This window comes from Microbulbifer jejuensis (assembly GCF_047289955.1).
In the GTDB taxonomy this organism is placed as follows: domain Bacteria; phylum Pseudomonadota; class Gammaproteobacteria; order Pseudomonadales; family Cellvibrionaceae; genus Microbulbifer.
On the sequence record NZ_JBLBUB010000017.1, the window covers coordinates 1 to 111,178 of the forward strand.

Genomic DNA, 111,178 nt, shown 5'->3' on the forward strand with positions numbered 1-111,178 from the left:
AGGGGGAGGTTGATGCAGTGGTATGCGATTTAAATAACCGCCCAAGGAAAACATTAGGCTTTGAAACACCAGAAGATTTAATGGATAATTACTTGGCGGCACAAGCCGCATAAATGGTATGCACTTCAAGGTTGAATCCGCGTTATTTTATAAACCACTATAATCATGCAATTTTTGAAGCTGGGATTCAGCACAAAGACAGGTTGCGACTATATCGAGAAACTGAGAAGAACACAGATTAGTAAGAAGGGAAGAATCCCTCTCTCCCAGGATCAAATGAGGTATGGATGCCGATTACGAATCGTACAGGGATGTATTCACCGCGCGCCCTGGAACAGGGGGTTTCTTTTCTTACGCCCCGGGAGTAAGTTTCTTCACTGAACGGATCTCTGATCCGTGTCAAGGATATAGGAAACGCCCAGTTGACTGCCGGACAAAGAATCACCAGCACAGCGCTGGTTTAGCCAGAATTTTCCCCCTCCCGTGACAACACAACCCGATAATTTGCCTTGCCCGATTTCAGGTGCTGAAATGCCGATTCAATCCGGTGCATGGGGTAAATCTCCACCCGGGGTCTGATGCGGTGGCGGGCAGCAAAGTCCAGCATGGTTTCCATGGTCGCCGGGCTGCCAACCGGGGAAGCGGACACGGTGCGCTGGCCCAGAATCATGGGCAACAGCGTGAATTGAATGGGGTCCACAACAACACCCACAAAGTGCAGGCGACCCTTTGGCTTGAGCGCCTGGATATATAAATCCCAATCCAAATTGACATTGACCGTCGAGATAATGAAATCAAACCGCATGGCGGCTGCTTCAATCTCCGCCGGGTCACAGGAGTTGAGGGTACTGTGCGCACCCAGGGCCAGTGCATCCCGATGTTTGTACGCGCTGGAAGTAAAAGCGGTCACTTCACAGCCCCAGGCATTCAAAAACATCACCGCCAGATGCCCGAGCCCGCCAATGCCAACCACCGCTACCCTATCGGTTGGTTTTACATCAAACTGCACCAGCGGATTGAAGACGGTAATGCCCCCGCACAACAGTGGGCCGGCTGAGACGGGATCAATCCCCTCCGGAATCGCCACCAGGCTGTTCACATCCGCACGTACTTTATCTGCAAAGCCCCCGTTGGTGAGCACGGTGAATCTGGCCTCCCTGCAGAGGTTGCGATCCCCCATCCGGCAGTTGTGGCATATTTCACAATACCCCGAATTCCATCCCAGCCCCACAATCGCCCCCGGCGCAAAGCGCTTCACCTGCTTGCCTGTGGCTGCAACCCGCCCGATCACTTCGTGCCCAGCAATCATCGGGTATTGGGACAGCCCCCATTCGTTCTCAATCATGCTGAGGTCGCTGTGGCAAATGCCGCAGTAGAGTACATCCAGTTCCACTTCTGTCGCCCCCAGCGCACCCACTGGAATCCGATAGGGCTGAAAGGGCCCGCCGGCTTGCAGAACCGCATAGGCATTGATGCCGGTCGTAGTAGACATACAAGGCTCCCATGGTTTTTGCCAGTGCACTGCCCGGTTTCTGCCGCAGTTCAAATGTGCCATCGGGGAGAAACCCCATCGGGCAATCAGCCGCGAACAGCCCCTAAAAAAAAGGGCCGGTGGTTACCCCGGCCCAAACCAAGTCCTGTGAGGTTGCCGAATACCAGAGGACCTGCGGGAGAAGCTGGTCACTCCCCGGCGGGAGACATTAATTCAGCACGCGATAGCCACGGCCGCGCAGACAGTTTTTGATAATCTGGTTGGCTTCGGCGCCGGCACTGCCCGCGCCGGAGAGGCCGCCCACCAGGGCACCGGCACCGGCACCCGCAGCGGCGGAACGGCTGCTGTCACCAACAATGGCTCCCAGCGCACCCCCAACCACAGCGCCCCCGGCAGCACCGGCCAGGCCGCGGCGGCCCTGATCGCTGTAAGTGGAATAGGCAATTCCCTTGCACTCGGCAAGGTCTGCCTGGTACTGGTTGATGTTGACACCCCAGGTGTCGATCACGATACCCCCAGCACCGGGCACCTGTTCCGGCTGGGCGGCACAAGCCGCGATCAGTACCATGCAAAATCCGGTGGTGGCAACAAAACCCGTTTTCATCGGATACCCCTTAGCGCGAGAGTCAATAGCGGAGATGTCATGCTTTTCTTCTTTAGGTTTAGCTGCTGGTTGAAGTTGGCGCCAGTCGCCCAGGGAAGAAAAAGCACAAAAAAACTGACCCACTGGCCGCGCTCTGGAGGAGATACTGCGATAAGGGGTTATTTGCGCGCTTCGGCCAAAGCCAACGGCCAGACCCGGTCAAGAACCGTACTGGTAGTAAATCCTTAAGCGCTGGGTCCGCGCCTCGGAGTCGAGAATATTCACCACGCCTTCAAACCACAGGAGATTGCGGCTGGCCCCATCGTAGACAAGGTCGAGATTCCCCGCGAACAGGCGCAACAACGGTTGCGCAACATCCACGCGGATACACACCGCTTCCGGCCGGGCATTTTTACAGGTCAGCTTGCGCGCACGCAGCCTGATCGCACGGCCGTGTAGGGGCGAGGCAAAATTGAATGCCAGGGTGTCGCCGCGCACCAGCTCAGACCAGTGCTCGCGCACATAGACATCAAAGCCGGCATCCACCACATCGATACCGGCAAGACCGTAACGCGCTGTTTTCCAATCCGTATGTGTGGATTTTCGGTAGCGCATCAGCCACTGCCCCCGCTCCCGACGCACCTCGCGGATTTCCCCATGGCGAAAGTCCCTCTGCACTACTTCCGGCACTGCCGTACCGCCGCGGGATTTGCCCGAGTGGTCCAGCAGGGTTTTCTCGGCAAAGCGCTGCCCATCGGCAGTAAAATACAAGACCCTGATCCGGTTCTGTGCCGAAGGCAGGTAATACTCGCAGTATTCCAGCGACTGGCTGTGGGGATCGAAAGCCAGACCCCAGGCGGTGGACGGCCCCTGGTATCCGCAGCCCGCGGCTGCCACTGCCAGGGCGGCGAGCAGTTCAAGCATGTTTCCTCTCTTTCAGGCATTGGTTCCGGGCTGTGCGGGCAAACCCCGGCAGCATCAGGGCCCAGAGCAACGAAAGTACCAGCAGGGACTGCCAGAGGGGCTGGTGCAATGCCACGGTACCGTTGAGAAAGGCACCGGTATAGTAACTGAAAGGCCCGAAAATCCCCCCCAGTACAGCCGCCAGCCACAGATTGCGTTGCAGAAAAACCAGGCTGTAGCGCAAGGTCATGGCAAAATTCAGCCACAGGCATATCAGCCATAGCGGCGGCCAGGGCTGTCCACTTTGATTCTGTAACAGCCCCAGGTGAAAAAGGACCGAATCCACCCCCACACCAAACAGAAAGACGCCGGCCAGCCACAGGGGTTCCCTGCGCAAATTGGCCACAAACGCCAGGTGCAAAAACAAATTGATAAGGGTAAAGGGCACAATGATCCAGGGCCTGGCCACAATCACGCAGAGGGGCCAGGCGATATCGAACAATAGGGCATTGGCGACAAATCGCCACATATCAAAAGCTGCCGAGAAACCGCGGCTTGGCGAAGACAAATTGTGCGGTACTGATGACTCTCTGCATAAAACCACCCCGGCAATAGCACAAATAGAATTCCCACATACGGATAAAGCGTTCATCGAATCCCAATGCCCGCACTTTGTCTGCCCCGGCCAAAAAGGCCCGGTGCCAAGCACCCAGGGTGCGCGCATAGTGTGCGGTTATATCCTCCAGACCGACTATTTGCAGGTCCGTGGCAGTGGCAATATGGTGGGCGATCACCTGATTCGATGGCAGGCAGCCACCGGGAAAAATATAGCGCTGGATAAAGTCTATTTCTTTGCGGTAATAGTGATAGCGTTGATCCTGAATAGTGATGGACTGCATGACCATCAGCCCATCCTCCTTCAGGAGCCGGCTGCAGGTGGTGAAGAACTGCCGGTGGAATTCATGCCCCACGGCCTCCACCATCTCAATGCAAACCAGTTTGTCATAGCACCCGTGCAAATCGCGATAGTCCCGCAACAGCAGGGTAACGCGATCCTGCAGTCCCTCTCTTCGCACCCACTGTTGCGCATATTCAAACTGCTCGCGGGAGATGGTGGTGGTGGTCACGCGGCAGCCGTAATGCTTTGCGGCGTAGATGGCCATGGCACCCCAGCCAGTGCCAATTTCCAGCAGGTGATCGCTTGCCTTTAACTGTAACTTGCGGCAAACAAGTGCCATTTTATGGACGGAAGCATCATGGAGTGTGGCGGATTGTGAGGGAAATACCGCCGAGGAATACAGCATGGTGCTATCGAGAAACAACCGGAAAAAGTCATTGCCCAGATCATAGTGGGCGGCGATATTCCTGCGCGAGCCGCTGTGGTCATTGGCATTGAGGCGGTGCAGCGCGCGCAGCACCTTGCGCGGCAAGTAGCTCCAGCGGCTGTCCATATTCTCGATCAGCGCCATGTTATCAACCATCAGGCGAATCACATCCACCAGCCTCGGCGAACACCAGGCGCCCTGCATATAGGCCTCGCCGGAACCGATGGATCCGTTTGCCAACACCTGCAGATAGACGCTGCTGTCCTCTATGCGGATATGCGCGCATAGGTGTGCCTGTTCCCGCGGCTCGCCAAAGCCATAGCAGCTTCCGGCCTCCTCCACCACCAGGTGCCCCCGCTGGATCAGACGCAGCTTGTTCAGCACCAGCTTGCGGGCAAATTGTATCAGCCGGGACCCGCTGGCCCGCGCCGTTGGGGCCTGTGAATTCCGCCCCGTGTCCTGCACGGCTCTCATCAGCACTTGTCTCCTGTACGACGGGCTCCGCGGCCACCACGGGGATGTGCAAACATCGGGGTGCGCTTGAGCCACAACTTGAATGCCTGCCAGTAGATGGCAGTGATTACTTTTACGGTCATGAGCGGGTACTGGATCAGAACCCCGTTGAGGACACTGGGACTCGGCTCCTGCCGACGCAGACTTAATGTGGCATCGAACAGCGGACGCTCGCCCTGCCCCGCTGTACTGGAGTCAATATTCTGCAGATAAGCGCTAAGCCGTTTACCCGGGGTGGTACCTCGCCAGCGATAGCTCTGTGCCATGGGCATAAACGGGGAGACGTGGAATGTCTTGGCAAACGCAGCCCTCTGCACCCGCGTATCCGAGCGGCAGTCCAGTACATAGCTGTGGCGCTCCTGCCAGGGGGTGTTGTGGACTTCCAGCAATATCCAGTGCACCGCCCGGCCCCGGTCGTCAAAACAGTAATAGATACTGATGGGATTCATGTTGTAGCCAAAGTAGCGCCAGTTGGCCAGCAGGCGTATGGGCCCCGGTGGACGCTCCCCGCAGGCTTCCCAAACCCGGCGCCGCACCGCTTCGTCCAGGCTGAGGGACGGATCACCGAAAAAGTCCTCCCGGCAAAAGCGCGCCGGTGCCCAGGGTTTCCTGGACCACCAGGGGGACAGCGCGCACAGACTGTCCAGCTCTGCCAGGTCCGCATACACCATAAACACCTTGTAGCGGAATCGGTGTGCCCGCGGGGCGAACCGGCGGTGCTGTACCCACCCGGTGTAGATGGCACTCTCCATCAATCAAGCTCCCTCACCAGCGCACACCCAACTGTTCGGCAACGCGCAGGGCGCTGTTCACCCCGTCTTCATGGAACCCGTTGGCCCAGTAAGCCCCGCAAAACCAGGTGCGATTCACCCCGTTAATACGTGCCCACTGTGCCTGGGCGCGGCTGCCGGCCACGGAAAACTGCGGGTGGGCATATTCGAAGCGGGCGAGCACCCTGTCCGGGTCAATACGCGCTCCCGCATTCAGGCTGACGCAGTAGGTTTTGCGGGTTTTCAGCCCCTGCAGAATATTCATGTTATAGGTGAGCACCGGCAATCGGTCCCGCTCTGTGCGCAAACGGTAATTCCAACTGGACCAGCTGCGCCGGTGTTGTGGCAGTAAACTGGTATCCGTATGCAGTACCACCTGATTGCAGGCATAGGGAATGGCGCTGAGGATCTGCCGCTCGGGATCACTGGCATCCCCCAGGCACCTCAGGGCCTGATTCGAATGACAGGCAAATACCACCGCATCAAAAGATTCCCTCTGCCCGGAGTCGGTGACCAAATCCACCCCTCCGGGCCTGCGCAGTACGGATTCTACCGGTGTGGAAAGGCGTATACGGTCGGCAAAAGGCGCACTCAAGGGGCCAATATATTCCCGCGAACCGCCTTTGACCACGCGCCACTGGGGGCGTCGGAACACATTCAGCAGGCCGTGATTAAAAAAGAAACGCACAAAGAAACTGACCGAGAACTCCAGCATCTGTGCCACGGAGGCAGACCAGATGGCCGACCCCATCGGCACCAGGTAGCGATTGGCAAATTCCGCCGAATAGCCGTTGGCTGGCAGATATTCCCCCAGGGTCAGCCCCTCGTGCAGGCGTCCCTGGCGCCAGTCCCGCAGGGCCGCGCGGTTGAAGCGCACAATGTCCCACAGCATGCGCCAGTGGCCGGCACTGAGCAGGTTGGCACGCTGGGAAAACAGCGCGTTCAGATTGTTGCCGGCATACTCGAACCCCTCCCGTTCACAGCGCACACTGAACCCCATGGACGTGGGCTGGGATTGAATACCCAATTCATCCAGCAGGCGGATAAAGTTCGGGTAGGTCCAGTCGTTGTACACAATAAAACCGGTATCGATCGCGAGCTGGCGATCCCCCTCCTGCACCGCCACGGTGGCGGTGTGCCCACCCAGACGGTCAAGGGCCTCGAACACCGTGATCTCATGTTTGCGGCTCAACAGATAGGCCGCCGTGAGCCCGGCAATACCGCTGCCGACAATGGCGATACGCATCAGCGCTTCCTTAACCTGCGAATCCTTGTCATTTTGGGCGCAAAGAGATAAAACCAAAGCGCACTGCAGCTCCCCAACAACCGCAAAGGCCAGCTCAGGCGCCGGGGAAAATCGATGCTGCTGCGCCCTTTGCACAGGCCCACCTCGATACGCTCCGCGGCCTGCTCGGCACTCATTAAAAAAGGCATCCCGAAATCATTGCGCGCGGTGAGCGGGGTGCGCACAAATCCGGGGCGAATCCGCACCACTTTCAAGGGGGTGCGGCAGAGGTCTGCACGCACTGCACCGAGGAAATAATCCAACGCAGCCTTGGAGCTGCCATAGGCCTCTGCACGGGGAAACGGCACCACCGAAGACAGGCTACCCAACGCGGCAAAGACCGGTGCGGGGCTGGCGGCCAGCAGCGGCAAGGCGCTGCGCAGGGTATTCACCACACCGAAGAAGTTGGCATCGAACACCTGCCGGTAGGTGCTCCCGTCAAGCTGGAGATCGTCATCGTACTCGCAGGTACCGGCACAGGCGATCACCATATCCAGGTGGCCACTCAATGCGCCCAAACGCTCGGGGACGGCCGTCATGGCGGCGTCGTCGGCCACGTCGCAATCGAGGACGCGGATACGCTCGGGGCAGTGCGTTTGCAACTCGGCCAAGGCCTCGAAACGGCGCCCGGAAGCAATGACGATATTGTTATGGCGCGCAAGGCGCAGCGACAGCGCGCGACCGATACCGGAACTGGCACCGGTCACCCACAGAGTCTTGTTGCGAATCTCTTTCACCGCTCAACTCCGCTCCATTCGCGCCTTGAAAAAGCGCACCAGTGTGCCCAGTAGCGGCACCTGTTCATAGACCATCGCGCCCAGATCAAAAAAATCCTCGTGGTAAAACACCTTATCGGAGCAGCGCAGCAGGCTGCAGCCACGCAAGCGCAGCGGGCGGCCCCCTCGCAGGGACTGGTGGGCGTAATGCATATGCCAGGGCAGACAGGCGCTGTCGTGGTCAATCGAGGCTTTCTCAAACTGGAAGCGGCACTGGGTCAAACCCCGGCTCATGTGTGCAAAGTGCGCCTGCAGGGCCGGGAGGCCTTCAACACGGCGCAATGGATCGCAAAAAACCACCTCCTCGCTATAGATCCCGGCCAGGTCCGCCGGGTCCCTGACCAGAAAATCCGTGTAGTACTCCTGCACTTGTTGTATCAGCGCTTGCCTGCTCATGGCTGCTTCCGTTTTAGTCCGCCTTGTACACCTTTATAAAATACGACAGCACAGGGAGTATGGATCACTGTTCGAAATCAACCTGGCAGTTTGCCTGGCTGCCTGACCAAAAAACTGCCCCGCCAGCATCCATTCGCCCCGGCGGTGCGTAGAAAGGGTCGACAACACCGCAAAGACCACTAAGATGGCGCAGACGCACAAACACAATCGCATTGAAATTGCCGTGAGAAACCCCCGGGACCGCGAAGATGACTGGTGTAACCTCCTTACGCTTGTGGGCACAAAGCGCGACCGGCAGGCATTTGAGCGTGTATTCCGGCATTTTGCACCCTTGATCAAAGGGTTCCACCACAGTCGCGCCGCTGCGCTAGTGCATACCGAAGCCGCCGATGAACTGGTGCAGGAGGTGATGCTCAAAGTCTGGCACAAGGCCCCCCGCTTCGATGCCAGCAGAGCCTCCGCCGGCACCTGGATCTACACCATCATGCGCAACTGCCGCATCGACATGCTGCGGCGCAGCCAGCGCCACCGAAACCGCGACGACGCTATCGATGTGGCCGATATCTGGGATGAAACCCTGGAGAGCCAGCCGCTGCTCTCTTTGCAGCACAAACGCAACGAGCGGGACATTGCCGAAGGCCTGAAAGCCCTGCCGGCGGAACAGGGCCATATTCTGGAAAAAGCCTATATGGAGGGCAAATCCCACAGTGAGATTTCCGCAGAGTTGAAACTGCCCCTGGGCACGGTCAAATCCCGCGTGCGCCTGGCAATGAAAAAACTCCAGGGCAGATTGAGCAGGTAGGTACGCTATGATTCGCCATCACCCGGATCAAAATCTGCTACTGGAATATGCCTCGGGGAGTCTGGCGCGAGGCCCGAGCCTGGTTATCGCTGCCCATGTGCAACTGTGCGCAGCGTGTCGCCGGCAATACCATGCGCTGAACAGCCTCGGCGGTTCGATACTCAAGCAAAGCCCCTCACAGCCGTTGCAGGCTGGCGCCTTTGAACGGGTGATGGAACGCATTGAGCGAGCCCCCGGCAGGATCCCCGGCCGGCGCGAAACGCCCCCGCCTCCCGCGCCCGATGCGACCCTCGCCGATATCCCTCCGGTTCTGGGCAGACTGCTGGCCCAAAACATTCCCCTGCGCTGGAAAAAAATCACCCGCTCCCTGCAGATATGCCGGCTCAGGACCGGGCAGAAACACTATGAGGTGGCCTTCCACCGCTTGTGCAGCGGCGGCGAAATGGTCGAACACGATCACCGCGGGAGCGAGCTCGCGGTTGTGCTGCACGGCAGTTTCTCCGACCATTTTGGCGTCTACAACCGGGGCGATTTTATTTTGCGCCAACCGGGCCAGGTGCACAGGCCCATAGCCACCCAGGATCAGGCCTGTGTGTGCTTCTCTGCGGTGAGCGCGCCGGTGGCCGTCACCGGGATCAGCGGCTGGCTGCTCAACCCACTGATCCCCTTCCGGCCCGGATAACAGGCCAAAACGTGCCGGGTCAGGACGCCAGCGCCGAACCCTGACCGCTGCCGCCATCGGCGAAGTGGTCGAACAGGTGCTCCCAGCGTGCCTTCACCCGGGCAAAGTGCTGTTCGCGCACATGGCCATAACCGCGCACCTGCTGCGGAATTTCCAGCAGTTCCCGCGCTGCGGCGACATTGTCGGGGTGCAACCGGGCCGCCACCGCCACCACCGCCTGCGACACCTGGCGCGACCAGGCGCGCTCGGCGCGGCGCTCGCCGCTGTAGCCAAACACGTCCAGGAAAGTACCGCGCAATACCTTGCCCCGCGCCAGCAGCGGCATCAGCCTGCCCATCCAGGGGCCAAACTGCATTTTGCGCACGCGGCCGCTGGCATCGGGCCGCGCCAGCAGCGGCGGCGCCATATGAAATTTCAGAGTGAAGTCGCCGCTGAAGGTCTCGCGCAACTGGCGCTTGAAATCTTCGCCACTGTACAGGCGCGCCACTTCGTACTCGTCCTTGTAAGCCATGGCTTTGAACAGACTGTTGGCGGCCGTGCGCGTGAGCGTGGCGCCGGCACCCGGCAGGGCCTGCTCCGCCCTGCGCAGGCGCTCGATAGGTTGGGTAAACTGGCGGGCGTAGGCAGCGTTTTGGTATTCGCCCAGCTCTCTCGCCAGGCGTGCAATCAGTTGCTCAACAGGCTCCTGGGGGTCCGCCATTTTCACCGCTTGCGCCGGCACCGCCAGCTGCTCGACCAGCTTCGGGTCCACCGCCAGCAGGCGCCCCGCGCGAAAGGCGCGCAGGTTGTTTTCCACCGCAACGCCGTTCAGTTGGATGGCGCGCTCCAGCGCCGCCTCGCCGATAGGCAGCAGACCCTGCTGGCAGGCAAAACCCATGATCATCAGGTTGCTGGCGAGGGTATCGCCGAACAGGGCCTGCGCGGTTTGGTTGGCATCGAAGGCATAGTACTGGGCACACAGAGCCTCGATACTCTGCCGGGTTTCCTGCGCCGGGAAGGCCAGGTCGTTATCGCGCACAAAGGCCGCCACCGGCACCTCGGCGGTATTTACCAGTGCGCGCATTTTGCCTGCGGCAAACTTGGGGCGCTGTCCGGCAGCGGTCACCATATCGCAGCCCAGCAACAGCTCTGCAGCACCGTCGCGAATACGCGCGGTGGTAATATCCTGTGGTCGCGCGCCCACTTTTACATGGGCCACCACAGCGCCGTTTTTCTGCGACAAGCCGGTGAAATAGAGCGTGGTACTGCCCTTGTCTTCCAGGTGTGCCGCCATGCCCAGGAGCGCTGCCACGGTGAGCACGCCGCTGCCACCGATACCGGCAACCAGGATACCCAGGGGCTGCTCCAGCGCGGCGGTGGGCGCCGCGGGCAATGTGGCAATGGCCGCATCCAGGGATTCCGCCAGGGGCTCCAGCGGTGGTTTTTTCAGCGCCCCGCCCTCGACAGTGACAAAGCTCGGGCAGAAACCCTCGGCACAGCGCAGGTCCTTGTTACAACTGGACTGGTTGATCTGGCGCTTGCGCCCGTAGGGGGTTTCCAGGGGCTCCACCGCAATACAACTGGACTGCACACTGCAGTCCCCGCAGCCCTCGCACACCCGCTGGTTGATCAATAGCCTTTGGGCCGGATCGGCCAACTGCTGCTTCTTGCGGCGGCGGCGCTTTTCCGCCGCACACACCTGTTCGTAGATAATCGCGGTCACACCGGGGGTCTCGCGCAGGCGGCGCTGCACGCTATCCAGTGCCGAGCGGGGCAGAATCTGCACCTGCGCCGGCAGCTCGCTGCGGTGTTTGTGCCAGTGCTGCGGGTGCTCACTGAGCAGTACCACTGTGCCCACCCCCTCGGCCAGCAACTGTGCCGACAGGCTGGGCGCGCTCACCTCGCCATCGGCGGGCTGGCCGCCGGTCATGGCCACGGCATCGTTGAGCAGGATCTTGTAGGTGATATTCACCCCGCTGGCCACTGCCTGGCGAATGGCCAGCAGGCCCGAGTGGTTGTAGGTGCCGTCGCCCATATTCTGGAAAATATGTCCGGTGCGGGTGAAGCGGTGCAGCCCCACCCACTGCGCACCCTCCCCACCCATATGGGAGTAGGTGTCGGTGCGCAGGCCCTTGCCCAGCGCCATAATATGGCAGCCGATACCGGCGCTGCCGAGGCTGCCTTCGGGCAGCCGGGTGGAGGTATTGTGGGGGCAGCCGGCGCAAAAGATCGGCTCCCGCACCAATAGGCCCGGGGCCCGTTGCGGCACATTGCCGCCGAGCTTTTGCGCCAGAGGAATCAGTTTTGCCGCCAGTTCGGTATCTGCGAGCCAGCGCGCGATCGCCTTGGCTACCTGATCCGGCCCTAAGCCCCAGACTGCCGGCAGCAGATCCTCCCCGTTCAGGTCTTTCTTGCCCACCACTTTGGGGCGGCGGGTATCGTCCCAGCCATACAACTGCGTCTTCAACTGGTCCTCCACCAGCGGGCGCTTCTCCTCCACAACCAGCAGCCGCTCCATACCCTCGGCAAACGCGCCGATTCCCCTGGGTTCCAGCGGCCAGGACATGGCCACCTTGTAGATGGAGATGCCGGCCTCGCACAGGTCGCCCTCATTCAGATTGAGCAACTGCAGGGCCTCGAGCAAGTCACCGTGGGCCTTGCCTACTGTCACAATGCCAAAGCGCTTGCGCTGGGCTTCGCAGGTGGTCTTGTCCAGGCGGTTGGCATAGGCGAACGCCTGCGCCGCCGGCAGGCGCTCTTCCAGCAGCCGCCGCTCGTATTCCAGGCGCTGCGCCGGCCAGTTGAGGGTGGGATCGTAATTGAGGCCGTGGGCCGGAAGCGGGAAATCCGCGGGCAGCACAAACTGCGGCAACCCGGGCACAACCAGGGAGGCCCCCGCCTCAACAGTCTCGGTAATCGTCTTAAAGCCCACCCACAGACCGGAAAACCGCGACAGGGCAATACCGGCGAGACCGAGACTCAGGTACTCTTCAATAGTGGCGGGAAACAGCAGCGGCATCATCACCGACTCGAAAATCTGGTCGGTATTGTGGGAAAACATGGAGGATTCCGCGGTGTGGTCATCACCGCACAGGGCCAGTACCCCACCGCGCTTCGAGGTGCCCTGGATATTGGCCTGGCGGAACACATCTGCGCTGCGGTCCACCCCGTGGCCCTTGCCATACCAGATCGCAAAGACCCCATCGCGGGTGGCCTGCTGACGATAGTGATCGAGCAGCTGGGTCCCCCAGATATTGGTGGCCCCCAAATCTTCGTTGATACCGGGCTCAAAGTGGATATCCTGCCCGGCGAGCAGTTTTTTGTGGCGCCACAAAGCCTGGTCATAGCCGCCCAGAGGCGACCCGCGATAACCGGAGATAAAACCGGCGGTATGGAGGCCGGCTTGTTCATCCAAGCGTTTTTGCATCAGGGGCAGACGTACCAGCGCGTCGATACCCGTCAAAAAGATCCGGCCGGATTCGCGGGTGAATGCGGCTTTGAGGGAATACGCCGTATCAAAACCCAGTTCCTGATCGCCTTCAACCATTGCCATGGATACCACCTACTGATTCGTTTTTGCTTTTCTCGCTCGCCGGCAACGGCCGGTGGGCGCCGCCAAAATTCCCCAGGCGCCTGCCAAACCGTCTCGAGCCCGTGCGAATAACCGCTAAAATTAACATCGCCCGACCGGGCAGGTCATACCAAAATAAACCCAGCTAAGGCATAATGCGGTCACAAATCACTAAAGGGCACCCGCTGGTGGCAACAAATCACCCAGTTCGCGGGGTTTTGAGGGATATAACATTTAAGAGCCCCGACAGCAGCGCGCTGCCGGGACGCAATACCGGACCCGGGCTTTCTGCTGGTGGCAGAGGCACTGAACCCTTGAAACCCGGCAATAGCGCGGGGAAGATACAGGTGGAGCCTGGGTAAAGCCCAAACAGGCCACAACCAGAGACCCCTTTAACAGCAATACCCCCGCAGGGGGGATAATCCGGCGCTGCAGCCGAAGCCCACGCAGCGGCAGATTGCCTGCTGGCACCGGCCAGGTTGATCAAACTGAAGCCGCGGAATGCGCCGGAGTTGATTCAGAGCCTCGACATAGGAAAAAAAGCCATGGCCTATTTACCCGATGCCATTGATAAAAAAATCCTGGAAATTCTGCAACGGGACGCCACCATTGCGAATATTGAACTGGCGGAGAAGGTGTGCCTCTCGCCCTCCCCTTGCTCACGTCGGGTAAAGAACCTGCACGAACAGGGTTTTATCAAACGCGCAGTCACCCTGCTGGAACCGGAGAAAGTGGGCCTGCCGGTGAGCGTGTTTATCCAGGTCACCCTGAACCACCAGGTGAAAAAGGAACTACAGGATTTCGAGTCCGTGATCGGCCAATGGCCGGAAGTCATGGAGTGTTACCTGATGACCGGTGATTTCGACTACCTGCTGCGTGTTGTGGTACCCAACCTGCAGGCCTACCAGGCGTTCCTCGATAAAAAACTCACCGAGTTACCGGGCATCGACCATATCAAGAGCAGCTTCTCCCTGAAACAGGTGCGCTACCACACCGAACTGCCACTGGATCAGTTGCTGGAGAAACCGGAGGAGTGACAAAGAGGCAAGTGGGCTTTGTATTTTGATCCGACAACCGGACAAGGCCACACAGTTGTGCAACGATTCCAAGGGCGAACATCCAGCGGGGTATACAACAACCGGGCAGCGGGCCCTGGGAAACCCTTTTGCCAACAAAAATAATCGGGAGTGATCTGCAATGGAAACATACAAACCCTGGGGCTTAAAAAGAAACACCTTTTTAATGCTGCTGCATCTGAGCCAATTGGCCTGGATTATCATTCCCGGCGCAGGATTTGTACTGCCCATCATCCTGTGGGCGACCACCAAGGATCACTGTGCAGAAGTCGACAGGCACGGAAAAATGATTTTCAACTGGATGCTGAGCCTGCTTCTCTACTCTATTGCCTGCACCCTTTTAATACTGATCGGCATAGGTCTGTTGGGACTGCTGCTACTCGCTCTGCTCAATATTGTGTTTATCCTTATCGGCGCGATCAGGGCCAACGACGGAATATTTTGGCGCTATCCCCTCAGCATTGGCTTTTTTCAATCGGGAAACCGGGTGCCTTGAACAATCCGAGCCGGTTTTCAAGGGTACTCCCCGGCCGGTGGCGCCACCTCCCTGTGCCGCATTGATCCCACAACCTATTGGGTAACCGGATCAATAGTGGTGCTCGCCAATAGGGCCTGCAGCCCTATTTTTCCGCTAACTTCCCAGCGGGCCCAGCCCGCCACCTTTAATAGTAGGATGCGATGTCATCCACGATCGGCCCAAGGGCCCGATAGGCGTTGGAAATGTCCACACCATTTCTGCGCTCACCACATGGTAGGCCGCCGCACTCGTTCCAGTCCGGATCGGAGAACCAGTCATACTGGGTGACATTCGCACCGTACCGCCAGGGATACGCCATGATGGTGGAAAACCGGTTGTCAACGCCGTGCCCCAGACCAAAGGAGTAAACCCCGCCGGTGCGATCCCCCTGTTTGGTGGAATGTGTCAGCCCCATATTGTGACCAAGCTCGTGCACGAAGGTGTTGTAACCGCAGTCGACACCGGTAACGCTGTAGGCGCGATCGCGGGCACTGGCATACATTCTGCCGTTCGCGCCCTGACCAACCCAGGCGATACCACAGGTAATATAGGTACTGCCATCAATGACCTGCTCCTCCGCCTTGCCCAGCATAACCACCATATCGGCGTTTTCCGATGCGCGCCAGTTAGTGACGGTTCTGTGGAAGGTAATCAAGTCCAGGGTATCTTCATTCACCCGCAAGTCCGAACTGGTGGCACGCCAGCTATCAACCAGACGAAGCTGAATATCCACACCGTTTCTGCGATATGAATTATTGGCGTAGCTGATATAGTTATCGATTTTGGCAGAGATGTCACCGGTATGCTGTGCCGCTGGTGCGGTGTACATAATGGCAATATCAACCGTTTCCGCCGTTGCGGCGCCGGATACGGTCAATGCCGCAATGACCGCTGCCAGGCTTTTTTTCAAATGCATTATAAACTCCTATTATTATTACTTGTGCATACCCTAATCCCGGCAACGAACAGGGCACTGTTGGTTGTCGGGCAGTATGTGTGCGATACATTTTTTCATACCCTGACTCGATTAAAAAAGCGTCCATGCCAATTAATCGCCTGTGAAGAGAAACTTCCGGTATCCGCAGGATTTACATCGGCCTCTCCCTTGCCCATGATCAATCCGGAGCCAATTACCCCGAACCAATTCTTGTCCTAGTCAAAATCATTCAGGGGTAAATCCTGCTCATCAAATGACTTTTCACGGGGCGCTTCGGATGACAGATCCTGATCATGTTTCTCCACATGATTTTGAATCAGCGCGCCGTTGGGGGCGATCCACGCATAGCCGTCCTGGGCTTCCAGCGTGTACGAACCCGAAGGTAAATTCAGTTGTGCGTACACCGTATCCTCCCCGAGGGTAAAGGTAGCCCCGTGCAGGCGGGTCAAGCCGGGAAAATTCATTTGCAGGCTTTTATTGCCGCTGGCATGCTCCTCAATACCACCCACCTGGGCATCATAACTGCCTTCCACACCCGGCAAAGTGATATCCAGGTAATCCCCGATCGCCAGGTTCCTTAAAATTGCCACATCAATTTCCAGATAGGTTTCCCCATTCAGGTCAACCGGCAAGCGGCCGGTTTCCTGCAGCACCTGTTCTGCCAGTTCCGACTCTGTCCATAAACGCTTTTCGACATCTTCGACACTTTCTACAGGTTCGTCAGCAACGGTCATTACTGTTGTTTTTTCCGCAGATTCCTTTTCAGGCGGCATCTTGCTCACAGGGGGCTTGGACGCGCGATGCTCCGCCGTGGACTTGTGGGTGTCGGATTGACCTTTCGCCCAGAAGAAGTAACCCCCGGCCAGAAGGAGGGCTACGAGAGGAATTATTTTTCTCACAATCTTTTTCTCATAAAAATAACGCAAAATACGGCTAAGAGGACCAACCACCGGCCCTTAACCAAAAACAGCGCTGTGTCAAGACTGAATCCGTCACAACAGCAAGCACTTACCACCAGGTCGAAAGGAAAGAATGCCCCTCCCACCTTATTAGTAATTGAGACGCTTAAGGGTAAATTTCACGCAAAAAAAATTTAGGGAATGATTCACAAAAGCTTCATAAAACGGCAATCCCGGAGTATTTCTCTCCGGTTTTGTGTGCTGTGGCACAAAGGAGGGAGGAGTACAATAGCCTTCAGGAAAACCGCCCGCGCGCTGCCGGCGGCTCCTTTCTGTACGGTTTACCCCTCCAGTGGGTTGGATGGGAAATCGGGCAGGACATTCACAACACCGGGGCTGTGCGGGGATAGCGGGAGCGCAGAAAGGATTCAAAAAAACCGCTGGCAAAACCGGTGAGAATTATGCCCAAAAGCAGTAGCCACAACAGCCTATGGGTGCTGTTGTGCGAGCTGGACTTTTCAATCTGCTCCAGTTTCTGGCCGCTGACCTCTGAAGTTGCAGCTGTACTGGCGGAAACAGGATCGAATATTTGCTCGTTCAACAGTGGGGCCAGGCCAAAGCCAAGTGCCTGCGTATTGACATAATCCGTGAATTTTTCATTGCCCGTCGCAACATCATGCCGGTTCGCAAGCTCCGTATAGGTTTCCACCATCTTTGATACGGTTTGCGCATCTGCGGGCCAATAGCCCTTGCGCACCGCTTCCAGCATCCGCTCCAGCATCTGCGCCAGGGCCTCGGCATTGTGTGTCTCAAAAAACGCGCGCATCTCCATCTGGTATTTGTCATCCACATAGACTTCAAATATCTCCTGCCACTGGTCATCGCGGATAGTTTCCGGGGTCATCACCTCCCAGCCCCACATATTATTCACGCGATCGAGAATGGCCGTGGCACCGGCATAGCCGGACGCCTGCATGGCCTCAATCCAGCGGGGATGGAAGTAACGGCTGCGCATTTCCTGGTTAACGAATTCCCCCAACGTCTGGGTTTTAACATTGTCCTTGCGGCGCAGGTTGGAGACATACATCTCCGGGGTTTTGCCATCCAGGTTACGTACCGCAAGCCCCATGCCACCAAAGTACTGGAAGGGATCGTCGTTGGTCATCATGGCGTAAAGGTTGGTGGAGCGCGAGAAAATCACCCCATCGGTACCGGACAATACCTTGCCATACAGCGCAACATTGCGCGGGTCCTCACTCCAACGGGACTCATCCTTGCCGTAGGCAAAACCCATGCGGCGCAGATACAGGTCTGCCAGCTTGTCGTCCGTCTCCCAGCTATCGGAAGCCAGGCTGGCGCCATTCAGGCCGGTACCGTAATTGCCGCTCTCGTTGGAGAAGAGTCGCACCGAGGAAAGATAGCGGGCGTCGTCCTCGGAACTACCTTCTTCCAGTAACTGTTGCTGCAGGGCCTGGCTGTGGCGATAGACAAAGTTATTTTCTTCCTTCATCTGCGCCACCTTGTCGATGGCTTCTGCCAGCCACAACATCACGTTGGGGAAAGCATCACGGTAGAGACCGGTCGCGGAGATCACGACATCGATCCGGGGACGCTTAAGCTCCGAGTAGGGAATCACTTCGGTGCCGGTTACATTGCCCTGCTGGTTCCACTTGGGTTTGAGGCCCAACGCATGCAGTATCTGCGCTTCCAGTGCCCCCTGGTGACGCATGGTTTCCAATGACCAGAGGGAAAAGGCCAACTTGTCGGGGAATCGGCCGTGCTTCTCACGATATAGGGCGATGGTTTGTTCCATGAGTTGCACTCCGGCTTCGTAAGCTTCCCTGGAAGGTACCTTGGCCGGGTTGAATCCGATCAGGTTGCGCCCTGTGGGCACAGCCTGTGGATTGCGAATGGGGTCACCCCCATGGCTCACCGGAATATAATTGCCGTCGAGCGCAGACATCAGGTTTTGCAGCTCGGCGATCTTGGCAAAGTTATCCGCATACGCCCGGCCTTGCTGCAGATGGTTTTGCAGCTCTTCGGACAAGCCAGGTAGCTTGCGCCCGGCCAGGTAGGCCTCCAGTAGCTGGTAACCCGGCTGGGCTTCCAGGGCAACAACATTGCGCTTATCGCGTACCTGCTCCTGCGGTAGGCTCAACTTCTGCTCCGCTTCGTATTGCCCGGCAACCGAAATGAAATGCTCGCCCAGCATTTGTAACATGGTGCTGGTGAGATGCTCGGACTTGGGCAGCTGGCCGAAGCGGTGGATACCCAGTGGCTGGCTCATTTCTGCCAACTGGCCCAGGTGGTCCTGCAGACGGCTGAGCTGGCCATCGAAATCCGCCTGCAAAGTTTCAGTACTGATTTCGAGATCCTTGAGCATATTCAGCTTGTCTGCCTGGGCGACAATGCGCTCCCGGGTATTCAGCCGGGTCTGCCCCTCCTCCAAAATCAGGTAGTTGCCAATCAACTCGGAAAGCTCTGCCACTTCTGCATAGAGGCCCGCTTTGGCAAAGCCCGGTGTCAGGTGGCTGATCATGGTGGCGCGGCCGCGGCGCTTGGCCTGCATGGCTTCGCCTACATTGTCGATAATATAGGGATAGAACACCGGAATATTGCCCAGGGCCAGGTTGGGCGCATCGTACACCGACAGGCCGCGCTCCTTGCCGGTGAGCCACTCCTGGGAACCGTGGGTGCCCAGGTGAATATAGGCATCGGCTCCGAAAGTCTTGCGGGCATAGAGATAAACCGCCAGGTAAGCGTGGTTCACCGGGGTTTTCATATCGTGATAGAGCGATGAATGCTCCTTGGCATTATCCGCACGCACACCCTGGGGCAGTACTATCAGGTTGCCCAGCGTCATACGTGGGATTACAAACGCCCGCTCACCCATATGATCTGCCAGCATGGCATTGTCTTCCGGTTTGCCCCAGCGCGCCACAATGGGATCGCGCACTGTAGCCGGCAGAGTATCGAACCAGTCGACATAGGTAGAAAGCGGCATCCAGTCCGCCAGACCTTGATCAACCAGTGCGGCGCTATCTTCGCGTCGATAATAGGGGCGCAACAATTGGCCGGCCCAGTCGATCAGGGCATTGGCATCCCGCTGCTCCACCTGATAGCCACGTTCCGCCATGGCCCTGGCAATTGATTCAATGGAGGAAGGTACATCGAGAAAGGCCGCACCAATATTCTTTTCCCCCGGGGGATAGTTCCAAATAAAGGTAGCGACTTTTTTCTGGGTATTCGGCTTGTAACCCAACGAGGCATGACGCCAGGCGCGCTCCACCAGCGCATCCAGCTGATCTGCCATCACCACTTTGTTGCCACCTTCACTGGCGGCGATGATTACCGGGTCGATACTGCCGGTATCTTCAGGCATCACCAGGAAAAAAGGCGTTAATGATGGGGACACCCCACTGTTATCGGCAAAGTAATCCGCTTCACTACCCTCTGTGTAGTTCAGCGCATGTATAACCGGCACCCCCAGTTTCTCGAACTCGGTGCGGCGCTTACTCACATAGTGCAGGGCGCGGTAATTGATCATCAGATCGATACGAGTTTGCCCTGCCCCATCCTGCAATAGATCGGGGTAGGAAAGTGGCAAATCCTCACCCTCGAAGAAAAACGCAAAGGCTTTCGCCCCTTTTTCTTCCAGACCATCCAGGATGGCATCGACTACCTGCTGCTGCTCGTAATCCACCACCGAACGGTGAATAGCCAAGGCAATGACCGGTTGATGATCGGATGCCTGTAGCCACTTAAAGAAATCCTCTTCATTATCGGTGACCAGTTGCGGCAGGCTTGGATGATAGAAACCCACCTTGGGCACAATAATAGGCTCAACTACGGAAAGCGCAGAGAGGTCAAAGACTTCGGTGGAGAGAAACTGCATCAGTTGCCGGTAGTTTTGGCGCCCGGCATTGTTGAAGTAGGCAGCGATGGCCTTGTGCTGCCTGGAAGACAGCCCCTGATTCATGGATTCGTTATCGGCATCCCCCAGGGAAATCACCGGCACTTTGGGATATTGCGCCAGCAATGGCTGGAATTCTCCAAACATAAACCGGGACAGCGCCGGATTGATACCATCGAGCATCACCAGGCTTGAGGAGGCCCAGGCCTGCGCCATTTGTTCTTCACTCTTCCCCTTGCTGTTAAAAATTTCCAGGGTAAACGGCTGCCCTGCAGCCAAATCAGAAAGCAAGTCTCCCTTGGCCTTGGCGGTGTGGCTGGACATCATCAGTAATACTTTGGGCCTATCACCGGCCTGTACCACCATTGTACAAAGGGCCAGCAGAACAATGCCCGCCAAGCGCAAGCAAGTTTTCTTCAGCACGGCTATTTACCCCCGCCAGCGTTGTTTTTTGAGGACGCTTCTTTTCTTTCCGGTACATACACCAGGCTGCCATCGGCCATCTGGTAGGCAATCCCCGCACGGGTGCCCTCGCCCGAGCCGATCTCTCCACTGGACTTGTACTGCCTGATTTCCTCACCGTCTTTTACGATGACTTCCATATTGGGCTCGCCGGCATTCTTGATTACCGTGACTTTTTCATTGGAAAAGACATTTAAAGGGTTTTGCGCGATGGCGATCAGGAGTGCAGCGATGATCACCAGGAAGACATCAATCAGGTTGACCGCGCTCAGAATCGGATTGAGTTCCTCATCTTCATCCAGAAAGCGCATCAGGCGGGCTCCTTCAACTTGCGGATATTGATCAGCTCGGCGGCAAACCAGCGCTTCTTCACCGAGGCGGGCCAGAAGGTGAGTGTGGCAATCACCAGGCCCCAGATCACCGCGGCAAAGGCAATGATCAGGTTTTCGCTGATGCCCTGAATATTGCCATCGGCCAGGGCGCGCAGCGCCGGTCCCATGGGGATCATGGTGGCAATCAACCCCAGCATGGGGGCGAGGCGGGTGGCCATGCGCAGCGTTTCCAGTTTTTTCAGCGCGAATACTTCCAGTTCGTCCTCACAGGCCGCGGGGTGACGCACAAAGTAGTTGTGCACCTGGTACCCCGGCAGCCACTCCGCCCGCCCCTGCTTCAGCGCCAGCCGATAGGTCGCGGCGTTGCGGCGGCGCAGTGCCCACAGGGCAACAAAGCGCCCCACGGCGTAGAGCGCATAGGCAAACAAGACCAGGATTATGAGCAGCACCGGGGTCATCAGCACATCGGCCACATTCGCCATCAGGTTTTCAATCGTTGCAATCATCACGGCAAGCCTCCCCGGCCCGGCTGTTTTCGTTCTGTACCAGTTTCGTTCTGTACCAAAGGCCGCGAAAAGTACCTGAACAATCCGATAGCGTCAAATTTAATCTAATTAAAATTGATTATCATTTAGCTTTACATTATTCATCCAATCCCTATAATCCGCTTCCGGTCAAGCCGGCAACCAATCCGGTTGTCGGTTTGCTGCGGCACAGGGAGCTGCCGCTGCCGGTCACAGGCTGGCACGGGCCCCGAAACGCCCGCAATTCCTCGCAGTTGCGCCAGTTTTCGGGGGCGACCACCCAACAGGTCACGGAAGGGCTGTTGGGTGGTCAGGCAGACACCGGGCCAATACGGTGGACACAGTACCGGCGCACCACCCAGGCCTGCTGGCATGCGCAAAAATAACGCAAGGACAACACCATGAAACTTCGCCCACTCGCAGCGGCCTTACTGGGCTTGGCTTCCTCCTCCCATCTCTACGCAGAGACTGCACCCGCCTCCTCCGCCGATGACCTGGAGCTGGTTGTTGTCAGCGGCCGCGCGGAAAAGCCGCTGAAAGACGTTACCGGCAGCATCTCTGTGGTCACCAGTGATGAAATCGAGCAGCTGCAGCTCAACGATATGAACCAGCTGTTTCAATACGAGCCGGGCGTCGATGTCACCGGCATGGTGGGCGGTGCGCAGAATATCCTGGTGCGCGGTATGGGCGGAGACCGCGTGCTGATCATCAAAGACGGCATGCGGGTCAATGAGGGCTACGGCGCAAATGGCCTGAACGATATTGTGGGGCGCGGCTTTATCGAGGTGGACACCCTGAAACAGGTGGAAGTGGCCAAGGGCGCCGCGTCCTCCCTGTACGGCTCCGATGCCCTGGCGGGCATTGTGGTCTTTGTGACCAAGGACGCCAGCGACTACCTGGAGGATGGGGCGCAGTTCGGCGGGGCCCTTAAAACGGGCTACACCGGCATTACCCGCCAGGCACATCTCTCCCCCACCCTGGCCCACCGCGCGGGCAATTTTGAGCAACTGCTGCAGATGGCCTACCGCGATGGCGAGGAACAGCAAAATTACAACGAGACCCGGACGCCCTTCCAGATTGAATCCGACAGTCTGCTGTACAAGGCCAGGTACAATCTGGGTGGCGAGGATTTTATCGGCTTCAGCATCGAGCACTGGAAACAGGAAACCGAGGGTGGGCGCGCCAATGGCCTGCTGAGCAACTTCCGTCACTTAGCCAGTTTCGGCTACAACATCGTGGAAGAACAGACGGTTTCCAGCAAGGAAAACCGCGCGTATCAGCTGCGCTACCACAGCGAAACCCCCAGTGCCATCTACGACCAGTTGAACATCAGCCTGTACCGCAACGCGTCTGAACAGGAAGACGAACAGTACGCACGCCTGGATATCAATGCGCCCCGATTCAGCGTATTCGAAATCCGCGACATGTGGGAAACCGGTCTCTACCGCCAGGACACTCTCGGCCTGCTGTCCAATGCCAGCAAAGCCCTCAACGACACCCATACCCTGGGCTACGGCCTGGACCTGGAGCGCACCGAGAGCCGCCGCACGGTTCACGAGTACCGGGAAGTGGAAGCGACTACCACGCGGGATTTGAGCACGGATAAATTCCCGCAAAACACGGTAAGCCGTGCCGGCCTGTTCCTGAACGACGAGATAACCCTGGCCGCCGGCCGGCTCACGGTGACACCGGGACTCCGGTACGACTGGTACGAAATGGATCCCGAGGGTGCCCTGAAATCGGACGGCACCCCCTACACCACCATTGAGGAGAGCAATCTCTCCCTCAACCTGGGTGCCCTGTACAGAATCAATACGCACCTGTCCGCCTTTGCCCAGTACGGCCAGGGCTTCAGGGTACCGGCCTACGATCTGGCCTATATCGAGCACGAGCAGCAGTTCTCGGACTACATTTACCAGATACTGCCCGCCGATGACCTGGCACCGGAAACCAGCGACACCTTCGAACTGGGCCTGCGCGGGCACTTGGGTCCCCTGGCCTTCAGCAGCGCTGTTTACTATACAAAATACGACGATTTCCTGCAGGCCGCCCTGGTCAACAGTGCGCGGATATTCGACGACGCAGGCAATTTCTCCCACGACCTGGAGCAGTACCAGTACCAGAATATCGAGTCCGTCACTATCAAGGGAGTGGAACTCGCTGCAAGCTGGCCTCTGTCCCCGGCCTTTGAATTGTTTGCCAATGCCAGCTACCAGCACGGTAAGGATGACGCCACCGGCGACTACCTCACCAGCATCAGCCCGCTCTCCGGGGTAGTCGGGGCCAGCTACAGCGGCGCGAGTCTCACCAGCCAGTTGCTGCTGCGCTGGGCAAACCGCATGCACCTGGTGAATGACAACGAGACGGAAACCGCCGGCTTCGGCACAGTGGACTGGGTACTGGGATACCAGCTGTTGGATCAGCTGTCCGTGAATCTGGCGGTCAACAACCTGTTCGACAAATACTATGTGCCCTACCTGAATGTGGCGGGTCGCGACACGGTCCGCGATCTCTCGGTCAATGCCGCGCCCGGGCGCACCTTTTCCGCATCGCTCAGATACGCGTTTTAATTTCCCCTCCCACGCTTCACCCAGTCTCTTTTGGCCGCCCCCGTGCGGTCTTTTTTATGCTGGGAAAAAGCCCCCAAAGCCCTACTGTGAGAGCCGGCGAACCCGGGGAAAACCCGCGCGCCCTGTGCCGGGGGCAGAGGCGGCACACAGCCCCATAAACAGATACAATACGCACAAAAAAGTCCAACAGAGAGGCAAATCACCATGCAGATTCTCCGCACACTGGCAGCCGCACTGGTTGCCACCGCCGCCATGGGAGCCCAGGCCACCACGCTGATACACAATGTTTCCGGGTACCAGACAACGGACCAGGCCCTGGTCCGCTTCGACGCCCTGGCCTTTGACCGCGGCAGGGTGCTGGCCACCGGCGATTTCCAACAGCTCAAGCGGCAGTATCCCCAGGCGCAGAAAATCGATGCAGAGGGTAAAACCCTGTTGCCCGGGCTGATCGACGCCCACGGACATATGCTGGGGCTCGGCCAGTTGAACCGGATGCTGGATTTGCGCGACCAATCCCTCGACAGCGCACGGGTATCCATCAAGCAGTATGCCAAACAGCTGGCGCCCGGCGAGTGGCTGCTCGGGCGCGGCTGGAACCAGGTCACCTGGCCCGGCAAACAATTTCCCACCCGCGCACAACTGGATACCCTGGACATCGACCAGCCCATCTGGCTGCGGCGCGTGGACGGCCACGCGGGCTGGGCCAACTCCAAAGCGCTGCGCCTCGCCGGTATCGACCGGCACACCGCAGCCCCCGAGGGCGGGGAAATCCTGCGCGACGCCAAGGGCGAGCCCACCGGCATACTGATCGACAATGCCATGGGTCTGTTGCAGCGGGCGATCCCCAAGCCCACCCTGGCCCAGGATAAAAAATCCCTGCAGGATGCCTTTGCGCAGGCGCTGGCTTTGGGGCTGACCAGTGTGCACGATGCCGGAATCAGCGAACAGACCCTGCGGGCCTACCGCGAACTCGCACAGGAAAACGCGATCCCCCTGCGGATGTACCCCATGCTTTCGGTAAACAGCCACAATTACGCCAAGCATCTGCGCGCGGGGCATATCGGCAGTCCCTCCGAGCGGCTCTATATGCGCAGTATCAAACTGTCCGCCGATGGCGCTCTCGGCAGCCGCGGCGCCGCGCTGCTCGAACCCTACCACGACCGCCCGCAGGAGAAAGGGCTGCTGCTCTACCCGGAAACGAAGATGCTGTCGCTGCTAAAACTCGCCAGCGATAACCAATTTCAGGTCAATGTGCATGCCATTGGCGACCGCGCCAATCATATCGTGCTGAATCACCTGGAAACCCTGCACAAGGCCAGCAGCCAGAAAGACCACCGCCACCGCGTAGAGCATGCCCAGGTTCTCCAAGTGAAGGATATCCCCCGCTTCCAGCGGCTCAACCTGATTGCCTCCATGCAGCCCACACACGCCACCAGCGATAAAAATATGGCCGGAGCGCGCCTCGGCGAGGCGCGCCTGACCGGCGCCTATGCCTGGCAGACCCTGCTGAAACAGGGTACCCCCATTGCCGCCGGCTCAGATTTCCCGGTGGAGCCGGCCAACCCGCTCTTCGGCCTGCACGCCGCAGTCACCCGCCGCGACCGTCAGGGCACACCCGCGCGGGGCTGGCGCGCAGCGGAAGCCATGACTCTTGAACAGGCCCTGCGCGCTTTCACCCTGGACGCCGCCTATGCAAGCCACCAGGAAACGGTGATCGGCAACCTCACGCCGGGTAAATTTGCTGACTTTATCCTGTTGGACCGGGATATTTTTGCCATAGACCCACAGGCAATCTGGCGCGCGCAGGTGCTGGAAACCTGGGTGGAAGGGGAACAGGTCTACACCAGGGCCCACTGAGATCGCACGGTTTGTGATACGGCGACCGCACAGACCCACAACCGGGCAGCAATGCAGAAAAGGGGGGAAAGGAAATCCGGGGTGGGAGTAAAAAACATCCGGTCAAAAATAATTTGCGGCCGAATTCATTTCGACCGCTCCCTCTTTAAGCTGACTGGCTCTACTCCCGCTGTCACCTCGCTGAAATCATCCAGACCAGTGGTCACCCGCTGTGGGCGTATTTCCGGGTTAGTCCAGTCTCCGTTACGGCCCGCTTTTTATTGGGCTTTGCTCCGCAAAGCACGCCTCGGCACTTAAATAGTAGTCTCGCGACATCCCCAATCCAAATTCCTTCAATCCGCCGGTACAGGCGGCAGCGAACAATCCCCTGCCCGGCTCGTATTTTTATACTCCAACAGGCCCCGGATTGAGCACAATTTGTTGCTGCCATGGCCCCACCCTACACTGGCTGCGACATTGTTCGGCCCTTTCCGCCGACACCATCACCCTCCACCAACCTATGACAGAGGTGTCTATGCGACGCAAAGCCATCAAACATCTCAGCCTGGCCGCGGTATTGGCTGCGGGCCTCGGGGGCCAGGGCTGTGCCAATATGAGCGATACGGACCGCCGTATCGGTACCGGGGTCGGCATCGGTGCCGTATCAGGAGCACTGATCAGTGGCGGACGCCCCGGTGGTACCGCCGCAGGTGCTGTGATTGGCGCCGGTGCCGGCTACCTCTACGACCGGGAGAGAAAGCGCAGGGATCACTACCGCTATCGCGGCCGTTACTATCGCTATTAGGTTGAGGCAGCCGGAGTCCGGGGCGGCACCCTGTGCGCGTCGGACTCCACTGGGCGGGCGGCAGCGTCGCAGATGCTGAACCCCGCAAGCCAGGGTATCAGGTGCGCGGCAGGGTAACGCCGCGCTGGCCCTGGTACTTGCCGCCGCGGTCCGCGTAGGAAACGTCACACACCTCGTCGGACTCGAAAAACAGCATCTGCGCCACACCCTCGTTGGCGTAGATCTTGGCCGGCAGGTTGGTGGTGTTGGAAAATTCCAGCGTGACATGGCCTTCCCACTCCGGCTCCAGCGGGGTCACATTGACGATGATACCGCAGCGGGCATAGGTGGACTTGCCCAGGCAGATGGTGAGCACCGAGCGCGGGATACGAAAATATTCCACCGTGCGTGCCAGCGCGAAAGAATTCGGCGGGATCACGCAGTAGTCCCCTTCCACATCCACAAAACTGTTTTCGTCAAAGGTCTTCGGGTCCACCGTGGCGGAGTGCACATTGGTAAAGATTTTGAACTCGCCGGCACAGCGCACATCGTAACCGTAACTGGAAGTGCCATAGGAGATCAGCCGCTCGCCCGCTTTGCCATGGCGCACCTGGCCCCGTTCAAAAGGCTCGATCATGCCGTACTGCGCGGCCATCCGGCGAATCCACTTGTCGGACTTGATACTCACTGCACCCCCTTGAATAGATTGATCCGAAATTGGTAAAGAAGGCGGAATCATAGCGGGTTTGCACTGGGCACAAAAGTGGCGATCCTCCCTGTCGACACTTGCGGCCAGTAGCTAGGTACTGTATAAATTAACAGTACTACTGTATAAAAATACAAACCACCTCCTGATCGAGCCGGGGGTCGGGATTGGGGGAGGGAGACTTGGGCAGCGCGATAAATCTACAGCAGGGCCGCGACCCGGACAACCGGCCGGAATACCGGCGCATGGACGCAGACAGGCCGCCGACTGCCGGCGGGCGCGAATGCACTGGCATCCCGACCGGCTACGTCAGCCTGGATGCCCTGCTCCCACAGCGCGGCTGGCCCCGCGGCGCCAGCACCGAACTGCTGCCCAAGGGAGCCGGGATTGGTGAATTCTCCCTGCTGCTGCCCACCCTCGCCAGGCTCACCCGGCGCGGCGGGCAGGTACTGTTGGTCAACCCGCCCTGCACCCCTTTTGCCCCCGCCCTCGCCCGCAGCGGCATTGCGCTGGACAAACTGTGGCTCGTGCATCCCCGCGGGCCGCAAGACACCCGCTGGGCGATCGAGCAATCCCTCTGCTCCGGCAGTTGCGCAGCCCTGGTCAGCTGGCAGGGCCACCACACCTTCACGAACAAACACCTGCGGCGCCTGCAACTGGCCGCCCAGAGGGGAAACTGCCTGCACTTTCATTTTCGCCCCCACACCGAATCCCTCAGCCCCTCCCCCGCCAGCCTGCGCCTGCAATTGCACAGCAACGGCGCGCAGCTGGTGCTGGAACGGCTGCAACAGCCCGGTGGTGCCAGTGGCCGGCGCCTGTCTTTGGCCCGCATAGCCCACCCGGCGCACTGTGCCCAGCCCCTGCACTGAGCCGGGCAAAAACGCGGACGCTGCCATGCTCTGGCTCTGTATTCAATTGCCCACACTGCCCCTGGAAGCCCTCACCCGAACCCTCAAAGCGGGTAAGCAGACCGGGGCCCTGGGGGTGGTTGAACAGCAGTGGATTGTTGCCCGCAACCGCCCCGCCGCAGAGCGCGGTGTGGCGGTCGGGCTCAGTAGCGCCACGGCGCGCGCGCGCAATAGGGGTCTTTATCTGCTGCAACGGGACCGGGCACAGGAGCAACAGCAGTTGGCGCAACTGGCCCGCTGGAGCTACCGCTTTACCCCGCTGGTCTCCGCCCAGGCCGCAGGCCCGATGCAGGACGGGGACAGCCGCCCGGCCTGCCTGCTGGTGGAATTGAGCGGCAGCCTGAAGGCCAACGGCGGGCTCAGGGCCCTGCTGGATCAGGTGCAACAGGCACTGGAACAGATGAACCTCGACGGGTTGATGGGCCTCGGCCAGAGCCCCAGTGCCGCGCGCCTGCTCAGCCAGTTGCCGGCGCACCGGCGGTGGCTGGCGCAAGCCCATAGCGCCCCCAGCCCGCAGCAGTGGCAACAGTGGATCGGCGCCGCTCCGAGCAAACTGCTCGACTGCGACCATCGCACCATGACCCAACTCTACGCTTGCGGTATCCGGCGGGTGAGCCAGTTACGCACCATGCCCCTGTCCGAGGTGGCTTCCCGCTTTGGCCGCCCTTTTGTGGAGTATTTCACCCGCTTGAATGGCAGCCGGCAGGACCCGGTCTCCAACCACCACCTCCCCGCCCAATACCCTACCGCGCTGTATTTTCGCAGGCCCCTGGAACACAGTGAGCCGTTGCGGTTTCCCGCCAACCACCTGCTCAGGACACTCTACCAGCAGCTGCAGCGGCGCCAGTGCGATCCCCGCCAGCTGCACTGGCAACGGGATTTTGGCCGGGGCAGAAGCCACAGCTACACCGGGGCAGACCCCCGCGCTCCGCTGGCGTCCCAACGCCTGCTGGCATTGACCAGACGGCAACGGGAACAAGCAGCGCCTGACCCCGTGCGGACACTGCGTTTGACGTGCAGCCAGCCAGAGCCCCTGGCTCAGGAAAAACCCGCAGAGGCACTGTTTAACAAGGGCAGCCAGGCGCTGCTGGACAAGCTCAAAGCCCGCCTGGGCCACCAGGCCCTGTCCACGGTTGCCCTGAAGGGAAACGGCCTGCCCGAGCAGGCCTGGCACCCACCCCTGCCGAGCAATCGGGGGCAAAAGTGCCCTCCGCCCCCGCCCTGTCATCCTCCCCGCCCCAACTGGCTGCTGCCCCGCCCCAGCCCGTTATCACACCGCGGCCACACGCTGTTTTACCGCGGAGAATTGCAACTGCTGCAGGGCCCAGAAAAAATCGGCGGTTATTGGTGGCAACACGGCCATCACAGGCGGGATTACTATATGGCGAGAGGCGATGACGGCGGGCTCTACTGGGTCTTTCAGGACCTGACCTCCAGGGCGTGGTTTTTACACGGTATCTTTTCTTAGGAATAGATTGGCAGGACCAGAAAGCTCGTGGAATAGAAAGTGGAGATCAGGTGGAAAAATACAGCGGTTCATTGTTATATATGGGCAAAGTTATACATGGGCCAATTTCGATCATTGCACCATGCCCGCACGCCGGGGTTCATAACAAGATTCGCGAAGCGCGGTTTCTGATAATAAGTGCAATCGGTGGATCGGAGGCCGGTTGGTAGAACCTGACCATGCATTCTTCACTATTGGGCAAAAGGACGAAATATCAGGATTACTTTAAGGGCCGCCTGAAAAATAGCTAATATCCTGATAGTACAAGGGGCGCCCCATTAGCCCAAAATCGAGGACCGCGATGGCCCTCCTGTTGCCCAGCCTGCTGAATAAGGTATTTTCCTGCAAGCTCAACAAAAACAACGAGGAAAACAGCACAGATAAATCGCAAGGCCACACTGCCAGAGGGGCTCACCCACAGCACTGTATTTTTTTTCCTGTTGCCTCCCCCCACAAGCAACCCCACAAACAAAAAAAACAGTACTTGAGGTGCCGGCATAACCAGGATACCGCCAAAGAGCGAGTAGACAGATGCCGCACATAGAGCAACGAGCAATGCGACCTGAATATCTTTATTTTTCCCGATACAATTGCTTTTAATCTGTTGGTAGGATGCCCAGTTCAGACATAGTATGGCAGCAATAGCGGAGGCGGTGGCAATACCTCCCCACTCATACAAAAACTGCAAAATGCTATTGTGTGGATGCCCCACAAAATCCGTAAAATTATGAAATGTATAAGACCCCATGCCGTTGCCGATAAAGACATTCCAGGCTGAAAGCTGACCCAATAACTCTTTCCAAATATCAATTCGCCTTGAGGTACCTGAACGCAATAAATAGGCACCATCACCCAAATAGTTTACAATCAGAAAATAAACCAGAAAAGCAGCAACACAGACTACCAGGCCAATTAAAATCTCACGACGCCAGGGCTTCAAAAATATGAAGGACAACAATCCAGCAACAACAGTGGAAAGCAGCAAGCCCCTAGCTCCACTAGCAAAGGCGAGCAAGAAATTAAAAAATAAAAATAAATATGCGAGACGATAAAACTTTGCTTTTGCAGAAAATAGCATCAATAGCGGTATAATAAAAACCTGGATTTGGTTAAAAAACCGGAAATTATCCACAAAGGGAAAAATCATCTCGGCACGCAAGGCCCCACTTACAAAAACCTCAAATCCAAAAAAAAGCAAGCTTTTAATAACGACCAGCCCGTGACAGAACAGGAATACACCCAGCAGCCACTGAGACAAACCCACTCTGGCAATATAAACACCGACAGTGAACACCGACAGCAACAGCAGCCAGTGGATACTCTCCAAAGCAGACTGGCAGGGATGATCAGACAAGGCGGCAGAAATAAAAATAAAAAGGCAGGAAACCAGCCAGGGGAGAACCATGCCTCTCTGATGAATTACATCGGCAATCCCGGCTCTATACACCTTAAAAAAGACAAGCAGGGCGGCGCTGCAAATCAACCCAACCTGCAACACCCTCTTGTAATCGTAATAGCCAAACCCAAGTTCCAAGACTAGAATATGGAAAGGGTTAAGGGTCAGAAAAAACCAAAGGGAACACACTGCAACACACAGCCACCCATACCCACTGCCCTGTCTCGCTCCAATGCTGCCCTGTGCAGAATACGAAGTAAAATAATGAGTGGGCAATGCTTTATAAAACCATGCCATTATTATTCTTAAGGTGACCAGCTATTGAATAGATAGCCATCAGTTAATCATTCTGTATTTTCCGCAAGCTTAAAAAAATGGACCACTCAACTTAAGTGGCCCATTTTACCAGCTCTATACCAGAGCAACCCTTCAATGTATATAAAAACAATCTTCTAGAAAAACAACCCTATTTACAGCCTCAACTAACTCTTTGACTGAAGATCCCAGACTTCAGTTGTTTGAGCCCCGGAGTCAAAGAGAAAATATGGACAATAGCTTACAAATCAGGGCGTTCCCTCAAAAAAATGGCATACTGATACAATTGGCAGGCTATATCAATCAAGATAAAATTTAGGACCCACGACAATTTGCTGGCAAAAATTGCTTTTCAACTGTAGTTGCAGTTGTATTACATAGCCATTGGATTGTACCGGTAGAATTTCCATCAGAAATCGCTGTACCATTAATTTGGGGTACAAAAACTATATCCTGCTTACCTGTCCCAAGCTGCGGAATTCCACTCATCGTCAGTGTAATAGCGCCAGTAGTGCCATCTATTGCAACATTTCCCACCAATTTGGTTTTTACATTATCAATATCATTTGAAATCTCAGTGGCATACCTTGCAATTCCAGCTACACCTGAGTCAGCGAACAGCTCAGTCACACCCACCTTTAGGCTGCTGGCCATAACCATACCTTCAGATACCTTGGCGCGTACCGTGTAGTCCTGGTAAGCAGGCAGTGCCACCGCCGCCAAAATACCGATAATCGCCACCACAATCATCAATTCAATAAGAGTAAAACCCTGTTGCTTTTTCATTGTAACCGTCTCCATACAAACTTTTCGTTAAGGTGAATCCCGTGAGGAAATCACAGAATAAGATACAAGGATTGTGCCAATTCCAGCAAGTAAAACCCGTGTGCCTTTGGTGTAAATGCGATCTGTATCACTTCTCTAGTATCTGCGGTCTTTTGCCGATCAGCAAAAGCTGACCAAGCCAATCAAACAGTGACAAAATTTGTCAGTAGTGAACAAATCCCTGTTTCATTTTTTTACCGGGAGAAGACTATACGGTTTGGTTTGGCTGATAGGAATTCTTTCGTTATATTTGGCTCCGGCCCCTGGCGTTCCCACCGGGAAGTGGTGGGGGGAGACAACATTCTTTTGTGCCAAGGGTTCAGTTACTGTATGCGACGGTGTATTCCATGACAGCTCCCCCCCTTAGCGGCCTGGCCAAACGCCTGGTGGCAGAGCAGGTGCTCGACGCAACCACGGCCGCTGCCGCCACCCAGGCAGCGCGGCGGGAAAACCAGACCTTTGCCCAGCACGCGGTGGAGGCCAAACTGATCAAGGCCCGCGAACTCGCCGGAATTGCCGCCCTGGCTTTTGGCACACCCCTGTTTGAGCTTGGCAGCTACAACTTCGAGCTGATCCCCAAGGATATCGTTGATGAAAAACTGATCGCCAAGCACTTTGCCCTGCCCCTGTACCAACGGGGCAACCGCCTGTTTGTAGCCGTGGCGGACCCCACCAACCTGGCGGGGCTGGATGAGATCAATTTCAATACCGGCCTCAGTACTGACGCGGTGCTGGTGGAGGCGGACAAGCTGGCAAAAGCCATCGAGAGTTACCTGTCCCATAACAGCGATATGGGTGCGGGCCTGGAGGGCATGGACGACGAGGAGCTGGAAGCCCTGGAGGTGGGTAACGACGAACCGGCACGGGACGACGAGGCCCCCGGTGGTGATGAAGCCCCCGTTGTGCGCTTTGTGAACAAGGTGCTCCTTGATGCGATCCGCAGCGGGGCCTCAGATATTCACTTCGAGCCCTACGAAAAAACCTACCGGGTCCGCTTCCGCACCGATGGCGTACTGCACGAAGTGGCCAAACCCCCCATCCAGTTGGCGCCCCGCCTCTCGGCGCGCCTGAAAGTGATGTCGAAAATGGATATCTCCGAGCGGCGCGTACCCCAGGATGGGCGCATCAAGATGAAGCTGTCGAAAACCAAGGCCATCGATTTCCGTGTCAACAGCCTCCCCACCCTGTGGGGGGAAAAAATCGTGCTGCGGATTCTGGACCCCACTTCCGCCCAACTGGGCATCGATGCGCTGGGCTATGAGGAGGAGCAAAAACAACTGTATATGGATGCCCTGGCCCAGCCCCAGGGCATGATCCTGGTGACCGGCCCCACCGGTTCCGGTAAGACCGTGTCCCTCTATACCGGACTCAATATTCTCAACACCCCGGAGCGCAATATCTCCACGGCGGAAGACCCGGTGGAAATCAACCTGGAGGGGGTCAACCAGGTGAATGTCGCCGCCAAGGTGGGGCTGGATTTTGCCGAGGCCCTGCGCTCCTTTTTGCGCCAGGATCCGGATATCGTGATGGTGGGGGAGATCCGCGATCTGGAAACCGCCGAGATCGCCATCAAGGCCGCGCAGACCGGGCACCTGGTACTGTCCACCCTGCACACCAATTCGGCCCCGGAAACCCTCACGCGCCTGATGAATATGGGCGTACCCACCTTTAATATCGCCACCTCGGTGAGTGTGATTATCGCGCAGCGATTGGCGCGGCGGTTATGTAAAGAGTGCAAGAAACCGGTCACACTGCCCAATGAGGTGCTGGCTGAGGAGGGCTTTTCCGGGGTGACCATTCCCAAGAACACCTGGACCCTCTTCCAGCCTGTGGGTTGCGAACACTGCTCCAAAGGCTACAAGGGTCGCGTGGGCGTGTATGAAGTGGTTCGCATTACCGATGGCATCTCCAGAATTATAATGGAGGGCGGCAACTCGATTCAGATTGCCGATCAGGCCCGCGAGGAGGGTTTCAATAACCTCAGGACTTCGGCTTTGCGCAAGGTGGCGATGGGGATTACCAGCCTGGAGGAGGCCAATAGGGTGACCAAGGATTAAGTGTACCCTGCCGATTGTGCCTTCTGCCGTACAGGGGGCTGGATACCTTACAGTAAAAAGTTGGATGCCCTGGTCACCGGCGCCAGGCGAGCAATCCTACACCGCACAATTGTGCCGGAATTTTGATTGCCGCAGTGAAATAACAAGCAGGAAACGTATTTATGGCCAACGCCACAGCGGTCGCCTACCTCTACAAAGGCGTGGACAGCAAAGGGGCCAGAGTCCAGGGGGAGATCAGCGGTACCAGCCCGGCGCTGGTCAAGGCGCAATTGCGCAAGCGGGGCATTATTGCCAACCGCGTGCACAAGAAACCCAAACCGCTGTTTGGCGGTGGCAAGAAAAAAGTCAAGCCCGCGGATATCGCCCTGTTTACCCGCCAGATGGCCACCATGATGAAAGCGGGGGTACCGCTGGTACAGAGCTTTGAGATCGTGGCCGATGGCCTGGACAACCAGGGCGTGAAAGCATTGATTTTCACTATTCGCGACGATGTGGCCTCCGGTACCGCATTTGCCGAGGCCCTGCGCAAGCACCCGCTCTATTTTGACAACCTCTTCTGCAACCTGGTGGCATCCGGGGAGCAGTCCGGTGCGCTGGAAACCATGTTGGACCGGATTGCCACCTACAAGGAAAAAACCGAGTCGCTCAAGGCAAAAATCAAAAAGGCCATGACCTACCCGATTGCGGTGGTTGTGGTTGCCATTGTCGTAACCTCAATCCTGCTGATCAAAGTGGTGCCGCAGTTTGCCGAAACTTTCTCCAGTTTCGGGGCAGACCTGCCAGCATTTACGCAACTGGTGGTGGGGATGTCCGAGTGGATGCAGGCCAACTGGTTTATCGCCCTGATTTGCGTTGTAATCGGCATTGGCGGTACGCTGGAAGCCAAGAAGCGCAATAAACGCGTTGCTGAATTCTTTGACCGCTTGATTTTAAAGCTCCCCATCCTTGGCAATATTACCTACAATTCCATTTCTGCCCGCTTTGCCCGTACCTTATCAACCACCTTTGCTGCAGGCGTTCCCCTGATTGATGCCCTGAAATCCGTTGCCGGTGCGACAGGCAACAGCCTGTACGAAGAGGCGACTCTGAAAGTGCGCGACGCCGTGGCAACCGGCATCCCCTTGAATGTGGCCTTAAGAGCCTCCGGTCTGTATCCCACCATGCTGGTGCAAATGACCGCGATCGGCGAAGAGTCCGGTGCGCTGGATGAAATGCTGGGCAAAGCGGCCGATTACTATGAAGAGGCCGTGGATAATATGGTGGATAACCTGACCACTTTACTCGAACCGATGATTATGGCGGTACTGGGCATCCTGGTCGGTGGTTTGATGATTGCCATGTATCTCCCAATATTCCAGCTCGGCCAGGTGGTATAAGACACAATCCCAATGCTCGACACCCTAATCGCACACCCCGCGCTGCTTCCAAGCGGCGCTTTCCTTTTGGGCCTGCTGATCGGCAGCTTTCTCAATGTGGTGATCCTCCGTTTACCCGTGATGATGGAGCGGGACTACAAACGGGAATGTTACCGCTACTTTGATATCCCGTTGAATACCGCGGAGCAGAAAACCCTCGCTACCCCGTTCAACCTGATGCGCCCCCACTCCCGCTGCCCCCACTGCCGCGCGACAATAAAACCCTGGCAGAACATTCCGGTGATCAGCTATCTGTTTCTGCGCGGCCGTTGCGGCGCCTGCGGTGCCGCCATCGCCGGGCGCTATCCCCTGGTGGAACTGATCACCGGGGTTCTGACCGCTGTTGTGGTTTGGCAGCTGGGCTTTACCTGGCAGGCGCTGGCAGGCTGTGGGTTGACCTGGGCCCTGGTGGCCCTGACCGGGATCGACTTCGACAAGCAGTTGTTGCCGGACAGCATCACCCTGCCGCTGCTGTGGGCCGGGCTGCTGGTCAATCTCCAGGGCCTGTTTGTGCCTTTGGAGGATGCGGTCATCGGGGCGGCGGCGGGCTACGGGTCCCTGTGGCTGGTTTTCCACGGCTTCAAGCTGGCCACCGGCAAGGAGGGCATGGGCGCCGGGGATTTCAAGATCCTGGCCGCCATCGGGGCCTGGTTTGGCTGGCAGATGCTGCCCATGGTGATCCTGCTCTCGGCGGCGGTGGGTGCTGTGGCCGGGATCACCTGGAGCCTGGTGGCCGGGCGCGACCGCAGCCTGCCCATTGCCTTTGGCCCCTACCTGGCGGGCGCCGGCTGGATTGCCATGCTGTGGGGGGACCAGATCCTGCGCTGGTACCTGAACTTTGCCGGCCTCGGTCGCTGATGCCGTTGGGCAGGCCCGGCAACTTGCCGTACACTGGACCCCGGATTTCGCCTGGGGAGGCAGCGCCTTGTTTAGGGTTGGTCTGACCGGTGGTATCGGCAGTGGCAAGTCGGCCGCTGCCGGGTGCTTTCGCGCATTGGGTATCCCGGTTGTGGATGCGGACTGGGCCGCGCGGGTGGTGGTGCAGCCCGGCCAACCCGCCCTGGCGGAGATCGCCCGGCACTTTGGAAGCGCCATACTGCTTGAAAACGGCGCCCTGGACCGGGCCGCACTGCGTACCCGGGTATTTGACGATCCCGCCGAACGGGCCTGGCTGGAGCAATTGCTGCACCCGTTGATCCGGGAGGAAATCATCACCGCGCTCAAGCGGAGTCCCGGGCCCTACGCAATACTGGAGTCCCCCCTGCTGATGGAGTCGGGCCAGGACCAACTGGTACACCGGGTCTGCGTGATCGACCTGCCCGAATCCCTGCAGATTGCCCGCGCCAGCGCCAGGGACAACTGTTATGGGGCGCATATCCGCAAGGTGATGGCGGCGCAGCTGAGCCGGGAACAACGCCTGGAAAAAGCCGACGATGTGCTGGATAATTCAGCCGGGTTGGCGGCACTGCAAGCCCAGGTGGAAACCCTGCACAGCCAGTATGTGAAAATGGCCGCAGCCACACCCTAGCCACCGATTCAAGTGACCAGCCCATTCATTACCGGTATCCAGCTCCCCATGTCCAAACGCAACGCCACCCCGTCCCTGAACTGCCCCTCGTGCAAAAAACCCATCGCGTGGAGCGACCGGTTTCCCTTCAGGCCGTTTTGCAGCGAGCGCTGCAAGCTGATCGACCTGGGCGAATGGGCCAGTGAGGGGCACAGGATACCGGGCGAGCCGGCCTACGGTGATATACCGGGAGATGAGCCGAACCCGGACCAGCCCCACCACTAACCCGAGCCCAAGGGATTCACAAGCGGCCTGATTGCCGCCCCTGGCCGCTGTCTAGACTGCCCTGTCGCGCCGTTTTGAGCGCATCGATCATCCCCCGGTTGGCCTCGGGAAAGCGGTATTGGTCCAGCGCCTGCAGTGCCACCCAGGCAATTTCCTGGCCCTCCCGGCCCACGGCCTGGCCGGAAAACGCCGTGACCTGCCAGGTATCCAGCAATACGATTTTTTCCCGGTAGGCATGGCGGATCGCCACCAGCGGCTGCAGTGTGCACACCGCGATGGCCACTTCCTCGCGCAGCTCGCGGCAAAGGGCCTGCTGTACGCTTTCCCCCGCTTCCACCTTGCCACCGGGAAACTCCCAGTAGCCGCCCATATGCTGGTGCCGGGGGCGGCGGGCGATCAGGATTTTGCCGTCACTGCGCACCACAACCCCGACCGCGACATGAATCGTTTCATCCACGCTGACTCCTTAGGACCGGTATTCGGCGTTGATGGTGACATACCCGTGGGAGAAGTCACAGGTCCAGATATGTTCGCTGCAATGGCCGCGGCCCAGTGCGATGCGGATGGTAAAGGCCGCTTTGGCGAACACCGCCGCACCCTGGGCCTCCCGGTAATCCGGGGCGCGGCAACCGGCCTCCACCACCGGCACCCCGTCCAGGGTGATATGCACCCGCCGGGTATCCAGCCCGCCCTGTATACCGTTGCCGATCGCCATCACCAGCCGCCCCCAATTGGGGTCCGAGGCGTAGAGGGCGGTTTTGACCAGTGGCGAGCGGCCCACCGCAAAGGCCACCCGCAGGGCCTCCTCAGGGCTCTCCGCCTCCGCCACCTGCAGGGTGACAAACTTGCTGGCCCCTTCCCCGTCTTGCACAATCGCCTGGGCGAGGGCGATATGGACCTCTGTGATGGCCTGGCGCAGGGCGCTATAGCCCGCATCCCCAGGCGTTTTAACCGGCCTGCCCGCCGCGCCCGTGGCAATCAGGACACAGGCATCGTTGGTGGAGGTATCCCCGTCCACACAGATGCGGTTGAAGGAGGCCCCCACCGCCTCGTTCAGCAGGGTATCCAGCAGGGGCCGGGCAATAGCGGCATCGGTGGCGACATAGGCGAGCATGGTCGCCATATTCGGCTGGATCATGCCGGCGCCCTTGGCGATGCCGGCAACGGTGATCCGCTCACCCTTGACCTCCAGGGTGCGGCTGGCGGTTTTGGCGCGGGTGTCGGTGGTCAGGATCGCTTGTGCGGCGCGGTCCCAACCGCGGTGGCACAACTGCGCGGCAGCGGGGGGTATAGCGTCCAGCAGTTTCTGCAGTGGCAGATGCTCGCCGATCACGCCGGTGCTGAAAGGCAACACCTGTTCCGGGCGAACAGCCAGGGCTTTGGCCACGGCCGCGCAGCAGGTCTGCGCATCACTGAGCCCGCGCGCCCCGGTGGCCGCATTGGCATTGCCAGCATTCACCAGCAGGGCGCGAACCCGCCCCCGGCGGAGATGCTCCCTGGCCACCACTACCGGCGCTGCGCAAAAGGGATTCTGGGTAAACACTGCCGAGACAGCGGCGCCCTGGTCGATTTCAACCAGTAGCAGGTCATCGCGCTGCCAGTCCCGAAGACCGGCCGGGACGCTGGCAAAGCGAACCCCCTTCACAGGGGGCAGCGGTGATTGGGACATGGCGATCACACTCGAAGGCCGCTCTGATGCAGGGCTTGCAAGGAACGACCGAGGCATAAAAAGGCGTCATTATCAAAGTGATACCGGCGGCTGGCAAGCCACAATCGAAAACTTCTGTGGAATTTCTTCGGTTATCCGCAGATTATGCTGATTCTATCTCTAAAAAACCCCGCGAATTGCGGGGGTTTTTAACCGGCTTTTTGCCCTCATCCCTTCACGGCGCTAGGAACTCTGGGTGGGGGAGGCCAGCTTGCCGTGGCACTGCTTGAATTTTTTACCGGAGCCACAGGGGCAGGGATCGTTGCGGCCCACCTTGGGTCCGCGGCGCTCCGGGCGGGGGCGGGGCGGGGCGGCTTGTTGCTGCGGCGCACTTTCCCCCAGCGCGGAGGCCTGGGCGTGGCGCAATTCCAGCTGCTGCCTGCGCTGCTCCTCCAGGCGCTGCTGCTCCATCTCTTCCATCTGCTCGCGGGTCATGGGCTCTACATGCGCGAGGATGCGCACCACTTCGTGCTTGAGGTTTTCCAGCATGCTCTGGAACAGGTGAAAGGACTCGCGCTTGAACTCCTGCTTGGGGTTCTTGTTGGCGTAGGCGCGCAGACCGATACCCGCTCGCAGGTGATCCATGCTGGAGAGGTGCTCCTTCCAGAGCTGGTCCAGCACCTGCAGCATAATCTGCCGCTCTATGGTGGCCATCAGGTTGGCATCGCCGGAGGATTCGCCGATCCGCGCCACTTTGCCCGTATAGGCTTCCTGGGCCGCACTGGCGATCTTTTCGCGCAGGCTCTCCTCATGCAGGGTGCGGTCCGCATCCAGCCACTGCTGTACCGGCAGCTCGATACCCAGTTCACCGGCCAGCTGCTGCTCCAGCACGGGGATATCCCACTGCTCTTCCACACTTTGCGGCGGCACCGAGGCGGAAATCATTTCGTTCACCACATCCGCGCGTATGGCGGTAATGGTATCGCTGATCCTGTCCGCTTCCAGCAGCTCATTGCGCTGGCCGTAGATCACCTGGCGTTGGTCATTGGCGACATCGTCGTATTCCAGCAGCTGCTTGCGAATATCGAAATTGCGTCCCTCGACGCGACGCTGGGCCTTTTCGATGGCATTGGAGACCATGCGGTGCTCAATGGCTTCGCCGCGCTCCATACCCAGCATCTGCATAAAGTTCTTGACCCGGTCGGAGGCGAAGATGCGCATCAGGTTGTCTTCGAGGGAGAGGTAGAAGCGGGTTGCACCGGGATCGCCCTGGCGGCCGGCGCGACCGCGCAGCTGGTTGTCGATGCGGCGGGATTCGTGGCGCTCAGTGCCGACAATATGCAGGCCACCCGCTTCGATGACCTGGTCGTGGCGCTTCTGCCAGTCTTCCTTCAGCGCGGCAATCTCGGCTTCGCTGAGCTCCCGGCCCCGTTCCTGACCGAGCGCTGCCATCTCGGCCTCCCAGTTGCCGCCGAGCACGATATCGGTTCCGCGGCCGGCCATATTGGTGGCGATAGTTACCGTACCGGGGCGGCCTGCCTGGGCGATAATCTGTGCTTCGCGCTCGTGGTATTTGGCGTTCAGAACCTGGTGCTTGATATCCGCTCTCTGCAACCGGCGCGACATCTCCTCGGAGGTTTCGATGGAGGCGGTACCCACGAGGACCGGCGCCTGCTTCTCGCGACAGTGCTTGATATCCTCAATAATGGCTTCCAGCTTCTCCTCTTTGCTCAGGTAGACCAGGTCATTGCGGTCTTCGCGCAAAACAGTCACGTTGGTGGGAATCACCACCACATCCAGTGCGTAAATCTGCTGGAACTCGAATGCCTCGGTATCCGCGGTACCGGTCATCCCGGCCAGTTTGGGATAGAAACGGAACAGGTTCTGAAACGTGGTGGAAGCGAGTGTCTGGCTCTCGCTCTGGATCTGCACCTTTTCCTTCGCCTCCAGGGCCTGGTGCAGGCCTTCGGAAAGGCGGCGGCCCGGCATGGTGCGACCGGTGTGTTCGTCAATCAGCACGACCTGACCGTTCTGTACGATATAGTCCACATCTTTGTTGAACAGCACATGGGCGCGCAGCGCCGCGTGGACATGGTGCAGCAGGCCCAGGTTGCCGGGGGCATAGAGGGACTCATCGGCTTTCATCAGGCCGGAACCCGACAGCAGCTCTTCGATCAGCAGGTGCCCCTGTTCGGTCAATTCCACCTGGCGGGTCTTCTCGTCCACGGTGTAGTGGCCCTCGCCGCCCTCCTCGGCGCGCGACAACTGCGGCACCAGCTTGTTCATCGCGGTATACAGGTGGGAGGAGTCCTCGGCGGCACCGGAAATAATCAGCGGTGTGCGCGCCTCGTCGATCAGGATGGAGTCAACCTCGTCCACGATGGCAAAATTCTGTGGCCGCTGGGTGCGGTCCTCCTTGCGCAAAACCATATTGTCACGCAGGTAATCGAAGCCGAACTCGTTGTTGGTGCCGTAGGTAATATCCGCCTGGTAGGCGGCTTTTTTTTCCTCGGGGGGCTGTTGGGAAACAATCACCCCCAGGCTCAGGCCGAGGAACTCATACACCGGACGCATCCAGTTGGCATCCCGCGAAGCCAGGTAGTCGTTCACCGTGACAATATGCACACCCTTGCCCTCCAGGGCATTCAGGTAGGCGGGCAGGGTTGCCACCAGGGTTTTGCCCTCACCGGTACGCATCTCTGCGATGCGCCCCTCGTGCAGGGTCATACCGCCGATCAGCTGCACGTCAAAGTGGCGCATGCCCAGCGTGCGCCGGCTGGCTTCGCGCACGGCGGCGAAGGCCTCCGGCAGGAGCTGGTCCAGTGATTCCCCGTCTGCAAGGCGCTGCTGGAATTGCGCTGTTTTGCCGCGCAGCCCGGCGTCGTCGAGCTTCTGGAACCCCTCCTCCAGCGCGTTGACCTTGTCCACGACCCGCCGCATGCGCTTCAGCTCGCGATCATTTTTAGAACCAAAGACCGATTTAATCAGTTTGCCAATCATTGTCTAGAAACCACTTATCTTATTTGCACTGTCGGTGTGAATGCTGGGCAGTGTGCTGCACCGATGCGCCTTTATGCGAGGGGTGCAAGTAAACAGGAAGGCGCTGGCGCTGGCAACTCTGATGCCAGTTGCCAGCGATTGCGCGTATGGGAAGCGTAGTTGCTATCTGCCGGTGCGACGGATATAGCTGGCCGGGTCGACCGCGCGGTTGTTCTTGAAGATTTCGAAGTGTACATGGGGGCCGGTGGAGCGCCCACTGGAACCCATCTGGGCAATAACCTGCCCCTTTCTCACCACGTCGCCAAGGCCGACCTCAAGGGCCCTGTTGTGGCCGTAGCGGGTCGAATAACCGTTGCCGTGGTTGATCTCCACCAGTTGGCCATAGCCGTGGCGCTCATCGGCCCAGGTCACCACACCGGCGGCGACGGACACCACATCGGAGCCCATTTTGCCGGCAAAATCGACCCCTTTGTGCCAGGTGCGGCGCCCGCTAAAGGGGTCCGTACGATAGCCGTAGCGGGACGACATCCACCCTTTGGTAATCGGGCGCCCGGCGATAAACTGCTCATCCTCGAGCTTGAGGTTCGCCATCAGGGATTCGAGCATCTCAAGCTGCATCTGCCGGTCGTCTATCTGGTGAGACAGGTCATCGATCACATCGAGGAATCCGGGAGACTGGTAGGGCAGCTCGGAGGCACCGGCTATCTGGGGGTCTTCCGGACCCCCAAGCGCCGGCGGGGTGCCGAACTGGAATTCCCCCTCATCCAGGTTGGCGACGGCGGTGAGGCGCTCGCCCAGCGCATCGAGACGGGTGAGGCGTGCCTGCAACTCCGCCAGTTTCACTGTCAGCGCCACCAGTTGCTCCCGCGCCGCCCGGTCAGCCGCCCCGATTTCCTCCTGCTGCTTGCGCAGCGCCCGCTCCCACGCCTTGGCGGTGCGCGCATCGAACAAATCGGTCTCGACCACCGAAAGATTGGTCCCGAGTAAAAAAGCACCCACCGGCAGACCGAGCAGGCACAGTCCCAGCAGCGCTTTACTCAGGCCGCCAAAATTGAAGCTGCGGGTTGCGCCGCGTTCGTTGACCAGAATGATTTTCATAGCAAGCGGGGGAAATTCGACATTCTATAATTTTGATTATTTCTGCCAGGAGCCCCGGCGCTGCAGCGCACGCCGATCACCGGCGGTGTTAGCTGTCGTCAAGCAAAAAGCCGACCTTATCATGCCCGCTTCCCACCGGAGTATCAAACTGCCAGTATCGGCTTTACATAAGAGATGGGCGCTTCCTGCTCACTCTCGAAGGTCACCATTTCCCAGGCATCTTCCTGCGCCATCAGGTGACGCAGGGACTTGTTGTTGAGCGCATGACCGGATTTAAAGGCTTTAAACTCACCGATCAGGCTGGTGCCCAGCAGGTACAGATCACCAATGGCGTCCAGGATCTTGTGTTTCACAAATTCGTCTTCATAGCGCAAACCACCTTCGTTCAGAATACGGTACTGGTCGATCACAATGGCGTTGTCGACGGAACCGCCCTGCACCAGGCCCTTGGAACGCAAGTATTCGATTTCGTGCATAAAGCCGAAGGTGCGCGCGCGGCTCACTTCCTTGACGAAGGAGGTGCTGGAAAAGTCCACCGAGGAGGTCAGGTTGCGCCCCTGGAATACCGGGTGATCAAAGTCGATGGTGAAGGTCACCTTGAAGCCATCGAACGGCATAAAGCTGGCGACTTTGTCGCCCTCTTCAATGGTAACTGGCTTTTTGATACGCAGGAATGTTTTCGCTGCAGACTGCTCCTGGATGCCGGCGGACTGGATCAGGAAGACAAACGGACCGGCACTGCCATCCATAATCGGCACTTCCTGGGCGGACAGCTCGACAATGGCATTGTCGATGCCCAGCCCCGCCATTGCCGAGAGCAGGTGCTCTACGGTCGCAATGCGTACACCGTCTTTCACCAGAGTTGTGGACAGCAGGGTGTCGCCCACATTTTCTGCCCGGGCCTCAATCTCCACCACTGGGTCCAGATCGGTTCTGCGGAACACGATGCCAGTGTCTACGGGAGCGGGTTTGAGCGTGAGAACCACTTTTTTGCCAGAGTGAAGACCTACACCAGTGGCGCGGATAGCATTCTTAAGCGTGCGCTGTTTGATCATGAAACTGTGTTTTCCCCGTCGGTGGGCCAGGCGGCAAGCGGCCGATGCTAGCATAATTGCGACGCCAATACCAATTCCGGGCAGGCGGTCATTTCAACACACCGCTACCACCCTTTGAGGATAGTTCAAGCAAGGATTGGAGCGCCACATCATTTCGCAATAAGACAACATTCTATGAGCTTGAGTGCCTCAAGCACTGTAAAAAATTGTTAATTATTCATCTGCCGCGAGGATTTACGGGGAAATATGGCACGGAGCGGCCGTGCAATTCGGTCATAAAAGCCCGATCGGGCTGCCGGGGATGCCGTTTCAGTTTTCGGCCCACCGATCCAGGACTCTGCCTCAAGGGGCAAAAATACCCTTCCCGGACCCGTTCGGGGCCCGGGAAAGCCCCACCACAGAGGCGGCACCCGGCCCTGGGGCCGGATGGACATGAGCGGTGTGCCTCTGCGGTGCCGACACTCAGTCAGCCTGGCGGCGCAGGAAGGCCGGAATATCCAGGTACTCCATATCCGTATCTGCCGGGCTCGGCGCCGGTGCCGGGCGTCTGGGACGTTCGACGTCCAGGCGCGGACGGGGATCCGCACTCTCCCGCGGGGACAGGCCGGTGGCACTGTGGGGTTCGCGCATCTCGCGGGCTTCACGGGGCTCGCGGGCCTCCCCACGGCGGCCGTTGTCCACCACTTTGGCAGGGCGCGCCGACGAGCTGCCCTCTCCCAGACCCGCTGCGACAACCGTCACACGCATCTCATCGCCGAGTTTGTCGTCTACTGCAGTACCGATCACCACGGTGGCTTCGTCGGAAGCGATCTCCTGAACAATCTCTCCAACTTCAGAGTACTCACCCAGGGTCAGCTCCTGGCAACCGGACTCTTCGCTGCCGGTGATGATGTTGACCAGAATACCGCGGGCACCAGACAGGTTGACATTGTCCAACAGCGGACTGCGCACGGCTTTTTCCGCGGCTTCGCGCGCGCGGCTTTCGCCGATGGCGGAACCGGAGCCCATCATGGCCATGCCCATTTCGGACATCACGGTGCGCACATCGGCAAAGTCCACATTCATAATCCCAGGGCGGATCATCAGGTCGGCTATGCCCTGCACCGCACCGAGCAATACGTTGTCGGCCTCCTTGTAGGCGGACTTCATGGTGATCTTGTTGCCCAGTACCTCCAGCAAGCGATCGTTGGGAATAGTGATCAGCGAGTCGACCTTGTCGCGCAACTCGAGGATACCCTCCTCGGCCACCACGGTGCGCTTGCGCCCCTCGATCTTGAACGGGCGGGTGACAACCGCTACGGCGAGGATGCCGAGCTCTCTTGCGACCTCGGCAACCACTGGCGCGCCGCCGGTTCCGGTGCCGCCGCCCATGCCCGCGGTGATAAACACCATGTCCGCGCCGCTTAACACCTCGGCAATCCGGTCGCGGTCCTCCAGAGCCGATTGCCGACCGATATCCGGGTTGGCGCCGGCACCCAAACCGCGGGTGATGGAACTGCCCAATTGCAGGATGGTTTGTGCCTGGATATCTTTCAGGGCCTGGGCGTCGGTGTTTGCGCAGATAAAGTCCACGCCCTCCACATTACTGGCAATCATCTGCTTCACGGCATTGCCGCCGCCGCCGCCGACACCAATTACCTTGATGACAGGTTTGTCCTGTACACTATCAACTAGTTCGAACATTGCTGTTCCCCTTTCTTGCTCATGTCGAATTCTACTGCCGCGCGGAAAAAAATCCCTTCCGAAACGGCTAATTCTGGTTGCACGCTATTACATGTTGCCGCGAAACCAGTGCTTCACTTTGTCCCACCACTGGTTTTCGTTGCGCGCGGGCTGCATTTTGCCTTCTGCGGCCTCTTCCTGCTGCATCGCGTACATCAATAATCCAACCCCGGTGGAATAGATTGGATTGTTCACAATATCGGTCAGTCCGGAAATTCCCTGGGGCACGGCAAGCCGCACCGGCATATGGAAAATCTCCTCGGCCAGTTCAACGGCACCCTCCATCTTCGGGGAGCCACCGGTCAACACCACGCCCGCCGCGCACAGGTCCTCAAAACCACTGCGACGCAGTTCGGCCTGCACCAGGGTAAACAGTTCGTCGTAACGGGGCTCTATCACTTCCGCCAGCGCCTGCCTGGATAAATCCCTGGGCGCCCTGTCGCCCACACTCGGCACCTTGATGGTCTCGCCCTCCCGGGCAAGTTTGGCCAGCGCGCAGGCATATTTGATTTTCAGCTCCTCTGCATGCGGCGTCGGTGTACGCAGGGCCATGGCGATATCGTTGCTCACCTGGTCTCCGGCGATGGGTATCACCCCGGTGTGGCGAATCGAGCCGCCGGTGAACACGGCAATATCGGTGGTACCCCCGCCGATATCCACCATGCACACCCCCAGCTCTTTCTCATCTTCGGTCAACACCGCGTAGCTGGAGGCCAGCTGCTCCAGAATGACATCCTCAACCTCGAGGCCACAGCGGCGGATACATTTTTCAATATTCTGCGCGGCATTAACCGCACCGCTGACCAGGTGCACTTTCGCCTCCAGGCGCACCCCGGACATGCCCAGTGGCTCTTTGACCCCCTCCTGGTTATCGATCAGATACTCCTGGGGGAGTGTGTGCAGAATCTTCTGGTCCGCCGGAATCGCGACTGCCCGCGCCGCATCTATTACCCGGTCGAGATCCTGCTGGGTCACCTCCCGGTCCTTGATGGCGACAATACCGTGGGAATTCAGACTGCGAATATGGCTGCCGGCGATACCGGCATAGACGGAGTGAATTTCACAACCCGCCATCAGTTCCGCTTCCTCCACCGCACGCTGAATGGATTGCACGGTGGATTCGATATTCACCACCACACCCTTTTTCATGCCGGTGGAGCGATGGGAGCCAATACCGACAATATTGAGTTCGCCACCAGCGGAAACCTCGCCCACAATGGCGACCACCTTGGAGGTGCCGATATCCAGTCCCACCATCATGCGCTGATCGGATACTTGTGTCATTTTGCTACCAACCTCGCAGGGCTGTGTGCCCGGCCTCGCCAATGAAATCCCGCAGAAATACCACCTTCGCTTTTCAACCGCATTTTCAACCGCAGTCTCGCCGCCCCCCTGTTCACTCCTGCCCATTCTTCCACTGAACCGCTACCGCATTGCCGTAACGGGTATCCACCCCGGCCACTTTGTGTAAATGCGGCGCGAGCAACCCACGGCTCAGGAAAAGGAAGCGGTTGACGCGCTCCAACAGCGCATCATGCCCCAGTTTTAATGCAATTCCCGATACCAATTCCAGACGCCAACCGCCCAGGTCGTCAAATGACAACCGCTTGACCTCCATATCCCGGGTAGTCAGAATGCCCGCAAGGGCCTGGTACTGCGTCATAATCTGTCCCACCAGCAACTCATCCCCGGCGAGTTCGGGGAGCGCTTTCACGCGCATGTATGCCGGTCTCGGCAACAATGCCCCACTCGCAACCAGCAATCGGTCACCGCCCCATACCGCGAGAGGCTGTGCTTCCGCAATCTCCACCAGAACCCCGCTCGGCCAGCGTCGGCGGATCGACACCGAGGTGACCCAGGGATTGGCCAACAGCGCCGATTGCATCGCACGGATATCCGCGGAAAAAAAACCGGCCTGCAAATAAGGCAGCAATATTTCCTTTAACTGCGCCTCACGCACCGCGTTAAAAACCCCGCGGACCTCTACCTGCTCCAGTGCATCCATTTTCCCCAGTGGCACCGCCTGAAGTCTCTGCCACAGCCAGTGACCACCAGTCAGCAGCCCGCAGGCCAGACTCACAACGAATACCAACATCAACCCGGAGCGCCGGGAAATACCGGCAGCAGACTCCCGCGCCCCTAAAGGCCGCGCTCCGCGTACAGATCTGCTTTTTTTCTTCACAGGCTTCTCTCCTGTGGACTCCACCCCGCCCTCAGGCCTCAGAGGTTTTTTCACCCAGACGCCACTGCGCCAGCTTTTGAGACAAGGCACCCACATTGCCCGCGCCCTGGGTCAGCACCACATCGCCCGGTTCGAGAAGGTCCGCCAGTACTGGCGGCACCTGATCGATTGTTTCGGCAAAAACCGGATCGACCTGGCCGCGGTTACGCAGGCTGCGCGCCAGGGTGCGTCCATCGGCACCGGCTATTGGCGCTTCGCCCGCGCTGTATACATCCAGCAAAACTAATTTGTCCACGCCAGACAGAACCTGAACGAAATCTTCAAACAGATCCCTGGTGCGGGTATAACGGTGCGGTTGGTAGATCATCACGAGGCGCCTGTCCGGCCAGCCATCGCGCACCGTCTTGATGGTTGCGGCCACTTCCCGTGGATGGTGACCATAGTCATCCACCAGCATCACTTTTGCCGCGCTGCTGTCGTCACTTATGGAAAAATGTCCAAAAATCTGAAAGCGGCGACCCACGCCCTGAAAACCCTCCAGACCCCGGCAAATAGCCTCGTCACTGATCCCCTCCTCCGCAGCCACAGCAATTGCCGCTGTGGCATTGAGCACGTTGTGAATACCCGGCGTGTTCACCGATACCCGCAGCAGATCCCCTCCGGGGCGCTGCACGCTAAAATGACTGCGCAACGGCTCCTGATTGACCTCGACGATACGGAAGTCATTGCCCTCAGCAAATCCATAGGTCAGTACCGGGCGGGAAAATTTCGGGATAACTTCCTGGATATTGACGTCATCACCGCAGACTACCGCCAATCCGTAAAACGGCAGGTTGTGCACGAAATCAATAAAGATCTGCTTTACCCGCTCGAAATCCCCCCCATAGGTCTCCATATGATCCGCATCGATGTTGGTAATCACCGTCACCATGGGCTGCAGGTGGATAAATGACGCATCGCTCTCATCGGCCTCTGCGATCAGGTAGCGGCTCTCGCCGAGTGCCGCATTGGCGCCGGCTGCATTGACCAGGCCCCCGATCACAAAGGTCGGATCTTTTTCATCCGCGGCAAAAATGGCCGCAATCAGGCTCGTGGTGGTGGTTTTACCGTGGGTGCCCGCCACGGCAATACCGTAGCGGTAGCGCATCAATTCCCCGAGCATTTCAGCACGGCGCACCACCGGAATCCGCTTTTCATGGGCCGCAGCCAGCTCCGGATTGTCAGCTTGGATCGCCGATGAATTCACCACAACATCCACATCCCTGATATTGTTCTCGCTGTGTCCGATTGCCACCCTGACACCCAGCTTCCGCAGTCGCTCGGTCAGTGGGGACTCGCGCAGATCGGAGCCGGAAACCTCGTATCCCTGATTTTGCAATACCTCCGCGATGCCACTCATCCCGGCACCGCCTACACCGATAAAGTGGATGCGGCGAATACGACGCATTGCCGGTACAGCGTAACCCTGATCTGCGTTTGCCCACTCAAAAGACATGCTCTCAACCTTCACCCATTGGCCTCTCTTGTCTCGCCAGCGCCTCTGCACAGGCGGCCACCACCTGCTGCGTTGCATCGACTTTCGCTACACGCCGCGCGGCCTGCGCCATCTCCAGTAGTTTCTGTGGGTCCGCCAATAATTTTTGCAGAAGCTCTGACAGTTTTTGCGCATCCATCTCGCGCTGCTGAACCACAATCGCCCCCCCCGCATCCTGTAACCACTGTCCATTGCGCGTCTGGTGGTCGTCTATCGCAAAGGGAAAAGGCACCATAATCGCACCGATGCCGGCCGCGGCAATTTCCGATACCGTGAGCGCTCCCGCACGGCACAGTATCAGGTCGGCAGCACTATACGCCTCGGCCATATCGCCGATAAAAGGCACAACCTCTGCCGCTACGCCGGCGGCCCGGTAGGCCTCCCGTGCCAGTACCAAGTGACTTTCACCGGCCTGGTGCACCACATTTGGACGCTGTGACGGCTGCAGCAGGGCAATGGCCTCCGGCACCATTGCGTTAATGGCAGCAGCCCCTAGACTGCCGCCCAGCACCAGCAGACGCAGCGGCAACTCAGTACCAATACGCAATTGCGGCGCCGGCAGTTGGGCAATTTCACGACGCACCGGATTGCCCACTTGCCGGGCCCGCGGCAAACCGCTGGGAAACGCCTCCAGCACCCGGTTGGCAATACGGGAAAGCAGCTTATTGGTGGTGCCGGCCACGGCGTTTTGCTCGTGAATAATCAGCGGCCTGCCACTGAGGCGTGCCGCCACACCGCCGGGGCCGGTGACAAACCCGCCGAACCCGAGTACAGCATCGGGCTGCACTTTCCCGATCACCGCATGCGCCTGACGCACAGCGCGTGCAATCTGCACAGGCGCTTTCAGCAGGGCCAGTCTGCCTTTACCGCGCAGCCCTTCAACTGCAATACAGTGCAACGGGATATTGGCCGGTGGCACCAGACGCGCTTCAATACCCTGCCTGGTGCCCAGCCATTCGATCCTGGCCCCCTGCTCCCGCAGGGCCTGCGCCACCGCCAGTGCCGGGAAGACATGTCCCCCGGTGCCACCCGCCATGAGTAAAAAACGTTTACCCGAAAAGGTGTTTCTCTCCCGGGACATCAAATCGCCCCCCCACTGTGTACCCGTCTCCCAGCCCGGCGCCGGGCAAATACCGGCAGTTGCTGCCAAAGCCCCTGGCGCGCACCACCGCCTTCGGCCTGCGGGCGCATTTCGCCGCCTATACGCACTGCCAATCCCAACAGCGCGCAGCACACAACCAGACTACTGCCGCCGGAACTGACAAACGGCAGAGTCAATCCCTTGGTGGGCAGCAGGCCCGAGGCCACACCCATATTCACAAACGCCTGCCCTGCCAACAGAAACGCCATGCCAAAAGCCAGCAAAGCGGCAAAAAAATTCTGCCGCACCAGGGCCATGCGCACCAGTCGCAATAGTGAACAGGTCAGCACCACAAAGAGGCCGATCACAACCAAGCCGCCCAACATACCCCACTCCTCGGCGAGAATGGCAAAAATAAAATCCGTGTGCGCCTCGGGCAAGTAAAACAGTTTCTGCACACTGTTACCCAGGCCAACCCCAAACCATTCTCCGCGACCAAAAGCGATCAGCGACTGGGTGAGCTGGTAGCCACTGGCAAATTGATCCCCCCAGGGATCCAGAAATGTCAGCAATCGCTGTAAGCGGTAGGGGCTTATCAGGGCCATCAGCGCCAGACCACTGGCCGCTGCCAGCACCAATAAAAAGGTATGGGGCAGACGCGCACCGCCGAGAAAAACCATCGCCAGTACCGTGCCGGATAACACCACAACCGAGCCAAAATCCGGTTGCAATAGCAGTAGTAGCGCGAAGATCCCCAGCACCGTCACCGGCACCATAAAGCTGCTCCAGTGATGCAGTTGCCTGTTGCGGCGGGTCAAAAAACTGGCGAAGAAAACCAGCATACAGAACTTGGCCACCTCCGCAGGTTGAATGGTGATACCGCCAAACACCAGCCAGCGCTGGCTACCATTCACCTCCCGGCCAATACCCGGTACCAGCACTGCAATCAGTAACAGACAGGCAAACAGCAACAATGGCCAGGATAGGCGCGACCAAATCGCCAGGGGAATCTGGCTCACAACCAATGCCACCACGCCACCGATCGCCAGGAAAGCCAGGTGCCGCTTGAGAAAGTACCAGGGGTCTGCGTATATATCGGAGGCAAAGGCAATAGAGGACGAGGCCACCATCACTGCGCCGATACTGACCAGTGCCAGCACACTAAAGGGTAAAAGCCTATCGAGGAGTTCGCGCTTGTGAGGCGAAGGCGTCAACGCATTCACCTCGCACCTCCAGTGCTTTCGCAGAGCGCCGCTACTACCTGGCGAAAATCCTCACCGCGGGCTTCAAAATTGCGGTACATATCGAAGCTGGCACAGGCCGGGGACAGGAGTACATAGTCGCCACTGTGTGCCAGGGATCGGGCCAGTGCCACTGCCTCGGTCATGCTGGCCGCACGGCGGATTGTACACTTACCTGCAAAAACCTCGGCGACCCTGTCACCGTCTGACCCAATGGATACCATTGCGCGCAGCGCGGCAGCGCTGTTGCTCAACGCGGAAAAATCTGCCCCTTTGCCATCGCCGCCGGCGATCAGCACAATCTTGCGGGTGGCTGTTGCCAATCCATCCAGCGCCGCCTGCGTTGCGCCAACATTGGTGCCTTTGGAGTCGTTTACATAGACAACGCCATCCAGGTCAGCGGTCCGCTCACAGCGATGGGGCAGCCCCCTGAAAGTGCGCAGTACCGACAGCATGGCGTCCATGGGCAGATTGACGGCATTGCCCATCGCCAAAGCAGCCAGCGCATTGGCGACATTGTGTCTGCCAACCATCGCCAGCGCATCGACCGGCAACAGGGCTTTGGCACCCTGTGCCAGCCAGTTCTGTCCGCCGACAGTGCGCACCCCGAACTGATTCAGGTCGGGCTGGTCCAGACCAAAACTCCACTCGCATTTGCCCCGGGATAGAGGTGCCCGGGTCAGCGGGTCCGCGCGGTTGATGACAAACTGCTGTGCATGGCGGTAAATCCGCTGTTTGGCCCGGTGGTATTCCACCATGCCGGGGTAGCGGTCCATATGATCCGCACTCAGATTCAACACGGTGGCCACTGTGGGCGTCAGCGAGTAGGTGGTCTCCAGTTGAAAGCTGGACAACTCCAGCACATACAGTTGCGGTATTGGTTCCTGTAACAGATCAAGCACCGGTACACCGATATTGCCACCGATACGCACCGTTTTGCCAGCCGCCTCTGCCATTCTGCCAAGCAGGGTTGTCACCGTGCTTTTGCCATTTGAACCGGTGACCGCTGCCAGCTTTAGCGACGATTTTTCCCTGGCGAGCGCCCGTGCAAACAGCTCGATGTCCCCGATCACCGGGATACCCGCGTCAATGGCACGCTGCAATACGGGCTCGGCCAGCGCAATGCCGGGGCTGGCAATAATTTCACTGGCCGCAAGCACCGTATCAGGGCTCAGTGATCCCGTTTCCACAGGGACCTGCGGAAACTCCCGGCGGAAGGGCCCGAGTCCCGGCGGATGGTCGCGGCTGTCGGCTACCACGGGGGCATAACCATTGCGCAGCAGGTAGCGCACCACCGATTTTCCGGTAGCGCCCAGTCCGATTACCAGTTCCCGCTGCGAAGTCGCGATCAGGCTCATTGTGTCATTTACCGAAGTTTCAACGTCGCCAGTCCGGCCAGCACCAGAATCACGGTGATAATCCAAAAACGGACAATCACCCGCGGTTCCGGCCAGCCTTTCAGTTCAAAGTGGTGGTGCAGCGGCGCCATGCGGAAAATACGTTTGCCGGTTAGTTTGAACGACGCCACCTGCAGGATGACGGATACCGTTTCCATAACGAACACCCCGCCCATGATGAACAACACGATTTCATGGCGGGTGATTACCGCGACAATCCCCAGTGCCGCGCCCAGAGCCAGCGCACCCACATCCCCCATAAACACCTGCGCCGGATAAGTGTTAAACCACAAAAACCCGAGCCCCGCACCACACAGGGCCGCACAAATGACCGCCAGTTCCCCGGCACCGGCAATCGCGGGTATATGCAGGTAATTGGCGAACTCCACATGCCCGGACAGATAGGCGATCACGCCCAGGGCGCCCCCCACCATGACCGTGGGCATAATCGCCAGGCCATCGAGGCCATCGGTCAGGTTCACGGCATTGCTGGAGCCCACCACCACAAAATACGTCAGTAGAACAAAACTAACCGGACCCAGATTGATGGCAACGTCTTTGAAAAAAGGCACAAAAAACTGTGTCTCAGCAGGACTTACCGCACTCATATACAAATAGATCGCCGCGCCCAGCCCTGCGATGGACTGCCAGAAATACTTCCAGCGGGCAATCAGGCCGCGGGGATTTCTGTGCACAACTTTTTTGTAGTCATCCACAAATCCGACCGCACCAAAAATAAAAGTCACCAGTAGCGTGACCCAGACATAGCGGTTGCCCAGGTCCGACCACAACAGTGCCGAGGAAAAAATCGAGGCGAGGATCAGTGTGCCGCCCATGGTGGGCGTACCGGATTTGCTCAGGTGGCTTTGCGGGCCGTCATCGCGAATAGCCTGCCCTACCTGCAACTGGTTCAACCAGTTGATCATACGCGGCCCCACAACCAGGGAAATACCCAGGGCGGTCAGTGCCGCCAGAATGGCACGCACCGTCAGGTAGTTGAAGACCGCAAAGGCACTTACATATTTTTGCAATATCTCTGCCAGCCAAAGCAGCATTACTTCTCTCCCCTGCTGTTGTCGAGCAGTGCCTGAGCCACCAGTTCCATGCGCGCGCTGCGTGAACCCTTCACCAATACGGTGGTATTTTTGTCCAGTTCGCGGGACACCGCCGCGATCAGCGGTGCTCTCTCCCGGTAATTATGCAGGGCATCATAATGGCCTGCGCCAAAGGCCATACTCGCGGCTGTGCCCAGCGGCCCCAGAGTAAACAGGGCATCGAGGCCGCGTTTGCGCGCCAGGACACCGACACTGCGATGCAGCCCTTCCGCATCCGGCCCCAACTCAGCCATATCACCGAGCACCAGGATTTTCCTGCCCGGACGCTGCGCCAGCAATTCAATGGCCGCACCCACAGAGCCTGGATTTGCGTTGTAGCTATCGTCGATGACCGTCGCGCCATGGATGCCCTGGTGCGCCTGCAGGCGCCCGGTCACACCACCGAGACCGGCAAGACCGCGCGCAATGTCCACAGCCGGAATACCGCTGGCGAATGCGCAACCGGCGGCAATTAAGGCGTTGTGCACATTGTGCTCGCCGAGTAACCGCAGCGCCACCGGATGGGATACCCCCTCAATCACCAGATCAAACGTGGCACAGCCACTTTCATCCAAGGCAATATTCTCCGCATGAATGGCACAGGGGTTGCTGAGACCCACCTCCAGAGTCTGAACTCCCTCGGGCATCCGCCCGCGCCAGTAATCCGCGTAGCCCTCATCGGCATTGATCACCGCGGTACCACCGACATCCAGGCAGGTATAAATCTGCCCTTTCGCTTTTGCGATGGCATCTACCGACCCAAACCCTTCCACATGCGCGGGCATGACATTGGTGATCGCGCTCACTTGGGGTTTGCCGATACTGCAGAGATAACCGATATCGTCCGGGGCGTTGGCGCCCATCTCCAGAATCAAAACATCGTGCTGCCCACAGAGCGCAAAAAGGGTCATCGGCAGACCGAACTGATTGTTTAAATTCCCCCTGGTCACACAGGGTGTGTGGTGCAGAGAAAAAATTTCACACAACATCTCTTTGACCGTGGTCTTGCCGCAGGAACCGGTAATGGCAATGACCGGCCCCTCAAACTGCTCACGGCACAATAGGCCAATTTGTCCGAGTGCGACCGTGGTATCTTGCACGCACCACTGAGGCAGGTGGCAACCGGGCACTTCACGCTCCACCACCAGCCCCAGAACCTGGCCATCCAGCCCACCGACAAAATCGTGCGCATCAAAGTTGTCACCCACCAGGGCAACAAACAGGGCCTGGGGATCCAGTTTGCGGGTGTCGGTACAAACGCGCGAAAACTCGCTGGAGCCATTGATCAACGCACCGCCAAAACGACTCTGTAACTGCTGAAGAGATAACGCGCGGATCACCAGACCTCTCCTTCCATACCACTCCCGGCGCCCGCACCCAGGCGCCGTCTCAGCGCTGCTGCCACATGTTCATGATCACAGAAGTGGTTTTTTGCACCGCCAACAATCTGATAATTTTCGTGGCCCTTGCCGGCGATAATGACAATATCACCTGGTCGCGCCGAAGCGACTGTCCGGGCAATCGCTTCGGCCCGATCAATCTCCACCTCAATCGTGCTGGCCGCACCTTGAAGGATATCGTCGATAATTTTTTGCGGCTTTTCACTGCGCGGGTTGTCACTGGTCACAATGGCGCGATCGGCCATCTCCGAGGCGATTCGTCCCATGGCAGCGCGTTTGCCTCTATCCCGCTCACCACCACAGCCGAACACACACCAGAGATTGCCGCGACAATAGGGGCGTGCGGCAGCCAAGGCCGCGCGCAGGGCATCGGGGGTATGGGCATAATCCACCAGCACGCCGACATCATCAGCGCCCGCAACCCGAACCCGCTGCATACGACCCGGCACCGCCTGGATGGAAGGAAAGGCCGCCAGAATCGCTTCAAAGGGCATGCCCGCAGACGCTACAGCGGCTACCACTGCCAGCGCGTTATAGATATTGAAGTCGCCGATCAACGGGGCCTGCAGTTCGCCGCGCCCCCAGGGCGCCTTGAGTTCAACAGAAAACCCCTTCTCGTGACGGCACAGGTCAGTGACGTGCAGGTCTCCCGCCTGCAGTCCGTAAGTCAATACCTGCAGGCCGCGCACCTTGCAGCGCTCAGCCAGTTGGGCACCGAAAGGATCATCCAGATTGATAATGCCGCGCTTGAGTTGGGGCAGCCCGAACAGCTTTTCCTTGGCCATCCCGTAGGCGGCCATATTGCCGTGATAATCCAGGTGATCCCGCGACAGATTGGTAAAAATCGCCGTGTCAAAAACCAATCCATGTACGCGTCCCTGGGACAGGGAGTGGGAGGATACTTCCATGGCCGCGGCGGGCACACCGCGCTCGCGGTAGTCGGCAAAGTCCGCTTGCAGACGCACGGGGTCCGGTGTTGTCAGCCCGGTTTCCTGCAGTTCGATCGTCCGGTTATACCAGATGCCATTGCCGATAGTACCGATCAGTGCCGCACTGCCAAAGTGATGCGCCAGCAACTGGGAAATCAGATAGGCACAGGTGGTTTTACCATTGGTACCGGTCACCCCCACCAGGTGCATATGTCCACTGGGGTTGCCGTGAAAGCGCGCGGCAATTTCACCGACGCGCTTGGCCAGACCGGGCACGCTGACCACCTGGATATCGCCGCGGTTAATACACTCCAGCTTGTCACTGTCGGCCAGTATCGCAGCGGCACCGGCGGCGATCGCCGCATCGATATATTCACGCCCATCCACAACAGAGCCGCGCAATGCCATAAAGACATCGCCGGTTTTTACCCGGCGGCTGTCCAGTGCAACGCCTGTCACGGGCACATCGGGGATTCCCGCGTATCCGGGCACCAATTCCCGCAGGGAAATACCCTGTTGTTTGCGCTGTATCACGATTTAGTACCTCTCTCGCTTAACTGCGCGGTTAACTGGCGTTCTGCCGATTCCACCCGCTCAGGGGGTACCTGCAGCAGGCGCATGGCCCCGGCCATCACCGAAGCGAAAACCGGCGCAGCCACTTCCCCGCCATAATACTTGGCCTGGCTGGGATCATCGATTACGACTACCGCGGCCAAACGCGGGTTGTTCGCAGGAATAAAACCCGCAAAAACCGAACGATAACGGTTGTCCGCATAGCCACTGCTACCAACTTTGTGTACCGTACCGGTCTTGCCCGCCACACGGTATCCCTGCACTGCAGCCAGGCGCCCCGTACCGCGGGAACTGATGACGGTTTCCAGCATGGCGGACACCTGCTCTGCGAGGGGCGCTGCAATCACCCGCTCGGGCTCTGCCGTGATTGTATCTGTAGACAGAACCAGGGAAACCGGGCGCTTGATCCCGGCATTGGCCAGTACGCCATACGCTTGGGCCAGTTGCACCCCATTCACGGTTAAACCGTAGCCAAAAGCGAAATTGGCCCGCTCGATCGGGTGCCAGCGACCGCGACTGGGCAGGATGCCCGGGGTCTCCCCGGGAAAACCACTACCAACCGCCGCCCCCAGGCCCAGTCGATAAAAGAGTGCACGCAAACCGTTTGGTTCCAGATCCAGGGCAATTTTTGTGATACCCACCTGGCTCGATTTGGTGATAACGCCGGTCAGGTCCAGCTTTCCATAGTTGATGGGGTCCACCAGGGTTTTCCCCGGTACGCGGATATAACCGGGATTGGTATCGATCTGGGTATGGGGTCTATAGCGACCGCTCTCCAGCGCAGCCAGCACTGTCAGGGGTTTCACTGTGGAGCCCGGTTCAAACTGGTCGATCAGGGCGCGGTTGCGCATCGCTGCCGCTTTTACCCCTTCGCGGTTGTTGGGGTTAAACGAGGGCTGATTGGCCATCGCCAGGACATCGCCGCTGCGGGTATCCAGAATCACCATAAAACCGGAGGAGGCACCGTTCTCGGCCACAGCGCGCTTTAGTTCGCGGTAGGCCAGGTACTGCAGGCGCATATCGATAGACAGGCGCAAGTCGTGCCCCGGTCGCGCTTCGCGCTGGATCGCCAGATCCTGCACCGTGCGGCCCTTCAGATCCTTGACCACCTGCTGGGCGCCGGGCTGACCGGACAGCCAGCCGTCGTAGGCGAGTTCCAGCCCCTCCTGGCCGCGATCATCGATATTGGTAAAACCCAGAAGCTGTGCAACCACTTCACCCGCAGGGTAAAAGCGCCGGTATTCCTTTTTGCTGTAAACCCCAACAAGCTCCAGAGCGAGCACCTTACCGGCCTGTTCCGGTGTCAGGTGGCGGCGCAGGTACATGAAGGCCTTGTTGCGATACTTTTCCAAGCGCGCGGCAAGTTTGTCCGGCTCTAGAGCCAACGCTCTGGCCAACTGGCCCACCTGCTCGGCACCGCTCTTCCTCAGTAGCCTGGGGTTAGCCCAGAGGCTGTGTACCGGTGTACTGACCGCCAGCAGCTCGCCATTTCGGTCGACGATGGAACCCCGGTAGGCGGCGATCTCCTCTGTGCGAATGGTGCGCGCCCGTCCCTGATCCTGAAGGAACCGATAGCCATGCTCGGCAGCGGGCAATACCTGCAGGCGGGCCAAATGCAGGATCAGTGCCAGGGCCAGCAGACACAGCAGAGCCGCCACCAGCACAAAGCGCCAGCGGGCAATGCCCGGTTGGGTCTGTTTTTTCTTGACTGCACCCATGGTTTTCCAATTGGCGTTACGTTTTCACCCCGAAACCAAAACTCTCCCTGAGGGCCGTTTGATCACCGCCCCCAAACACCGCGCAAATACGCAAGGATTTACGATTATTCGCCGGCATTGCAGACCTTAAATGCGCAAAGCCACGGAAAACTACTGCTGGTTCGCGCTCGCCACACCGGCCTTTATCAGATTACTCACTCGGCACCAGCACCTGCTCAGCAGGTGCTGGTACATGCATTCCCAACGCTTCTCTCGCCACCTTCTCCACGCGACCGTAAGCAGACCAGGCGCCCTTCTCCAGCAGCAGGCGCTCCTGCTCATAGCGCAACTCATCGCGGTTTTTTTGCGCCTTGCCCAATTCTGCCGTGAGTTCCCTGCTGAGCTGGGTGGAATAAACCACGGTGAGAGCCGACACCAGCGTCGCCAGCCACAAGAGCCCCGCACCAATCAGCGTCTTGCGGTACATCCCGTTCAGGCCCCGCCCAGCTTTTCCGCAGCGCGCATCACCGCGCTGCGCGAGCGCTGATTGTCCTCTGTTTCAAACGCAGCCGCCTTTATCGCCCTGCCCACGGCACGCAATGACCTTGCAATCTGGCTGTGCATGATCGGAAGCCCGCGGGGCAGCTGCGGCCCCCGTTCCTTCTCGCGAATAAACCGCTTCACCAAGCGGTCTTCCAGAGAGTGGAAACTGATAATGACCAGTCTCCCACCCGGTGCCAACAGCGCCAGCGACTTCTCCAGCACACTCTTCAGGTCATCCAGCTCTCCATTGATATGGATGCGAATGGCCTGGAAAACCCGGGTGGCCGGGTGTTTGCCTTTCTCCCAGGCGGGGTTGGCGGCCTTGACCACCTCGGCCAGATCGCGCGTGCGCACGAAGGGTTTCTCTGTTCGGCGGCGCACTATGGCGGCGGCTATACGCCGGGCAAAGCGTTCCTCTCCGTATTCCTTAAACACCCGAACCATCTCGGTCTCGGCCTCGGTGTTCACCCATTGGGCAGCGCTGATGCCGCGACTGGTATCCATTCGCATATCCAGCGGTCCATCCCGCATAAAACTGAAACCGCGTTCCGGCTGATCCAGTTGCGGAGAGGACACACCCAGATCCAGCAGTATTCCCCTGACCTGGCCCGCCTGCTCCCTGGCGGCAAGGTCCATATCCGCAAAGGAGCCATGCCAGATAGAAAACCGCGGCTCAGTGCCAAAATGCCGCCTGGCATACGCAATGGCCTGGGGGTCCTTATCCACCGCCAGCAAGCGCCCGCCGGGGCCCAGCTGTTTCAGGATGGCTGCGCTGTGGCCTCCGCGACCAAAGGTGCCATCAATATAGAAACCGTCGGGGTCCGTTACCAAGGCGTCCACGGCCTCGCGCAACAACACACTGCGATGCAATTCCTGAGACAACCGGCGAACTCCTTATAAAGAGAGGGATGCCATTTCCCCTGGCATGCCCTCATCGCCTTCACTGTCATCGAGCCAGGACATCCAGTGCGCCTCGCTCCAAAGCTCTAGTTTTTTGCCCTGCCCCACCAACATCAACCGCTTTTCTAGCCCGGCGTATTCCCGCAGGGTTGGCGGTATCAACACTCGCCCATTGCCATCCACCTGCAGTTCGCAGGCATAACCGATCAGTAGACGCTGGGCGCGGCGTGCCACCTTGTTGAAACTGGGCAGGGCCTCGATTTTTGGCAATATCTGCTGCCACTGGGGCGCCGGATACATCAAGAGGCAGCGCTCTTCGGTGTGAGCAGTCACCACCAGACATCCGGCACAGGCCTCCAGCAGCTTGTCGCGGACGCGCGCCGGTATGGCCAGACGCCCTTTGGCGTCCATATTGATTGCATGGCTGCCCAAATACATTTCGTGATACTTGCTCGCTGCAGATTCCGCTTACCACAGCAGACACCGCTCTGATGGACCCATAGAGGGGAAGCTCAAACGTGATCCAAACAATGTAATTACTCACTCACTACAGAACACTAAACCACAAAATTCCACGATTTTCCACTTTCCCCCACTTTTCACACTATAAAACTGGTCAACACAAAGTCAAGGAAATAGACTGCAAAGTCCCCATACCCCCTGTAAATCCGCGGCCTACAAAGGAAATACGGGCAATGGCGCAGGAACCCCGACTGTAATTCATTGAATTTAAGCAAGCGCTTACTAGCATAATGACCGAATATATTAAACTAACTGGATGCCTTAGCTGAAATGCGCCATCCCGGTAGGACCTGCCGAATCTCGGAAAACGCAAGGGTTAACCGGGGAATTAGCCACATTGACTCCGCTTCCAGAGCAGTCGGGCTATAAAATGGGTTAGTCACCACTGCCCTCCCGCAGCAATATTTAAAAGACTTCGTACCTGAGTGATTCAGGCTGTCCATTTTTGTCGCGAATTGTTACCCACCAACGACACCAGGCCGACCCGGTCAACGCACCTCCTCGCCAGCCCCTGATTCACGAGCGATGACCGACATTTCTCCGCATGCACGACCGTACAGCCCATCGGACCTTGTCCTTTGTGGGTGGAACCCAGCCACATCTGATACTGTGTCTGGATTTGGGATTACACCCTGTGAAGCCACAGCGACTTTTCCAGATGACAATGCCACCTTTCGATGAATTTCTACCGCATGATGAATTGGCCACACTCTGCCTCTGTGCAAGACCGCCTTCAGATCACTTTTGAACCGTTTTATCACTGGTAATACAGGGCTCTGCTGGATAATGCATTTCAGAACCCGAAAGCCCAGAAGATTCCCAAAGTCATTTTTCTCGGAGGTCAGTACTTGCGCCCGCCATTTCGCTTCTGGCACAGCAGATGCTGCCATTTGTGTAGCAGAGGACAAATCTGATACCTTTGCGCCCGAAATAATTTGCGCTTTTCCTTTCCTGCGTGCTTCCAAACCTATAAAGATACAGAAAGCCGGATCGCTTTTGAGATTACCCTGCGTTTTGGATGATTCACTTGCAACTGCAACCACAGCTTTAATAACAAACAATAAAGGCAACAAATATGCAGAAGTTTCTACTCATTTTTTTGTTTTGGCCAGCACTTGTACTTGGCAGTCAAATTCCCCTGTCAGACTTGGTACGCCATGCCGATATAGAAGAGATTAAAATCTCCCCTACCGGTACCCATCTGGCTATACGAAAAAAATATGAAGGGGAACGTGTTATTGTGTTTATGTCGATCAAGCCCCTAAAAGTCACCGGCCATCTACGCTTTTCGGGCAAAGAAGAGGTTGGGGATTTCTACTGGGCCAACGATGACAGAGTGGTCGTCGAAGCACTGTCACGCAAGGCAGGCTTGGAGACTCCGGTTTTTTATGGCTCCCTGTACGCAATCAACTACGATGGAACCCGAGGGAAGAATATTTTTGGCCACCTGGCAGGTGAAAGGCAAGTGGGATCGCGCATAAAAAAATCTGAGCCCACATATGCACATGCAACAATAATTGATCCTCTGCCGGAGAAAAAAATAAAGTACTGGCCTCCACCTCGCCCTGGGCTAATAACCAGGAAGCCATCGGAGAGGTTCTCGAGATCGACATTTATAGCGGTGTTAAAAAACGGGTGGCAGGCTTACCCATCGCGGCTGGGCGAGCCTATACTGACGGAAACGGCAACCTTATTTTTGCTCGCGGAACAAATCAAAAGGGGATTCACCGGCTGTATACAAAGGCGGAAACTGGCTGGAACAGGGTTAAGGATAAAACACTAGACCGCAGCACACCCGTCGGCTTTGATCGCGAAACAGGAGAGGTTTATCTTGAGATAGACCGCGAAGGAAAAACAGAGCAATTGGTTAGAATGAAAATCAATAGCACTGAATACACGCCCGTCTTTGAAGACAATATTTCTGATATCAGTGGTTTAATATACCACCCTACCTCTAACAAGCCATTGGCGGCCTATCTACATCCTGATTATCCACAAGAGTCTTTTTTCGATGAAGGGGACGGATTTGCGGCTTACTTTCGGGGCCTAAAAAAAGCCTTCGAGGGCTATAGCATCCGCTTTACCAGCTTTAGCTCCGATGGTGCTTTGGGGGTTCTCAAAGTCAGCGGCGACCGACTCCCCGGCGACTATTTTTTAGCAGACACGACCTCCAAGAAAGTAGACTTTCTGATCTCTTCATCTGAATGGCTTGACCCAAAGCAACTTAATCCTATGCAGGCAGATGCTTTTACCACCAAAGATGGCTTCAGGATTGGCACCTATCTCACATTCCCTCGCGGTGATAAAAATACTCTGCCGATGGTGGTCGTACCGCACGGAGGCCCACACGCCCGTGATTACTGGGGATATGACCAAGATGCTCAAATATTATCTCAATACGGATACCTGGTGCTCCAGATCAACTTTCGCGGCTCTACGGGCTATGGAGATCACTTCTATGACGCTGGCCGGCTTGAGTGGGGTGGAAAAATTCAGAGCGATATCTTCGACGCGGTGAACTGGGCAGTTGAGAAAGGGTATGCAGATCCCGAACGTATTTGTATCTATGGAGGAAGCTTTGGTGGCTATTCCGCTTTAATGAATCCCATAAGATATCCTGACCTCTACCAATGTGCCATAGGGCACGTAGGGGTATACGACCTGGAGATGATGTACAAGAAAGGCGATATCAAACGACGTGACCGGGGTCTCGCTTATCTAAAGAGGGAATTGAGCAAGAATGAGCATTTTCTCAAGGAAAATTCACCGTTACATAACACCAGCAGACTCAATCTTCCCCTAATGATTGTTCACGGCGAGCAAGATGAGCGCGTACCGGTAGAACACGCCGAACACATGTTAAAACAATTAAAGAAAGAGCATAAACCGGTAAAATCCCTTATCATCTCCAACGCGGGGCACGGATTTTACAGTGAGGAAAACAACCTACAATTCTATACAGAGTTATTGCGATTTCTGGATCAACACATCGGTGTTGGCGCTTCCGAGCAACAATCCGGCCAAGGGTAAACCATACACAGAAATACCTTGTATCCCCCAAGATCCGGTAACGATGCCGCCTGATTCTGGGGCTAGCATACAGGCTAAACCAATAGGGATTACAGGGCACAAAGGCCGTTTTCCCGGCGCACTAATGCAATATGGGCCGGTTCGATAAAGAGTTCCGCCACAGGGCGCTTGCCGCGTATTACCTGCACAAGCAATGTGCAGGCATCCTCTTCGGTAAAACACCAGTGATAGTCATCGTACACCACCGAATCGGCACAGCCAGCCCGGATAATACAATCGGGGTGTTTCGTGAGCCAGAGCCAAAACACTTTAAACGGGATGATCTGCTGCATGAATTCTAATCTTCCAGCGCAATAACGCTGTGCGCACCCCCCTTAAGGTCAAATTCTTCGGCAATCTGCCTGCACCAGCGATTGAGACGCTCGGCAGTCATGTCCTCCTGCTGGTCTTCGTCAATAGCCAGACCGACAAACCGGCCCTCACCCGCAATTTCCGCTTTTGATGCTTCAAACTGGTAACTCTCAATAGGCCAGTGGCCAACGATGGTGGCCCCGCGCTCGACGATAGCGTCGTGCAGCATGCCCATGGCATCCAGGAAATAATCGCCATAGCCAAATTGATCACCCAGGCCAAACAGCGCGACCACCTTGTCAGTAAAATCCAACTCCTGCACATCTTCCCAAAACTCCTCCCAATCGGACTGAATCTGGCCGAAATCCCAGGTGGGAATACCAAAAATCAGCTGCCGGTAGTTGGCGATCTCCAGTTGGGTGACATCGGCAATATCGAACAGGTCTACCCGGTCTTCACCCAAGCGGGCGCGGATACGCAGGGCAACGGATTCGGTATTGCCCTCATCGCTGCCATAAAACAAGCCGATTTTGCTCACAGTCATTCCTCTTTGCCCATACCGGGTCACACCAGATACCTTTTGCAGAGGCGGCGTATTCTCCCAGCAATCACCAGGCGCGGCAAGCGGGGCTAAGGGGATGTAAAACGACAGAAAAGCCCCGCATGGAGTGGGGGAAAGGGGTCACAACCTGTCGAATTTATCGGAAAAGGTGCGCCAGGGAAAGCGCACATGAACGGGAGCTAAGACTGGTATCTAAGGAGTATCAGGACTCGCCGGCACCCCGCCCGCCACGCCCCTGACCCCGTTGTTTCCGGCGGCTTTCCTTGCGCTTGGCTTTCAGCTCAGAAAACTTGGCCTTTTGCTCATCAGTGAGAATCGCCTCGAACTGCTGGCGCATCTGATAATGGCTTTGCATCTGCTGTACTTTCAGCCCACCCAGTTCCGCACCAAGCTGGTCCAGGGTAGACTGGTCGGCACCGCGCTCTATAGCGGCACGCATTTGCTGGCGCAGCTCTTTCAGCTGTTTGCGCAGGGCCTTTCTCGCCTCCCTGGTGCTCTCCCGGTTGGATTTCAGCTGCGCCTTTTGCCCCTCGGTCAACTGCAGTTCGCGGGCCATATGCTCAAATCCATGCCCACGGTAGCCATCTCCACCACCAAAAGCCAGGGTTGTCGCAGGAGCGGCCAACATGCCAGCCAATGCCAGGCTGCCCATCGCCAGTTTCCAGTTTTTCATCGCTTGGTCCTCTCGTTTGTATTCAACCACTACATGGTAAGTCCAGCCTGTGTAAACGGGGGAAAACCGCAGTAAACATTTGTTAAGAACCGTAAACAACCGGAGCAAAAGGAGCAATAAACGCCAGCGCTTTGCATATAATGGCTTCACAGCCATCGAGGGTTTCCCATGAGCCGCATCCTTCTGATTGATGACGATACCGAACTGACCGACCTGCTGCAGGAATTCCTGGGTGGCGAGGGATTTGACGTGACAGCGGCAAACGATGGTGGTCGCGGATTGGAATTGGCACAGAGCCAGAACTTCGATGCCCTGATACTGGACGTAATGCTACCGGTGCACAATGGTTTTGAGGTGTTGCGCAAGCTGCGCGAAGAGGCTTCCCCCACAAACCGCTTCCTGCCCGTCATCATGCTCACCGCCAGGGGCGATACCGTGGACCGTATCGTGGGCCTGGAGATGGGCGCAGATGACTACCTGCCCAAACCCTGCAACCCCCGCGAACTGGCGGCGCGCCTGCGCGCGATACTGCGCCGGGGACGGGTCGAGGAAGCGGGGGACAGCGATGACAGCCTGAGCAGCGGTCAGCTGCGCCTGCTGCCCGCAAAACATCAGGGCTACTGGAGCGACCAGGCCCTGTCTCTCACCGGTGCCGAGTTCGCCGTCCTCAAGGTATTGGTGCAGCACGCGGGAGACGTGGTGAGCAAAGAGGTCCTGACCGAGCGCGCGCTGGGGCGCAAGCTGATGCCCTACGACCGCTCCATTGATGTACATGTGAGCAATATTCGCAAAAAGCTGGCCGACAAGGGCGCCAGCCGCGACCTGATTATTAATATCCGCGGTGCCGGTTATATGCTTACCCAAGGCAACCGCTAGGCCCTCGTGAAGATGCGCAGCCTGTTCTGGAAAATGTTCTTCGGTGCCTGGGTTACCGCCATGGTGATGGTGGTGGCTGCCATTTACATTACCCATTTTGGCGAGTTCGGCGATCCTCGCCAGAAAGAACGCTGGGAGGGCACCCTGTTTCGTGAGGTGATGCGTAATATGCGGATCACACGCCGCCACGGACCGGAGCATTTCCAGCACTGGCTCGAACGCGCACCCAAGAAAGTGCAACGCCGGGTCTACGCCTTAGACCGGCAGGGCAGGGATTTACTCGGCCGCCCGATCCCCGCCAGCATGGAGCCGCTGATCAACAGCCTGAATTACCGCAACCGCGAGGCGTACATGCTGGTGGACAACCAGCCTACCGTGGCTTTCTTCCTACCCATGCGCAGTGGAAATCCACTGCGCATTGCGCTGATAGCCGGGAGCAGCAAGGAAGGGCTGCTGCTGCGCTTCCTGTGGCGCAATTTCTGGCCCATGCTGTTGCTCTCCATGATCGCTTCGGGAATCGCCTGCTATTGGCTGGCGCGCTACCTGAGCCGCCCCTTGGATCAACTGCGCGCCGCCACCAAGCGGGTCGCCGCCGGAGAGCTGGACTACCGGGTTGCCCCCAGCCTGCACACCCGCAACGATGAACTGACCGGTCTGGCACTGGATTTCGACTCGATGACCGCACAGCTGCAGGAGTCAATGTCCGAGCAGCGCCGCCTGATCAAGGATGTATCCCACGAACTGCGCTCCCCCCTGGCAAGGCTGCAGGTAGCCCTGGCCATTGCACGGCAAAAGCAGTTAACCGCGCTGGACCCTGAACTGGACAAGATCGGCAAGGCCGCGGACTACCTGGAGGACATCATCGCCGATGTGCTGTCCCTGCCCGTCAGCAGCCCCGAGCAGCGCCCTCTGGACGATGTGGTGGAACTCAACGCCCTGCTCTCAGCCCTGATCGACGACTTGCACATTGAGGCGGAAGAAAAGGGCCTGAGCTTCGATGTCAGTACCAACAGCGTCGAGTCACTGGTGGCCACGCGGGGCAGCTCCCTAACTGCGGCACTGGAAAACATCCTGCGAAACGCCATTAAATACAGCCCCGATGACGGCCTGGTCCGGGTACAGGTTAAAACCTCCGGCGATGCCTGCCGGATATCTGTGATCGACTCCGGGACCGGCGTAGCGGAGGATGAACTCGAAGCCATCTTCCGCCCCTTCTACCGCACCGACAGTGCGCGCACCCGGGAAAGCGGCGGCTTGGGCCTGGGACTGGCCATAGCCCAGCGGACTATTTTGCACCACGGGGGCACCATTACCGCGTTTAACAGCGGCCGGGCAGGTTTATGCGTCGAAATAAAACTGCCACTATTGCACATCACTGACGATTAATCGGCGCTGACATGCTATAACCATGCCTATCGTCAACCGTCCTTGGCGATCACCATATCGCACGTACAAATAACAAAAGGGACCCGCTATGCGCTGGATATTCTATATTCTGATTTTTCTGGTACTGTTGCTGCTCGCCGGTTATTTGTTTCCCCGCGAGGTGATGCTGGATCGCAGCATTTATATCGACAAACCACCCCAGGCTGTTTTCCCCTACGTCAACAACTTCCGCAAATTCAACAGCTGGTCTCCCTGGCGACATGTCGATCCCTCAGTGCAATACCAGTACAGCGGACCTGAGCAGGGGGTCGGTGCTGAAATGCGCTGGCACGGCGAGGATTCCAAGGCGGGTAGCGGCACTCAAACCATTACCGCAAGCGATCCGGATACCCTGGTGCGCACCAAGCTCAACTTTGGCGATGGCACCCAGGCCTTGGCGGAATTCCAGCTGCAGCCACAAAACGGCGGCACACAGGTGACCTGGCGCTTTAGAAGTGACACTGGCGGCGGCCCAGGGGAGCGCTGGATGGGCCTGGCGGTGAAGAAGATGGTGGGCCAATCCTACGAGGAAGGGCTTGCGGAATTGAAAAATCTGCTGGAAACCACCACCAGCGCACCAGGGCCTGCCAGCGACACAACCAACTCTGTCTCGGATATTCCCTCGGATGTCGATGATGCCATGGGAGCCGGCCCTCAGGGTGTGCCCTCGGCAATACAGAACCAGCAGCAGGAAGAGGCCGGAGAGACATCGGAAAACGAATAGAAGCCCAGACAAGCCAATACATCCGCTTAGCTTTTTGCGTGGATAGAGAATGGAACACCAAGTGCGCCCCACCGGTCTCAGGCCGGCGGGGGCCTTGAAAAACACGTCGCCCTGTGTACATGCACCGTTATTTCACCTGCAACCATCAACTGGGCCACAGAAAACGGATTGAACTGACGGGATAATATTAGCCCGGTCAAAAAACCCGCAGCTTTCCGGCCTTACGATTTCCCTCTGCGCGCTGGCGGCAGCGAGGACTTGCGCAGCTTGCGGCGTTGGCGTTCCAGGGTCGACTTCTCTCCCTGGGTCAGCGGGCGCTGACCCAACTTGGGCAATCCGGCGGTAACACAAAGATCGTCAATCTCCCGGGGCTCCATCTCAATCCACTGGCCCACGCACACATGAGAGGGAATAAAGACACTGCCATAGCGCACCCGTTTGAGACGGCTTACACGCACCCCCTGCGATTCCCATAAGCGGCGCACTTCGCGGTTGCGCCCCTCCATCACCACACAGTAGAACCACCGGTTCCTGCCCTCGCCGCCACTCTCCACAATATCGGTAAAGCGCGCGGGGCCGTCATCCAGCAGTACCCCCTTGAACAGGCGCTGCTTCATATCGCTGTCCACATTCCCCTGAATACGCACCAGGTATTCACGATCGATAACCGAGGACGGGTGCATCAGCTTGTTGGCCAATTCGCCGCTATTGGTAAACAGCAGCAGGCCACTGGTGTTGAAATCCAGCCGTCCGACAGAGATCCAACGGCCGCTCTTCAAGTGCGGCAGTCGGTCGTATACTGTGGGGCGTCCCTCAGGATCCTGACGGGAACAAATCTCACCAACCGGCTTGTTATAGAGTAAAACCCGGCAGCGATTTTCCTCCGTCGAAGGCAGGCACCGGCCATCAAACTCTATGCGGTCCCGCCCGGTCACACGCTCGCCGAGTTCCGCCACCTGACCATTCACCGTCACGCGACCGGCATTGATCGCACGCTCCATCTCACGGCGCGATCCGAGGCCGCCGCGCGCCAATACTTTTTGCAATTTTTCGCCTGTAGGCGAGATACCATCATTCATGGGGTGGTGTTTTCCACTTGCGCTACTTGTTCGGAATCATCACAGGCTCCAGCATCCCCTTCAGCCCCAGTTTCTGCAGCTGACTCATCCCTGTTACTGCCATCAGCGCCGATGCTGTGCGCAGGCGGCATCGCCGCCAGAGAATGTGCTTTGCGCTGTGGTTCTTCGGAGCGGTCATCGTCGCTTCCGTCCCCTGCCTCTTGGGCAGTTGGCGTTTCTGCTTTTGTTGGCACAGCATCAATGTCAACAAGCAATGCCTCTGGTGGCGTTGCTGCAGGAGCCTGTATAGCCCCGGTCTCCATTTCAAGGGCTACCGCAGACGCCGCGGCCTCAACAGGGTCCTCCGCACCCTGTCTTTGCGCGGTCTTTGCATTGGTGCGCAATCGGCTCTCGGGCAGGGTCTCAAGGGGGGCTACAGGGGCCGCAACCCCTGCCTCAGCCACAATTTCCTCGGCCAGCGCCGTAATCAGGGCGTCGTCAGCCCCGCCCTCACTGCCGGTCCCTTCAGGGGAGTTCCCCGGATCGTCAGAAATTCCCTCCCCAGCCGTGTCTCGCCATTCAGCGGCCACTTTATCCAGTTCTACGCATTCACCCCCACCAACACCAGCGGACGGGCTATCCTGATTCGGCCCTTGGTTCAGATTTCCTAAATCGCGAATTTCCGCCAGTGTCGGCAGTTCATTCAGGGAACAGAGATTGAAATAGTCGAGAAATTCTCGGGTAGTTGCATAAAGAGACGGTTTTCCTGGCACATCGCGCTGGCCAACCACTTTGATCCAGCCCCGTTCAGACAGGCTCTTGACAATCTGGGAGCTGACTGCGACACCGCGGATTTCTTCAATATCACCGCGGGTTACGGGCTGGCGGTAGGCGATGATGGCCAGGGTTTCCAGGGTTGCACGGGAGTACTTTTGCGCTTTTTCCTCCCACAGGCGGTTCACCCAGGGCGCTAGGTCCTCGGGCACCTGGAAGCGCCAGCCACTGGCCACCTTCTTGAGCTCAAACCCGCGCCCGGCACAGCTTTGCGCTATATCTTCCAGTGCCTCTCTCAAGGTCACCCTGGAGGGTTGCTCCTCCCCATGCAACAGCGACAACAGTTTTTCCTCACTCAGGGGCTGCTCCGCCGCCAGCAGCGCACCCTCCAGGATTCTGTGCAGTAATTCCGATGCGATTGTCATCTCTTCGTTTCTAGCTCTGGTCCTTCACGGACATTTTCCATGGTTCCCGCTAATACTGTTTCCTGGGACACCGCCAACCCGGCCGCTCTCGGTTTGCCGGCTTCAGGATTCGCTTCCCTTCCGGCGAGCCTCTCACCCCCGCCAGTTTCACCCTCCTCTCCGCCTTCAGCATCCACAGCATTTTCGTCGCTGTGACCCGCGGCGCGCACATGAATGGGACCAAATGCCTCATTCTGGACCAGTTCCACCAGGGATTCCTTGACCAGTTCCATCACCGCGAGAAAGGTGACTACAACCCCGAGGCGCCCTTCTTTCACGGTGAACAAACTCACAAAAGGCACAAACTGGCGGTGGCGCATCTGTTCCAGAACCTGGGTCATACGCTCGCGGGTAGACAATTTTTCCCGTTCTATCTGGTGGTTTTCAAACATATCCGCACGCCGCAGCACATCCGCCAGTGCCACCAGTACCTCCTTGAGATCCACCTCCGGGTCCGGGCGGGTACTATTGCGGTCGGGGCCATCGGCACTAACCGGGTGAACATCGCGGCCTATACGCGCAATTTCGCCCAGCTCTTCCGCTGCGGTCTTGAACCGCTCGTATTCCTGCAGGCGGCGGATCAGTGCCGCACGGGGATCTTCACCCTCTTCCTCCTCTACATGCGGGGGGCGCGGCAAGAGCATACGGGATTTGATTTCCGCGAGCATCGCCGCCATCACCAGGTACTCCGCTGCCAGCTCGAAACGGATCGCCGTCATCATTTCCACATACGCCATATATTGACGGGTGATGTCTGCGACATTGATCTCGAGAATGTCCAGGTTCTGGCGCCGGATCAGATAAAGGAGCAGGTCCAGAGGCCCTTCAAAAGCCTCCAGGACCACTTCCAGAGCATCTGGCGGAATAAAGAGGTCTGTCGGTAGATCGGTAAAAGCTTCTCCCTGTACCAAAGCCAGGGGCACCCCCTCCGGGCTGTCCATAAGGCCGGCGCCGGGCTGCGCAGGCGACCCGACCTCACCCGCTGCAATACCGGCGAATTCCCGCTTTTCCCTATCGGCTGCCAGCGCTTTTGCTTTATTGGACACCCTGCCCCGCCTTTAAAAGTGCAAACGTCCAATTATACATCAGCACGGCTTCAATCAGCCCAGCATCCCGCCAATAGCGCCACACCCATGGCGAACCAGCCGAGCTTTGTCCCCGGTAAGATCAATGACGGAAGTCGCCTCCAGTCCGCAAAAGCCCCCGTCTATCACCAGCTCCACCTGATGCTCAAGCATATCGCGGATATCGTAAGGATCGGTGAGCGGTTGCTCGTCGCCGGGCATAATCAGACTACAACTCATCAGGGGCTCGCCCACCGCCTCAATCAAAGCGAGGGCAACCGCGTTGTCCGGGACACGGATGCCGATGGTTTTGCGCTTTGGATGAATAAGGCGCCGAGGCACTTCCGTTGTCGCCGGCATAATAAATGTATAGGGGCCCGGCGTATGATTCTTTAAAAGACGGAACATCTGGTTATCCACTTTTGCGTAAGTGGCCAGCTCTGAGAGATCCCGGCACATCAGGGTAAAGTTATGCTGTTTGTCCAGTTGGCGCAGTGCGCGAATCCGCTCCACCGCCAGTTTCTCCCCCAAACGGCACCCAATCGCATAAGCCGAGTCCGTGGGAAAAACGATAACGCCTCCACGGGTCACAATGTCAGCGGCCTGACTGATCAGACGCCCCTGAGGATTTTCCGGATGAATCTGAAAAAACTGCGCCACAAAAGCCCCCCAAGCCTTTACTGAATGGAAAAATTCACAGCGGATACACACAAGCCCACCAGAGGGCTCAGAGCCCGCTACGCGATCAGAGCGGCGGCGTATGGCTCTGCAAGTCCCGGTGCAGAGTGTGCCACAGATTCCACACCGGCTCGACGCCTGGCGGCAGACGCACACAGCCCAACTCCCGCCAGGCTTGCCCGGGCTGATGGAAATCACTGCCCAACGAAGATGGCGGCACGGGTCGCTGCGCGGCCTTCGCCCCCGAAGTAATCAGGGTGCTCAGTTCCCTGGTCTGCACCGGATTCTGACGGCCGCAAACCAGCTCCAGCGCATCTCCATCACTGCGCAAAAATTCGCTGATCAGGCGCAGCAACTGCGTGCGGGTCAGACGGTATTTAAGCGGGTGTGCCAGCACAGCACAGCCTCCCGCTGCATGGATGGCGTCAATAGTCTCGGCCAGTTGTGGCCACTCGACCCGCACATCGCCCACCTTGCCTGCCCCAAGATAGCGTTTGAACGCACGCGCAGAATCCGCCACATGTCCCACCTCCACCAGCCAGCGGGCAAAGTGCGGGCGACCCGGCACAGCACTCCCGGCAAGCGCGCGAGCGCCCTCCAGAGCCCCGTGAAAACCGCACTGATGCAGTTGCCGCGCGATCCGCTCGGCGCGCTCACAGCGCAGCGCCTGGCGCAACTCGATGGCCCGCTGCAAGGGCTCCGAAGCCGGTTCGATATTGAGCCCTAAAATATGTATCGGGCGCCGCCCCCAGAGCGTGGAAAATTCGATGCCTGCCACCACGGCAATACCCGCCTGCACACCGGCACACTGTGCCTGTGCCACACCATCGACTGTATCGTGGTCGGTGAGCGCCATCAACGTCACACCCAGAGACTTAGCTCTCGACACCAGTTGTACAGGACTTAAAATACCATCCGAGGCGGTACTGTGACTGTGCAGATCGACCAGATCTGTATTTAGGTCTGTTGAAAGGGTTCTCAACAACAGGGCTCCCACTCGGTTTGCAAGGAATAATGGCGCAGAATGCGTTATTTTGGAACAATCAGCCGACGCGGATGTCTCACCCGCACCTGGCGTTTTCATGGATAAGGCCCGGACCTGGAGTCAGCCAATGGCGGCACCAAAGGCCCGGAGTCTGACAGCAGTATTGTCAGTGGGGAAGTATTTTGTACAGACAGGCCATCCCGGCATGACTGGCCAGGAAGCTTCCAGCGGGCATTATCACCGGAATTGAGTATGACCGAAACGAATTCGACCACGCCAGCACCCCGCCCAAAGCCCGAGAAGAAAGAGGGCTTGCTGGGCAACCTGCTCCTGAATATTGTGATCCCCACCCTGGTGCTGACCAAACTGTCCGGCGATGACTGGCTGGGCACCAAGTGGGCCCTGGTCGTTGCACTGGCCTTTCCCCTGGGCTATGGATTGCGCGATTTGATTCGCTCGGGTAAGGTCAATTTTTTCTCGGCGCTGGGCATTATCAGCATCCTGCTCACCGGCGGTATCAGCCTGCTGGAGCTGGACCCGCAATATATCGCCATCAAGGAAGCCGCCATCCCCGGCCTGCTGGGTATAGCCACTGTCATCTCCCTCTATACCCGCTGGCCACTGGTTAAAACCCTGTTGTATAACGACCAGATTCTGGATACAGCAAAGATTGCTCAGAGTTTGGCAAGTAAAGGCAACCAGGGGGCATTCGACCGCGCGCTGCAACAGGCTTCCTGGATGATCGCAGGGTCCTTTTTCCTATCCTCCGCCCTCAACTACCTGCTCGCCAAAATGATTGTGCAGAGCCCTCCCGGCACCGAGGCATTTAATCAGGAGCTGGGCAAAATGACCGCACTCAGTTACCCGGTAATCGCCTTGCCGGCAACCATTATTTTGATGCTGGTGCTCTTCTTTCTGTTTTACCGCATCGGCAAGCTGACCGGGCTGAAACTGGAAGAGGTGATGATCGCCCGATAATCCATAGATTGTTTTTTACAACCAACAGACAAGAGCATAAATATCGATGTGGTACGCCATCATCAGTGAGGATGTTCGCGACAGCCTCCCCCTGCGCAAAAAAGCGCGAGCGGGTCACCTGGCCAGACTCGACCACCTGAAAAACGTGGGCCGCTTGCTGGCCGCGGGCCCGCATCCGGCTATAGACAGCGAGGAGCCCGGCGAGGCAGGATTCAGCGGCAGCCTGGTGATCGCTGAATTCCCGTCTCTGGCGGATGCCGAGGCCTGGGCCGGCAGCGACCCCTATCTCGAAGCCGGTGTCTATGCCACGATGACCGTCAAGCCGTTCAAGCTTGTATCGCCCTGATAAACACTACCCTACAAAGCAAAAGCTTGACCAAAATGAAGAATTTACTGCCCTATCTGCTCACCGCCGCACTGCCCATTGCGGCACCGGCGACCCTGAGCGCAGAGACCCGCTATATCACCGACCTTTTGCATGTACCTGTGCGCTCGGGCATGGGCAACGAGTTTCGCATCCTGCACCGCGGCCTACCCAGCGGTACCCAGCTCGAACTCCTCGAAGACGTACCCACAGAAGGTTGGGCGCGCATCCGCACCCCCAAAGGCACTGTAGGCTGGGTGAGGCGCCAATACCTGATCCCGGAACCCGTGGCAAAGCTCAAACTGGCTCAGGCCGAGAACAATCTGGCCCGCTTCGAACAGATGGAGGGCAACCTGGGCGGGGAAGTTCGACGCTTGGAGGAGGAAAACGGTCTTCTCGACACCTCCCTGAATTCCGCCCGAAAACAGAACCAAACGCTGACCATTGAACTGAAAGCACTGAAAGCCCTGTCTGCGGATGCGCTGAATCTCAACGAGCGCCACCAGAAACTTTTGCACCAATACGAACTGCTCAAGCAGGAAAAGACCATGGCAGAGGCCGAAATCCAACGCCTTTCCGGCAGCGAGTCCCACAAATGGTATCTGTACGGCGCCCTGTCTGTGGGGCTGGGCGCTCTGCTCGCGATGATCGCACCCCATATGCGCCCCCGTAAGCGTCATACCGAGTGGGCAAACTGATCTCCCCCTGTGGCTCAAAAATCGCATACTATAGGCTCTCGGGGGCCGCGTTTCGGCTGCTCCCGCAATTCACCACATCTACTGCGCTGTTGTATCGCAAGTTGGGCAAACCCATAAGGACAAGGACGATGCGTAAACTCTCTGCTTTTCTTCTCTGTACACTGCTTACACTGCCCGCACTGGCGAAAAATCCCCAGGTGGCGATTAAAACCGATTTGGGTGTGATCCGCGTCGAGCTCTTCTCCAGCGAAGCGCCCGTCACAGTGGAGAACTTCCTCGCCTATACAGATAGTGGTTTTTACAACGGGGTTATCTTCCACCGGGTGGTGCCGGGATTCGTGATCCAGGCGGGTGGCTTTACCTTTGATTTTCAGAAGAAGGAAACCCGCAATGCCATCGCCAATGAGTCCGCCAGTGGCCTGCAAAACCTGCGCGGCACCCTGTCTATGGCCAGGACCGATGATCCGCACAGCGCGACCTCCCAGTTTTTTATCAACCTGGTGGACAACCCCCGCCTCGATGCCGGCGTGAACAAGCCCGGTTATGCCGTATTCGGCAAAGTTGTGGAGGGCATGGATGTTGTGGAAAAAATCGTGCAGCTGCCCCGCGGCCTTCATCGCCAGTATCCGAGTGCACCGAATACGCCCGTGCGCATCCTCGATGCCAGGCGCATTGACGCCGGCGACAGCACCGCTGCCAACAAAAGCTGAGGAGAGCAGGCTTTGATAGCGCTCAGCGTCAATCTCAACAAAATTGCCCTGATTCGCAATGCCCGGGAGGGCAACTTCCCCGACGTGACCGCCCACGGCCGGGTTTGCCTGGACGCCGGCGCCCAGGGCCTGACCGTGCACCCGCGCCCGGATCAGCGCCATATCCGCCCCGGCGATGTGCGCGACCTGGCTGCCCTCTGTCGGGAGCGACAAGACACGGAGTTTAACGTAGAGGGCAACCCCTTTGCCAAACCCGCAGGCGACTACCCGGGCTTGATGGCACTGGTGCTGGAGACCCTGCCGGAACAGTGCACCCTGGTTCCGGACAGCAGCGACCAGCTGACTTCTGACCACGGCTTCAATCTCAAGCTCGACAGCGCGCGCTTGTTGCCCCTGGTTGCAGAACTCAAAAGCGCCGGTATCCGGGTCAGCCTGTTTATGGACCCGGACCTGGAGCAGATCAGCCTGGCCAGGGATGTGGGCGCGGACCGCATTGAACTCTACACGGGTCCCTATGCACAAGCCGTCTCCGTACAGCACCGGGATATGAACGACATCTTTGCGGCCCACTGCGCCGCGGCAGAACACGCCCGCCAGCTGGGCCTGGGTGTCAACGCGGGCCACGACCTGAACCTGGTCAACCTGCCCCGTTACCGCACCCTGCCTGGGCTGCAGGAAGTCTCTATCGGCCATGCCCTGACCGTGGATGCCATAGGCATGGGATTGGAGAACGCGGTAAAAGCCTACCTGAACTGCCTCGCCGGCAACTGATGCAGACCCTCAATATTATTGGCGCGGGCCATTTGGGAAAGACCCTCGGACGCCTATGGCACCAAACCGGCCTGTTTCGGATTCAATCCATCCATAATCGCACCCTGCGAAGTGGTCAGGCTGCACGGGAATTTATCGGCGCAGGGCGAGCTTGCGACACTTTACAGTCCATGGCTGAAGCCGATTACTGGCTGATCGCCTGTCACGACAGTGAAATCAGCGCCCTTGCCGAACACCTCTCCAAGAGGCCGGACAACCGCGAAGGGACTGTCTTTTTCCACTGCAGCGGCGCGCTCAGCTCCGAAGTGCTCGACAAACTGCGCCCGTCCTCTATCGCCAGTGCTCACCCGGTACACAGCTTTGCCGACCCATTGCGCTCTCTGAGCAGTCTTCCCGGCAGCAGCGTGGCGCTGGAGGGGGACGGCCCTGCAACCTGTGCGCTGGGAGACGCCTTCAGCGCGATCGGCTGTAAAATTATTACCATTGAAGCCCGGCATAAGTCCCTCTATCACGCGGGCTCGGTGATCGCCTGCAATTACCTCACTACATTGGTTGACCTCAGCCTGCGCAGCTTTGCCGCAGCGGGTATTGAGCGCAGCAGCGCGCTCAAACTGCTAGAACCGATCGTACTGCAAACCGCACAGAACAATATGACACTGGGGCCGGAAAAATCCCTCACCGGCCCCATTGCCCGGGGTGACCTGGAAACCGTGACCACACAGATGGAAAACCTGGTCTCAGTAGACCCTCAACTGGCGTGCTGTTATCGCCATCTGGGCCTTGCCTGTGTAGCCCTGGCACGGCGCGGACCGCTGTCGGAGGAAAGTGCGTCCAGATTGATCGCATTGCTGAGTGAGCCATCACAGTGAAAGACACCCCTGAATATCTGAAAAAAAAGGCCTTCTACAACAGCCTACTGACCATTTATGGGCGCAAACCCGTACTGGAAGCCCTGCAGAACCCATCCCTGCCGGTGCATAAGCTGCACATGGCGAGTAGCAACCAACGTGACCAAATAATCAGCCGTATGGAGGCACTGGCAGAGGCGCGCCATATCGAAATTGCCCGCTGGGATCGCAAGGGCCTCTCCCGCATCTCCAAGAACGCCCGCCAGGATCAGGGAGTGGCGCTGGACCTGGCCCTTCCCCACTACGGCACCTGCGACGCCTTTATTCTCCAGCAAAGGGCCAGTGCCGAAAAAGCGCATTATGAACTGCTGGCACTGGATGGTATTACCAACCCGCAAAATCTGGGTATGATTATCCGCTCCGCCTGCGCCGGTGGTATGGATGGTATTATTCTGCCGCGCAAGGGGTGCGCCCAAATAGACCCATTGGTGATCAAGGCCAGCACCGGCACTCTGTTCAAAACCCGTATCCTCCATTGCGACACCCTGGCGGATGCCCTAGGAAATTTCCGCAAAGCCGGCACCACAATCTTTGGTCTCTCCTCCCACGGACCGATAACACTGGCAGAGGTCACCGGCAAAGCACCCAGGATTTTTGTGCTGGGCAACGAAACCCACGGGGTTTCCGACGACGTGGCAAAGCAGTGTAACCGCCTGTTGCGCATTCCTATGGATAACGAAGTGGAGAGCCTGAACGTGGCGGTAACCGCCGCGCTGATCAGTTTTCGCGGGCAACTCTGACGCCTTCAAGATGACTACTCAAGACCGCCTGGCCAACTGCAGTTTACTCACATCCCCTGACCCTTATGGCTACCTCCTGGCGGCAAACGCCCCACCTCTGCGCCCAGGGCCGGCATCTACCACCCATAGCCCACCACCTGCGGTGTCCACCGGCCGGGACCATTCACAGAATCTGTAGATATCTCTGTGATTAACTGTGCTGTACAGGGCGCCAAGGCCCATGGTTGCGGGATTTTTACAGTCTGAAGAAAAAATAGCCAAGGCAGAAAATACTCAAAAAAACAACAAGTTATGAAAACAACTCTGGGTTGCCCTGGGGGTTCGAAGGGCTGGTGGAACGGGACAAGAGAAAGTGTTACTGCTGTGGAAAGTGGAACAGTTTTCAGGAAAAATACGACGATGGGGTGCTCAACACCCCGTGTCGATCCAATTGGCACGGTGTTCACTGGAATAATTGGTTTTTCTGCAGCCTGGTAGGCCATGGCCGCTCCCACAGGCGCTCACGAATATTGATTTCATTTACCTTTCTTCCTCCGAAGGGTACCCTTAGCACTTCACAGTAAGCTTACAAAAACAAACAGAATACCCACACCCTCTTTCCTTGCCTCTTCGTCGATTAACTACCAAATTGCCGGAATCTCTTCGGCGGCTCGGCTTGGTACACTTCGGCAGTCCACACATCCATGGGAAACTGGTTGAGTTTCGCTTTGAGATTGCCGATGCCCGGTTCTCCACCTGCGCAGCGGCCTCCGCGCTACCAGCGAAGGTGGTGAGGCACTTGATCTCGCCGGTCAGGTCGGTCTGCGCTGCCTGTGGGGTGAAGCCCTGGGCTGTGATACCGATCACGCTTATCCACACCGGCTGTGTGCCAGTGTTGTCCCCAATGATCAGTGCCTGGCGGTCGGCGTGGGTCACGATAATCTGCAACCCTTTCATGGGATTTCGTCAAACGGCTTGCAGTGGTAGGCGGCGATATGCGGCGGGCACGGCCACCAAGCCTAACCAACCGTGGGCCTCCACCCCCTGGTGAAGCACAGTGACTGCGCGCGGGTTGCAATGAATACTGATCGAAAGCTGAAAAATTTGATTCGCTAAAAAGATATTATGCCACTCGAAAAAACAATGTCTGAACAGTTGTAAAACCCTTCACCTGCGGGATCATTTCGTTGCCATCTGACATAAAGTATCCCAGTGCCACTTCTTCCAGCAGGTATATTTATATCCATTTCGTAGTAACCATTAATAACGGGCAGGTCGCCGTAACTATTAATGATCTCAAGATCAGACCATTTTAAGCGTTGTGTGGCAGAATCAAATCCAGGTTTACTGAGATATATCCTCCAATAGCTTGGATTGTGTGCTGCCGTTGCCCGAAATTTCAGTCTATGCTGCCCTGTAGCCAATAGAGTTTTTTGCCAGTCTTGCGAAGGACTATCCATGCCCGCCTTGGCTGACGATCCGGCACTGCAAAGATATCCATCAATGACTACGGATTGAACCGCTAAATCGTCATTATAATTTGCAACGTTAGCGGAAAATTCATTTTTTTGCACAAATGGATAAGTGCCCGACTCCAGAAATGCAGCGCGGCATGCTGGGTTAGGAATGGCGGAACCATCTGAGGGGTGCCAATACCCCCCATCTTCGGCACAGAATATTTGTCTAGCTTTGGGAAACTCCGTCCACCCGTGGCTAAACGCAAAGTTTGAAAAGCAAACGATTATCGATATAACTGCCCATAAAACCATTTTAGTTAGCATGTTGTTATCTCCCAGATTTAGTCCTCCGTTAGGATAGCGGTTAACCCGAAAAGCAGTTGAAACAGGAGTTGAAAATTATGCACTCTATCAGGCTAAAGTTAACTGAATCGAATTGACTTATAAAATAAAATTTGTGCCATCTTTTACTATCATTAGCTTCAGACATCCCAAAGCATGAAGACAACGTCACAAGAAGGCAGGGTCTATCCATACTATTCTTGTTTGTTCACATGGGTACTCAAGGGACACCCTCATCCTCCTAATAGCATTTTCCTCCTCCTTGTCACTTAACTATCTCAAAACACTGCGTAGAATGACGACCTCAAAAAATTCGAGCAAGCCCTCTCCACCTCTACTGTGATAAAAATCTTATCAGAGCCAACACCCCCAGACGCTTGAAACCCGTCATGGGGCGGTTTAACAAGCCACTGCTGATTAATGCCAGTTACCAACTTCCAATACGCTGTGCCAGTATCAGTTCCACCATGAAATACACAACCGGGAAGATTCTCAAAACAGTCTGCCACGCATGCCGTGCTCAGCGCTTCAGGAGAGCGATTGCACAAAACCACCTTTTAGGAATTCTATCGGCCATGGCTGCGGCGCAAGGTATACGAATCGCTTGAAGATCTACAGGAGGATCTGGACGAATGGCTTCGGAATTACAATAATGATCGCGCCCATCAAGACAAGAAGTATTGTGGTCGCACCCCAATGCAAACGCTGGAGGATGGCAAAAAGATCTGGATGGCCAAGTTCATGAGCTGACCCTGGCCTGACAGCGCACTCTCTGAAAAATCGGCAACTGTCAGATCAAGTCTGGGTTGCTCCCTATAAATGTATATTTTTCAATGAGCTATATCAAACTTTCTACTCTGACCATCACCAGGGAATCTCGCAGCCATCGTAATCGTAAAAGTGGCCGCTGTAAGTGATATCTGCTTCCAGCAGGATTTTCTTTAGCCCGCCGACACTTTGCTCGGTGGCGATCAATGCCCCGGGCCCGCCCATTGCTGTTTTCACCCAGCCTGGGTGCAGCGCTAGGACCGTGATACCCCGCTCGCGCAGGTCGATCGACAGGCTCTTGACTACCTGATTGAGCGCGGTTTTGGAGGTGCGATAGATATAGCCACCTCCGGAGCGGTTATCGGCAATACTGCCCACCTTGCTGCTCATCATGGCAATGACCTTATGGCCGCTTGCCGCCACATTGTCACAGAAGGTCTCCGACATCATGTAGGGCGCGATGGTATTGGACTCCAGCACCCGGCGCCACTCACTGCGATCCACTTTACCAAAGCGCACCCCCTTGGGACCGTAATAACCGGCATTGTTGAGCAGGATATCGATAGGTTCACCCTTGAGCGCCTCGCCCAGGGAAAGCATTTGTGCCTGATCGGTCACATCGAGCTGGATCAGCTCTACCCGCGGGTGGGCATCCTGCAGGGACTTGAGTGCAGCGGCGCTGTCCAGGTCCCGGCAGCAGGCGAACACCCGCCAGCCATCCCTGGCGAATTGGGTGCACACCTCAAGGCCGATGCCGCGGTTGCTTCCGGTAATCAGTATGGTGCCGGACATTTCAACTCCTTCAATGTTATTCTTGGACAAAGCGATCATAGCAACTGTAAAGCAATGTATTACGCACCAAGTGATATCTTCTGGCTCCTCCTGCTCATTGCAGGCGCCTTCTATGTCTGGACAAGTATGGCGGCGAAGGAACAGGTACGTCGGGCGGCTGCCACGCACTGTCGGCAGTTGGGGGTACAGCTGCTGGATGACACCGTGATGCTGGTGCGAACCCGCCTGAAACGTGACAGACGCGGCCAGATAGCCCTGCAGCGCCACTATGAATTTGAATTTACCTCCACGGGGCAACATCGCTACTCTGGTGTGGCGGTTCTACACGGCCGCCGTATTGAACAGCTGCAATTGTCTCCACACCACCTGAGCTGAGTGGTCATATCACGGAAAACGCGCGCTGTATCAACATGCCCTCTTTTGGCGATAGAATCCCGCTGATTCGGTCTGCAGCGCCCCCCCTGAACGCAATAATTGCACCCAGACACGGACCAATATACCCTGCTATCTCCTGCAACAACCCAACTCAGCCTTAAAAGAATGATGCGCCCGGCAATCAGACCAATCGGGGAAGAACGACGGGCTTGGGGTGAATAGAGCTTTTCAGTTTACCCACTCTGGTATCCGTGAAAGACTGCACACAACAGGGGCGCTCTGTGAACAATAAAAATATTATGATCTACGGCGCTTACGGCTATACGGGCGAGCTTATCGCCCGCGAGGCCGTAGCGCGGGGCCACCACCCAATCCTGGCCGGACGCAATGCACACAAGCTGCAGCTTTTGGCCGACGAACTCAATCTGTCCGCCATGGTCATCCCGCTCGATGCGAAGGAAACCCTTGAGCACAGCCTGCAAAGCATAGACCTGGTGATTCATTGCGCGGGCCCTTTCTCCGCCACTGCCGAGCCGATGATGCGTGCCTGTATTAACGCACACACCCATTACCAGGATATTACCGGCGAAATCGCTGTCTTCGAGACCGCGTACAGCCTCGGGGACAATGCCCGCACGGCTGGAATAGTCCTGTGCCCGGGTACCGGTTTTGACGTGATCCCCACAGACTGTCTCGCCGCAGCCCTGCACACAGCCATACCCTCGGCTACACATCTGGTTCTGGGATTCGATTCGGATTCGAGTTTCAGCCCGGGTACGGCAAAAACAGCCATAGAGGGCCTGGGTATTGGCAGTGCGGTACGACGCAATGGACAGATCCAGGTAACCCGGCACGGACAAGTGACTCGTCGGATCGATTTTGGGCGGGGCACTCAATCCGCCGTTGCCATCCCCTGGGGAGATATCGCCACAGCCTTCTACTCTACCGGCATTGGCAACATAGAGGTCTATATTCCTATGCCTCCAGGGCGGGCAAGAAAATTACAGTACCTCAACGCATTCCGCTGGCTACTGCGCAACAACCGGGTGCAAAACTGGCTCAAAGCAAAAGTCAGTAAATCCCTGCGGGGACCCAATGAGACCTATCGCGCAAAGCACAAAACCTGGATCTGGGGAGAAGTGCGTAATGATCGCCGCGGCGAGCGCAAGGTAGGTCGTCTGGTTACTGCCAATGGCTATGACGTCACCGTTTCCGGCGCACTGGCGGTTATGGAATTTCTGCTCGATTATTCCGGCGATGGTGGCTATTTCACGCCCTCGGCACTCTGTGGTGCCGAGCTGGTGGAAAAATTACCAGGCTCCAGCGCCCTGGAAATCACCAGCAGTTAATCCAAACCCACTTTTCCCTGGATATGGCAGGCGGGATTTTTTCCTCTGGCATCTGCCATTCCTATCTTCTTCTGCCTTTTAACCCCACGGCCTGAAACACCTGCAGGTTGACGTCATTATTTTTCACTTTCCAAGGTTTCACTGTTCTGACATCAATCGGTCAACTCCGTGTAACAAATCATACTTAAGTTTGCGGCATGCGCGGCTTATCGATGAATCTAAAGAGTCTTGATGTGTCACTGGTGCTGTACATGATGGAGCGGGCGTCTCGCCCTCACTCACACAGACACTTTCTCTGGCTATCCAGGTCTGGAGATGGTTGGCTATCCGTATCGGTAGTGGGAAGTTACATCGTCTTGAATACTGCCATTTCGGTGTTTATCGCAGCGTGCGCCGCAGTGACTCTGGAGCGCTCCCTATATTGGGCCATTAAAAATACCACACGGCGGCTACGCCCGGCCCAGGCAATTCCAGGCATGCACACAACCATTGTGGCTTTTGATCGATTCAGCCTGCCCTCTGGGCATACTTCCGCCGCTTTTCTCTTTATCACATTTATGTGCCAGGGAATCAGCCCTGCATGGGGTTTGGGGTATATTTGGGCCCTGGGCGTGGGCGCTGCCCGGGTGAGCCTGGGTGTGCATTACCCTTCAGATGTGTGTGCCGGTGCCATGCTCGGCACTAGTGTTGCACTTATAACGGTTTCTGCCCTGTTATGAAAATACTCTATGGGGTCCAGGCTACAGGTAACGGGCACATTGCCCGTTCCCGCACCCTGGCCAAGGCGTTAGAAAAGTATCCGCAGATACAAATACAGTGGCTCTTCTCCGGTCGACCGCGGGAAAACCTATTTGGAATGGAACCGTTCGGGGATTTCTGGTGGCGCAGAGGTATGACCTTTGTACACCGCAACGGCAAGCTAAAGAGCCTCGCAACCCTGAGGCAATTGCGTCCACTGCACTTTGGGAAGGAAGTTACCGAGTTACCGGTGACTGGCTTTGATGTCATTATCAGCGATTATGAACCCATTACCGCCTGGGCCGCCAAAATCCGTAAAATGCCCAGTGTCGGTATCGGCCATCAGTACGCCTTTCTCCACTCGATACCAATGCCGAGATTCAACTGGCTATTCCACACCATACTGCGGTCTTTTGCCCCCACTAAAAAAAGTCTTGGCTTGCACTGGCACCATTTTGGCAACCCAATACTGCCGCCCATCGTCCCGCCCCAGCGGGAACCGGATGCGGATACTGGCGGGCATATTCTGGTTTACCTGCCCTTCGAAGATCCGGTCCCGATGCTTGAGGCGCTGTCCAGAATTGACCGCCAGTTTATTGTCTACGGTGTAGCGGACGGGCTGGCCGCGGCAGACAATATCCGGCTGAAAGCGCCTTCGACGGTAGGCTTTCAGCGGGATCTGGCCAATGCCAAGGCGGTGATTTGCAATAGCGGATTCGAACTGCTTGCGGAAACCATGGCCCTGGGTAAGCCCATACTGAGCCGCCCCCTCGCCTATCAATTCGAACAGGAGGCCAATGCCAAAGCTCTGGACCAGCTGCAACTGGCGAAAGTTGTCAAACGTATTGATGCCGACAATATCAATGCCTGGCTCCACGCCCTCCCCACGCCGCAGCGTATTCAGTGGCCCAATGTAGCGGAAGCCATCGCACTGTGGATAGCCGATGGCTGCAAACAGAATCCCGCGGAACTGGCTCGGTCGCTCTGGCGCCAGGTGACCCCTGCTCCCACCGAGAGCCCAACACCTCCCGATGGGAAGAGAATACGTTAGAGCCTCCGACCTACCGCACTATACTCTCACCAGCTGCTTTTATTCACTGCTTCTCTACCCGCAAAATGATTGACACAGGCTTGTCACTTACCTTGGCGACTGATGCAAATTGCAAGCAACTTTGTATTCTCAACACCTGTTTTTTATATCGACTCATATAAAGATTCAGAATACTGAAACATTTTACATTTTGAGTGAAAAAGCACTTCCCTGTGCTGGTTTTTATTCCTTTTTATTAAATCCAGAGGCTATTTCAAAAGCATGTATTGAACAGAGCTTTACAGGCCGCGATAAAAACTGCTCTGCTGACTCGCGCGAGTATTCTGCCCTGCTGTGAACTGGAACATGCAGGAGTCATCTGTATAATCCATGAAATTGAATATCGGATCCACGCCTGCCGACCCTGGGCAGGAATCGCGGCCCACCGGGCAACCGAATGCGGGAGAGGCTTCCGCCGGTGTATCCGAGACGAAATCACCGGGATTATTGCAGCCACCCTGGAACGTATGGTAAAGACCGAGCCAGTGACCGACCTCGTGCACCAGTGTGTCACCTTCGTTATACGGCGATGCACTACCACCGGGTAAAGACCCCGTTAGTATAACCACACCATCGTTAACCGGGTTGGATGGATAACTGCTTGGGAAGGTTGCCCAGCCCAAAAGGCCTCTGCCAATATTGGCCACATACACATTCAAATCCGCCGCACCCCCAACGCGTAGAGAAGATTTCATCGAAGATTCAGCGCGGGAACCTGGAGTGACCGTATACCAACTGTTATTTGCGGTTGTGGTAGTGGATACGAGATTAAAGGAAAATGGCGTAGCAGAAAATCCCGAATTCAGTACATTCATCTGGTTGTTGATTTCAGCTTGAGTGAGTGCCCCGTTCCCTGCATTATCTGTAATGACATGAAAATACACATTAACAGTCGCCGGGATAAGCTGCTGGGAATAACCTCCGTCAAGGACGAACTTCTGGCGCAAACTGTTGAAGTATTGTTCCTGTAATTCAGCCTCTTCCACACTGGGATGTTCAGTACCGCAATGGCGCAATATGCTCTCCGTCGACTTGTTCTTTGCAACAGTATCAGCAGACGCAGAAAATGAGAACAATGAAATAAGTAGCGACCCCAAAATCCATAGACTGCGGTAGGAGATTTTTTTATTGAAAGTTATCATGGTTAGTTTTTTCCTAAACCGAAATTTCCTTATATTGCCGCCCTTTTTCATTGGACAGCATCAATTTCCTGGCAGGCTGTAACGACAATCAATAGCGAAACCGTACAGACAAACTTACAAACCAATCGCTGCAAGCTAAAACCAGTGGAGGCCATGAAATACAGGAAGGCTCGTCTATTTGCATCGACGGCCCAGCACGAAAGGTGAACAGGTTGAGAAAACCGATAAATTCACCCAACTGGGCATTGCAAACAATCAGCCTGAGAGGTCTGCCAAATATAAGATCTTTGAATGCAAACACAACGAGAAAACTTGATTTTTTATAACCAGATCACAAATAAATTATCTCCATCGTTATAAGGTGTCGTAAAAAACGCTTTAAGATCCAAAAATACAAACAACAGACAGCTTATAATACATACCAATAAATGAAATAATTGTCAGACCAATTACTCAAGAAATACCTTATCAGCTCGCATATAAGTTATTTTTACTTATTGGAAAATTATTTAGAAATATATCTATCCGGAACAAAACTTACTTTTACTCTAAAAGACATCTTTCAGTAAATAAGCGCTGCATAGAAACCAGGACCTGCCAGTAAGGTAGGGAGGAAGAATACCCCTCTGCCAGGATCGTATTAGGCATGGATGCCGATCACGAGCGTACAGGGATGTATTCACAACGCGTCCTGGGAGAGGGGCATGCTTTCCTTCCGACCTGGTGGTGAGGCGGTTGTTCACAGAGACAGATTTCAAATTGCCTGAAGCAGGCAACCTGGCCTTTAGATTTTAACCCGGTGTCTGCGATCAAAATCGCCTTCTCAGCACCAACCACCACTTTATCTGTAATCCACCCAAAGTCATAACACCAGTTTAAGACCCCCACCAAATACACCATTTTATAGCTCCGCCATTGAAACCATCTATGGCCTCCCAGCGTTTTAGCATCACAAGACGGCTTCTTTCAGGGATACCATGACTAACCAAGCCGTTAATGGCAGATAATACAACGAATTTTCGTTGATTCCGGCCTGAGAGGTTACCGGGGAAAAGCAGGGTAGAAATCGAATTTCAACACCTCGTTAAGGTAATGGATCATGGGGACTGCCTCGGGAAAATGCCATACACCATTAGACGGTATTTTGTACTAGCCCGCCGGATTCAATACACCAACCTTGTGCTTAATAGCAGGATAATTAAAATCAATCCTCGGAGTCAGATCTGATTTGCTACCGGCCTGGACCTCTTTGTTAAAACCGGCAGCGCCTTTTATTGTAAAGGGTCATGTCCAACATGATCCGTGCCAGCCCAAATAACGGCAAGAGTGCCTGTATGACCGTTTTCCTCGCCATCATTCTTCTGGCTCTGGCCGCTTGGTTAGTCCCTTCCTTCTATAATCGCTGGCGCCTGAACTACCGTCGCGCCAAACCACTGAGTGACAAGCAGCTGCAGCTGCTTGGGCAAACACTGCCTCTTTACCCTTACCTGAACCCGCAACAGCAGGCGGAATTGCGGGGAAATATCGCCCTGTTTCTACACGACAAGACATTTGTCGGCTGTGAAGGATTGCAGATCAATGAGAGAATGAAAGTGACCATTGCCGCCCACGCCTGCCTGTTGCTGTTGGGGCGCAAAAATGAATGCTATCCCAGTCTCTACACTCTGCTTCTTTATCCGGATACCTATGTCGCACGGGAAACAAAACGCGAGGGTTATATCGAAACCGCCAAACACAGTGTGCGGGCGGGAGAGGCCCATTACCGCGGTCCAGTGGTATTGTCCTGGGGTGACCTGGAGGAGAATTTGCAGTATCCCGACAGGGGGCACAATGTGGCCCTGCACGAGTTCGCGCATAAAGTGGATGAGGAGGATGGCCGCTTCGATGGCCGCCCCCTGTTCGAACGGGCCGGTGAGGGGGCCAATTGGGCCGGGGTGATGAACAGGGAATTTACCCGTCTGCGCCGGCGGGCCCAATTCGGCAATCTGGCTGACGAGGCGCCCTCAGTGCTCGATCTCTACGGCGCCCAGTCACCTGCGGAATTCTTCGCGGTGGCCACAGAGACCTTCTTCACCATTCCCGTGGCGATGCAGAAACTGCACCCACAATTGTATGGGGAGCTGAGTCATTTTTACCGGTTGGACCCTGCAACCCTGATGAGTGGGAAACCTACCGCTGTTTAGCCAGTTGGTATCCAGGAATGTACCCGTCTTTTACCCCCTATCAAAGCGGCTTGCAGATTTAATACTCCTTTTTCCAGTGTAACTCCACACTGCCAGATCCACTGTCACCTTCATCCGCGGTTTGGAATTGCAGGTTGAGATTATCCCGTAATTCTATTTGCATCTCCGCCTGCCAGGGGCTGAGGGGATCGGTACTGCGTTGCAGCTCCACATATATCCGGTTGGTGATATATTTGCCCAAGCTCAGGGCGTACGCATCCCCCTCGTCGCTGTCTTCCTGCTCAATATCGAGCGTATCGAGTCGCAACAGTTCGCGGGTTTTGGCCACCGGGTCCAACACTGTGCGCCCGGTCTGTAAGCTCCGCACAACACTCACCAGACGGACGGCCTGTAGCGGCAAAATATTCGACAGGGATTTGCCAAAGAGTAATTGTGCCAGTATCTCGTCCTGAGAAGCCGCTGGATTGGAACTGAAGGTGATATCCAAGTCTGTGGCACTACCGGAAATCTGCGCGGTAATTTCCCCATCGCTGTACTCATACACCCCCGCCACTGAGACAGCCACTGCATTATTTTCGAAGCGGATTTCCCCTTCCTGCAAATCAAATTTCTTACCGAGCAAATCAAAACTGCCGCGCACAATGGTCAACGCTCCCGACGCCGCTGGCCTAGCGGCAGTGCCGTGGATATCCACCAGACCGCTCAGCTGTGAATTGAGCCCGAGGCCGCGCACATAGGATTGCTGATCCAGCACCACCTCGATGCCCAGGCCGATCCTGCGCAATAGCGACACCGAAGGCGTCACCCGGGCTCCGCCCGCCTGAATCTCCACCACCTGTATTTCCGGTATACTGCTGCCGATCCACTGCTCTATCTGTAGCGACAGGGGGCGCAGAACAAGGCGGCCTCGCATCGCCGCATCCTCCGTCGTACCTGACAGAGCCACATTGCCAGATATAGCACCGCGCACTGCCGGGGTATTGAGCAGATGGGCACGCGCCAAGTGCAAAACCAGATTGAACTCTGGCGGCGCCCCCACAGGCAATAGCACCGCACCGTCGAGATGGATTGTCCCCCCGTCACCATCAGTGGCACTGCCGCGTTCAATACGCCACTGCCCCGGAAGCAGGCGGACATAAAAATCGATATTGGCAATGCGGGTATGGGTCGGGCGATGTTCGTAACTACCAGCACGCATTTCTATCGCCCCGGTCAGGTTGGGATGCGCAAAAGTCCCCTTGCTATCCACGGTAAAATGCACAAGACCGCGTACATTGTGCACCCTTGGATCGATAAACTCCCCCACCACAGACAAATTTGCAGTGCCCCCACCAGTCAATAGCAAAGGCATCGCATCCGGGGCGCTCTCCACCGGGTTATTGGAGAACAGGTGGGCAAAAATGGGCGTAATCTCCAGTTTCGCCCTGCTGTCAATCGCCTGGCGACCGCCGTGCTCCCCAGTCAGGTTTATCGACAATGCGCCCTCTTGAGTACCCCACTCCAGCAACAGTGTGAATGGCTGTGCCCGTATGCGCCCCTGCGCTCGTCCTGGCGCCTCCCCGCTGATACGCAACTCCCCCTGCAACTGTGGATTCTGCGGGCTGCCGTTAATAGCGGCAAACAAGCTGATATCACCGCGTTCGGGCATATCCACCGATATCCTCGGCGAGAGGTCGGCAAGCGCTGCCCTGCCCTGTAGCTGAAAATCCAGTCGCTGCTTATTCAGGCTGCCATGGGCGGAGAGCTGGTTGCGACCCGCCCACAACAATTCCAAACCATTCAGAATCCAGCGGTTATCGGCGTAGTCCAGCTGGCCCTGCAATTGCCAGGGCTCCCGGCTATAGTCCCCCTGGGCGAAAACAGTGCCCCGCACTTGCGGATAAGACAGAGCCCCCTGAATTTCACCATCCAGGCTCAATGCGCCTTTGAGGGTATCGGGCAGGGTCAGGCCCACAACACCTACCAGAGAAATTGGCAGGTTGCGCGCACTGAGGTTGACGTCGATGCGACCCTGCATGGGTTCGATGACCCCTTCGGCTTCCAGCAGAGCCATTCCCTCCCGCTCCAGGCGCTGTGCCTCCTCGACCAAAGACATCAATGGGTTCTGGCCCTGGGCGGACTGCCTGAAACCCTTCTGCAAACCCGGCATTGTGGCGGGCATCTGTGCGCCGGGGGACTGCCCCTGGTCGAAATGATGCACTGTGTCATTGGCGAACACCTCAAGGCGGAACCCTTTGAGATCAATCTTTTCCAGATTACCGGTGGCATCGCCTTTCAGGGTGTAGTCATACGCGTGGATTCGACCCCCGGACTCCAGACTGGCGCTGACGTACGGGTTGGACCAGGGGCCCTGTACCGCGACTGCCCCTTGCATGCTGACGGTCATGTCCTCGGCCAAAACCAAGCCGAGGTCGTGCCCGGGGTCGAGGGCGCGCAGGTCAATTTCGAGTTGCACATTCAGCGCTTTAGCTTCAATCCCGATGGTGCCGCCGCCGTGGATATTCAGTTTGTTCCCCACCAAAGCGAGATCCCTGATGATCAGTTCCCGCCGATTGCCATGCACCCCGATATGCAGTTCACTGTGTAGATTGCGGTATACAGCGGCAACCCTCAAAACCCCCTCCAGGTCGGGGTTTTGCCAGGGCCCCTGCGCCGTGACCTGCAACTGGTGCAGGCTGGCGGATAATCCCGCCGGTATTTCCACCCTGTCCGTATAGGGCAATGCAGCCATCAATCGACGCATTTCCTCCACAGCCAGCTCCGGTACGACAGCGGTCAGGTTCAGGGTTTTGCTTGTGGTATCAACCTGTCCTGTTGTCACCATGCGGGCGCCTGCAAAGCTCAGCTGCACTGATTCCAACTGGATAGTGCCCCGCCGGGTACTCACCCGGCCAGTCAGGCCCAAAGGCTGTTCCCGATAGCGGCTGCGCAATTGCAGTTGGCCGGTGACATCGGGCTGCATCCCTGCGCCGGTCAGTTTGAGATCGGCACTCAACCAGCCGCTGTGCAACACGTCCTGCCAGGGGCGCGAGAGCGTGACCGGCAAACGGTTGAGGTGCAGGTGCGCAGAAATATTTTCGGTGCTGAAGCTGCCGGTAAGGCTGTTGCGCCTGCCGTCAACGTATAACAGGATACCCTCGGTGCTCATTCGCCAGGGGGAGCGGCTGATTGCCAGACTGCCGGTTAAGCCCAGTTTGTGCCGGGAGAAAGGGGTGGTGAAGGACTCGATATCAACCTGTAACTGCTCGTCGCGCCTGCGCAGGGAAACCACACCGCTGGCATTGAGCTGCTGCTGCCCGGGCAGGTGTAACCGGCGGCTGACAAATCCCCGCGCATTTTCATGGACGGAGAAATCCAGTACAAACCGGCCCGACGGCTGCTCCCGTCCCTTCGCAATCAATTGCAACTTACCGTCGTTGAATGCTCGCACGACCAACTGTAACTGCGCGGGCTGGCCTTCCCATTGGTACAGGGCGCTGGCGTGCACGGAAACTGCGGGAATTTCAGCTATTTTGCTGTGTATCAGCTGCACCCGCCCACACTGTAATTGCCCCAGACGCACGCCCGGCAGCAGAGAGTCCCAGGCCTCAACCTTATCGGGATCACGCTCCAACCCCGCAGTCTGAACAGTGTCCTGCCCGGTCTGGGTCAGTTTGAGTAATTCAGTCAGTACATCGAGATTGATCAGAAGGTTTTTGGCAGCGATGCGCTCAATGTCAATCGGGTCACGGGAAAAGCGCTGTAGCTTTAATTCCAACTGGTGCGCCTCGGCGAGGGTCTTGCGTTTGAACTCTATCCTGAGGCGATCGACAAACCAGGCCCCCAGGCTTTCACTGCGCATCCCTTCGGCCTCGATACGGAGACCCGCAATCACCTGCTCCGCACCGTAAAAAGCACCGCGGGTCAAGCTGACCCTACCGTGCTCCGTGCCCAGGAGATATCCCAATGGCAACAGGATCAAGAGGCACAAGCCCGCCACCTGAACACCCCTGGTACCAAGCGCATGCTGCAGTCCGCGCAGTAATGCCCACAAGCCACGGGCGAATCCAACAACGGTCGCGCGTAACTGTGGCATCAAAATGCCTGCCCCAAGCTGATATACACCTGGTAGCTGTCATCCACACCATCGCGACGGTCCAGGGGAAATGCCAAGTCAAAGCGAATGGGCGCGAAAGAAGTAATATAACGCACACCAAAACCCACACCCCAAAACAGGTTGGAAAAATTCGGGCTCGGGTTCTCGTAGGCATTGCCTCCATCGAGGAACACTACCCCGCCCCAGGTTTCACTAAAGTGAAAGCGCCCTTCGAGTGAGAGCTCACTGAGCCCCCGACCACCGATGGGATCGGACAGCGTTTCGCGTCCATCGGCCCCAATCTCAACAATTCTCGGTCCCAGTTCCTGATAACCGTAGCCGCGAACCGAGCCACCGCCGCCGGCATAGAAACGCTCATCGGCGGGCAATTCCAAATTGGAGGCGCCGACAATAGCCCCCATTTTAAGCCGCACTGCCAGAGTCGGCTGATAGCGCGCCGCATTCGCCGTTTTATAAGCGGTGACCTGCAGGATATTTTTCAAAAAGGCACTGCTGTTATTATTCAAATCCAGGTAGGGTTTTATCTCCAAAGCGGTAATGGCACCACGGCGTGCATCCAGGGGTTTATCGGTGGTGTTCAGCTTGTATCCCAAAGGGAATGCCAGCAAACGGTAATTCTCATCCTGCCCCTCCTCTTCAAGGGTGAGACCCGCTTGCTCATCCACGCGGCTGAATTTCAGCTCCGCCCCGGCACTCACGGTGCGGTGCTTACTGAGCTTGCGCGATACCTTAGCGCCCAGTGTAACCGCCTTGGCGTGATAGGAGTCTACATCTTCACCGGTCAGAGCGAGACTTGCAGTCAAGCGCTGTCGGTCCCGGAGAAAGCGCGGCAGAGTCAATTTACCTTTCAGTGACTGTTTCACCCGATTGATTTTGCTCTCTATCTCGAATTTTTCCCCGCGGTGAAATACATTGCGATGTTCCCAACTGGCAGATATCCCCGTGCCCTCATCAGAGGTGTAGCCCACCCCCAGAGTTATGGTGCGGTGATTGCGCTCTTGCACAATAAAAGTGATATTCACCAGTCCATTGTGGGGCTCCGACACCACACTGGTGACATTGGCAATCAATTTGGTGCGCAACAGGCGCAGTTGCGCCGCATCGAGCTGACTGCGATTAAAACAGTCGCCGGGAAGAATACTCAATTGATCCCGCAGGTAATCCTCCGCAATGGAAACCGCCCCCAATATATGCACTGCACCCACCCTGACTTCCGGACTTGGGGCAACGCGATATACCAGCCCCGCGGCGGCTTCCCGGTGCACTATGGTGGCCTGATAACTGACATCCACATTCAGAAGACAGGCGTTTTCATTGATATACCGGGTAACCGCCTGAACCCCCTCTAACACCCCACTGGCCAGAAGCGGGTCTCCAACGGCAATGGGAAGCCCCCTCAAGCCTGAGCGCAAGCCCGGAGGCATTTCGATATCCAAACTTTTTATACGATACTGAGGGCCCGGTGTGACCCGATAGACAATCTCCCCATCCGCCACAGACTCACGCACAGTGGCGTCGTAATAACCCCTGGAGCGCAGCAGTTTTTCGAGATTGCCGCGCTCGTAGCGGGCAATATCGCGGGGGTCCTCATAACTCTGCAAGGTACTGCTGTTTTCCCGCAACGCTTCCAGTGCCTGACGCAAGCTACCCTGCAGGGTGGAGTCCCCCTGCACACGCAGGGCAAATCCCGGCAACTGGTTGAAAAACGGATTGGCAACCGTCCCCTGCGAGGGCAGCAATACACAACCGACGAGCAAAGAGACAAAGAGAATTCGCAAAATAGTGATCCGTTCTCTACAGCGGTGACTCCGCAAAGCACGGGGTATCCGCCCCGCCACTTCCGATTTCTCTCCGCTAGAGGAATCCGGTAGGGGAAATAGAGGGTAATAAACTGGCAGCGGGAATCAATGCCGCCGCCAGCCGGCGGCAAACAGGTAGGAAGCGCTCTTTATCCGCCGGATACAGTGATTTCCAGACGGGTTTATGGCTGGGTGGTACTGGGGCCGCCAAGCAACGGATTGCAGTCCTGAATAATCACCCGTCCCTCGAGAATATTTCCTCTGGAGTACTCAGTGAAAATACATTGATTGGTGTTGGGATCGTAGTTTTCGATCCATAGGTTGTCCTCTTTCCAGGTAGCCCCAATATGCCGATACCCCTCCGGCACAGAGATTCGCATAACGCCGCCAAAGCGTTTCACAAACACCTGCTCGTAGTGGAAATAATAGGCCAGCCATCCAGCCAGAAAGAACACCGCGGCCACGATAGCGCCTATTTTCAGGCTGCCCATACGGCTGCCCAGATAAAGAGAGAGAATAACCAGGGCGATAACCGCCGCCCAGTAGAGATAGGTAACCATGTCTGTTCTTTTTCCGTAACTATTGTGTATAACCCTTGGGCAAGGGTAGCGCAGAACCGGTGCAAACAAAATGGCGCCCGCTCAACCGCCCCTGTCCCCACAAAGCTTCAATCTTCCGCCAGCGCCGGCAACTGCACGAATAACTCCAGCGCCTCGGGGTTGGCCAGTGCCTCCCTATTCTTCACTGCCTGGCCGTGCACCACATTGCGCACTGCCAATTCAACAATTTTTCCGCTGATGGTGCGGGGAATATCCGCCACCTGAACCACCTTGGCCGGTACATGGCGGGGCGTGGTGTTGGCGCGAATGGTAGTGCGGATTTTCTGTATCAGCGCCTCATCCAATTGCACACCATTGCGCAGCACCACAAACAGTACCACGCGCACATCGTCGTGCCACTGCTGGCCAATGCAGATACTGTCGAGCACCTCCTCCACTTTTTCCACCTGGCGATAGATCTCTGCAGTACCAATGCGCACACCACCGGGATTGAGCACCGCATCAGAGCGCCCATAAATAATCACACCACCGTGTTCTGTGATCTCCGCGTAGTCTCCATGGGCCCAGACGCCGGGCCAGTGCTCGAAGTAGGCGCTGCGGTATTTTACCCCTTCGGCATCATTCCAAAAACCAATCGGCATACAGGGGAAAGACCGGGCACACACCAGCTCGCCCTTTTCAGCGGTCACCGCTTTACCCTTGTCGTTCCAGACTTCCACCGCCATGCCCAGGCCGCGGCACTGCAGCTCGCCCGCGAAGACCGGCAGGGACGGGTTGCCAAGGGCAAAGCAGGAAATGATGTCGGTGCCACCAGAAATGGAAGACAAACAAAGGTCTCCCTTGATCTCCCGATACACATAGCGAAAGCCCTCGTGGGCCAGGGGGGAACCGGTGGACAGCAGTGCGCGAAGCTTTTCCAGCCTGTGGCTCTCCCGCGGTTTACAGCCACTCTTCTCCAGCGCGGCAATATATTTGGCACTGGTGCCGAATACGCTGATGCCCTCTTCATCCGCCATATCCCACAGGCACTTTGCCCCCGGGTAAAACGGCGAACCGTCAAACAGCACCAGGGTCGCACCGGAGGCGAGGCCACTCACCAGCCAGTTCCACATCATCCAGCCGCAGGTGGTGAAGTAGAACAGCGTGTCCTCGCGCCGCAGATCGCAGTGCAGACGGTGCTCTTTCAGGTGCTGTAACAGGGTGCCGCCGGCACCATGCACAATACACTTGGGGACACCGGTGGTACCGGAGGAGTACATGATATACAGGGGGTGATCGAAGCCGGTCTGCACAAAGGCGAGCTTGGACTCGGGCGCCGCAGTTTCAAACTCCTGAAGTAGCACGGCCTTATCCACGGGCCGCGCAGCCAGCACCCCAGCCGTCTGCTCTTGAGTGCGGGCGACGGGTACCACCACCAGTTTTTCGATGGAATCGATACGGGCAACAATTTCCCGCAACCGCGGCAGGGAGTCAATCACCTTGCCATTGTAGAAATACCCCTCGCAGGCAAACAGCACTTTTGGCTCCACCTGCCCGAAGCGGTCAAATACCCCATGGATACCGAAATCCGGGGAGCAGGAGGTCCAGATGGCACCGAGGCTGGTGGTGGCCAGCATCGCCACCACGGTATCGATGACATTGGGCATAAAGCCTGCCACACGATCCCCCTGCACCACACCCTGACCAGCCAGAGCGGCGGCGAGGCGCTCTACCCGCCGGTATAGCTCTGCATAGCTGAGCTGGCGGCGGCCGCCGTTTTCAAGGCGCTCAACCAGGGCCGGCTTGTCATCGCGAAAGCGCAGCAGGTTCTCGGCAAAGTTGAGCCGGGCACCGGGAAACCACCAGGCTCCCGGCATGCCGTCGGACCCGAGCACCGCATCCCCGCGCGCGCTGGCGAGCACCCCGGTGAAATCCCACAGGTCGCTCCAGAAAGTCTCGCGCGCCTCCACCGACCACCGGTAGAGCGCACTGTAATCACTCAGTTTCAGCTGGTGTCTCTCATTGACCCAGCGGCGAAACGCTTCCATCTGGGTGGCGGCAATGGCCTCGGGGCTCGGTTGCCAAAGGGGTTGTGCGGTGTCCTTCATCTCAGCAGACCTTATGCATTCACAATGCTCAGCGTTTGTTCGCGTTTCGTTCAGCGCGAAAGCAGCCATCATGCCTTGCCCGGCAGATTTAAACTATTTTAATCTTATAATGGTTTATTAAAAAATATTAAAGTCCCCTCGAGGTTGCTCGGGGTGGTCTGGAGTCTCCGTGAGCGCAACCATCAAGCAACTGCGCGCCTTTACGGCCGTGGCGCGCAGCCGCAGCCTGGCTGAGGCCAGCGCGCAGTTGCACCTCTCCCAGCCGGCCCTGTCTGTGGCTATTCGCAATCTGGAAGCTACCGCCGGTGGTCCCCTGTTCAGCCGCGATGGCCGCCAGCTGGTCCTGACACCCGAGGGACGGGAATTTCTCTCCCGTGCCGAGCAGTTGCTGCACAGTTGGGACCAGTCTCTGGATGCCATACAGCAGCGTTTTCGCCTCCAGCGCGGACAGCTACAGCTGGCGGTGATTCCGGCTTTTGCCCTGAACCGGCTGCCAACACTACTGGCGAAATTCCACCGGGAGCATCCGCGCATCGATATTGTTCTGGAGGATGTGGTGATGGAACGGGTGGTGCAGTCTGTGCAAGAGGGTCGCGCTGAACTGGGGATCTGTTTTCGCCCGGACGATTTGGGCGGTATGGTGTTCATCCCTTTCGAGCGCGACCGGTTTATCGCCGTAACGCCAGCGGTACATCCACTGGCCGGGAAGAGTGCTTTGCAGTGGCGCGACCTGGCCGCGCACCCGTTTATCGCAATGAACCGGGGATCGGCTGTGCGTCGCTGGACAGAGGAAGCCTTTACGCGCTGTGGCCAGGCCGCCCGCTATATTTGTGAGGCCAATCAGCTCAGCACAATCGGGCAACTGGTCCGCGCGGGGCTGGGCGTCAGTGCCGTACCGCGCCTATGTGCGGCCCAGATGCAGGAATACGGCTTGCATTGCCACACCCTGTCGGCACCCATGGTCTCCCAGGATGTGGGCGTCCTCCTGAAGGGCCGCGGCAGCCTCTCGGCACCGGCGCAAGCCTTTTTGCAGTTAGTCAGTGGCTGATTGTCACAGCGGCACAGGCAGGGAGATCATTTGCTGCTGGTCGCCCGCAGCATCCAGGCCGTTTTCTCATGCACCCGCATGCGGTCCGACACCAGCGCGATGGTGGATTCATCATCCCCCTTCTGGGCAGACTTGAGCACATCACGACAGGTTTTAATCACCCGTTCGTGGCCTTTGGTCAGGATTTTCACCATATCCTCCGCAGCAGGAATTTCCACAATTTCCTCGATGGAACTCAACTGGGCAAATGCCTGGTAAGTGCCGGGAGCGGCAACCCCCAGGGTGCGGATGCGCTCGGCAATATCGTCGACGGCATCAGCCAGTTCGGTGTACTGCTCCTCGAACATCAGGTGTAACTCCCGAAACAGAGGCCCTGTGACATTCCAGTGGAAATTATGGGTCTGAAGATACAGTGTGTAACTATCGGCCAGCAGGTGCTTGAGACCAGCGGCAATCTTTTCCCGATCCTTTTCGTCGATTCCAATATCGATTTTCTTCATAACTACGCGCCTCTTGTGCAGATGGAGTTGGCTTGTCTCAAAACCCCTAGTGTATTCAAAAAATCACACGCCCATTGAATCAGGTATCAGACACAGGCATGAAATATGTCCGAATAAAGAGGTGGAGGTTGCCGTAGGGATCCGCTGGTGTACTGGCAAACCCTCTGCCAGAAAGAATATCATGACAGTAAGGACAAGAAATACTTTAATGCCCAAACTTATGTCACCGGGATACCAGGGCAAAGCCCCCTTCATACACCGGCGCTTTGCAATACGGTTTACCTCTGCTCTGCAACCAATTCGCAAGCCGGGTTAATCATTGCCACAGACGGGGCAGTTTTCCTGCCTTTGCAGTTGCAGGGATTGCAGCCCCAGGGTTTCAGCTTCCACCAAGTGCAGTTGATTGAGGCTGGGTACGGGCAGCCCCAGCAACCATTTCATCGCCTCCAGCGCCTGCATACTGCCAACCATTCCCAGCGCCGGACCGATCACACCTGCGCTGGCGCAGTTCTGCACTGCGCTGCGCTTTTGTGGCGGAAACAGACAGGCATAGCAGGGATGCCGGTTTCTGGAAAAATCAAAGCTGATCAGTTGCCCGGAAAATCCCTGCACCGAGGCCATCACCACAGGGCATCGGGCTTCCCGGCAACTGCGGTTGATCACATGGCGGATTTCCAGGTTATCGGTACAGTCGAGGATCAAATCCACCTGACCTGCCTGTTGGCGCAGCCATGGCGCATCGGCCATACGGTTGTGGGGGTGAATTTGTATTGCCGGATTGGCCGCGGTGAGTTGCTGGGCGGCTACCTGCGCTTTGGATTTGCCCAGGTGATTGGTTTTATAGACCACCTGCCGCTGAAGATTGGAAAGATCAATACAGTCGCCGTCCACCAGATGTAATGTGCCAATACCGGCGGCAGCGAGATACAGGGCCGCCGGACTGCCGAGGCCACCGAGGCCAATCACCATCAAGCGCGCGGCAGCCAGCTTTCGCTGTCCTTCTTCCCCGACCTGGGGCAACAGGATCTGACGGCTGTAACGCTGTAATTCCCTGGCACTCAGCATGGCAACCCCGTCGCGGACGCCGCAGGGACCCCGCCCTCTAAAGCGGTGCGCAGCTCTGCTACCGCCTGTACATAATCTTCCGCCTTGGTGATGGCACTGACCACGGCAATACTGCCCACACCGCTGGCGGCAACCTCGGCAACACGCTGCAGGTTGATACCGCCGATCGCTACCAGTGGGTAATCCGGCAGAAGTGCCGCCATACGGGCGAGCTTTTGCGGCCCCTGCAGTTGTCCGGACATGTCTTTGGTACCGGTGGCATAGATAGCGCCGAGCGCCAGGTAGCTTGGGCGATATCGGTAGGCCAGCAACAGTTCGTAAAAGCCATGGGTGCTGATTCCAAGCTTCAGACCCGCCGCCCGGATCGCCGCCAGGTCAGCTGTTTTCAGATCTTCCTGCCCGAGGTGAACCCCGTAAGCGCCGCATTCAATCGCCAACTGCCAGTAGTCGTTAATAAACAGCCGCAGTTGATGGCATTTGCCAATCTCCACGGCACGCGCCACCTGCGCGCGCAGATCGCTGCCGGGATGTTTGATCCGCAGTTGCAGGGTACGCACATCCTGCTCTGCGAGCCGCTGCACCCAATCCACAGAATCCACCACCGGATAGAGCCCCAGTCGGGTACTGTCGGGCATGGCAAAACCCTGCACAAATGTTTGCGCAGCGGCATCGCAATCTAATGCATACGCTTTGGCACGGTCTTCCCCAGGCAGCAGCACCTCGGGAAAATCCCGCAGCTCAAGTGGCCAGCCACAGTGCCCCACCGGCCCCGCACCCGCGCCGATTCGGTCGCTTTCAGCGAGGCGCAGGCCCCGCTGCACATAGGCTTTTCCCAGCACGCAGGCGTCCCGCAGTGGATAGCCCAGCGCTCGGCAGGCGGCAATGGCCGAGGAGAGCGTACAGCCAGTGCCATGGGTGTTGTTGCCCGGTACTGCCCTGCCAATAAACCAATCGGTTTTTTCACCGTCCCAGAGTAAATCGGCGATTTCCCCAGGGCGCAGTTGCGCATGCCCACCGGTGACCAATACCGCGCCGCAACCCTTTGACCGCAATTGCCGCGCGGCGCCATTGAGGGCTGCAGCGTCGGCAAGGGCGCTTTGGCTTAACCACTCCAGTTCGTAGCGGTTGGGGGTAATCAGGTCGCACAGTGGCAGCAGGTGTTCGAGCACTTGTGCCGCGATAGGTTCTTCGGTCAGGCCGGCACCGCTGCTCGCCACCGCAACCGGGTCGTAAATGACCGGGATCGGCCTTACCTGCTTGAGGGCACGCAAGCATTCTGCAACCGCTAATACCTGCCGGGCGTTGGCCAGCAAACCTATCTTGATTGCCGCCGGAAACAAATCCACCTGCAGGGCTTGCAACTGGGCTTTCAGCACCTCTACGGGCACGGCGTTAATCGAGGCAACTGCACAGGTATTTTGTGCGGTGTTGGCAGTGATGGCTGTGCAACCGTGACAGCCCAGATCGGCAAATGTCAGCAGGTCTGCCTGTATACCGGCGCCGCCGCCCGAGTCGCTGCCGGCGATACTCCAGACAATCGGTTTGTTCGTCAAGGCTTCCTCTCGCATCAATAGGTTATCCTTGCGGCAGAGGTTCGCCCTGCTGCCAGAAAGGCATATCCAGTGTGGGGGTACTCGGGCTGGCGGTCTGGCGCTTGAGCATCAGCCCGGCATTGAACGCCGCGCGCCCCGATTCTATGGCGAGTTTAAATGCCCCGGCCATCCCCACCGGGTCCCGGGCCCTGGCAATGGCGGTATTCAACAGCACCGCATCGAAACCCGCTTCCAACGCTTCCGCTGCCTGCGACGGGGCGCCGATGCCAGCGTCGATGATCAATGGCACACCGGGCAGGCGCTCGCGCAGCATGTGCAGATTGTATTTATTCAAAAGCCCCTGGCCCGTGCCGATTGGCGCTCCCCAGGGCATCAGTACTTCGCAGCCGACATCCAGCAACTTTCGGCACAGCACCAGGTCATCGGTGCAATAGGGCAGTACTTTAAAACCCAGATTGACCAGTTCGCGCGCCGCTTCGACCAGGCCAAAGGGGTCCGGTTGCAGGTTGTAGTCATCGCCGATCACTTCCAGTTTGAGCCACTCTGTATGGAAAATCTCCCGCGACATCTTCGCCAGCTCCACCGCCTCGCGCGGCGATTTGCAGCCAGCCGTATTCGGCAGTAACTGGCAACCGGTTTCACGCACATAATCCCAGAATACATTGTCGCGCTGCTGCGCCGGGTTTTGCCGGCGCAGTGACAATGTGATGATTTCTGATGCAGAAGCGCGCACCGACTCCCGCATGATTGCCGGCGATGGATACAGTGCGGTACCCACCAGCAGGCGGCTGTTAAATTCCCGGCCGTAAAGCGCTAACGGATCACTCACACTCACCCCCCCACTACCGGCGCAACAATATCGAGGCGATCATCTTGATGGATGGCGGTTGCGGCATACTCCGTGCGCGGGACAAAGCGGCCATTCACCGCCACGGCGAAGGCCTCGCCGCAATACCCCAACCGCTGCAACAGGGCGGCCAGCGCCACAGAAGAGGCCAGCGTGTGCACTTCACCGTTCACAAAAACCTGCATCAAACCACCTGTAGAAGCTGTTCTGTCACTATCTCTTCCACCTGTTGCACCATTGCCGGTGCCAGCAGGTAACCGTGGCGATAGAGGCCGTTTACACGGATCTGGCCCTGGGCATTGTGTATCAACGGCCTGTTGTCCAACGTGGCGGGGCGGCAGTGTACCCGCGTCTCCACGATCCGCGCTTCGGCGAATGCCGGATTGAGGGAGAAGAGTGCGGAGGACAGCTCCATACTGGAGCGCACGGAAATCGGAGACATGTCCTCACTTTCAATTTCAGTGGCACCAATCACCGTGCGACCGTCACTGCGGGGCACCGCATAGAGACTGTAACGGGGGTGCAGCAGACGCACTGGACGCTGCAAAACCACCTCGTGGGATTCCACCACCATCACTTCACCGCGCACACCGCGCAGCCCTTCAATACCGTCTTTGGCACCGAGACCGCGGCAGTCGATCACACAGTCGAACTGCTCCTCCCCTTCGGTAAAACAAATCCGGTTTTGCTCACAGCGCACTTTCATGCGCTCACGCAGTGCCACACCCTGCTGGCGCAAAGCGCTGAGCAACAGGGGCAAGAGGCGATGGTTGTTGATATCCGCTTCACCCCGTAAGAACAAACCCTGTTCAAAACGCTCCAATGCGGGTTCCAACGCACCCAGTGCCCCGGCGTCCAAAGACTGCACCTGGTCTTTTTCCAGATCACCCAGCTTGGCGTGTAGATCGCGCAGAAATTGTGCCAATTCACTTCTGTCTTTGCCGTGGGCAACCAGCACACTGCCCGCCTGGCGAAATTCCACCGTGCGGCCGGTTTGCTTTTCGAGCTGCTTACTCCAGCCCACCCAAAGTTTAAGGCTCTCAAGCCCCAGGGTATAAATCTCCTTTTCCCCCTGCACCAACTCGGACAGGGGCGAGATCATACCCGCTGCGGCCCAGCAGGCGCCTGCGGGCAAAGACAAATCGCCCGCCTCGAACAGAGTAATATCCAGCTCCCGCCGGGATAAACGCCAAGCGAGCAGGCGGCCCAGCAGGCCGCCCCCGGCAATGGCGATTCTCGCTTTGCTTTCACTAGTCATTGACCACCTGTCGCTCCAATAGCATTTGGGCACCGGCCGGCAGCAATCACCCTGATCACTGCCGCACACCGGGTACCCGTCTTTTCCCGGCAGGGAAACATAGCCCTGAAACCCTGCCCAGTGGACTCATTCGCCCTTGTGGTAAATCTCGCTACCCATGTCCTTAAACTTGATCGCCATTTCTTCCATGCCCTGTTCCGCCTCGCGCTTGGCAGCGTAATCGCGTACGTCCTGGCTAATCTTCATGGAGCAAAACTTGGGGCCGCACATAGAGCAGAAGTGCGCGACCTTGCCGGATTCCTTCGGCAGGGTTTCGTCGTGATAAGACCGCGCCCGCTGCGGATCGAGACCCAGGTTGAACTGATCCTCCCAGCGAAATTCAAAACGGGCTTTGGAGAGGGCGTCATCGCGTTTCTGAGCGCGGGGGTGCCCCTTGGCCAGATCCGCAGCATGCGCGGCAATCTTATAGGCCATCAACCCCTCTTTGACATCCTCTTTATTGGGTAGACCCAGGTGCTCTTTTGGGGTCACATAGCACAGCATGGCGCAGCCATAAGTGCCGATCAGCGCGGCACCGATGCCCGAGGTAATGTGGTCATAGCCGGGGGCGATATCGGTTGTCAAGGGACCCAGGGTGTAGAAAGGCGCACCGTGGCAATGCTTCAGCTGCTCATCCATATTCTCCTTGATTTTATGGATTGCCACATGGCCGGGGCCTTCGATCATAGTCTGTATATCGTGCCTCCAGGCGATTTCGGTCAATTCACCCAGGGTGCGCAGTTCACCGAACTGGGCTTCGTCATTGGCATCGGCAATAGACCCCGGGCGCAGACCGTCACCGAGGCTGAAACTCACATCATAGGCCTTCATAATTTCACAGATTTCCTCAAAGTGGGTGTAGAGGAAATTCTCTTTGTGGTGACTCAGACACCACTTGGCCATAATGGAACCGCCGCGGGATACGATGCCGGTCATGCGCTTGGCAGTGAGCGGCACATAGCGCAGCAGGACCCCGGCGTGGATGGTAAAATAATCCACACCCTGCTCCGCCTGTTCGATCAGGGTGTCCCGATAGACCTCCCAGGTCAGTGCTTCGGCAATGCCATCCACCTTCTCCAGCGCCTGGTAGATGGGCACCGTGCCGATAGGCACCGGCGAATTGCGCAATATCCACTCGCGGGTTTCATGAATATTGGCGCCGGTGGAGAGATCCATCACCGTGTCCGCGCCCCACTTGGTCGACCACACCAGCTTCTCCACCTCCTCTTCGATAGAGGAGGTAATGGCGGAATTGCCGATATTGGCATTCACCTTGCACAGAAAGTTGCGTCCGATAATCATCGGCTCCACTTCCGGGTGGTTGATGTTGGCGGGAATGATCGCGCGGCCCTCTGCCACTTCCCTGCGCACAAATTCCGGAGTGATTTGCTCGGGGATATAAATACCCTCGCGGGCCTTCTGGTATTCCTGCTCCCCTGCGCCACCCTCCTGTTGTGCACGGCCCATATTCTCGCGTACTGCGATATACGCCATTTCCGGCGTGATGATGCCGCGGCGGGCGTAGTGCATCTGCGAAACATTGTTGCCAGCCCTGGCGCGGCGCGGGCCCGGCAGTTTTTCAAAGCGGATATGATCCAGCCCCCGATCCGCCATACGCCCTTGGCTATAGGCTGCCTGCCGGGAACCCAATTGCTCGGTATCATCGCGCGCCTCAATCCAGGCTTGGCGAAACCGGGGCAACCCCGTGCGGACATCCACTTTGACATTGGGGTCTGAGTAGGGGCCGGCAGTGTCATACACCATCAGCGGTGCATTGGGCTCCAGTACCGGATCCTTGTCATCTCCTCCCACAACACTATCACTGAGGTCAATTTGACGGACGCCCACCCGGATATCGACAGTCTCACCTGGCAGGTAGACCTTGCTGGAATTGGGGAAGGACTGAGCGGTAAGGTTTTCCAGGAAGGACTTCGCGGAATCGCGGCTGGCGGCGCGGGAGGACTTCCCGGCTTTCCCAGGCTGCTTGGTATTTTCGGACATGCTTGACCCCGTGGCTTGCAAAAAATAAAGGGCGCAGCGTCCAGGGCAAAAAGTAAGAGAAAAGTCATCCCTGTATAATCCAGCGACGACTTCGGATCTTGTTCCCTACGCGGAAGTTACCCCGATCAGGTTCAACGGATCTCGCAGCAGCGATCTCAGCCCACAGGCGCTCCGACAAGTTGTTGCGCAGTATAGAGGAAGCCATGGGAGAGGAACAAGGTGTGTCTGGTCTGGCGTGTGCGGCGCCTATACCATACCGCGGCAGGTTCAGGCCGCTGATCACCCCCCTGCCATCAGGGCCCTGTCTTACCAAAGCACCAGGCGACAGAATTCCAACGCACTTCAAGTTATTCAAATCTGACCGTTTAGTCCATAGTATTCATAATTCCACATCTCTGACCCTGTTTTACAATCCAGCGCGTTCACCGTAGCAGAAACAACAATAACAACCTTCGACGAAAGTCGGTGTGGGAGAAAAACAATGTGGAATAAGTACGGTGTTATAACAGTGTTAGCGCTAGGTATCCTGTCGGTCGAGCACTCAGTGGCAACCCCCTCCAAAGCCGTCGCCGCCGGTGACAGTATCACCATGGCGTTCGCTGCGGACTGCACGCGCAATACGACTATCTTTGATTTGTTTTGCCTGCTGCAAGGTGATCAGCCCGAACATTCGTGGTTTGATGGGGATGACAATTCGGTTGACAGTGTGCACGACAAATATAAATTGACTTTGCCCAATATAGCCGCGAATAAAAATGCAGCCGAATCCGGTGCCGAGATGCGCAGTGGTGGTGATAACTTTTCAATACAGGCGGATCGCATTCTTGCCCAGAGTACACTCGCGGATCATGTGGAGGTTGTGCTCGGCGGTAACGATATCTGTAACCGGGGGTGTATTGACCCTGCCAATTGCAGTGACCCGCTGTATACCGACAACGAGTGGCGATCGGCTATCCGCGCGGGATTGGATAAGCTGGTCACTGGCCTACCCAATGGCTCCACAATAGTGTTGGGTTCGGTGCCCCGTGTACAGGACCTGCGGGCTGCGGGCCTGGAAAAGCAGAGCGGGGATTCAGGGGTGGACTGTGAAAATGTCTGGTCCACCTTTGGCATCTGCCGTATTGCCACCAATGGCGGCACCTTGAACGGCGAGGATTTTACCACCCGCTATAACGGCATTAGCGCTGTCCAGCGACGTTACAATGCAATACTGGCAGAACAGGCAGAGGGCTATAACGGCACAAATGGCGTAGAGGTTATTGCCGAATATACCGGTGAAGACGAAGTCAATGGCGGTACCTTCCTGTTTGGCAAAGATGATATTGATGGTGGGGATTGTTTCCATCCCAGTATCCAGGGACAAAATATCCTGGCAAATATTATGTGGGATGGAAATCCGGATAAATAGTCATTAACTCTGCCCGGTGAACACTGGGCCCAGCTATTTATCGAAAATTTACTTGTCACCATAATTATGGCAAGCCACTTGATTTGCGGATAAATAGCTGGCCCAGCCTGAGCGAAGCTCAGTCCCTGCCTTGGTCGGGATCTCCTTCAAAGTACCCAAGCTCTTCCACCACATACTGTAAGCGGTACGGCAGCCCCTTGCGCATAAAGGTAACGTCAATGATCTGGCCACTGGTGAGCGCCTCCCACAAGGTATTTTGCCCACTGTGCACCCAGCTGTCATTCACACGCAGTAACACATCATTTTCCTGCAGGCCAAGCCCGTTAAAGAATTCACTGTCTGCAATACCCTCCAGCCGCAACAGGTGATGCCCCTCTACCGCAAGTGCCGCCTCGGTGAATTTTGCTTCCAGCAGTTCGCGCTGGGCCAGTTGTTTGCGCAGCCACGCCTGCCCCAGGGTTAAAACCCCGGATGGTTCGATTAACCTGCCGGTACCGGGCCCCAGAGGCTGCTCAATCCGCTGCCTGGCGGCCTCGCTCTGTTGGTGGGAATCCGTGAGTGGAATATCAGTAGCCATCTCCCCTTTAAGTGGCAGTTTTTCCAGACTGCCATGATGGTCAATGACCGCAAACCTGCGATGAAGCCGTAGCAATGATACGTTTGGCAGCAGTTGCTGCCCCAAGGTAAAATACTGTGCCCGTGTCTGTTCCACCTCAATCAACCCTTTCGAGTTTTCCTCGGCACTCGATTCACTAACCCCCACCAGTGCCAAAGGCAGTGTGGTAAAAGGCAGGTCCCTGTCATTGATTCCATTGGAGTCCCGCCATACATACTTTTCACCTGTTGAGACACCCATGCTGTGCAACTCTCTGTCCACCCAATAAGCGTATTGCTCAAACGTGCGCGACCCCTTGAGATATAACCCGTTAATCAATACCACGGGAACATTTTTCAACCCCAGGTCCATCGCCATCTTTCGGTCTTTCAGAACTTTCGACCTGATGTCCGCATCTTTTATACAGTGCTGAAAGCGGGCTCCATCAAGCTGTAAGCGCTGCGCCAGCGCTAAATAGAGTTTCCCATCAAGCCTGGGTGTTTGCACATATAAAGCATCGTGATACTTCCAGTAGCCGCCCTGCTCTGCCGCACAACGGGCTGCATGAGCGGCTTGTACCCCCTCCTTGTGGAATTTCAGGGGGAAATCCAAGTGCGCCTGCCTTGTCCACCCCCTGTATCGTTCCGCCAACCGCCTCAGCACCGGTTGAATGGATTTACAGTGTGGCGACTGAAAAGAGCAGAATACGGAAATGGTAATTGGGGCCTTGGGATTGCCCCGAAATAGGCGGGATTTGCTGGATAAATCAATGCGGGGGGGCACCGGAACCGGCAAAAGAATTTCCACTGCCTTTTTATGGTTATTTTTATCTGCCAACTCATAAATCCTGCCTACACGCAACCCATACTGCATTTCTGCCAAATCATATAACGCCAGTTGCAGGGCGTTGTCGATCTTCTCAAGGCGGATCTCCTGGCCCGCAATGCGCGCAGCCAGAGGCGATTGGCCGGTATCGGCTGCTCTGGGTGCCGCTTCATAATCCGTACAGGCTGTGAGGCAATAGAAGAGCGCATGGAGCAGGAGTAGCCAAAATAGACCATTTCGCCTCTTCATAGCCTGTACTCTTTTTTTAGTTGTTTCCGCGGATACTAACAACCTGAGTTTACAAGACCCACACAAGGCGACAAACCCTTCCAAAAAATGTGTACTAAGCTATGTTTCATGGTTTCGCAGACGGCGATTCATTCAAACACATCATTCGGATGGTGAAATTTCACCCAGCGATCTCTTATCGAACAAGCCCGGGTTTCCCTGGGAATTGATTGCTAATTCCTTGCTGTACTGCGAATAGCTTTGCCAGCCAGTGGGAAACTACATTTAGTGTCGCCTAAAGCTTCAGATTGATTGACTTTTTTTGCAAAAATCGAATATCGTAGGTCTGCTACCCTAGCGCCCAACCGCCTCACCGGTGCAAGCAAAGAAAAATAAATAAAAAAACAGCGCAACGATCATTATTTATCCCACGAGCGCCCTGTAACCGCAGCGCTCGCGGGAAATCCAATCGCAAAACATTCAAACAAAAAAGGACCGCATCATGACCGCGTAAATGAGAGAAAAACGCCACCTCCCAGTGCTGGAACACCGAGAGATGGCTAACCCCAATAGATAAGATAAGTATCTAGCGAGGCTGTCTTGAATGATACGCCATACACTCGTTCGTCTTCAATCAACGTCTCCCTGAAGACGAGCTTTTCGAGTCACTTTCGCCCTCGGCGGCGGAGTGTGCTGTGGCGTTGCGTGATGATTGGTGTGGTCTTTTACTTCAGCCGCGCACCGCCTCCCTGGCTGCGCACCCTTTATGCAATTTTCCCTTTTCTTTTCCCCACAAGGATCGCACCTGCGGCGAGAGAAACCACGCAAAGCGATGTGCTTTTCCTGCACCTTTCCGCCACAGGTGACTCAAGGAGCCTATAAAGATGCCTATATTACCCTGTCGATTGTTTCAGCCGTTACACCTGGGTGGGTATTTTATCATCACGCCGGTCGCCATCAGAGATAAGGTTGTGGACCTGCACATTGCGCCCGGCAAGGGTAACCGGGTGATACGGGCCGTGCGTTTACTGCAACTGTTGGAAGAAGCCTGGGCGCTGGAGGAGGACCCAACCGATCACCCCCCAGCCATCCTCAGGCCATTCAAGCACCGCCCCAATAAAAAGACATAGCGCTAGGCGGGCACCTCGAAAGCCGTAGCAGCCCCAAGCAGCACGGCAAACCCTTACCTTCTCGTGCGCTTCCTGGGAAGGTAAGCACAGTCAAGACGGCAAGCCTGTACTCTTCTGCTCCGCATTGGTGTCGGCGCAGATGCGCAAGGCTTGATCACTGCAGGCGGCGCTGCCGTGGCTGCACCAGAAAGGTGTGTCAATAGGCAAGGGGGAGAACGCCTGGCGATACGCCTATCTGGAGAGTGGTGCAGTTTTACAGGCAATATGACCAAATACGAGCCGGCATTTCGATCACTGTGACCGTTATTTTCGCAGTGAAGGGCTTATTCCTCCTAAAAGCTAATAAATACAAGGGATTACATTTATTGGTGATTTTTAGGATACTGGCCGTAGTGATCATTATTCCTGGTGGTTCGATAGTACTAAATTATCGTATCAGATTGATTTACAGTAATTTTTTAATAATTTGGCGTGAAAAGAGTTCCTAGATTCAACTTGTAAGTGCATATCTCAATGGAGCTAGAAAAAGCGGCCAGTTGCCCGTAGGCTTCTCGCTTTTTCTCCGGCAAGAGTTATGCAATGAGACACTACAAGCAACTGACCTATGAGCAAAGATGCCAGATTGAG

Annotated in this window: 94 protein-coding genes, 2 pseudogenes and 1 riboswitch; of the genes and pseudogenes, 34 read left to right on the plus strand and 62 right to left on the minus strand. The window is 57.2% G+C overall.

What is annotated here, in order from left to right; translation table 11 throughout:
• Positions 1–460 precede the first annotated feature (460 nt).
• From ACL7TT_RS12230 to ACL7TT_RS12270, 9 genes are all read right to left on the minus strand, one after another.
• On the minus strand, positions 461–1,492 hold the full coding sequence (locus ACL7TT_RS12230; protein ID WP_413395747.1) for an NAD(P)-dependent alcohol dehydrogenase: 1,032 nt from the start codon (positions 1,490–1,492) through the stop codon (positions 461–463).
• Positions 1,493–1,700: 208 nt separating this feature from the next.
• The gene (locus ACL7TT_RS12235; RefSeq protein ID WP_413395748.1) at positions 1,701–2,096 is read right to left on the minus strand and encodes a glycine zipper family protein; all 396 of its coding nucleotides are present in this window, start codon (positions 2,094–2,096) and stop codon (positions 1,701–1,703) included.
• Between the two features lie 198 nt (positions 2,097–2,294).
• Complete coding sequence (locus tag ACL7TT_RS12240; RefSeq protein ID WP_413395749.1) at positions 2,295–2,999, minus strand: hypothetical protein; 705 nt, start codon at positions 2,997–2,999, stop codon at positions 2,295–2,297.
• Positions 2,992–3,507, minus strand: coding sequence for a DUF2878 domain-containing protein (locus ACL7TT_RS12245; RefSeq protein WP_413395750.1), 516 nt, complete (start codon positions 3,505–3,507; stop codon positions 2,992–2,994). The genes ACL7TT_RS12240 and ACL7TT_RS12245 overlap by 8 nt, the downstream gene beginning before the upstream one ends.
• 1 nt (position 3,508) lies before the next feature.
• A complete protein-coding gene (locus ACL7TT_RS12250; RefSeq protein ID WP_413395752.1) occupies positions 3,509–4,777 on the minus strand; it encodes a class I SAM-dependent methyltransferase in 1,269 nt (422 codons plus the stop codon).
• On the minus strand, positions 4,777–5,568 hold the full coding sequence (locus ACL7TT_RS12255) for a DUF1365 domain-containing protein (RefSeq protein ID WP_413395754.1): 792 nt from the start codon (positions 5,566–5,568) through the stop codon (positions 4,777–4,779). Before ACL7TT_RS12255 ends, ACL7TT_RS12250 begins: the two co-directional genes overlap by 1 nt.
• A gap of 13 nt (positions 5,569–5,581) precedes the next feature.
• Positions 5,582–6,832, minus strand: a complete 1,251-nt coding sequence (locus tag ACL7TT_RS12260) for an NAD(P)/FAD-dependent oxidoreductase (protein ID WP_413395756.1) — start codon at positions 6,830–6,832, stop codon at positions 5,582–5,584.
• A complete protein-coding gene (locus ACL7TT_RS12265) occupies positions 6,832–7,608 on the minus strand; it encodes an SDR family NAD(P)-dependent oxidoreductase (RefSeq protein ID WP_413395758.1) in 777 nt (258 codons plus the stop codon). The genes ACL7TT_RS12260 and ACL7TT_RS12265 overlap by 1 nt, the downstream gene beginning before the upstream one ends.
• A 3-nt stretch (positions 7,609–7,611) precedes the next feature.
• Positions 7,612–8,043, minus strand: a complete 432-nt coding sequence (locus ACL7TT_RS12270) for a nuclear transport factor 2 family protein (RefSeq protein WP_413395760.1) — start codon at positions 8,041–8,043, stop codon at positions 7,612–7,614.
• A 184-nt stretch (positions 8,044–8,227) separates the two neighbouring features.
• Between ACL7TT_RS12270 and ACL7TT_RS12275 the strand changes: the two genes are divergently transcribed.
• Together ACL7TT_RS12275 and ACL7TT_RS12280 are read left to right on the plus strand one after the other, a co-directional pair.
• Positions 8,228–8,845, plus strand: a complete 618-nt coding sequence (locus ACL7TT_RS12275) for a sigma-70 family RNA polymerase sigma factor (protein WP_413395762.1) — start codon at positions 8,228–8,230, stop codon at positions 8,843–8,845.
• A 7-nt stretch (positions 8,846–8,852) separates the two neighbouring features.
• Positions 8,853–9,527, plus strand: a complete 675-nt coding sequence (locus ACL7TT_RS12280; protein WP_413395763.1) for a ChrR family anti-sigma-E factor — start codon at positions 8,853–8,855, stop codon at positions 9,525–9,527.
• A 19-nt stretch (positions 9,528–9,546) separates the two neighbouring features.
• Here the strand turns inward: ACL7TT_RS12280 and ACL7TT_RS12285 are convergent, their stop codons facing one another.
• Complete coding sequence (locus tag ACL7TT_RS12285; protein WP_413395765.1) at positions 9,547–13,059, minus strand: indolepyruvate ferredoxin oxidoreductase family protein; 3,513 nt, start codon at positions 13,057–13,059, stop codon at positions 9,547–9,549.
• Between the two features lie 563 nt (positions 13,060–13,622).
• Between ACL7TT_RS12285 and ACL7TT_RS12290 the strand changes: the two genes are divergently transcribed.
• Positions 13,623–14,114: an Lrp/AsnC family transcriptional regulator gene (locus tag ACL7TT_RS12290; protein ID WP_413395767.1), complete on the plus strand. Its 492-nt coding sequence runs from the start codon at positions 13,623–13,625 to the stop codon at positions 14,112–14,114.
• Positions 14,115–14,274: 160 nt separating this feature from the next.
• Positions 14,275–14,649, plus strand: coding sequence for a DUF4870 domain-containing protein (locus ACL7TT_RS12295; RefSeq protein WP_413395768.1), 375 nt, complete (start codon positions 14,275–14,277; stop codon positions 14,647–14,649).
• Between the two features lie 166 nt (positions 14,650–14,815).
• On the opposite strand, the gene ACL7TT_RS12300 is transcribed toward ACL7TT_RS12295, so the two are convergent.
• The 5 genes from ACL7TT_RS12300 to ACL7TT_RS12320 form a co-directional block, all read right to left on the minus strand.
• On the minus strand, positions 14,816–15,586 hold the full coding sequence (locus tag ACL7TT_RS12300) for a zinc-dependent metalloprotease family protein (protein ID WP_413395770.1): 771 nt from the start codon (positions 15,584–15,586) through the stop codon (positions 14,816–14,818).
• A 236-nt stretch (positions 15,587–15,822) separates the two neighbouring features.
• On the minus strand, positions 15,823–16,506 hold the full coding sequence (locus tag ACL7TT_RS12305; RefSeq protein WP_413395772.1) for a flagellar basal body-associated FliL family protein: 684 nt from the start codon (positions 16,504–16,506) through the stop codon (positions 15,823–15,825).
• A gap of 382 nt (positions 16,507–16,888) precedes the next feature.
• A complete protein-coding gene (cobN, locus tag ACL7TT_RS12310; protein ID WP_413395774.1) occupies positions 16,889–20,842 on the minus strand; it encodes a cobaltochelatase subunit CobN in 3,954 nt (1,317 codons plus the stop codon).
• A gap of 2 nt (positions 20,843–20,844) precedes the next feature.
• On the minus strand, positions 20,845–21,192 hold the full coding sequence (locus ACL7TT_RS12315; RefSeq protein ID WP_413395775.1) for a DUF2149 domain-containing protein: 348 nt from the start codon (positions 21,190–21,192) through the stop codon (positions 20,845–20,847).
• Entirely contained in the window at positions 21,192–21,719 is a 528-nt protein-coding gene (locus ACL7TT_RS12320) for a MotA/TolQ/ExbB proton channel family protein (protein ID WP_413395777.1), read from the minus strand. Before ACL7TT_RS12320 ends, ACL7TT_RS12315 begins: the two co-directional genes overlap by 1 nt.
• A 419-nt stretch (positions 21,720–22,138) precedes the next feature.
• On the opposite strand from ACL7TT_RS12320, the gene ACL7TT_RS12325 reads away from it, so the two are divergent.
• The 3 genes from ACL7TT_RS12325 (at position 22,139) to ACL7TT_RS12335 (ending at position 26,948) form a co-directional block, all read left to right on the plus strand.
• Positions 22,139–24,307 (plus strand): TonB-dependent hemoglobin/transferrin/lactoferrin family receptor, encoded by a 2,169-nt coding sequence (locus ACL7TT_RS12325; protein ID WP_413395779.1) that lies wholly within the window; start codon positions 22,139–22,141, stop codon positions 24,305–24,307.
• Between the two features lie 204 nt (positions 24,308–24,511).
• Positions 24,512–26,164, plus strand: a complete 1,653-nt coding sequence (locus tag ACL7TT_RS12330) for an amidohydrolase (protein ID WP_413395781.1) — start codon at positions 24,512–24,514, stop codon at positions 26,162–26,164.
• A gap of 514 nt (positions 26,165–26,678) precedes the next feature.
• Positions 26,679–26,948 (plus strand): hypothetical protein, encoded by a 270-nt coding sequence (locus ACL7TT_RS12335; RefSeq protein WP_299942344.1) that lies wholly within the window; start codon positions 26,679–26,681, stop codon positions 26,946–26,948.
• A 97-nt stretch (positions 26,949–27,045) separates the two neighbouring features.
• Here ACL7TT_RS12335 and dcd read toward each other — a convergent pair whose 3' ends face one another.
• A complete protein-coding gene (gene dcd, locus ACL7TT_RS12340) occupies positions 27,046–27,615 on the minus strand; it encodes a dCTP deaminase (protein ID WP_299942342.1) in 570 nt (189 codons plus the stop codon).
• Positions 27,616–27,815: 200 nt separating this feature from the next.
• Between dcd and imuA the strand changes: the two genes are divergently transcribed.
• Together imuA and ACL7TT_RS12350 are read left to right on the plus strand one after the other, a co-directional pair.
• Positions 27,816–28,502 carry a translesion DNA synthesis-associated protein ImuA gene (imuA, locus tag ACL7TT_RS12345; protein ID WP_413395784.1) on the plus strand — a complete coding sequence of 229 codons (687 nt, stop codon included), beginning with the start codon at positions 27,816–27,818 and terminating at the stop codon, positions 28,500–28,502.
• Positions 28,503–28,527: 25 nt separating this feature from the next.
• Positions 28,528–30,009 carry a Y-family DNA polymerase gene (locus ACL7TT_RS12350; protein ID WP_413395786.1) on the plus strand — a complete coding sequence of 494 codons (1,482 nt, stop codon included), beginning with the start codon at positions 28,528–28,530 and terminating at the stop codon, positions 30,007–30,009.
• A gap of 286 nt (positions 30,010–30,295) precedes the next feature.
• On the opposite strand, the gene ACL7TT_RS12355 is transcribed toward ACL7TT_RS12350, so the two are convergent.
• A complete protein-coding gene (locus ACL7TT_RS12355) occupies positions 30,296–31,741 on the minus strand; it encodes an O-antigen ligase family protein (RefSeq protein WP_413395788.1) in 1,446 nt (481 codons plus the stop codon).
• A 333-nt stretch (positions 31,742–32,074) separates the two neighbouring features.
• Positions 32,075–32,545, minus strand: coding sequence for a pilin (locus tag ACL7TT_RS12360; RefSeq protein ID WP_413395790.1), 471 nt, complete (start codon positions 32,543–32,545; stop codon positions 32,075–32,077).
• A 386-nt stretch (positions 32,546–32,931) separates the two neighbouring features.
• On the opposite strand from ACL7TT_RS12360, the gene pilB reads away from it, so the two are divergent.
• The 5 genes from pilB (at position 32,932) to yacG (ending at position 37,848) form a co-directional block, all read left to right on the plus strand.
• A complete protein-coding gene (pilB, locus tag ACL7TT_RS12365) occupies positions 32,932–34,641 on the plus strand; it encodes a type IV-A pilus assembly ATPase PilB (protein WP_413395792.1) in 1,710 nt (569 codons plus the stop codon).
• Between the two features lie 161 nt (positions 34,642–34,802).
• Positions 34,803–36,017, plus strand: a complete 1,215-nt coding sequence (locus ACL7TT_RS12370) for a type II secretion system F family protein (protein WP_413395794.1) — start codon at positions 34,803–34,805, stop codon at positions 36,015–36,017.
• Positions 36,018–36,029: 12 nt separating this feature from the next.
• Positions 36,030–36,914 carry a prepilin peptidase gene (locus ACL7TT_RS12375; RefSeq protein WP_413395796.1) on the plus strand — a complete coding sequence of 295 codons (885 nt, stop codon included), beginning with the start codon at positions 36,030–36,032 and terminating at the stop codon, positions 36,912–36,914.
• Positions 36,915–36,981: 67 nt separating this feature from the next.
• On the plus strand, positions 36,982–37,584 hold the full coding sequence (gene coaE, locus ACL7TT_RS12380; RefSeq protein WP_413395798.1) for a dephospho-CoA kinase: 603 nt from the start codon (positions 36,982–36,984) through the stop codon (positions 37,582–37,584).
• 48 nt (positions 37,585–37,632) lie between these two features.
• Positions 37,633–37,848 carry a DNA gyrase inhibitor YacG gene (gene yacG / locus ACL7TT_RS12385; RefSeq protein ID WP_413395799.1) on the plus strand — a complete coding sequence of 72 codons (216 nt, stop codon included), beginning with the start codon at positions 37,633–37,635 and terminating at the stop codon, positions 37,846–37,848.
• Positions 37,849–37,864: 16 nt separating this feature from the next.
• Here the strand turns inward: yacG and mutT are convergent, their stop codons facing one another.
• The 20 genes from mutT to ACL7TT_RS12485 all read right to left on the minus strand — a co-directional run bounded on the left by mutT (position 37,865) and on the right by ACL7TT_RS12485 (position 62,534).
• Positions 37,865–38,305 (minus strand): 8-oxo-dGTP diphosphatase MutT, encoded by a 441-nt coding sequence (mutT, locus tag ACL7TT_RS12390; protein WP_413395801.1) that lies wholly within the window; start codon positions 38,303–38,305, stop codon positions 37,865–37,867.
• Between the two features lie 9 nt (positions 38,306–38,314).
• Complete coding sequence (argJ, locus tag ACL7TT_RS12395; protein WP_413395892.1) at positions 38,315–39,523, minus strand: bifunctional glutamate N-acetyltransferase/amino-acid acetyltransferase ArgJ; 1,209 nt, start codon at positions 39,521–39,523, stop codon at positions 38,315–38,317.
• A gap of 216 nt (positions 39,524–39,739) precedes the next feature.
• Complete coding sequence (gene secA, locus ACL7TT_RS12400) at positions 39,740–42,496, minus strand: preprotein translocase subunit SecA (RefSeq protein ID WP_413395803.1); 2,757 nt, start codon at positions 42,494–42,496, stop codon at positions 39,740–39,742.
• Positions 42,497–42,658: 162 nt separating this feature from the next.
• Complete coding sequence (locus ACL7TT_RS12405) at positions 42,659–43,594, minus strand: M23 family metallopeptidase (protein WP_413395805.1); 936 nt, start codon at positions 43,592–43,594, stop codon at positions 42,659–42,661.
• Positions 43,595–43,737: 143 nt separating this feature from the next.
• Positions 43,738–44,649: a UDP-3-O-acyl-N-acetylglucosamine deacetylase gene (gene lpxC / locus ACL7TT_RS12410; protein WP_413395807.1), complete on the minus strand. Its 912-nt coding sequence runs from the start codon at positions 44,647–44,649 to the stop codon at positions 43,738–43,740.
• 462 nt (positions 44,650–45,111) lie between these two features.
• A complete protein-coding gene (gene ftsZ, locus ACL7TT_RS12415) occupies positions 45,112–46,332 on the minus strand; it encodes a cell division protein FtsZ (RefSeq protein WP_413395809.1) in 1,221 nt (406 codons plus the stop codon).
• An 87-nt stretch (positions 46,333–46,419) separates the two neighbouring features.
• The gene (ftsA, locus tag ACL7TT_RS12420) at positions 46,420–47,655 is read right to left on the minus strand and encodes a cell division protein FtsA (protein ID WP_299942311.1); all 1,236 of its coding nucleotides are present in this window, start codon (positions 47,653–47,655) and stop codon (positions 46,420–46,422) included.
• Positions 47,656–47,767: 112 nt separating this feature from the next.
• Positions 47,768–48,553, minus strand: coding sequence for a cell division protein FtsQ/DivIB (locus tag ACL7TT_RS12425; protein WP_413395811.1), 786 nt, complete (start codon positions 48,551–48,553; stop codon positions 47,768–47,770).
• Positions 48,554–48,584: 31 nt separating this feature from the next.
• Entirely contained in the window at positions 48,585–50,048 is a 1,464-nt protein-coding gene (gene murC, locus ACL7TT_RS12430; protein ID WP_413395812.1) for a UDP-N-acetylmuramate--L-alanine ligase, read from the minus strand.
• Between the two features lie 4 nt (positions 50,049–50,052).
• The gene (gene murG, locus ACL7TT_RS12435; protein WP_413395814.1) at positions 50,053–51,168 is read right to left on the minus strand and encodes an undecaprenyldiphospho-muramoylpentapeptide beta-N-acetylglucosaminyltransferase; all 1,116 of its coding nucleotides are present in this window, start codon (positions 51,166–51,168) and stop codon (positions 50,053–50,055) included.
• On the minus strand, positions 51,168–52,391 hold the full coding sequence (ftsW, locus tag ACL7TT_RS12440; protein ID WP_413395816.1) for a putative lipid II flippase FtsW: 1,224 nt from the start codon (positions 52,389–52,391) through the stop codon (positions 51,168–51,170). The genes murG and ftsW overlap by 1 nt, the downstream gene beginning before the upstream one ends.
• Entirely contained in the window at positions 52,388–53,767 is a 1,380-nt protein-coding gene (gene murD, locus ACL7TT_RS12445; RefSeq protein WP_413395818.1) for a UDP-N-acetylmuramoyl-L-alanine--D-glutamate ligase, read from the minus strand. Before murD ends, ftsW begins: the two co-directional genes overlap by 4 nt.
• 8 nt (positions 53,768–53,775) lie before the next feature.
• Entirely contained in the window at positions 53,776–54,861 is a 1,086-nt protein-coding gene (mraY, locus tag ACL7TT_RS12450; protein ID WP_299942298.1) for a phospho-N-acetylmuramoyl-pentapeptide-transferase, read from the minus strand.
• Entirely contained in the window at positions 54,861–56,240 is a 1,380-nt protein-coding gene (locus ACL7TT_RS12455; RefSeq protein ID WP_413395820.1) for a UDP-N-acetylmuramoyl-tripeptide--D-alanyl-D-alanine ligase, read from the minus strand. The genes mraY and ACL7TT_RS12455 overlap by 1 nt, the downstream gene beginning before the upstream one ends.
• Positions 56,237–57,763 (minus strand): UDP-N-acetylmuramoyl-L-alanyl-D-glutamate--2,6-diaminopimelate ligase, encoded by a 1,527-nt coding sequence (locus ACL7TT_RS12460; RefSeq protein WP_413395822.1) that lies wholly within the window; start codon positions 57,761–57,763, stop codon positions 56,237–56,239. Before ACL7TT_RS12460 ends, ACL7TT_RS12455 begins: the two co-directional genes overlap by 4 nt.
• Positions 57,760–59,520 (minus strand): peptidoglycan D,D-transpeptidase FtsI family protein, encoded by a 1,761-nt coding sequence (locus ACL7TT_RS12465; RefSeq protein ID WP_413395824.1) that lies wholly within the window; start codon positions 59,518–59,520, stop codon positions 57,760–57,762. The genes ACL7TT_RS12460 and ACL7TT_RS12465 overlap by 4 nt, the downstream gene beginning before the upstream one ends.
• Positions 59,521–59,710: 190 nt before the next feature.
• Entirely contained in the window at positions 59,711–59,986 is a 276-nt protein-coding gene (gene ftsL / locus ACL7TT_RS12470; RefSeq protein ID WP_299942290.1) for a cell division protein FtsL, read from the minus strand.
• A gap of 5 nt (positions 59,987–59,991) precedes the next feature.
• On the minus strand, positions 59,992–60,924 hold the full coding sequence (gene rsmH / locus ACL7TT_RS12475; protein ID WP_413395826.1) for a 16S rRNA (cytosine(1402)-N(4))-methyltransferase RsmH: 933 nt from the start codon (positions 60,922–60,924) through the stop codon (positions 59,992–59,994).
• 12 nt (positions 60,925–60,936) lie between these two features.
• On the minus strand, positions 60,937–61,380 hold the full coding sequence (gene mraZ / locus ACL7TT_RS12480) for a division/cell wall cluster transcriptional repressor MraZ (protein WP_299942285.1): 444 nt from the start codon (positions 61,378–61,380) through the stop codon (positions 60,937–60,939).
• A gap of 572 nt (positions 61,381–61,952) precedes the next feature.
• On the minus strand, positions 61,953–62,534 hold the full coding sequence (locus tag ACL7TT_RS12485) for a hypothetical protein (protein WP_413395828.1): 582 nt from the start codon (positions 62,532–62,534) through the stop codon (positions 61,953–61,955).
• A 565-nt stretch (positions 62,535–63,099) separates the two neighbouring features.
• On the opposite strand from ACL7TT_RS12485, the gene ACL7TT_RS12490 reads away from it, so the two are divergent.
• Complete coding sequence (locus ACL7TT_RS12490) at positions 63,100–64,494, plus strand: alpha/beta hydrolase family protein (protein ID WP_413395830.1); 1,395 nt, start codon at positions 63,100–63,102, stop codon at positions 64,492–64,494.
• An 89-nt stretch (positions 64,495–64,583) separates the two neighbouring features.
• Here the strand turns inward: ACL7TT_RS12490 and ACL7TT_RS12495 are convergent, their stop codons facing one another.
• The 3 genes from ACL7TT_RS12495 to ACL7TT_RS12505 form a co-directional block, all read right to left on the minus strand.
• Positions 64,584–64,826 carry a hypothetical protein gene (locus ACL7TT_RS12495; RefSeq protein ID WP_413395831.1) on the minus strand — a complete coding sequence of 81 codons (243 nt, stop codon included), beginning with the start codon at positions 64,824–64,826 and terminating at the stop codon, positions 64,584–64,586.
• 5 nt (positions 64,827–64,831) lie between these two features.
• Positions 64,832–65,383, minus strand: coding sequence for a flavodoxin (locus tag ACL7TT_RS12500; RefSeq protein ID WP_413395894.1), 552 nt, complete (start codon positions 65,381–65,383; stop codon positions 64,832–64,834).
• Positions 65,384–65,609: 226 nt separating this feature from the next.
• Positions 65,610–66,080: a Spy/CpxP family protein refolding chaperone gene (locus ACL7TT_RS12505; protein ID WP_413395832.1), complete on the minus strand. Its 471-nt coding sequence runs from the start codon at positions 66,078–66,080 to the stop codon at positions 65,610–65,612.
• Positions 66,081–66,248: 168 nt separating this feature from the next.
• On the opposite strand from ACL7TT_RS12505, the gene ACL7TT_RS12510 reads away from it, so the two are divergent.
• From ACL7TT_RS12510 to ACL7TT_RS12520, 3 genes are all read left to right on the plus strand, one after another.
• Entirely contained in the window at positions 66,249–66,956 is a 708-nt protein-coding gene (locus ACL7TT_RS12510; RefSeq protein WP_413395834.1) for a response regulator, read from the plus strand.
• 12 nt (positions 66,957–66,968) lie between these two features.
• The gene (locus tag ACL7TT_RS12515) at positions 66,969–68,342 is read left to right on the plus strand and encodes an ATP-binding protein (protein WP_413395835.1); all 1,374 of its coding nucleotides are present in this window, start codon (positions 66,969–66,971) and stop codon (positions 68,340–68,342) included.
• A gap of 88 nt (positions 68,343–68,430) precedes the next feature.
• Positions 68,431–69,105 (plus strand): SRPBCC family protein, encoded by a 675-nt coding sequence (locus tag ACL7TT_RS12520; RefSeq protein ID WP_299942273.1) that lies wholly within the window; start codon positions 68,431–68,433, stop codon positions 69,103–69,105.
• A 221-nt stretch (positions 69,106–69,326) separates the two neighbouring features.
• On the opposite strand, the gene rluB is transcribed toward ACL7TT_RS12520, so the two are convergent.
• The 5 genes and pseudogenes from rluB to ACL7TT_RS12545 all read right to left on the minus strand — a co-directional run bounded on the left by rluB (position 69,327) and on the right by ACL7TT_RS12545 (position 74,128).
• Entirely contained in the window at positions 69,327–70,184 is an 858-nt protein-coding gene (gene rluB, locus ACL7TT_RS12525) for a 23S rRNA pseudouridine(2605) synthase RluB (RefSeq protein ID WP_413395837.1), read from the minus strand.
• Positions 70,181–71,362 carry an SMC-Scp complex subunit ScpB gene (gene scpB / locus ACL7TT_RS12530; protein ID WP_413395840.1) on the minus strand — a complete coding sequence of 394 codons (1,182 nt, stop codon included), beginning with the start codon at positions 71,360–71,362 and terminating at the stop codon, positions 70,181–70,183. The genes rluB and scpB overlap by 4 nt, the downstream gene beginning before the upstream one ends.
• Positions 71,363–71,562: 200 nt before the next feature.
• Positions 71,563–72,342: pseudogene (locus ACL7TT_RS12535) on the minus strand (segregation and condensation protein A); the annotation flags it as partial.
• A 159-nt stretch (positions 72,343–72,501) separates the two neighbouring features.
• The gene (locus ACL7TT_RS12540) at positions 72,502–73,125 is read right to left on the minus strand and encodes an L-threonylcarbamoyladenylate synthase (protein WP_299942267.1); all 624 of its coding nucleotides are present in this window, start codon (positions 73,123–73,125) and stop codon (positions 72,502–72,504) included.
• Between the two features lie 85 nt (positions 73,126–73,210).
• Positions 73,211–74,128 (minus strand): PHP domain-containing protein, encoded by a 918-nt coding sequence (locus ACL7TT_RS12545; protein WP_413395842.1) that lies wholly within the window; start codon positions 74,126–74,128, stop codon positions 73,211–73,213.
• A 252-nt stretch (positions 74,129–74,380) separates the two neighbouring features.
• Between ACL7TT_RS12545 and ACL7TT_RS12550 the strand changes: the two genes are divergently transcribed.
• The 7 genes from ACL7TT_RS12550 (at position 74,381) to rlmB (ending at position 79,297) form a co-directional block, all read left to right on the plus strand.
• The gene (locus tag ACL7TT_RS12550) at positions 74,381–75,106 is read left to right on the plus strand and encodes a VC0807 family protein (protein WP_299942262.1); all 726 of its coding nucleotides are present in this window, start codon (positions 74,381–74,383) and stop codon (positions 75,104–75,106) included.
• A gap of 46 nt (positions 75,107–75,152) precedes the next feature.
• Positions 75,153–75,452 (plus strand): YciI family protein, encoded by a 300-nt coding sequence (locus ACL7TT_RS12555; protein ID WP_413395844.1) that lies wholly within the window; start codon positions 75,153–75,155, stop codon positions 75,450–75,452.
• Between the two features lie 35 nt (positions 75,453–75,487).
• Positions 75,488–76,168 (plus strand): TIGR04211 family SH3 domain-containing protein, encoded by a 681-nt coding sequence (locus tag ACL7TT_RS12560; protein ID WP_413395846.1) that lies wholly within the window; start codon positions 75,488–75,490, stop codon positions 76,166–76,168.
• A gap of 128 nt (positions 76,169–76,296) precedes the next feature.
• Entirely contained in the window at positions 76,297–76,878 is a 582-nt protein-coding gene (locus ACL7TT_RS12565) for a peptidylprolyl isomerase (protein WP_413395848.1), read from the plus strand.
• Between the two features lie 12 nt (positions 76,879–76,890).
• Positions 76,891–77,649 carry a pyridoxine 5'-phosphate synthase gene (locus ACL7TT_RS12570; protein WP_413395850.1) on the plus strand — a complete coding sequence of 253 codons (759 nt, stop codon included), beginning with the start codon at positions 76,891–76,893 and terminating at the stop codon, positions 77,647–77,649.
• Positions 77,649–78,518: a Rossmann-like and DUF2520 domain-containing protein gene (locus tag ACL7TT_RS12575; protein WP_413395852.1), complete on the plus strand. Its 870-nt coding sequence runs from the start codon at positions 77,649–77,651 to the stop codon at positions 78,516–78,518. Before ACL7TT_RS12570 ends, ACL7TT_RS12575 begins: the two co-directional genes overlap by 1 nt.
• Positions 78,515–79,297 (plus strand): 23S rRNA (guanosine(2251)-2'-O)-methyltransferase RlmB, encoded by a 783-nt coding sequence (rlmB, locus tag ACL7TT_RS12580; protein ID WP_413395854.1) that lies wholly within the window; start codon positions 78,515–78,517, stop codon positions 79,295–79,297. Before ACL7TT_RS12575 ends, rlmB begins: the two co-directional genes overlap by 4 nt.
• 546 nt (positions 79,298–79,843) lie before the next feature.
• Here rlmB and ACL7TT_RS12585 read toward each other — a convergent pair.
• A complete protein-coding gene (locus ACL7TT_RS12585) occupies positions 79,844–80,233 on the minus strand; it encodes a hypothetical protein (protein WP_413395856.1) in 390 nt (129 codons plus the stop codon).
• A gap of 155 nt (positions 80,234–80,388) precedes the next feature.
• Complete coding sequence (locus ACL7TT_RS12590; RefSeq protein ID WP_413395857.1) at positions 80,389–81,057, minus strand: lytic polysaccharide monooxygenase auxiliary activity family 9 protein; 669 nt, start codon at positions 81,055–81,057, stop codon at positions 80,389–80,391.
• 552 nt (positions 81,058–81,609) lie between these two features.
• Here ACL7TT_RS12590 and ACL7TT_RS12595 point away from each other — a divergent pair.
• Positions 81,610–81,825, plus strand: a pseudogene (locus ACL7TT_RS12595) (IS3 family transposase); the annotation flags it as partial.
• Between the two features lie 114 nt (positions 81,826–81,939).
• Here the strand turns inward: ACL7TT_RS12595 and ACL7TT_RS12600 are convergent.
• Positions 81,940–82,635 (minus strand): SDR family oxidoreductase, encoded by a 696-nt coding sequence (locus ACL7TT_RS12600; protein WP_413395859.1) that lies wholly within the window; start codon positions 82,633–82,635, stop codon positions 81,940–81,942.
• 126 nt (positions 82,636–82,761) lie between these two features.
• On the opposite strand from ACL7TT_RS12600, the gene ACL7TT_RS12605 reads away from it, so the two are divergent.
• The 4 genes from ACL7TT_RS12605 (at position 82,762) to ACL7TT_RS12620 (ending at position 86,148) form a co-directional block, all read left to right on the plus strand.
• Positions 82,762–83,010 (plus strand): DUF3301 domain-containing protein, encoded by a 249-nt coding sequence (locus ACL7TT_RS12605; protein ID WP_413395861.1) that lies wholly within the window; start codon positions 82,762–82,764, stop codon positions 83,008–83,010.
• 281 nt (positions 83,011–83,291) lie between these two features.
• Positions 83,292–84,359, plus strand: coding sequence for a saccharopine dehydrogenase family protein (locus tag ACL7TT_RS12610; protein ID WP_413395862.1), 1,068 nt, complete (start codon positions 83,292–83,294; stop codon positions 84,357–84,359).
• 356 nt (positions 84,360–84,715) lie between these two features.
• Complete coding sequence (locus ACL7TT_RS12615; RefSeq protein ID WP_299946778.1) at positions 84,716–85,078, plus strand: phosphatase PAP2 family protein; 363 nt, start codon at positions 84,716–84,718, stop codon at positions 85,076–85,078.
• Entirely contained in the window at positions 85,075–86,148 is a 1,074-nt protein-coding gene (locus ACL7TT_RS12620; RefSeq protein ID WP_413395865.1) for an MJ1255/VC2487 family glycosyltransferase, read from the plus strand. Before ACL7TT_RS12615 ends, ACL7TT_RS12620 begins: the two co-directional genes overlap by 4 nt.
• A gap of 278 nt (positions 86,149–86,426) precedes the next feature.
• On the opposite strand, the gene ACL7TT_RS12625 is transcribed toward ACL7TT_RS12620, so the two are convergent.
• Positions 86,427–87,329: a zinc metalloprotease gene (locus ACL7TT_RS12625; RefSeq protein ID WP_413395867.1), complete on the minus strand. Its 903-nt coding sequence runs from the start codon at positions 87,327–87,329 to the stop codon at positions 86,427–86,429.
• Between the two features lie 1,286 nt (positions 87,330–88,615).
• On the opposite strand from ACL7TT_RS12625, the gene ACL7TT_RS12630 reads away from it, so the two are divergent.
• Complete coding sequence (locus ACL7TT_RS12630; RefSeq protein WP_413395868.1) at positions 88,616–89,512, plus strand: M90 family metallopeptidase; 897 nt, start codon at positions 88,616–88,618, stop codon at positions 89,510–89,512.
• Between the two features lie 58 nt (positions 89,513–89,570).
• Here ACL7TT_RS12630 and ACL7TT_RS12635 read toward each other — a convergent pair whose 3' ends face one another.
• The 4 genes from ACL7TT_RS12635 to ACL7TT_RS12650 all read right to left on the minus strand — a co-directional run bounded on the left by ACL7TT_RS12635 (position 89,571) and on the right by ACL7TT_RS12650 (position 98,054).
• The gene (locus ACL7TT_RS12635) at positions 89,571–93,587 is read right to left on the minus strand and encodes a translocation/assembly module TamB domain-containing protein (RefSeq protein WP_413395870.1); all 4,017 of its coding nucleotides are present in this window, start codon (positions 93,585–93,587) and stop codon (positions 89,571–89,573) included.
• Positions 93,587–95,386 (minus strand): autotransporter assembly complex protein TamA, encoded by a 1,800-nt coding sequence (locus tag ACL7TT_RS12640; protein WP_413395872.1) that lies wholly within the window; start codon positions 95,384–95,386, stop codon positions 93,587–93,589. Before ACL7TT_RS12640 ends, ACL7TT_RS12635 begins: the two co-directional genes overlap by 1 nt.
• A gap of 203 nt (positions 95,387–95,589) precedes the next feature.
• Positions 95,590–95,967: a hypothetical protein gene (locus ACL7TT_RS12645; RefSeq protein WP_413395874.1), complete on the minus strand. Its 378-nt coding sequence runs from the start codon at positions 95,965–95,967 to the stop codon at positions 95,590–95,592.
• A gap of 107 nt (positions 95,968–96,074) precedes the next feature.
• Entirely contained in the window at positions 96,075–98,054 is a 1,980-nt protein-coding gene (locus ACL7TT_RS12650; RefSeq protein WP_413395876.1) for an acetoacetate--CoA ligase, read from the minus strand.
• 169 nt (positions 98,055–98,223) lie between these two features.
• Between ACL7TT_RS12650 and ACL7TT_RS12655 the strand changes: the two genes are divergently transcribed.
• The gene (locus tag ACL7TT_RS12655; RefSeq protein WP_299946755.1) at positions 98,224–99,102 is read left to right on the plus strand and encodes a LysR family transcriptional regulator; all 879 of its coding nucleotides are present in this window, start codon (positions 98,224–98,226) and stop codon (positions 99,100–99,102) included.
• A 26-nt stretch (positions 99,103–99,128) separates the two neighbouring features.
• Here the strand turns inward: ACL7TT_RS12655 and ACL7TT_RS12660 are convergent, their stop codons facing one another.
• From ACL7TT_RS12660 to thiC, 7 genes are all read right to left on the minus strand, one after another.
• Positions 99,129–99,602, minus strand: coding sequence for a Dps family protein (locus tag ACL7TT_RS12660; RefSeq protein ID WP_299946752.1), 474 nt, complete (start codon positions 99,600–99,602; stop codon positions 99,129–99,131).
• Positions 99,603–99,914: 312 nt separating this feature from the next.
• A complete protein-coding gene (locus tag ACL7TT_RS12665; RefSeq protein ID WP_413395879.1) occupies positions 99,915–100,667 on the minus strand; it encodes a HesA/MoeB/ThiF family protein in 753 nt (250 codons plus the stop codon).
• Positions 100,661–102,235: a thiamine phosphate synthase gene (gene thiE / locus ACL7TT_RS12670; protein ID WP_413395881.1), complete on the minus strand. Its 1,575-nt coding sequence runs from the start codon at positions 102,233–102,235 to the stop codon at positions 100,661–100,663. Before thiE ends, ACL7TT_RS12665 begins: the two co-directional genes overlap by 7 nt.
• A 7-nt stretch (positions 102,236–102,242) precedes the next feature.
• The gene (locus ACL7TT_RS12675; RefSeq protein ID WP_299946743.1) at positions 102,243–103,049 is read right to left on the minus strand and encodes a thiazole synthase; all 807 of its coding nucleotides are present in this window, start codon (positions 103,047–103,049) and stop codon (positions 102,243–102,245) included.
• Between the two features lie 2 nt (positions 103,050–103,051).
• Positions 103,052–103,252 carry a sulfur carrier protein ThiS gene (thiS, locus tag ACL7TT_RS12680; RefSeq protein ID WP_413395883.1) on the minus strand — a complete coding sequence of 67 codons (201 nt, stop codon included), beginning with the start codon at positions 103,250–103,252 and terminating at the stop codon, positions 103,052–103,054.
• Complete coding sequence (thiO, locus tag ACL7TT_RS12685) at positions 103,252–104,325, minus strand: glycine oxidase ThiO (RefSeq protein ID WP_413395885.1); 1,074 nt, start codon at positions 104,323–104,325, stop codon at positions 103,252–103,254. The genes thiS and thiO overlap by 1 nt, the downstream gene beginning before the upstream one ends.
• A gap of 126 nt (positions 104,326–104,451) precedes the next feature.
• Positions 104,452–106,365 carry a phosphomethylpyrimidine synthase ThiC gene (gene thiC / locus ACL7TT_RS12690; RefSeq protein ID WP_413395887.1) on the minus strand — a complete coding sequence of 638 codons (1,914 nt, stop codon included), beginning with the start codon at positions 106,363–106,365 and terminating at the stop codon, positions 104,452–104,454.
• Positions 106,366–106,450: 85 nt separating this feature from the next.
• A riboswitch (TPP riboswitch) is annotated at positions 106,451–106,549 on the minus strand.
• 297 nt (positions 106,550–106,846) lie between these two features.
• On the opposite strand from thiC, the gene ACL7TT_RS12695 reads away from it, so the two are divergent.
• On the plus strand, positions 106,847–107,773 hold the full coding sequence (locus ACL7TT_RS12695; RefSeq protein WP_413395888.1) for an SGNH/GDSL hydrolase family protein: 927 nt from the start codon (positions 106,847–106,849) through the stop codon (positions 107,771–107,773).
• A 118-nt stretch (positions 107,774–107,891) separates the two neighbouring features.
• Here ACL7TT_RS12695 and ACL7TT_RS12700 read toward each other — a convergent pair whose 3' ends face one another.
• Entirely contained in the window at positions 107,892–109,442 is a 1,551-nt protein-coding gene (locus ACL7TT_RS12700) for a thioredoxin domain-containing protein (protein WP_413395889.1), read from the minus strand.
• 863 nt (positions 109,443–110,305) lie between these two features.
• Between ACL7TT_RS12700 and ACL7TT_RS12705 the strand changes: the two genes are divergently transcribed.
• A complete protein-coding gene (locus tag ACL7TT_RS12705; protein WP_413395890.1) occupies positions 110,306–110,551 on the plus strand; it encodes a hypothetical protein in 246 nt (81 codons plus the stop codon).
• Positions 110,552–111,178: the final 627 nt, after the last annotated feature.

Bases quoted from the DNA above. Each gene is read 5' to 3' on its own strand.
- ACL7TT_RS12250 (WP_413395752.1), bottom strand. From the start codon at position 4,777: ATGAGAGCCGTGCAGGACACGGGGCGGAATTCACAGGCCCCAACGGCG.
- ACL7TT_RS12355 (WP_413395788.1), bottom strand. From the start codon at position 31,741: ATGGCATGGTTTTATAAAGCATTGCCCACTCATTATTTTACTTCGTAT.
- ACL7TT_RS12515 (WP_413395835.1), top strand. From the start codon at position 66,969: ATGCGCAGCCTGTTCTGGAAAATGTTCTTCGGTGCCTGGGTTACCGCC.
- ACL7TT_RS12695 (WP_413395888.1), top strand. From the start codon at position 106,847: ATGTGGAATAAGTACGGTGTTATAACAGTGTTAGCGCTAGGTATCCTG.
- mraZ (WP_299942285.1), bottom strand. From the start codon at position 61,380: ATGTATTTGGGCAGCCATGCAATCAATATGGACGCCAAAGGGCGTCTG.
- ACL7TT_RS12245 (WP_413395750.1), bottom strand. From the start codon at position 3,507: ATGTGGCGATTTGTCGCCAATGCCCTATTGTTCGATATCGCCTGGCCC.
- ACL7TT_RS12360 (WP_413395790.1), bottom strand. From the start codon at position 32,545: ATGAAAAAGCAACAGGGTTTTACTCTTATTGAATTGATGATTGTGGTG.
- ACL7TT_RS12370 (WP_413395794.1), top strand. From the start codon at position 34,803: ATGGCCAACGCCACAGCGGTCGCCTACCTCTACAAAGGCGTGGACAGC.
- ACL7TT_RS12630 (WP_413395868.1), top strand. From the start codon at position 88,616: ATGTCCAACATGATCCGTGCCAGCCCAAATAACGGCAAGAGTGCCTGT.
- ACL7TT_RS12465 (WP_413395824.1), bottom strand. From the start codon at position 59,520: ATGGGTGCAGTCAAGAAAAAACAGACCCAACCGGGCATTGCCCGCTGG.
- ACL7TT_RS12240 (WP_413395749.1), bottom strand. From the start codon at position 2,999: ATGCTTGAACTGCTCGCCGCCCTGGCAGTGGCAGCCGCGGGCTGCGGA.
- thiO (WP_413395885.1), bottom strand. From the start codon at position 104,325: ATGACTAGTGAAAGCAAAGCGAGAATCGCCATTGCCGGGGGCGGCCTG.
- scpB (WP_413395840.1), bottom strand. From the start codon at position 71,362: ATGACAATCGCATCGGAATTACTGCACAGAATCCTGGAGGGTGCGCTG.
- ACL7TT_RS12700 (WP_413395889.1), bottom strand. From the start codon at position 109,442: ATGAAGAGGCGAAATGGTCTATTTTGGCTACTCCTGCTCCATGCGCTC.
- ACL7TT_RS12585 (WP_413395856.1), bottom strand. From the start codon at position 80,233: ATGAAAGGGTTGCAGATTATCGTGACCCACGCCGACCGCCAGGCACTG.
- mraY (WP_299942298.1), bottom strand. From the start codon at position 54,861: ATGCTGCTTTGGCTGGCAGAGATATTGCAAAAATATGTAAGTGCCTTT.
- ACL7TT_RS12510 (WP_413395834.1), top strand. From the start codon at position 66,249: ATGAGCCGCATCCTTCTGATTGATGACGATACCGAACTGACCGACCTG.
- yacG (WP_413395799.1), top strand. From the start codon at position 37,633: ATGTCCAAACGCAACGCCACCCCGTCCCTGAACTGCCCCTCGTGCAAA.
- ACL7TT_RS12290 (WP_413395767.1), top strand. From the start codon at position 13,623: ATGGCCTATTTACCCGATGCCATTGATAAAAAAATCCTGGAAATTCTG.
- ACL7TT_RS12320 (WP_413395777.1), bottom strand. From the start codon at position 21,719: ATGATTGCAACGATTGAAAACCTGATGGCGAATGTGGCCGATGTGCTG.
- ACL7TT_RS12270 (WP_413395760.1), bottom strand. From the start codon at position 8,043: ATGAGCAGGCAAGCGCTGATACAACAAGTGCAGGAGTACTACACGGAT.
- ACL7TT_RS12620 (WP_413395865.1), top strand. From the start codon at position 85,075: ATGAAAATACTCTATGGGGTCCAGGCTACAGGTAACGGGCACATTGCC.
- ACL7TT_RS12280 (WP_413395763.1), top strand. From the start codon at position 8,853: ATGATTCGCCATCACCCGGATCAAAATCTGCTACTGGAATATGCCTCG.
- ACL7TT_RS12260 (WP_413395756.1), bottom strand. From the start codon at position 6,832: ATGCGTATCGCCATTGTCGGCAGCGGTATTGCCGGGCTCACGGCGGCC.
- ACL7TT_RS12650 (WP_413395876.1), bottom strand. From the start codon at position 98,054: ATGAAGGACACCGCACAACCCCTTTGGCAACCGAGCCCCGAGGCCATT.
- ACL7TT_RS12330 (WP_413395781.1), top strand. From the start codon at position 24,512: ATGCAGATTCTCCGCACACTGGCAGCCGCACTGGTTGCCACCGCCGCC.
- murG (WP_413395814.1), bottom strand. From the start codon at position 51,168: ATGTCCCGGGAGAGAAACACCTTTTCGGGTAAACGTTTTTTACTCATG.
- murC (WP_413395812.1), bottom strand. From the start codon at position 50,048: ATGTCTTTTGAGTGGGCAAACGCAGATCAGGGTTACGCTGTACCGGCA.
- ACL7TT_RS12285 (WP_413395765.1), bottom strand. From the start codon at position 13,059: ATGGCAATGGTTGAAGGCGATCAGGAACTGGGTTTTGATACGGCGTAT.
- ftsL (WP_299942290.1), bottom strand. From the start codon at position 59,986: ATGTACCGCAAGACGCTGATTGGTGCGGGGCTCTTGTGGCTGGCGACG.
- ACL7TT_RS12600 (WP_413395859.1), bottom strand. From the start codon at position 82,635: ATGTCCGGCACCATACTGATTACCGGAAGCAACCGCGGCATCGGCCTT.
- ACL7TT_RS12565 (WP_413395848.1), top strand. From the start codon at position 76,297: ATGCGTAAACTCTCTGCTTTTCTTCTCTGTACACTGCTTACACTGCCC.
- ACL7TT_RS12300 (WP_413395770.1), bottom strand. From the start codon at position 15,586: ATGCATTTGAAAAAAAGCCTGGCAGCGGTCATTGCGGCATTGACCGTA.
- ACL7TT_RS12350 (WP_413395786.1), top strand. From the start codon at position 28,528: ATGCTCTGGCTCTGTATTCAATTGCCCACACTGCCCCTGGAAGCCCTC.
- ACL7TT_RS12705 (WP_413395890.1), top strand. From the start codon at position 110,306: ATGCCTATATTACCCTGTCGATTGTTTCAGCCGTTACACCTGGGTGGG.
- ftsA (WP_299942311.1), bottom strand. From the start codon at position 47,655: ATGACACAAGTATCCGATCAGCGCATGATGGTGGGACTGGATATCGGC.
- ACL7TT_RS12335 (WP_299942344.1), top strand. From the start codon at position 26,679: ATGCGACGCAAAGCCATCAAACATCTCAGCCTGGCCGCGGTATTGGCT.
- ACL7TT_RS12505 (WP_413395832.1), bottom strand. From the start codon at position 66,080: ATGAAAAACTGGAAACTGGCGATGGGCAGCCTGGCATTGGCTGGCATG.
- ACL7TT_RS12555 (WP_413395844.1), top strand. From the start codon at position 75,153: ATGTGGTACGCCATCATCAGTGAGGATGTTCGCGACAGCCTCCCCCTG.
- rluB (WP_413395837.1), bottom strand. From the start codon at position 70,184: ATGAATGATGGTATCTCGCCTACAGGCGAAAAATTGCAAAAAGTATTG.
- ACL7TT_RS12590 (WP_413395857.1), bottom strand. From the start codon at position 81,057: ATGCTAACTAAAATGGTTTTATGGGCAGTTATATCGATAATCGTTTGC.
- ACL7TT_RS12375 (WP_413395796.1), top strand. From the start codon at position 36,030: ATGCTCGACACCCTAATCGCACACCCCGCGCTGCTTCCAAGCGGCGCT.
- ftsZ (WP_413395809.1), bottom strand. From the start codon at position 46,332: ATGTTCGAACTAGTTGATAGTGTACAGGACAAACCTGTCATCAAGGTA.
- ACL7TT_RS12235 (WP_413395748.1), bottom strand. From the start codon at position 2,096: ATGAAAACGGGTTTTGTTGCCACCACCGGATTTTGCATGGTACTGATC.
- ACL7TT_RS12625 (WP_413395867.1), bottom strand. From the start codon at position 87,329: ATGATAACTTTCAATAAAAAAATCTCCTACCGCAGTCTATGGATTTTG.
- ACL7TT_RS12635 (WP_413395870.1), bottom strand. From the start codon at position 93,587: ATGCCACAGTTACGCGCGACCGTTGTTGGATTCGCCCGTGGCTTGTGG.
- ACL7TT_RS12520 (WP_299942273.1), top strand. From the start codon at position 68,431: ATGCGCTGGATATTCTATATTCTGATTTTTCTGGTACTGTTGCTGCTC.
- ACL7TT_RS12405 (WP_413395805.1), bottom strand. From the start codon at position 43,594: ATGAAAATCATTCTGGTCAACGAACGCGGCGCAACCCGCAGCTTCAAT.
- ACL7TT_RS12495 (WP_413395831.1), bottom strand. From the start codon at position 64,826: ATGCAGCAGATCATCCCGTTTAAAGTGTTTTGGCTCTGGCTCACGAAA.
- ACL7TT_RS12575 (WP_413395852.1), top strand. From the start codon at position 77,649: ATGCAGACCCTCAATATTATTGGCGCGGGCCATTTGGGAAAGACCCTC.
- lpxC (WP_413395807.1), bottom strand. From the start codon at position 44,649: ATGATCAAACAGCGCACGCTTAAGAATGCTATCCGCGCCACTGGTGTA.
- ACL7TT_RS12660 (WP_299946752.1), bottom strand. From the start codon at position 99,602: ATGAAGAAAATCGATATTGGAATCGACGAAAAGGATCGGGAAAAGATT.
- thiE (WP_413395881.1), bottom strand. From the start codon at position 102,235: ATGCGAGAGGAAGCCTTGACGAACAAACCGATTGTCTGGAGTATCGCC.
- ACL7TT_RS12605 (WP_413395861.1), top strand. From the start codon at position 82,762: ATGGCGGCGAAGGAACAGGTACGTCGGGCGGCTGCCACGCACTGTCGG.
- secA (WP_413395803.1), bottom strand. From the start codon at position 42,496: ATGATTGGCAAACTGATTAAATCGGTCTTTGGTTCTAAAAATGATCGC.
- ACL7TT_RS12255 (WP_413395754.1), bottom strand. From the start codon at position 5,568: ATGGAGAGTGCCATCTACACCGGGTGGGTACAGCACCGCCGGTTCGCC.
- ACL7TT_RS12315 (WP_413395775.1), bottom strand. From the start codon at position 21,192: ATGCGCTTTCTGGATGAAGATGAGGAACTCAATCCGATTCTGAGCGCG.
- ACL7TT_RS12275 (WP_413395762.1), top strand. From the start codon at position 8,228: ATGGCGCAGACGCACAAACACAATCGCATTGAAATTGCCGTGAGAAAC.
- thiC (WP_413395887.1), bottom strand. From the start codon at position 106,365: ATGTCCGAAAATACCAAGCAGCCTGGGAAAGCCGGGAAGTCCTCCCGC.
- ACL7TT_RS12665 (WP_413395879.1), bottom strand. From the start codon at position 100,667: ATGCTGAGTGCCAGGGAATTACAGCGTTACAGCCGTCAGATCCTGTTG.
- ACL7TT_RS12230 (WP_413395747.1), bottom strand. From the start codon at position 1,492: ATGTCTACTACGACCGGCATCAATGCCTATGCGGTTCTGCAAGCCGGC.
- pilB (WP_413395792.1), top strand. From the start codon at position 32,932: ATGACAGCTCCCCCCCTTAGCGGCCTGGCCAAACGCCTGGTGGCAGAG.
- ACL7TT_RS12560 (WP_413395846.1), top strand. From the start codon at position 75,488: ATGAAGAATTTACTGCCCTATCTGCTCACCGCCGCACTGCCCATTGCG.
- ACL7TT_RS12325 (WP_413395779.1), top strand. From the start codon at position 22,139: ATGAAACTTCGCCCACTCGCAGCGGCCTTACTGGGCTTGGCTTCCTCC.
- ACL7TT_RS12295 (WP_413395768.1), top strand. From the start codon at position 14,275: ATGGAAACATACAAACCCTGGGGCTTAAAAAGAAACACCTTTTTAATG.
- ACL7TT_RS12645 (WP_413395874.1), bottom strand. From the start codon at position 95,967: ATGGTTACCTATCTCTACTGGGCGGCGGTTATCGCCCTGGTTATTCTC.
- murD (WP_413395818.1), bottom strand. From the start codon at position 53,767: ATGAGCCTGATCGCGACTTCGCAGCGGGAACTGGTAATCGGACTGGGC.
- ACL7TT_RS12550 (WP_299942262.1), top strand. From the start codon at position 74,381: ATGACCGAAACGAATTCGACCACGCCAGCACCCCGCCCAAAGCCCGAG.
- thiS (WP_413395883.1), bottom strand. From the start codon at position 103,252: ATGCAGGTTTTTGTGAACGGTGAAGTGCACACGCTGGCCTCTTCTGTG.